Genomic DNA, 115,343 nt, shown 5'->3' with positions numbered 1-115,343 from the left:
GCCGACCGGAAGACCCTGCGCGGCGTCCTCGGTGCGCTGACCGGCACACTCGCCACCGTCACATCCGACGCCCCGCCGGACCCCCGGCTCCAGGGCGGTACCACGACCCGGCTCACCTCGCTGGTCGGCATCGGCCCCTCGCTCGCCGCCCGCCTCGGTCTTGGCGTCCCCGCTTCTCTCACCGAGTTGCCGTCCTTCCCCGGCGACCGCCTCGACCCGCGTCGCAGCGACGGCGATCTCCTGGTCCAGCTGTGCGCTGCCGACCGCTGGACCCTCACCGTCGTCGCCGAGCTCGTCGGCGCCGCCGCGCACGCGGCCGGTGCCGTACCGCGCTGGACCCAGTCCGGCTTCATGCCCCACACGGCTCCGGGCACCACCCCCCGAAACCTGTTCGGTTCCAGGGACGGCACCGCCAACCCGGATCGGACGGCGGCCGAGCAGTGGGTCTGGAATCCCTCCGGAGCCCACCGGAACGGCACCGTGCTCGTCTACCGCAGGATTCACATGGACGTCGCCGGCTTCGCGACCCTTCCCGAGGCGCACCGCGACCGGGCGATAGGCCGCCGCGCACGTGACGGCGCCCCGCTCAGCGGCACCGCCGAGCACGACGAGCCGGACATCTACGCCAAGAACCCGGACGGTTCCTACGTCATCCCCGCCACCGCCCACGTGCGTCTGGCCAGCCCACGCTTCGACCGCGGCGCCCGTATGCTCCGCCGGAGCTACAGCTACGACGACGGTCCCACCGACCGCGGCCTTCTCTTCTGCGCCTTCATGCGCGATCCGGCCCAGTTCACCCGTGTCCAGAACCGCCTGGCCGCCCGCGACGCGCTGAACCCCTTCCTCCAGCACCGGGCCTCGGCCGTGGCCTACGTCCTGCCCGGTGCCGCGAGCGCCGGAACCCTCGGCGAACAGCTCTGGACCTGAAGTCGGCGGCGCCACACCATGCCGCTTCGCGTAGTTGACGACACGTCGCCATTCCGCGACCTCGTCGTCATGTGGGCCGACGAAGCGAACACGCCTTTCGGCAACCGAGTGCTCAACCAGTTCCCGCGCCGTCGCCCGCCGGGTGCGGGCGACGGGACGCTCGCTGGAACCCCGCGTGCGGGGTTCCAGCGATACATGCCCGGTCGGTGTACTGAATCCGGTACCGGCTCGGCACGCCCTCTGCTCAGGTGCCTCGCGGACGTCGAGAATTCCGACCCCCGGCATACCGGGGGTCGGCCGTTCGGATTTCCGGCCGTTTCCGGCGCGGCCGCGGCCGCGTGGACAGGGCGGTAGGAAACGGGGTGGTCACCGGTCTGTGGTCGCGGCGGTATCTTGCAGCGGGTCCGGGCGGGGCGGGATGTCTTCCGAGCGGGATGAGTCGGGGTGCGCCAGCAAGCTGCGAGCGGCGGCCAGAGCGTTCGGCTCGTCGCGGGTACCGGTCAGGACGCAGAGGGTGTAGACGATGCCCTCGATCCCGGGGTTGATCGAGGATCCCGGGCAGGGTGCGTCGAGACTCTGGAGCCTGTCGTAGCGGTGGACCAGCTCACGCACGACTTTGGGGTCGGCTTTCAGTGCCATGGGCCCTCCTCGGGTCCGGTCGCGTCCGGGCGTCTCTCCGATGGTGCAGTGTCGGCCCGGACCTCGCCACCGTAGACGGACATCGCTCAGGGAAAGGCGGTGCGCCGACCGGGTGACCGGTTGCGCAATCGCGTGGTTGCCCCGGACTCCTGCTGCTCCGCGAAAGATGGAGGTGGGATTGCGTCGGGGTTTAGGAACATGCAGAGGGTGAACGTTCTTACCAGGGCACATGATTGCTAAATTTTGCCCGAGGCTGCTCTTGTTCGGTACATACCCTTCCTTTTCGTGCCCGTTTTCGCGATGTAAATTAAATTCCATGAGTGGAATTCTTTATTTTCTTCTCATTTCACTTCCGATCAGCCCCTTCCTTTCTCTCGTTTTCGCGAATATCTTTCCTTTCACAATTTCGTGCAGCAGCGGCGGAAATTCTCCTGCCCGCAGGCAATCCGTAGACCGGGGCGTTCTGAGCCACCCGTCTCATTGTTCGGGTTCACCGGGTGCACGAATTCGCGAAAGAGGTCGGAAGTGCTGGAACCCAGAGGAAAAACCTGGTCCCCCAGAGCGGTCGTGTTCGACTGCGACGGAACCCTGATGGACAGCGAGAAGCACTGGGTGGACGCCCGCAAGCAGGTCCTCAATGAATACGGAGTTGTCCCGGACAAGAAGTTCTGGGAACTGTCGCAGGGAATCCACTACACCGAATGCGGGAGGCTCATGGCGCAGGTGGCCGGGCGGAAAGAATTGGCGTCGCAGATGACGGATCAACTGCTGGGCGCGTTCCGGATGCTGGCTTCCGCCGAGCCGGTGACGTGCCTCGGCGCGTCGGCGGTGGTGGAGGCCGCGGCCGGAAAGCTGCCGCTCGCGGTGGCCAGCAACTGCCCCGGGGACGTGGTGGAGGCCTGCCTGAGTTCGGCGGGGCTCCTCGGCCACTTCCGCCACGTGGTGGTCCCCGTCGGCCGGATGCGGCCCAAGCCCCATCCCGACGTGTACACCCGCGCGGCGGACCTGCTGGGCGTGGAACCCGCCCAGTGCCTGGCCATCGAGGACTCGCTGTGCGGGATCCGGTCCGCGGTGCACGCGGGGATGCCTGTCATCGGTGTCGGCGCGGGTCCCTCCCCTGAGTGCGCCGCGCTCGCCGACGCCTGGGTCGAGTCCCTGGAGGACGAGGTCCTGGCCGCCTGGATCGCGAGCTGGGGAGACCCGGACCGGGCGCCCACGGGCTGAGGCACCCGTATTCCCGCACCCGGGGCACCGGAAGGCTCACCCCGGTGCGGGAGTTCGCGATCCCCCGAGGTCTTCGGCGCTGGTGACCCGGGCGGGGTCCGGCAGATCGGCGGCCGGGCCCGGTTCGTGGACACGCGCCAGCGCGATGAGGACGAGGGCGACCGCGACCGCGCCGGGATCGGGCTGCCCGGTGCCGTGGGCGCCGGTGTAACTGGCCCTGCCACGGCGGGCGGGAAGCGCCGCGCTGGCGAGGGCGCCGTCGACGGCGGCCCGCGCCGCACCGGTCACCGGCTGGTGGTGGCCGCCCGGTGACGCGGCCGTGAGGGATATCGCCGCGGGGGCGAGGGCGTCGAGCAGCGTGCGGTCACCGGGCACGGCGCCGCCAATGGCGCTGATGCGGGTGAGTGCCTGCTGGAGGGCGGCGGCGAGATGCGGGACGTCGGGCGGGGTGCGGTCGGCAACAGGCTCCAGAGCGGTGAACAGGAGGCCGAACAGAGGGCCGCTGGAGCCGCCGACACGGTCACGGAACGTTTCGGCGAGCGCGGCTGTGCCCGCGAGCCGGTTTTCGCGGGCACACTGCGCGGCAGCGGTGACGCCGCCGCAGAAGTTGTCGCCGAAATCGCCGTCCCCCGCCGCCTGGTCGAGGGTGGTGAGGTCTGCGTGCGCCGCCAGACATATCCGGTGCAGTTCCTCCAGGAAGGCGCCTCCGGCTCGGGGCCCGACAGCGGGCGAGGCATGGAGGGGAGCCCGGCCGAACCCCTCCGGGGGCTTGAGGAACACGCCGCCGGAGTTCGCCGGGCCGGGGAGGCGCAACGGTGTGTCCGCGGGTGCCGTCCACAGCTCCAGCCATCCCGGGGCCAGACGGGTGAGGGTGATGCTGAACCCCGCCATGTCCAGCGCGGTGGCGTAGACGCCCGTAGCCAGGGAGCGTACCGGTACCCCGCGTGCGGTCAGGTTCAGGTGGACCAGCGCGCTGACCGCCCTCAGTTCCAGCTCCCCCGTCCCTCCCAGCCCTGATATCACGGCGATGACCCCGTCCCCGGCCCGCGGGAGATCGGCCAGCAGCTCGTCGAGCATGCGGCCGACGGTGTCTTCGACCGGACGGGAGCCGGTGACGGTGCGGGCAGCCCGTTCGCCGTGGATCCCGACGCCGTAGTCCAGAGCGCCCGGCGGCAGAGGGAACGCGGGCACCCTGAGCGCCGGGGACGTGTGGGCGCGGGCGCAGACGGCGAGGCTCCGCGTGGCGGCCACCACCTGGGCACCCAGCCCGGCCAGATCCCCCAGGCCGGCGCCCCGGTCGGCCATCGCCCCCAGCATCTTCTCCACGACCAGCACGCCCCCCGTCCCGCGCCGCCCCGCCGCCGTGCACGCCGTGGCGAGATCGTCGTCGACCACTACCTCGTCCACCTCGATCCCGGTGGCCCGGACCCGCTCGGCCGCGAGAGCGAAGTTGATCCGGTCCCCGGTGTAGTTCTTCACGATCAGCAGAACACCGCCACGCGAGCCGAGCGCGGCGGCGGCCCGGGCTCCCGCTTCCACCTGGGCGCCTGTTGGAGACGTGAACACCGGGCCCGGCACCACGGCGTCCACGCCACCGCGCCCCAACAGTCCGCCGTCGAGCGGCTCGTGTCCGGCGCCGCCCCCGGCCACCAGCGCCACCCTCCGTCCCGGGGCGGGCCTGGTCGCCAGCATGTACAGCGGGTCCGGACACACCCCGATCCCCGGATGGGACAGCGCCAGCCCCTGGCATCCCATCAGGACCGCCTCGCGATCAGGAAGGAAGAAGCTCATCTGGACCTCCAGGGGCGAGCGCCTCACAGGAACGGTCCCCACGGGCCGCGCCCGGCACCCAGTACCGGGCCCGCAGAACCATCCGCCCAGGGGGACATCGCGCGGACCCCCATTGTCGCCTCCGGCAGGCCGGCCGCAACGCGAACGGGTCTCGCGGAAGAACCCCGCTCGCCACGCACCGTCCGTGTGACAGTCCGCGCGGACCCCAGGAGGAGCCGCTGGGGAGAGCCCTCGGCCGGTCCGCCGCGCCAGACCTCTCGACCTGCGCACCCGGGTGATTCAGCGCGTGCTGGGCCCCGACGCCCTCACCACCCTCACCCGCATCGAGAAGGAGCTGGGGAAGCAGCCTCGAATCGCAACCGCACCGGTCTGCGCGACGTGGACGACCACCAACATGCGCGCCCCTCGCCACCTCCCGCGTGCCGCCTTCGAAGAAGCGCCGCTCGCCGCTCGGCATCCGGCACATACGGTGAGTCGCAGCCGGCACGACCAGTGGCAGGCCAGGCGATGTCGGCCGCCTCGGCCAACTCGGCCGCCGGCCCGCTCCCACCGCCGCCTTCACCGCCACGTTCACCGAGGCCATGCCCGAACAGCCCGACCGGGCCACCGTGCCCGAATATCGCAACTCGGACAACCCGCTCCGCAGCCTCGACGAGGCGGGCACTAGGGCCCCCGCACCGCCTCCATAGTGGGCACACGCACCTCGGCGACCGGAACTATGGTGCCCCACCACATACGCCCCTGAACTGCCCGTTCCTACGGTGTGGCGACACGAAAACGTCCCCACCAACCGTCCGGAAATGGTGCCCCATGGCCGCCCCCGCAACCTCTCCCCCAACACCCGGCTCCCTCAAGCGAGTCGTCGCAGCCAGCCTCGTCGGCACCACCGTCGAGTGGTACGACTTCTTCCTGTACGGCTCGGCTGCCGCGCTGGTCTTCAACAAGCTGTTCTTCCCCGAATCCGACCCGCTCGTCGGCACCCTCCTCTCCTTCCTCACCTATGCCGTCGGCTTCGCCGCGCGGCCCGTCGGGGCCCTGGTGTTCGGGCACTACGGCGACCGCCTCGGGCGCAAGAAGCTGCTGGTGCTCAGTCTGCTGATGATGGGCGGGGCGACGTTCGCCATCGGGCTGCTGCCGACCCATGCCACTGTCGGATCGGCCGCCCCCGTACTGCTCACCGTCCTGCGGCTGGTGCAGGGATTCGCCCTCGGCGGTGAGTGGGGCGGGGCCGTGTTGCTGGTGTCCGAGCACGGGGATGCGAAGCGGCGCGGATTCTGGGCGTCGTGGCCGCAGACCGGGGCTCCGGCCGGGCAGTTGCTCGCCACCGGGGTGCTGTCCGCGCTCACCGCGCTGATGTCGGACTCCGCGTTCCTGGCCTGGGGGTGGCGCATCCCGTTCCTGCTCTCGGGTGTACTCGTGATTCTCGGCCTGTGGATTCGTCTCTCTGTCGATGAATCCCCCGTCTTCAAGGCCGCGTTGGCCCAAGCCGCTCAGCGCAAGGCGGAGTCCGCCGCGGCGGAGAAGATGCCGCTGATCGCCGTGTTGCGCCATCACTGGCGGGACGTACTGATCGCCATGGGTGCCCGGATGGCGGAGAACATCAGCTACTACGTCATCACCGCGTTCATCCTCGTGTACGCGACGACCGCCGTCGACCTCAGCAAACAGACGGCCCTCAACGCCGTACTCATCGCCTCCGCGGTGCACTTCGCCGTGATTCCGCTGTGGGGCGCCCTGTCGGACCGCATCGGGCGCAAGCCGGTCTATCTGGTCGGGGCGATCGGAGTCGGGCTGTGGATGTTCCCCTTCTTCGCCCTGATCGACACCCGGAGTTTCGGGAGTCTACTGCTCGCCGTCACCGTGGGGCTGATCTTCCACGGCGCCATGTACGCACCGCAGGCGGCGTTCTTCGCCGAGATGTTCGCGACCCGGATGCGGTACTCGGGTGCGTCGATCGGGGCCCAGTTCTCGTCGGTCGCCGCAGGGGCGCCGGCGCCGCTGATCGCCACCGCGCTGCTCGCCGACTTCGGCACTTCGACGCCGATCGCGCTGTACGTCATCGCCGCGGCACTGCTCACCGTGGTGGCGCTCCTCTGCGCGAAGGAGACCCGGCACCGGGACCTCGCCGACATCGACGCCGAAGCGGAGGAAGGGCGGGAGCCGGTCACCCGGGCGGAGCTGCCCGCCGACGCCCGTCCGGTCTGAGTCCTCGGGCGGCGGCGGACGGCCGGCTCAGGCGAGGGGAGTGGGCTGGAACCAGGTCGGTCCGTCGGTGAGGGCCTGCTTGATACGGAAGAGATTGAACTCGGCGAGCGGCGGGAGCGCGTCGACGTCGAACCAGCCCACCTCCAGCGACTCCTCGTCATTGACCCGTGCCTCGCCGCCCGTCGCCCGGCAGCGGAAGGTGATGTCGAGGAACTGGCACCGGTCACCGTTGCCGTACTGCACCGGCTTCAGCGCCTTGGTGAGCACCACCCGCTCGGCCACGCAGTGCACGGCCGTCTCCTCCAGCACCTCGCGTTCGGCCGTCTCCGCGGGCTCCTCCCCCGGCTCGCAGATACCGGCGATGAGCGCCCACTTGCCCGTATCGGCGCGCCGCCCCAGCAGCACTCTGCCGTCGTCGTCGAAGACCACCGCGCTGACCCCTGGCAGCAGGAGCAGCTGGTGGCCCGCGGTGGCGCGGATGTCACGGATGAAGTCGGGAGTAGCCATGCGGCGAGCCTAAAGGGTGTCCTGTACTCCTCGGTGGATCAGCTCCCGGCCCTACGCCTCGCCGCGTCGAACCTGCCGGGCGCGCACCGCGCGGACCGTCACCCAGCCGAGCCCGGCCACGGCGAGCAGCGCGATGACACCCTCCGGCAGCGGTCCCATCCGGGTCGCGGGCGTCAGTGAGGACCGCAGCGGCACCTCGTCGACGAGAGCGTCGGGCGTGAACATCTTGGTCTTCCGCACGATCGTGCCGTCCGGCCTGATCACCGCGCTGACCCCGCTGGTGACCGGTACGACGACGGAGCGCCCGTGCTCGACGGCCCGTACCTGGGACATCGCCAGCTGCTGGTAGGTCATCTCGCTGCGTCCGAAGGTCGCGTTGTTGCTCGGTACGGCGATCAGCTGCCCGCCGTGCTTCACGGTGTCGCGTACGGCGTCGTCGAACGCGGCCTCGTAACAGGTGACCAGGCCGACCTTGGTACCGGCCAGGTCGAAGACCCCGACCTTCTCGCCCGGCCCGAAGTCCCGGCGTACGCGGTCGACGTCCTTGCTGAAGATCCGGACGAAGGACCGCATCGGCATGTATTCGCCGAACGGCTGGATGTGCCGCTTGTCGTACGTGGCGACGGGGCCCTTGTCCGGGTCCCACTCGATGAGGGTGTTGCGGAGGTTGCCCGAGTCGGGCTCGACCACGGCGCCGACGACCGTGGGGACGCCGATCGCCTTCACGGCGTCATCGATCACGATGCGGGCGTCGGCGTTGCGGTACGGGTCGAGGTCGGAGGAGTTCTCCGGCCACAGCACGAAGTCGGGCTGCGGCACCTTGCCCGCCTTGACCTCCCGGGCCAGCTGTTCCGTGCGCTTGGCGTGGTTGTCCAGGACCGCGCGGCGCTGGGAGTTGAAGTCGAGGCCGAGGCGCGGCACGTTGCCCTGGATCGCGGCGACCGTCGCCGTCCCGTCCTCCGCGGAGTCGTCGACCAGCGGCAGAGCGGCGAATGCCGCCGCGACGGGAACCAGTACGGTCGCCGCCGCGGCGACGACCGCGGCACGCGGCACCCTGCCGGTGGTGCGGCGGGAACGGAACCGGCGCAGCGCCTCGAAGAGTCCGAAGCCGCACAGCACCACCGCGAAGGACAGCAGCGGCGTCCCGCCCAGCGCGGCGAGCGGCAGGAACACGCTGTCCGCCTGGCCGAAGGCGATCTTGCCCCAGGGGAAGCCGCCGAACGGCACTCGGGCCCGGACCGCTTCGTCCAGGGTCCAGACCGCGGCCGCCCAGACGGGCCAGTACGCGAGCCGGGACACCGCGGCGATCCCCACGCAGCCCACCGCGATGAACAGCGCTTCGGCGGCGGCGAGTGCCAGCCACGGCACCGGGCCGACCTCCTCGCCCGTCCAGTGCAGCAGCGGGAGCATGAAGCCGAGCCCGGCGAGGAGACCGAGGCCCAGGGCCGCGCGCAGCCTGCGGCCGTACAGGACCCAGCCGAGCAGCGCGAAACCGGGCAGAACCAGCCACCACAGCGGCCGGGGCGGGAAACTCGCGTAGAGCAGCACACCGGAGAGTGCGGCAGCGAACGGCCGGACGAGCCCCGGCGGCAGCCTGCGGCCGAGGGGCGTGGCGGCGGGCGAGGAGTCGTCGACGGTGGTCAAGGTGGCGCTCACCCGGCGGATTCTACGGTGGGCCGCTGTGCGCGTCCGACGCGGCCGGGGCCGAGCACCGCGGCACCGGTGGCCGGGGCGGGGCATCGGCACCGGTGGCCGGGGCGGGGCATCGGCACCGGTGGCCGAGCCGGTCAGGCTCCGGCGGCCGAGCCCGGGGCCGGAAGGTGCAGACGATCCCGGATGAACCGTACGGCCGCTTCCGCGTCGTCCACCGTGACGGTGAAGGTCCGGCCGTCGCCGAGTCTGAGCACCAGGCCCTCCCCCTTGCGCACCACCACGGCGGAGCCCTGCTCGGGGCGCCAGCGATAGCCCCAGCCGCCCCACTGTCGCGGATTGACCGTGGGCGCGAACTCCGCGCCGACCACATGGGTGAGCAGGATGCGGCGGCGCGGCAGACCCGCGTGGCCGCAGCGCACCTCCAGGGCGTCCCCGTCGACCTTGACGGCCACATGGACGAAGGCGAGCGTCCCGAACAGCATGAGCAGCCCGGCGGCCACGCAGCCGATCACGGACATCAGCAGCGGGACGATGCCGGAAGTCCACGCGGAGTCGACGGCGAGCTGGACGCCCAGCGCCATGCATCCCGCGCCCACGGCCGCGAGCAGCCACTGCACACGATTGGTCGCCCGGCCGGTCCACACCGTGGACGGCGCCTCTGTCGAGCCGTGCCTCGCACTGTCGGGGTGGTGCGTCATGCCAGCAGCGTACTCACGTTCCGCGTCGCCGGGAGGGGGCGAGCGGCGCCGTTCCCTCGGGTCCGGGCGGTCAGTGCGCGGGGCTGACCGCTTTCAGGAGCAGACCCTCCGCATAGGCCATTGCGGGTTCCGGCAGGGCCGCGGCCCTGCCGCTGAGGATGACGGCGAGCGTCCCGGCCGGTTCGGCCGACGGAGCCGGTACGACGCCGATCCGGCGCAGCGCCTGGGCGGCGACGGCACCCGCGGAACCGTGCAGGGCGAGCGGCGGGCGGCCGGGGCGCTGCACGGCGGCGCGGATGCGTTCGGCCACCAGCTCGTAGTGGGTACAGCCCAGGACGACGGCCCGCACGTCGGGCGGGGTGAGGGCGGCGGCAGCGGCTACGGCGCGGTCGATCGCGGCTTCGTCGGCGTTCTGCACGGCGTCGGCGAGGCCGGGGCACGGGACCTCGGTGACCTGCGCGGAGCCGGCGAACTCCTGGATCAGTGCGCGCTGGTACGGGCTGCCGGTGGTGGCCGGGGTGGCCCAGATGGCGACGGGCCCGCCGCCCGCGGCGGCGGGCTTGATGGCGGGGACGGTGCCGATGACCGGCAGCGTGGGTTCCAGCTCGGCGCGGAGTGTCGGCAGAGCGTGGACGGAGGCGGTGTTGCAGGCGACGATCAGCGCGTCCGGCCGGTGGGCGGCGGCGGCGCGGGCCACGGCCAGCGCGTGCGCCGTGATGTCCTGCGGCGTCCGGGGTCCCCAAGGCATGCCGTCGGGGTCGGAGGAGAGCACCAGGTCGACGTCGGGCCGCAGGCGGCGTACGGCGGCAGCCGTCGGGAGCAGGCCGATTCCGGAGTCCATAAGTGCGATCTTCACCCGGTCACCATAGTCGACAGCCCTTGCGCCCCGGCCGAAGTGGGGCAGACTTCGGCGGATGAGCGCCGTTGCCTGGATCGCCGTGGGTTCGCTGATCGCGTGGGTGTGGCTGCTGCTGGGGCAGGGGTTCTACTGGCGCACCGACCAGCGGCTGCCCCGCCACGCGGAGCCCCCGCGCTGGCCGTCGGTCACCGTCGTCGTGCCCGCGCGCGACGAGGCCGCGATGCTGCCGGTGAGTCTGCCCTCGCTGCTGGCCCAGGACTATCCCGGGGAGGCGGAGGTCATCCTCGTGGACGACTGCAGCCGGGACGGTACGGGGCAGGTGGCCAGGGATCTGTCGGTACGGCTCGGCGGGCTGCCGCTGACCGTGGTCTCGCCCGGGGAGCCGGAGCCGGGCTGGACGGGCAAGCTGTGGGCCGTACGGCACGGGATCGCGCTGGCCCGGCAGCGGAAGCCGGAGTTCCTGCTGCTCACGGATGCCGATATCGCGCATGAGCCGGACAGCCTGCGGGATCTGGTGGCCGCGGCCGGTACCGGGGGGCCGGACGCCTTCGACATGGTTTCCCAGATGGCGCGGCTGCGGGTGGCGAGTGGCTGGGAGCGGCTGGTGGTGCCCGCCTTCGTGTACTTCTTCGGGCAGCTCTACCCGTTCCGGCGGGTGAACAGGGCGGGGGCCCGTACGGCGGCCGCGGCGGGTGGCTGTGTGCTGCTGCGCACGGAGGCCGCCGAGCGGGCCCGGATCCCGGAGTCCATCCGGCAGGCGGTGATCGACGATGTGTCGCTGGCCCGTGCGGTGCAGCGCAGCGGCGGCCGGATCTGGCTGGGGCTCGCGGAGCGGGTCGACAGTGTGCGGCCGTATCCGCGGCTCGGGGACCTGTGGCAGATGGTCTCGCGCAGCGCGTACGCGCAGCTGCGGCACAGCCCGCTGCTGCTCGCCGGGACCGTTCCGGGGCTCGCGCTCGTCTATCTCGGTCCGCCCGTCACCCTGGTGGCCGGGCTGTTGACGGGTGATCCGGTGGCTGCCTGGGCGGGCGGGGCGGCGTGGGCGGTGATGACGGGGACGTATCTGCCGATGCTGACGTACTACCGGCAGTCGCTGTGGCTCGCGCCGTTGCTGCCGTTCACGGCGGTGCTGTATCTGCTGATGACGGTGGACTCGGCGGTGCAGCACTACCGGGGCCGGGGGGCGGCCTGGAAGGGGCGCACCTACTCCCGCCCCGAGGCCACCCCCGACCTGTGACCCGGCCACCGCGACCCCGCCCATGACCGAGCGGGTGCCTGCCGGAGGCCGAGGGGATGTCTTGTCGGAGGGCGGCCGACGCCCTGCGCGGGCCCACCGGCCTCCGTCTACTTGCGGCCCGGGGTCCAGTTCATTCCCCACCCGTACGCGGCGTCGATGGTGCGCTGCGGGCTCACTCCGCGCTCGGGTACGAGATAGCGGGCCTCGCGCTGCACCGTGAGGTCTCCGGCGTTGTTGCTGATCAGCGCGAGGGCGCAGACGGTCGAGGGCACCGTGCATTCGTCGAGGGAGAAGTCGATCGCCGCGCCGTTCTGCGGCTGAAGAGTGACGGTGGCATGGAGATCGGCGAAACTCCGGGCACCTTCATAGATGGTGACGAAGATCAGAACGCGGCGGATCCGGTCCTTGTGGTCGAGGTTGACGGTGAGGTTCTCACCGGTGGAGACGGCGCCGGTGCGGTCGTCCCCGTCCAGATGGATATAGGGCGGCTGCCGCAGAGAGCCGAAGGCGTTTCCGAGTGACTGGACAACTCCCTTGCTGCCATCGGTGAGTTCGTAGAGAGCGCAGAGATCGAGATCGAGGTCGGCGTGCATGGCGATGGCCCGGCCGAGTTTGGCGCCCCAGCCCTTGAACTGTTTGCGTACTTCCCAGTTGAGATTGACGCGAAGCTCTCCGGAGGTACCGCCCTGTTTGGCGAGCGAGACGGAAGGGGCTTCCTTCGTCAGCGTGACCTTGGCCAGCCTCACCGGCGCGGCGGCGGGCGGTGCGGGTGGGGCGGGTGTGATTGCCGGGGGCCGGACCGCGGGCGGGGACTGAGGCCGGTGCGCACTCTGCGGCTGCTGCGATCGTTGCGGCTGTAGCGTCGGCCGTGACGGCTGGGCCTGCTGGGCCTGCTGGGCCTGCTGCGGCTTCTGGGGTTCGTCGACCGAGATCCCGAAGTCCGTGGCGAGTCCCTCAAGTCCCGTGCCGTACCCCTGACCGACGGCACGGAACTTCCAGGCGCCCTGACGCAGGTACAGCTCCCCGAGAATGAAGGCGGTCTCGACCGTGGCGTCCGTGCTCTCGAAGCGGGCGATCTCCGCGCCGCTCGCCGTGTCCACGATCCGTACGTACAGACCGCTCACCCGCCCGAAACTGCCGCCGTCCGCCGAAGCCGCCACGATGACGCGGTCGATCGCGGGCTCGATCCGCGCGAAGTCGACCGCGAGGGTGTCGGTGACGCTGTCGCCGGTGGTGGCCTTACCCTCGTACCTGACGGCACCGGAGACGTGTGCGGGCTGGTTGTAAAAGACGAAGTCCGCGTCGCTGCGGACCTTTCCCGACACCAGAAGCAGGGCTGACGCATCGACATCCGGGGTCCCCGGAGAGGCCCGCCATCCCAATTCGACCCGCACAGCCTGAGCCGGCACCGGAACATTGCTTCCCTTTAGCATGGTCATGCTCGCTCCCATCGCGAGTCGGGCTGCCCGAAAAGCTTTTCCCGCCAACCTAATCCCCCGGCCGGCCGGGGCGCCCGCGGCCCTCACGGGGACCTGCTCGGCGATCTGCCGGTAACCCCCCGTGAACTCGCCCTTTACACGATCACTACGCCACTGGGCGCCCTTTTTTGCCAAGTTCGCTCGCATTGGGGATCGCGGTTCACTCACAACACGCAAAACAACCCTCTTATCGGGCTCCCCAACCAGCACATCGTGGGCTTAACTTAGGTGTCATGACCTCCCCCCGCTCCACCTACGGCGGCGGCTACTACGCCGCACCGTCGTTCCCCGACACTCCGATCTACGACTCCCTGGTCGCGGAGCGGGGCACCCCTCAGATCGCGCCGATCCGAGTGCCTGCCGCCTACGACACCGGCAACAGCTATCTGCCTGCCCTGCCGTCGGCGTTGCCGGCTCTTCCCGCGGCTCCTTCGCAGGCCAACGGGTCGTACGGCTACCAGCAGCCGATGGCGCCGCAGTATCAGCAGCAGGCCCCGGCGCAGCACGCGCCGATGCAGCCCGCCCAACTGCAGCACGCCCCGGCGCCGTACATCCCGCAGCAGCCGGCCCCGGCGCGCGGCTATCAGCAGCAGCCCCCGGCCCGGGGCTATCAGCCCCAGCCACAGCCGCCGCGGCCCGCACCCGGCACCGGGTACGAGTCGATGCGGCCGGCTTCGCCCAGGCCGGCCCCGGCACCGTCCCCCTACGAGGACCCGTACAACAACCGCCCGTACCAGGGCCGGGGGTACTGACAGAGGCGGACAGGCACCGCACGGCGGGCCCACGGCCACACGCGCGCGCGACGGCACCGTATGCCCGTTCCGGGCCGGTCACGCGCGTTCAGGGGTGGCTGGCAGGATGGACGGCATGGCTTCTCCCATGCTCCGGTCCATTCATGTGCATCCGGTCAAATCACTGGCCGCGTGTGCCCGCGAAGAGGTCGTCGTCGAGCCATGGGGACTCGACGGCGACCGGCGCTGGATGCTGATCGACCACACGGGCAGGGCCGTCACGCAACGTCAGCAGCCGCGCATGGGGCAGGTTTCCGCCGCGCTGACCGGGGACGGCGGGGTGACGTTGTCGGCGCCGGGGAGCGCGCCCATGACCGTGGAGGTACCCCCGCCCGGCCGCACTCTCACCGCCGAACTCCACGGGAGCAGGTTCGAGGTCGTGGAGGCCGCGGCCGCCGCGCACTCCTGGCTCGGTGATGTCCTCGATACGCCGGTCCGGCTCGTCCATCTCGACGCGCCGTCGCACCGCAGGCTCATCGACCCCGCCTACGCGCGCCCCGGCGAGACCGTCTCGCTCGCCGACGGGTATCCGCTGCTCCTCACCACCACCGCTTCGCTCGCCGCCCTCAACGCGCTGATCGCCTCGGGCGGCCATCCGGAGGAAGGCCCCCTGCCGATGAACCGGTTCCGGCCGAATGCGGTCATCGACGGCACCGGCCCCTGGGCGGAGGACGACTGGAAGCGGATCTCCATCGGCGAGGTCCCGTTCCGCGTGGTGAAGCCGTGCGGCCGCTGTGTCATCACCACCACCGACCAGCGCACCTCCGAACGCGGCAAGGAACCGTTGCGTACGCTCGCCCGTCATCGTCGGGTGGGGAAGGACCTTCTCTTCGGCCAGAATCTGATCCCCGACGGGACCGGAGTGATCCGGGTCGGGGATCCTGTCCGGATCCTCGACTGACGACAAGGAGTCCCGGCCGGGCCGGGAAGCGGGGAACTCGCCCGGACACAGCGGACGTTGGAGGGGCGAGGTCGCTCTCTCCTCGCTTCCCCGACAGGCGAACCCTGCCGTATCGGGATATCACGGATTCGGTGGGCCACGAATACGGAAGGGGGGCGCACGGTGATACGGGCGGTATCGGGAGTCTGGCGCTGGCGGCACAACCCCCTGCGCCGGTCCACCGATCGCAGCGAGGCCTGGCTGGCGTTGACCGCGCTGCTGCTGATCGCGCTGGCGGCGCCGGTGCTCGGCTGGATATGCGGTGCGCTCACCGACGACGCCCTCCAGGAGTCGGTGCGGGCCCAGCACGCGCACCGGCATCTCACGGCCGCGGTCGTCGTGCGCCGGGCCGCGGCGCCGCCGCGCTTCTCCGGGGACCAGGAAGGCTCTTCCGGACGGGCCACGCAGACCTCGGTGGTGGCCAAATGGCGAGCCCCCGACGGAAAACCCCGCAAGGGGACGGTGTCCACCACCTCCAAGGTCGGCGGCCCCGGCTCCCGGGTGCGGATCTGGACCGACGACTCGGGGCACCCGGCGCCGCGCCCCATGGACCCGCCCACGGCCCACACCCACGCGGTGCTGGCCGGAGTCGGCGTGTTCCTGCTCGCCACCGGGTTCGTCGAAGCGGGCAGGCGGCTGGTCCTCTGGCGCATGACCCAGCGGCGGTACGCACGGCTCGACCGGGCGTGGGCCAGCGCCGGACCGGACTGGGGCAGGACTGGGACGGGCACCTGACGGCCTCCCCCGCCCGCCGCCGGGGACGAAAAGGGGAGAGAGGGTGCACGGACAGTGATACGGCAAGGCCCGTCGGGCTGATCGACGGCCGACTCGTCAACTCCCGCCCTTCGCGCGCGCTACGGTGGACCGGCCGCCCGCCCCCTCGGCAGGCGGACCCGGAGCTGTCGTCGTCCCATGGCGGTGGCACCGGCACATCGCCCGCCGCACGCGGACGGACCCGGGGGATCGCACACAGCACGAGGTGGGGGCACAGCAGCGCCATGGCACAGGGCTCGGTCCAGGTGACGCACACCGGCACATCTCGATGGCGGCGCCGTACCGGCGAATACGCCTCCCTCTCCGCGGCTCTGGAAGCGGCGGCCGACGGCGACGTCCTCACCGTCGCGCCCGGGACCTACCGGGAGAATCTCGTCGTCCACCGCGCGGTCACGCTGCGCGGCCCCGAGGGCTCGGTCGGCTCCGTGCGGATCGCGCCGGTCGACGGCGTACCGCTGACCGTCCGGGCCTCAGCGATCGTTCAGGATCTGCATGTGGAGGGCCAGGACTCGACGGCCCCCGCTCTGCTCGTCGAGGACGGTGCGCCCGAGTTCACGGATCTGCGGATCGTGACCCGGTCGGCGGCCGGCATAGAGGTACGGGGCGCCGCCCGGCCCACGGTGCGGCGGTGCACCGTGGACAACCCGGCCGGTGTCGGCATAGCCGTACTGGACGGCGGTGGCGGGGTGTTCGAGGAGTGCGAGGTCATGTCCGCCGGTCAGTCCGGTGTCGCGGTGCGCGACGGCGGACATCCGCGCCTCGACCGGTGCCGGGTGCACCATGCGTCGGGCGCGGGTCTCAGCGTCACCGGAGAGGGCAGCGGCCTGGAGGCCATCGGCTGCGAGGTGTACGAGATCAAGGGCAGCGGGGTCCAGATCACCGCCCGCGCCTCCGCGCACCTCACCGACTGCACCGTGCACCGCACTTCCGCGGACGGGGTCACGCTCGACACCGACGCGGTACTGACACTCGCCGACTGCGACATCCATGACATCCCGGAGAACGCGGTGGATCTGCGGTCCCGTTCGGTGCTCACGCTGACCCGGTCCACGGTGCGCCGCTTCGGCCGCAACGGCCTCTCGGTCTGGGACCCGGGCACCCGGGTCGACGCCAACCAGTGCGAGATCCACGACAGCACCGGCGACTACCCGGCGGTCTGGGTGAGCGACGGGGCGACGGTGATACTCGACGCCTGCCGCGTCCATGACGTGCCCGACGCGATCTTTGTCCTGGACCGGGGTTCACGGGCCGATGTCGTGGACAGCGATCTCTCCCAGATCCGCAACACCGCGGTCTCGGTGAGCGACGGAGCCACCGCCCAGCTGGACGACTGCCGGATCCGGGAGGCGTCCACGGGTGCGTGGTTCCGCGACCACGGCAGCGGTGGCACGCTGAACAACTGCACCATCGACGCCGCCCAGACCGGAGTGATCGTCACCAAGGGCGCCGACCCGACCATCGAGCGCTGCACGGTCACCTCACCCGCCGAAGCGGGCTTCTACGTCTCCGCCGAGGGGCGCGGCACCTTCGACAGCTGCCGGGTCACGGGCAGCGACGGCTACGGCTTCCATGTGATGGACGGCTGCCGCACCACCCTCACCCGCTGCCGCACCGAACGGTGTGCCCGCGGAGGTTACGAGTTCGCGGAGGGCGGCGCCCCGCACCACGACGGGAACGGCACGGGCCCCGTGGTGGAGGACTGCACCAGCGACGAGAGCGGGCTGCGCGGGGCCGCCGCCGCCCCGGCCCCCGCGGTGCTGACGGCGACCCAGGCGACTCCCGGGCTGCTCGGCGCGATGCCGGGGCAGCGCGCGGCCGTGCGGAGCGCCCCGGTGACGGAGCCCGCGGCCGAGCCCGCCCGCGACCCGGGCTCGGTCCTCGGTGAGCTGGACGCGCTGGTGGGCCTGGACAGCGTCAAGCGCGAGGTACGGGCCCTCACCGACATGATCGAGGTCGGCAGGCGCCGCCAGGAGGCCGGGCTCAAGGCCGCCTCGGTGCGCCGCCATCTCGTCTTCACCGGCTCCCCCGGTACCGGCAAGACGACGGTGGCCCGGCTGTACGGGGAGATCCTGGCCTCCCTCGGGGTCCTGGAGCGCGGTCATCTCGTGGAGGTGTCCCGCGTCGATCTGGTCGGCGAGCACATCGGTTCGACCGCCATCCGGACCCAGGAGGCGTTCGACCGGGCGCGCGGCGGGGTGCTGTTCGTCGACGAGGCGTACGCGCTCTCGCCCGAGGACTCGGGCCGGGACTTCGGCCGGGAGGCCATCGACACGCTGGTGAAGCTGATGGAGGACCACCGCGACGCGGTCGTGGTGATCGTCGCCGGGTACACCCACGAGATGGAGCGGTTCCTCACCGTCAACCCCGGTGTGGCGTCCCGTTTCTCACGGACCATCACCTTCAACGACTACCTCCCCGAGGAGCTGCTGCGGATTGTCGGGCAGCAGGCCGAGGAGCACGAGTACAGCCTGGCGGACGGGACCGGGGAGGCGCTGCTCAAGTACTTCACGGCGCTTCCCAAGGGCCCCGCGTTCGGTAACGGCCGCACGGCCCGCCAGACCTTCGAGTCGATGGTGGAGAGGCATGCGGGCCGGGTCGCCCAGCTCGCCGAGACGAGTACGGACGATTTGACCCTGCTCTATCCGGAGGACCTCCCGGAGCTTGTCTGAGTCTCCCCGCCCGTCTGCCGCGGCAGGAGCGGCCCGAGCTGTTCGAGCAGCGCGGCCCGCTCCTGGGCGAAGACCGGGTCGGCCTGGTAGTCGGAATGCCCCAGGATCGGTTCGGGCAGGGGCAGTTCGGGGGTACGCCCGTAGGCCAGCGGGTCCTTCAGGGGTCCTCGGTCGACCTCGACGCCATGGCCCTCGGCGATGCGGACGGGGCCACCGATCGGATCGGTGAGGCGCCACAGATTGCGCCAGCAGTGCACGGAGCGGTGCAGCCCGCGCAGGGGTCCGGGACCGAAGTAGGCCGGGAACCACCGTCCGTACAGCCGTTCCAGCGGCGATCCGTAGGTGAGCAGGGCGACCCGGCGGCGGGTCTCGTCGGGCAGTTGCCAGACCGCGGACGCGGCGAGGACGCTGCCCTGGGAGTGGCCCGAGATGACGAGCCGGCCCTGAGGGTTCCCGCCGGTCCAGGCGGTCATCCGGGAGGCCAGGTCGGGGACGGCGCGTTCGGCGTAGCAGGGCGGCGCGAAGGGGTGGGCGGCGCGCGGCCAGAAGGTTCCCACGTCCCAGAGGATGCCGATGGTGCGGCGGGCGGAGGCGTCGCGGTAGGCGCGGCGACCGCAGGCGACGAACAGGATGAAGCCGAAGCCGACCAGCCAGGAGCCGGTCGACTGGGCGGTCTCCGCGAGCGATTCGATGGCGGGAGGGGCACCGTCCGCCGCCAGCCCCGGTACCTGTCCGCTCGCCCAGGCCCCGGCGACCGCTCCGGCTCCGAGCAGCAGGGTGGCGCCGGAGACCAGGCCGACGATCCAGGGTGCGGAATCGGTGAGCGCGGCCGCGGCCCGGGTGCGTGCGATCCGCCGGGTCCGTCCGGGCTCGGGCCGCTCGACGCCGTACTCCCGCTCGATGGCGCCGCCCATGCGGCGGGCGTTGCGCGCGGTGCGGACGACCAGGGCGATCACCGGAACGAGCAGGAGCAGCAGGAGGATCGGGATGATGGACGCCTGCCAGCTGAGCAGTACGGGCGGGCCTTCGATGGCGGCGCCGAGGCCCATGCCGGGCGTGCCGGGTCCGTCGAGCCAGTCGGCCACACGCTGGGCGACCCCGCCGGTCATGACGCCCCCGAGCGCGCAGGCGAGCATCGCGACGGCGGGCCCGCCCAGGCCGTACATGATGGTGCGGGGTTCGGGCGTGCGGCGGTACAGGCTCCGGGCCACGACGGCGAGGGCGACGACGAGCGCGCCCTGGCCGAGAGTGAGTGCGCGGAAGGCGACCTCACCGGGCAGCGAACCCGAGGACCCCCAGTCGGGGCGCGACCAGGCCGCGTATCCGGCGGCGAGGACGAGCAGGGCGAGCGCGGTGCCGGGCAGGAATGTGATGAGGGCGCTGTCGAGCCGTTTGTCCAGGCGCCGTTCGCTGCGGCCTCGGCTGCACACCACCCAGACGGCCACCAGGGCGCACAGTCCCAGAGCCGTCCCGAGCAGCCCGCCGAGGGTGTTCGGTACGGGGCTGTCGGCGGCCCGGTCGTGACGGGCGGCGGCCACGGTGAGACAGGCGGCGACGGTGAGGAATCCGGCCGCGGTGTGGGCGGCGCGGAGCCGGGCGACGAGCCTGCGGCCGTACCAGAAGCCGGCCCGGCCGAGTGCGGGGCGGACGGGGTCGGTCGCGGCGTGCGCCCGCGCGTTCGGCGTCTCCTCCTCCGGCTCGGCCCCGTCCAGGGGGCGCTGCGATTCGTACGCGCTCCAGGTGCGGTTGGAGAGGTACCACAGCAGTCCCACCAGTGCGGTGGGCACGAGCGCGGCGACCGCGAGGCGGCGTCCCGGCTGGGACCACCAGCCGCCCTGCTCCGACGACAGGAAGCCCAGCCAGGACCGCCGGTTCGAGCAGTCGGGTACGCCCGCGCACTGCCAGGCCACCAGGTCCAGGGCCACCTCGCAGGCCGCGGCGGTCAGCAGCACGGTGAGGCTGAGTGCGACGAGGCGCACCAGCACTCCGTACAGCCGGACGGCACGGGTGCGGCCGGAGGCGGTGGGCCGCATCCAGTGGGCGAGGTTGACCACCATGAACGGGAGCAGCAGCAGCCACAGGGCGCGGGAGCCGTTGCCGGAGGTGAGGTTGGACCAGCAGTACGCCTCCGCGACGGGTTCCTTCCCGTACCGCTCCGGGTGGTGTTCGCCGTCGATGTCCTCGGGGCGCCGGTAGACGGCCGCCGTCGCGTCACCGGTGACCCGGACCGTACGGGGATCGCCGAGCATCTCCTGGGGTGTGGTGCCGCCGACGCCGTGGACGAGCAGTTCCAGCGCTGCCCCGGAGCTCTGCGGGGCCTGGATGGCAGGGGGCAATGGGGTGACTCGCTCTCTGGGGCGCTCGGCCTCACGGCCGACGGGGGAAAACGGAGGACGACGGAGGACGAGGAGGGGGAGAGGCGGGGGGAAGCGGGGGGAGGGGAGGCGGAGGAAGAGGAGGGGAAGCGCGGAGGAGTTGGGGCGCCGCGCGGGACCACCGGCCGACGCGCGGTCACCAGAATCCCGGACCCGGGACGGGTGCGGCAGAGCTCTCACGGAATCTCCCCAGTGACGCGTCCGACATTCCTGCGTGGCAGGATGAGTACGTTCTGCGGGCCGCTGCGGGACCGTACGGCCAGAGGGAAGGACCGGGACCCGGCGTTGAGCGAGAATCAGAATCTGCTCGCGGAGCAGCGGCGTGCCCTGATCCTCGACGAGGTGCGCAGGCGCGGCGGTGTCCGGGTCAATGAGCTGACCCGGAAGCTGAACGTCTCCGACATGACCATCCGCCGGGATCTGGACGCGCTGGCCCGTCAGGGCGTCATCGAGAAGGTGCACGGCGGGGCGGTGCCGGTGGTCGAGGCGAGCACGCACGAGCCCGGGTTCGAGGCGAAGTCGACGCTGGAGCTGCGCGCCAAGGAGGACATCGCGCGGGCGGCCGCGGAGATGGCGGTTCCGGGCAGCGCGATCGCCCTGTCCGGTGGGACCACCACGTACGCACTGGCCCAGCATCTGGTGGACGTACCGGACCTGACCGTGGTGACCAACTCGGTGCGGGTGGCCGATGTGTTCCACGGGGCGCGGCATCCGGCCGCCGGTGGCGCGGCGCGGCCCGGTGCGGCAACGGTGGTGCTGACCGGTGGGGTACGGACCCCGTCGGATTCCCTGGTCGGTCCGGTCGCCGACCGGGCCATCGCCTCGCTCCACTTCGATGTGCTGTTCCTCGGTGTGCACGGGATCTCGGTCGAGGCCGGTCTGTCGACCCCGAATCTCGCGGAGGCGGAGACGAACCGGCGTTTCGTGCGGGCGGCGCGGCGGGTCGTGGTGGTGGCCGATCACACCAAGTGGGGCACGGTCGGCCTGAGTTCCTTCGCGACGCTGGACGAGGTGGCCGCGTTCGTCACGGACTCGGGCCTGTCGGCCGGGGCTCGCGAGGAGATCGAGGAGCATCTGCCGGGTCTCGTGGTGGCGGGCGAATCCCCCGCCGAGGCAGCCCCGGAGCGCTGATCCGCGGCGGCGGCGCCCGGTTCCGCCGATGGGTGGCAGTCCGGCCGGTGGCAGTCGGTGAGTGGCAGTCCGGCGGGTGGCAGTCCGGCGGCCGGGGCCGTTCCCGGAGGTTCCGCCCAGCTCGCCGTACGCCCCGGACGTTCGGACCGACCGGCACAAGGAGGCGGTCGGTCTTAGGATCACGGTGTGGCCGTCTTCCGGATCGAGCGCTTCACTCCCCTTCCCGCCGCCGAGTCCTGGCGCCGGGTGACCGACTGGGAGCGGCACGCCGCGCATGTCCCGCTCACCTCGGTCACTGTCCCGACCGGCTCTCCGTCCCGGATCGGCACCGTGTTCGTGGCCCGGACGGGTGTGGGTCCGCTGGCCTTCGACGATCCGATGGAAGTGGTGCGGTGGACTCCGCCGGCCGCCGGGCGTGCCGGGGCCTGCCGGCTGGAGAAGCGCGGGTCCGTGGTGCTGGGCCGGGCGTCGATCGATGTCCTGCCGACCAATTCCGGGTCCCATGTGGTGTGGGTGGAGGAGTTGCGCGTCCGGCTGCTGCCCGCCTGGGGTGATCCGTTGCTCGCCTCGTGCGGTCGGCGGATGTTCGGCGGGGTTCTGGACGCCCTGCTCGACGGGCCGGTGCGTCGGGCCACCGAGGGAACCGGGGCTACCGGCAGGTCCTGAAAGGCTGCTGACGGTTTCGGGAAGATCGACAACGACCGGGCGCACGATTCGGTGCGGGTGATGTGACCGTCACACGATTGACTCGTTTGACGGTATGACGTTCTCCCCACGTGGCCCCGGAAGGCACCGAACTCATGCCGATCCATCAACCGCAGCAGCGGCCCGACACCAAGAGCGGACGCCCCGGCGTCCAGCAGGCCGAGGCCGCGCTCATGGAGCACTACCCGCGCCTCGTCCGGCTCGCCTATCTCGTGCTGCCGCCCTCGCTCGGCCGGCACCGCAGGGTCCTCGCCGCCCACGGGGCGGTGCAACGGTCCCTGCCCGCACGGCGGGGTGCCGCACCCGAGCGGGTCCTGGTACCGGCCCAGACGCGAGCCCCCGCGTCCGGCGAGGGGCCGGTCGGGCCGCAGGGGGCCGCGTACACCTGGATGCGGCTACGGGTGCTCCGTGCCGCGCTGGCGTACGAGCGCCGGCCCCGCTGGTGGCCCGGACGCCTTCCCGCACCGGCCGCCCTGCGCCCCACCGTGCCGTCGGTACGGGGGCTGCGGCTCTTTCCCCGGGCGGGTGGCGTCGACGAACTCGCGCTGGACCGGGCCCTGTCCACGGTGTCGGGAGGGGTACGGGCCGCCTTCGCACTGCAGTTGCTGGAAGGGCTGCCGGAGCCCGAGGTCCGCGCGGTGCTCATCGAGGCCGGGTGGAGCCACGCCGCCGACGCGGTGCGGGCGGCCGGGCGGCTGGGCCGGCCCGACCGTTCGGCGGCCGAGGCGCTGTTGCGATCCGGTGAGTTCGATCCGTGCACGGTGCAGACCCGGCCCAGCGATCTGCTGCGGCGCAGGCACCGGACGCGCGCCGCGGCGGCCGTCGCGGCCCTGTGCGTGGTGGCGGGCACGCTGGCCGTGGTGGCCGAGGAGAGTTCCGACGGCGCGACGGAAGGGATCTCCCGGCGGGCGTCGCCGGTCGCCGCGCTCGATCCGGCGGGGCTGCTGCGCGCGGCGCCGACGGAGTGGGCGGACACCTCGCGGGTGGACTTCACCGCCTGGCCCGCCCGCGGCGACCGGCGCGGCGACCGTGCCCTGCTCGGCCGGGCCCTGCGGGCCTGGGGACAGCCCTCGCGTGCCGTGCGGGTTTCACGCGCCCCGGGCGCGGCCGACGCGCCCCCCGCCCAGCCACCCAGACTGCTGTACGCGGGCGACGTGGACGGGGCGGCCGTGGTCCTGCTCCACGACGGCGGCGTACGAGTGGTGCGCTATGCCGAACCGCTGTCCGGATCCGGCGCCCCGGCGCTGGACTTCGCGCGGGCCGACGACGCGGATGTGACGACGGGGGCGGCCGTGGTCGTCAGCCGGACGGGAGACCGGGCAAGGTTCCTGCTCGCCCCGTGGGTCTCGGAGACCACGACCCGGGATCTGCTCACACCGGACACCCCGGCCCGCCCCCTGGACGTGAGTACGGACGGTGTCACCGCTCCGGTGCCCCGTCCCGCACCCGGCGGTGACTGCGGTTCCTGGCCGGTCATGCAACTGCGGTCCTCGGAAAGCATCGTGGAGAACCATGCCTTCCTCCTGACCGACCTGGGTGATCTCACCCCGGTCCATCTCACGTACACGCCGAAGCCCGGCCGGGGTGCGCCGCCGCGTCAGCCGCGCGAGGCGACGGGTGGCGAGGCGTTGCTCGGCTGGGCACGCACCGCGTGTTCGCTGCGCTCCCTGCGGGGCACCGGCGTGCGCGCCGTGAACAACTGGGAGTTCGCCGAGCAGAGGCTTCCCGAGGGCGGCGCCCCGGTGGACTGGGTGTGCACACGGGCCGACACCTGGCAGGGGCCGGGCCGGATCCTGGTGCAGTTGCTCCAGCCGTCCGCCTCCCCCACGGCCCCGGCCGCGGTGGTGGCCGATCGGAGCGACACGGCGCTGTGCAGCCGGTTCGGGCAGCACATTCTGGCGAGCGCCCGCTGGAAGGCGCCGTCCGGCCGCTGGTACGTCCTGGCCGCGGGCAGCCGGGCGGTGAACCGCATCGAGGCCGCGGGGGCCGTGCGCGGCAGCGTGCCCGGCACGACGCTCGCGTTGCGGGCACCGCGGGACGCCGTGGTCGATCTGACGGCCCGGCTGCGGGAGGGCGGAACGATGCCGGCGGTGCGCTGAGGCCGGGCGCGGGTGCGGGGCGTGGGTCGGTGCGGGACGGGGGGCCGGTTACGGTCGGCACGGACGGGGGGCGGGCTGATCAGCGCATTTGGTACAGACATCTGACGTCGCGGCCGCTATCGTGTGCGCGGCTCTCCGTCGCCTATCGCCCGGGAGGTGCGTTCCATGGCACGCCGACTCCGTACCGTGGGCCTGGACTTCACCGAGTCCGCGCCGCTGTGCCTGGTCTTCGCCGCCGAGGTGGCCGCGCCTCCCGACGCCGTGTACCGGGCGCTCGCCGAGGATGTCGTGTCCTGGCCGTACTGGTTCACCGCGGTGACCAGGGCCACGCCCACCGATGCGGGGGCGGGCCGGGAGGTCCGGCTCAGGGGCGGCACGGTGTTCCGCGAGACGATCGTCGCCGCGGAACCGGACGTGCGGTACGCCTACCGGGTCGATGAGTCGAACGCACCTGGTCTGCGGGCCCTGTTGGAGGAGTGGCGGCTCACCCCGTCCGCGACCGGGACGCATGTGCAGTGGACGTTCGCCGCCGACGGGACCGCCCCTTTCCGGTTCGCCCTGGGGCTGGGGCGGGCGGGGGTGGGGCGCTCGTTCCGCGACGCCGTGCGCCGGCTCGGCGACCGGCTCGCGGCGGCGGCTGCCTGAGTGGCGCGCTTCCGTGCGCCGCGCGACCGCCCGGCGCGCGGGGTCCAGGCGGGCTGGGTTCGGCACACGGGTCCGGTCATTCGGGCCACTTGCCCGTGCTGAGGAAGCGGTCGACGGTCTCGGTGTACGGGGCGATGTCGAGGCCCTGCTCGCTCAGCCAGCTGTCGGAGTAGTACTTGTCGAGGTAGCGGTCTCCCGGGTCGCAGATCAGGGTGACGATGCTGCCGGTCCGGCCCTGTTCCACCATCTCGGCGACCAGCTTGAACGCGCTCCACAGACCGGTGCCGGTCGAGCCGCCCGCCTTCTTGCCGATGGCGCGTTCCAGGGCGCGCACCGCGGCGACGCTGGCCGCGTCGGGCACCTTCATCATCCGGTCGATGGCGCCCGGCACGAAACTCGGCTCCATCCGGGGCCTGCCGATGCCTTCGATGCGGGAACCGCAGTCGCTGGTGGCCAGCGGGTTGTGCTGGGTCCAGCCGTCGAAGAAACAGGAGTTCTCCGGGTCGGGCACGCAGATCCGGGTGTCGTGCTGCATGTAGCGGACGTACCGGGCAATGGTCGCCGAGGTGCCGCCGGTCCCGGCGGTGGCGACGATCCAGGCGGGTTCCGGGTACCGCTCCAGTCGCAGTTGCTGGTAGATCGACTCCGCGATGTTGTTGTTGCCGCGCCAGTCGGTCGCCCGCTCCGCGTAGGTGAACTGGTCCATGTAGTGGCCGCCGGTCTCGGCGGCCAGGGCCGCGGACTCCTCGTAGATCTTCCGGGAGTCGTCGACGAAGTGGCACTGCCCGCCGTGGAATTCGATCAGCCGGCACTTCTCCGGGCTGGTGGTACGCGGCATCACCGCGATGAACGGCACGCCGATCAGCTTCGCGAAGTACGCCTCCGAGACGGCCGTCGAGCCGCTGGACGCCTCGATGACCGGCTTGCCCCGGCGGATCCAGCCATTGCAGAGCCCGTAGAGGAACAGCGATCGGGCCAAGCGGTGTTTGAGGCTGCCGGTGGGGTGCGTCGACTCGTCCTTGAGGTAGAGGTCGATGCCCCACTGCTCGGGCAGGGGGAAGCGCAGCAGATGGGTGTCGGCCGAGCGATTGGCGTCGGCCTGGACCTTGCGTACGGCTTCCTTGAGCCAGGCCCGGTACTCCGGGTCGCTGCGGTCGATGTCCACGGTCGCCGTGGCCCCACCGCCCCGTCCGTGCCCACTGGTGTCCATCAGCGCGTTTCCTCCTCGTGTCACCGATACTCCCGTCCACCCACGATATTCCCCCCACCTGCGCAAACATTGACTTTGATATGCCATAGCACTGCCTTGGTGCGGATCGGCGGCACTGCCTCGGCGCGGCCCCGCCCGGCGCGCACTCGCACCCCTGCTGCGGTGTGGACGCGTGTGACGGCTGTGGCGTGCGGCGCCGGGGGGCGCGCGTCCGGTGACGGATGACACCTGGTGAACTCGGCCCGACCAGGGCAGACTGCCCAAGCAGGAGTCGGTACGAAGGGGGGCGAAGCCGCGATGACGGACGCCGAGTTCAGTGCGTCAGGGGTCAGGATCGAGCGATGGGCCAGGTCGCTGACCAAGGCGGGGCAGGTGGTCGTCAAGGACGGGCGGGTTGCCCTCCTGACGAGTTACGGGCGAGAGATCGACAGCGCCCCGGTGGGGGCGGTGAGCGCGGGCAAACGCTGGTTCGCGACCGCCGATTCGGCGACCGCGCGGGTCAACGGCGTGCGGTACCGGCTGACGATGGGGCAGCGCAGCCGCAGACGGGACGGTGCGGCTCCGGTGCACCGTTTCCTGGAGGTGCTGCACAACGCGGGCGGCCGACGGGGCTGACGACCGGACGGGGCGGACGGCCCGGGAGAGGCGGCGGTGCGGACGGCCCCGCGAGGGCTGTCCGGCGGCCGGGCGGAGTGGCCGGGCGGGCACCGCGAGTTGCGGAGCCGTAACCACTGGTCCACGCTGGACATACGTCACTGATGGTGCACCGGCGGTAACACTGCGATCCAGTCCGCCGGGCAGCAGCGATCAGGACGGACCGAGTAATAAGCAGACCAGAAACAGCAGCCAGCCATCTGCTGGATCCGTTCCTTCGTCTTCTTCCGGACCTATTTCGGGGAGTCGCAGCCGTGATCAGCGAGCCAAGCAGGCACTGCACGGTGGAGCTCCAGGCCCTGCCGTCGCGGATCGGTCAGGTCCGCAGAATCATTTCGGCGCAACTGCGCTACTGGCATCTCGATCCTCTGATCGACCAGGCAGCGCTGGGCGTCACCGAACTGCTGACCAATGTCCACCGGCATGCCCAGCCGGACAAGTCATGCACCGTCGAGATCGAGCTGCTGCTCGACCGGCTGACGGTCTCCGTCCACGACCACGACCCACGGCTGCCGACCGTGAACGAGGCGGATTCCTTCGCCACCTCGGGCCGGGGGCTCGCCCTGATCGCCGCGGTCAGCGAGAGCTGGGGCGTGCGGCCGAGCGGCCTGTCCGGCAAGGCGGTCTGGTTCACCCTTCCGGCGCCCTGCGACACCAGCACCCTGCCACCGCTCCCGGTGTACGGGTCGATGACCGACGGGCCGTTCGGTGCCGTGCGCACCGACCCCGTGGAGGCAGCCGCGAACCCCGCCCGGTCGGCCGTCGTCGGCTGACCGGGCGGGGCGGGCGCGCGTCCCGGGGGTGGTGACCACTGCCGGGCGGGAAGTCGACGCGCACTCCGTCCTGGGCCCTGACCTCGGTATCGCCGCCGCCCTGGACCTTCACGGTGTCGACGACCCGGGCGACGGCGATACCGAGGGGCGGACGGCGGTCGTCATGCCGCACGCCCCTCGGAGCCGGGGCCGAACTGCTCGTCCAGGACGGAGAGCCGGCGCCAGTACTCGTCCTCGTCGATCTCTCCGGCGGCGAACCGGCGGCCGAGCAGAGCGATCGGCGAGGGCTCACCGGGAGCGCCGTGCGGGGTCCGGGCGCCGGCGCCGCCCTGCCAGGGACCGCGTCGGGAGCGCCACACGGTGCGTCGCAGCAGGGTGACGACGCCGACGACGACGGCCGCCCAGATGATCGGAAAGAGGAGGATCCAGGGCCCGGGTCCGCCGTTGTACGCCAAGGTGTTCATCTCGGTCAGCTCCCTCGGTTCAGGGGTGGTGTCGCGTTCTCCTGTCGCCTACGAGCCTGTCCCCGGCAGGGGGTCCGGGGCGTCGTACGGCCAGCGGCAGTGCGCGTACCCCCGCGGGAGCAGACGGCGGCATCGCGGCTGCTCCCGGCCGTGGCCACCCGCCCGCCGTCCACCCGCCGCATTCTGTACCTACTGGTATGTACAGTGGCGCCATGAGCACTCCGGAGCGTCTGATCGAAGCCACCCGGGCACTCCTGTGGGAGCGCGGCTATGTGGGCACCAGCCCCAAGGCCATCCAGCAGCAGGCCGGCGCGGGCCAGGGCAGCATGTACCACCACTTCACCGGCAAGCCCGATCTGGCGCTCGCCGCCATCCTGCGCACGGCCGAGGAGATGCGCGGGACGGCGGGGCGGCTGCTGGACGGCCCCGGTTCCGCGCGGGAGCGGATCTCCGCGTATCTGCTGCGGGAGCGCGATGTGCTGCGCGGCTGCCCGGTGGGGCGCCTGACAATGGATCCGGAAGTCGTCGCGAACGACGAGCTGCGCGCGCCGGTCGACGACGCCATCGGCTGGCTGCGCGGACGGCTCGCCGAGCTGGTCCAGGAGGGCCTGGACAAGGGCGAGTTCGCTCCCGGCCTCGTTCCCGGACAGGTCGCGGCGACCATCGTCGCGACCGTGCAGGGCGGCTATGTACTGGCCCGCGCCTCGGGCTCGACCGCCGCCTTCGACACGGCCGTCGAGGGTCTCCTCGCCCTGTTGACGGCCCACGCCCCCGACACTCCGACGGACTGATCCCCCACCTCCGCATCCGTCCACCCATCCACGCCCGGCGGCGAGGCCCGAGGAGTGCGCCATGCACGTCATGCGGTACGAGATCACGTTGCCCGCCGATTGGGAGCTGGTCCATTTCACGCTCCGGGAGCGGGCAGGCCCCAAAGCGGTCGGCGACCACGACGACGTGCTGCACCTGTCGGCGCCGGAGCCCGAGCGACCGGGCCGCGGGAGGTAGTGATGACAGAGCCTATGCCGACAGAGGCAGTGGTCGCGGAGGCAGCGGTGACAGAGGCAGCGGTGGTGGTGGTCCGTACCGTCCTGGGTGACATTCCCGCCGGGGAGCTGGGGGTCTGCGACGCCCATGACCATCTCTTCCTGCGCAGCCCGCTCCTGGCGGGGCAGGAGCTGGACGACGCGGGCCGGGCGGGCGAGCGGCTGCGCGCCTTCCGCGGGCTCGGCGGGCGTTCGGTGGTGCAGTGGACGCCGTACGGGATGGGCAGGCGGGCGGCGGACCTCGCGGCGCTGTCCCGTTCGACGGGCGCGCACGTGGTCGCGGCGACCGGCCTGCATCAAGCGGCGCACTACGGCGAGGAGTTGGTCGGCCGCATCGGCCCCCGGCTCACCGATCTCTTTGTCGCCGAGCTGACCGGGGGCATCGGGACGACCGGGGTGCGCGCCGGGCTGATCAAGGTGGCGGGTGCGTTCCACGGGGTCGACGCCCACGCGCGGCGCACGATGACCGCGGCGGCGGAGGCGCATCACCGTACCGGTGCGCCGATCGCCGTCCACCTGGAACTGGGCACCGGTGCGCTCGACGTGCTGGAGCTGCTGTGCGGGGAGTCGGGGGTCGATCCGCGTCGGGTGATCCTCGGCCACCTCGGCCGCTCCCCGGACGGAGTCGTGCAGCGCGAGGCCGCGGCGGCGGGGGCGTTCCTGGCGTTCGACGGTCCCTCGCGGGCGAACCATGCGACGGACTGGCGGCTGCCGGATCAGCTCGCGGCGCTCGCGGACGCGGGTTTCGGCGGACAGTTGCTGCTCGGCGGCGACACGACGGTACCCGAGACACCGGGCATGCCGCATCTGCTGCGCCGGGTGCGGCCCCGGCTCGAACAGACCCTGGGCAAGGAGCTGTTGGACGCGGCGCTGATCGGCAACCCGGCGCGAGCCTTCGCCTTCGCACCGGTACGCGGCGGCTGAGCGCGCGGCGACGTCGATGCGACCGCGAAGTCGATGCGACCGGTCGCACGGTGGCCCACCCCGGTGCACGACCTCCGAGCCCCGCGCTCCGGCGCGAGATCCGATCCCCACACTCCGGCTCAACAGCCGATCCCTCGCACGCCGGAGCGCCCTGGGCCCCGCGCCCGGACCGCCGGGCCCCCCGCGCGTGCCCGGACCGCCGGACGCCCCCTTCAGGAGAGGGCGCTCAGCGGGTCGTCGAGCACCGGCTGCCACGCCAGTTCGGCGGCGCCCACCAGGCTGTTGTGGGCGAGGGTGCAGGGCAGGATCGGCACGCTGCCGCTGCGCCCCCACAGGCTGCGGTCGGCGACGACCGCCCGCAGCCGCTCCGGGTCGGCTTCGAGGAGGTCGCGGTGCAGCCCGCCGAGGATGATGCGGTCCGGGTTGAGGATGTTGACCAGAGCGGCCAGACCGAGCCCGAGCCGGTCGATCAGCTCCTCGGCGGCGTTCCGTACGGCGGCGTCCTCGTACTCCGTACGCAGCAGATCACCGGCCTGCTTGAGCAGGGACTCCTCCGGCCCCGGCGCCCGGCGGGCGGCGGTGAGGAAGGCCAGCGGATCCGTTTCGACGTCGAGGCAGCCGCGCCCGCCGCAGTGGCAGGGGCGCCCCTCGGGGTTCACCGTGAGTTGTCCCACTTCCAGCGCGAGCCCCGAACTCCCGGTATGCAGGCGGCCGTCGATCACCAGGGCCCCGCCGACGCCGCGGTGGCCGGTGGCGACACAGAGCAGATGCCGGGCGCCGCGTCCCGCGCCGTGGCGGTGTTCGGCGAGCGCGGTGAGGTTGACGTCGTTGGCGGTGAACGCGGGTGCGGTGATGCCTGCCTCGCGTACGCAGGCGGCGAAGATCTCGCGGACCGGGGCGCCCGCCGGCCAGGCGATGTGGAGCGGGTTGAGTGCCGTGCCCTCGGGCTCGGCCACGGCGGACGGTACGGCGAGTCCGGCGCCGACACAGCGCAGCCCGCTCTCGCGCAGCAGCCGGGCACCCTCGGCGACGACCTCGCCGAGTACCTGGGCGGGGTCGGCCATCACGGTGACACAGCCCGGCGCGGTGGCGACGATCCGGCCGCCGAGGCCGACGAGCGCGGCGCGGAAGCCATCGGCGTGCACCTGAGCCGCGAGGGCGACCGGTCCGTTCTCGCGGACGGCCAGCCGGTGCGAGGGGCGGCCTTGCGAGCCCGCCGCCGAACCGGGGCTGGAGTCGACCCGGATGAGCCCGAGCGCCTCCAGCTCCGCGGCGACCGCACCGGCGGTGGCCCGGGTGACACCGAGCTCGGAGGTGAGTACGGCGCGGGTGGGCGCGCGTCCGGTGTGGACCAGTTCCAGGGCGGGGCCGAGCGCGCTGCGGCCCCTCTCCAACTTCGTCCGGGTGGTGGTCACCTTGCCGTTCATGGGGGCGAGTCTCCCATGATCCGGCGGTGCTGCCGACGCTTCGGGGCCGTGCGCCACCCGCTCCCGTGCCGTGCGCCGCCACGCCGTCGGCCACCTCGGGCAACCGCCTTGCGCCCTTCGTCCGCGCGCCCCTATGCTGAGTTTGTGCCGCAACTAAACAAACTGCGGACGGCCCTACCGGGGGGACTTGGCGGAGACACCGCCCCACCCTCGTCGGCCCGCCTCCGTACCGCGCTGACCGTGTTCTTCGCCCTCGATGGCTTCCTCTTCGCCGGCTGGGTGGTCCGTATCCCGGCCATCAAGCAGCAGACCGGTGCCACCGCCTCCACCCTGGGACTCGCCCTGCTGGGCGTCTCGGCGGGTGCGGTGATCACCATGATGCTCACCGGCCGGCTCTGCCGCCGCTACGGCAGTCATGCCGTCACCGTGGTCTGCGGAGTCCTCCTCTCACTGAGCATCGCGCTTCCCGCACAGACCCATTCGGCGACCTCGCTCGGCTTGGTCCTGCTGGTCTTCGGCGCCGCCTACGGCGGCATGAACGTGGCGATGAACAGCGCCGCGGTCGATCTGGTCGCCGCGCTGCGACGACCGGTGATGCCGAGCTTCCACGCCGCGTTCAGCCTCGGCGGAATGATCGGCGCCGGGCTCGGCGGGCTGGTCGCGGGCGGGCTCTCCCCCGCCACACACCTCTTCATCCTCACCGGAGTCGGGCTGATCGCCACCGCCGCCCTGGGGCCGACACTGCTGCGCCACCCCTCGCAGTCCGCGGCGCCCGCCGCGTCGCGCACCCCGTCGGCCCCGAAGCGGCGGCTGGACGGACGGGCCCGCCGGGTAGTCCTGCTCTTCGGGGTGATCGCGCTGTGCACCGCGTACGGCGAGGGGGCACTCGCCGACTGGGGCGCCCTGCACCTCGAACAGGATCTCGACGCCCACCCCGGCCTGGCCGCCGCCGGATACTCCCTGTTCGCCCTCACCATGACCATCGGCAGGCTCACCGGCACCACCCTGCTCGAACGGTTCGGCCAGACCCGGACGCTCGTCCTGGGAGGCGCGACGGCCGCGGCCGGAATGCTGCTCGGCGCGCTCGCGCCGACCCTCTGGCTCGCCCTCGTCGGCTTCGCCGTCACGGGCCTGGGGCTCGCCAACATCTTCCCCGTCGCGGTGAGCCGGGCCGGGGAGCTGGCAGGACCGAGCGGGGTCGCCGCCGCCTCGACGCTCGGCTACGGCGGAATGCTGCTGGGCCCGCCCGCGATCGGCTTCCTGGCCGACTGGTTCTCCCTGCCGGTCGCCCTGACGACAGTGGCCCTGCTGGCCACGGGAGCCGCCGTACTGGGGTACGCCGCGCGCAACGCCACGCACACGTGAGCGTACGCACACATGAGCGATTGAGTAGCCGTACTCAGGCGGTCCCGGCTCTCCCGGCGCACGCTGGAAGCCTCAACCACTCGATCGGGAGCCAGCCATGAAGAACCAGGTCATCAACCACCCGCACCTGCGCGCACTGGTGCGTCTGACCTTCGGCAACGCCGCCTCGCTGTGCTATCTCGGCCTCGTGCTCGCGGCGACGGTCTTCGTCACCGTGGACACCCTGTTCGTCACCCACGAAGACGCCTCGTTCTCCGGGGTCTGGCTGTTCCTGCTGGCCGCGCCCACCGTTTTCGTCTTCTTCGTCGGGAGTTCCCTGGCGGGTGCGGACGCGGGCGGGCCGACCTGGTTCCTCTGCCTCGCCCTCGTGGTGTCGGTCCTGGTGCAGTCGCTGGCGCTCGGATGGTTCGCCCGTCTGGTGCGCCGGGGCGGCCGGGCCGGGTCCGCGCACCCGCAGAGCGCCTGAGCCTCCTGCCACAATCGGCGCCATGGAGATCGCGGATTACCTCAAGTCTCTTTCCGTGGAAGGCCGTCTGCTCGCGGCGGAGGCCGAGCGGGCCGGTCCGGGCTCCTCCGTCCCGACCTGCCCCGGCTGGCAGATGCGCCATCTCCTGCGGCACACCGGCATGGTGCACCGCTGGGCGGCGGCGTTCGTGACCGAGGGACACACGGCGTACCACCCGGACGGCGGTGAACCGGATCTCGACGGGGGCGCGCTGCTCGACTGGTTCCGCGCGGGCCACCATCATCTGGTCGAAGCCCTCGCGGCCGCCCCCGCCGATCTCGACTGCTGGACCTTCATGCCCGCGCCCTCGCCCCTGGCCTTCTGGGCGCGGCGGCAACTGCACGAGACCGCGGTGCACCGCGCGGATGCCGAGTCGGCGCTCGGCGGGGCGCTCACGCGCGTGGGTACGGAGCATGCGCTGGACGGCATCGACGAGCTGCTGACCGGGTTCCACGCCCGTCCCAGGAGCCGGGTGCGCACCGACGTGCCACGCACCCTCCGTGTGCGGGCCCTGGGCGCGGACGCGGACGTCGACGGAAGCACGGGCAGAGGCGCCGGCGGAGGCATCGGCGCGGGCCTCGACAGTGGCGCCGACGCGGTGTGGACCGTTCGCCTGTCGGCCGAGCCGCCGAAAGCGATCCGCGAACAGGTTCTCCACGATGTGCCGCCTGCCGAATGCGAGTTGAGCGGGACGGCCGAGGGTATCTATCTGACCCTCTGGAACCGGCTGCCGCTCTCGGCCGTCACGCTGACCGGCGACCGTACGGTGGCGCGGCTGTGGACGGACAACTCGGCGGTCACCTGGAACTGACGTCGTACCGCGTTCCCTGAAAAGCGCGGCGCACCACCGGTGGGGCTCCCTTGCCGCCACCGAACGCCCCTGTGAGAATCCGGGCATGGGGCGACGCACACAGGCGGACCGGGACGCGATCACCGTCGAGATCGGCTACGCGCTGGTGAGCGGGGCCGTGGTGGCGGCGGTCGCCTTCGCGGGGATCTACGCGCCCGCCCTGCTCTTCGATCTCACGCACAACGGCGAACGCCTCCTCCTCGGCTTCGGTGCCGGAGCCGCCACTCTCGCCTTCCTCGCCCGGATCGTCCATGTGCTGTGGCGCTTCCCCCGTGTCGCCGAGGGCCGGCGCATTCCGGCCGATCAGCCCAGCCAGCCGGGCCGTACGAGCCCCGACTCATAGGCCAGCACGACCAGTTGGGCCCGGTCGCGGGCACCCAGCTTGACCATGGCGCGGCTCACATGGGTCTTGGCGGTCAGCGGGCTGACCACCAGCCTGCGGGCGATCTCCTCGTTCGACAGCCCCATGCCGACCAGCGCCATCACCTCCCGCTCCCGGTCGGTGAGCCGGCCGAGAGCGATCGAGGCCGTGGGCTCCTTGGACCTGGCGGCGAACTCCGCGATCAGCCGACGGGTCACTCCGGGCGAGAGCAACGCGTCCCCGTTGACCACCGCCCTTACCGCGCGCAGCAGTTCCTCAGGTTCGGTGTCCTTGACGAGGAAGCCGGAAGCCCCGGACCGGATCGCCTCGAAGACGTACTCGTCGAGTTCGAAGGTGGTGAGCACGACCACCTTCACCTCGTTCAGCTCGGGGTCGTCGGTGATCCGCCGGGTCGCGGCCAGGCCGTCCAGACGCGGCATCCGGATGTCCATCAGCACGGTGTCGGGGCGCAGCTCGCGCACCAGCCGCACGGCCTCCTCGCCGTCCGCCGCCTCTCCGGACACCTCGATGTCCGGCTGGGCGTCCAGCAGCGCCCGGAAGCCGGCCCGGACCAGTAGCTGGTCATCGGCGAGCAGTACGCGGATCACGGTGTCTCCTCCGGCTGAGCTGCTGGGTCCTCGGGCCGGGCCGCCGGGTCCCTCGGGGCGGCGGGCAGCGGGAGTTCCGCCCGCACCCGGAAGCCGCCGCCGGTCCTGGGGCCCGCCTCGATCGTGCCACCGAGCGCCGCCGCCCGCTCCCGCATTCCGACGAGCCCGTTGCCGCTGCCGCCCGCGTCGTCGCCGGTCGCTGGGCCTTCGTCGTCGATACGGAGCCGGATGCGCCCGGCGCCGTAACCGATCCGGACCAGGGCGGTACGGGAGCCCGAGTGCCGCACGACGTTGGTCAGGGCCTCCTGCACGATCCGGAAGGCGGCCAGATCGGTGCCGGGCGGGACGGCCCTCCCCGCGCCCTCGGTCTCGACGGTGACGGTCAGCCCGGCGCCCGCCGCCTGGTCGACGAGTTCGGGCAGCCGGTCGAGACCGGGGGCCGGGGCGCGAGGGGCGTCACCCGGCGTACGGAGGTTGGCGAGGACCTGCCGCACCTCGCCGAGCGCCTCCTTGCTGGCTCCCTTGATGGTGATGAGGGCCGTGCGGGCCTGCTCGGGATCGGAGTCGAGCAGGGCGAGCCCGACCCCGGCCTGGACGTTGATGACGGAGATGCTGTGGGCTAGGACGTCATGCAGTTCGCGGGCCATCCGCAGCCGCTCCTCATCCGCCCTCCGCTGCTCGGCGGCCACCCGTTCCGCCCTGGCCGCCGCCCATTGTTCGCGGCGTACCCGCAGCAGCTCGGCGGCGGCGACGATGGCCACCACCCATGCGGTGATGAACGCCTCCTGCCCCCAGGGCGCGGCACCGTCCCCGGCGGGCGGCAGCCACCGGTAGAGCCAGTGGCCCACCAGCACATGCCCGGCCCACAGCCCGCCGAGCGACCACCAGGCGGCCTTGCGGTGCCCGGACACGATGGCGCTGAAGCACCCCACGGCGACGGCGACGAAGACCGGGCCGTACGGGTAGCCCGCGGCGAGATAGAGGAGTGCGGCGGCGGAGGCCGTGGACACCGCCACCACGGGATGCCGGTGGCGTACCAGCAGCACCGCGACCGCGACGAACAGCAGCAGCCGCGCGAGGACGTCCACCGGCTGCCTGTCCTGGCCGTGCGCCGCGAAGCCCGTGCCGACCATGACGAACACCAGCAGCGCGACGGTCGAGGGCCACGGCAGCCGGGCGGCGGACCGTGCCCGCAGACCGGACAGCCAGTGCGGTGGTTCCCCGCGCCCCCAGGGGCCGCGGGGGCCGCAGGGCGGACCACCACGCGTGTGTGATCGCTGCTGCTCTTCCATGGCGGCAACGCTAGACGGACCAGCGCCGCGCGGGCGTCAGCCGGGCGTGGTGATCACACGTACTCCCCGGGGAGTACGTCGTGGGGGCGGCGGATGGTGTCGCGGCGGGCGGTGGCGGGGTGGGCGATGCCCGGGGTTCCGGCCGGACGGCTTCCGGCCGGGCTCGCTCTCCGGCTCCCCCCTCAGGTGCCCTACCGGGTTCCGGCCCGGCTTCCGGCCCGGCTTCCGGCCCGGCTTCCGGCCCGGCTTCCGGTCAGACCCACCGAGCGGGCGAGTTCACCGACCGCGTGCCGGAAGAACTCGTCCCGCGCCTCGACGACACGGTTGAACTGACCGAAGAGTTCGAACGAGATCAGGCCGAAGAGCTGCGCCCAGGCCGCGACGAGCGCGGCCACGACCGCGGGCGGGAGATCGGCGGCGAGGTCGGCCGCCATCCGCTCCGCCTCGGGGCGGAGTTCGCCGCCGAGGGGCGGCACAGCCAGGCCGTCGGCGCGGTACGCCTCGCGGAGAAGACCGATGAACACGAGCCCGACCCGGGAGGCGGGGCCGACCGTGTCCCGCGGAGCGATGTAGCCCGGGACGGGCGAGCCGTAGATCAGTGCGTACTCATGGGGGTGGGCCAGGGCCCAGTCGCGTACGGCGCAGGCGACCTCGGTCCAGTGCGCGAGGTACGGGCCGGCCGGTGCGGCGGCGGCGCGGCGCACGGCACCACCGGTACCGGGAGTGGTACCTGCGGCGCGGGCGGACTCCGCCGCCTCGCCGACCGCGTCGTAAGCGTCGACGATAAGAGCTGTGAGGAGGTCGTCGCGGCTGGGGAAGTAGCGGTAGAGCGCGGAGGAGACCATGCCCAGTTCGCGGGCGACGGCGCGCAGGGAGAGCTTGGCGGCGCCCTCGGCCGCGAGCTGCTTCCGGGCCTCGTCCTTGATGGCGGCGGTCACTTCGATACGGGCGCGTTCTCTGGCCCCTCGGATGGTGCTCATGGCCTCAGTCTGCCACGGCGACGGATCACCGACCACTAACGAGAGCAGTGCTCTTGCTTTTGAGCACCGAACGCGTGCACACTGATCTCAAGCGAGAGCACTGCTCTCCCAAACGGTGGGAGTCACCATGTCGCAGCCGTACTACCTTCAGGGCAGCGCGTTCACCATCCGGTTGAACAGCGCGATCGGCTGGCTCGCCCGGCACGGAGTGAGTTTTCTCGGCTCGGCCGAGATGTCGGTGCGCGGGCGCAAGAGCGGGCAGATGCAGCGCATCCCCGTGAACCCGCACACCTACGAGGGCACGCGGTACCTGGTATCGGCCCGCGGCCACTCCCAGTGGGTGCGCAACATGCGCGTCGCGGGCGGCGGTGAGCTGCGGGTCGGCCGGAAGGTCCGCACGTTCACGGCCGTGGAGATCGCGGACGACGAGCAGAAGACGCGCGTCCTCCGCACCTACCTGGAGCGCTGGGGCTGGGAGGTCAACAGCTACTTCAAGGGCATCACGGCGAAGTCCACGGACGCCGAACTCCTCGCCGCGTGCTCGGACCACCCGGTCTTCCGGATCACGGTCGAGGAGTGACCACCCGTACGGTCTCCCGGGCCGATGTGCCCACCCAGGAGACCGCGATCCGGCGGAACGGCGGAACCGCACAGAAGCGCGGGACCGCACGGGACCACGCAGAAGCACGCAGTGCCGCGGAACGGTCCTAGCGGTCTATCGCGCTCAGCGCCCGCTGCGCCAGCGGGTGTGTACGGACGAGCTCGGCCAGCGACGTGGTCCCGCGGGTGATCCCGGCGAACGCCTTCCAGGCCGGGCGGAAACTGGTCAGCACCGCGTGCAGCAGCCCCGGGCGGCGCTCGAACAGCTTGAGCATGCGCCGCCCGACGCCCATCTCCACACCCAGTCCGGCCTTGATGGCGAACGCGTAGTTGAGGGCCTGCCTGCGGGCGTCCACCGCGTCGTGCGACTCGGCGATCCGGACCGCCCACTCACCGGCGAGACGCCCCGACCGCAGCGCGAACGAAATGCCCTCCCGCGTCCACGGCTCCAGCAGCCCCGCCGCGTCGCCGCACACCACGACCCGGCCGCGCGACAACGGTGAATCATCGCTGCGGCAGCGGGTCAGATGACCGGAGGAGACCGCGGGCTCGAACCCGGCAAGGCCGAGCCGGGCGATGAAGTCCTCCAGATACCGCTTGGTGCCCGCGCCGTCGCCACGCGCCGAGATCACCCCGACGGTCAGGGTGTCTCCCTTGGGGAACACCCAGCCGTAACTCCCGGGCATCGGGCCCCAGTCGATGAGCACCCGCCCCGCCCAGTCCTCCGCCACCGTCGCCGGTACGGGGATCTCGGCCTCCAGGCCCAGGTCCACCTGGTCGAGCTTCACCCCGACGTGAGCGCCTATCCGGCCCGCGCTGCCGTCGGCGCCGACGACCGCGCGGGCGAGTACCGTCTCGCCCCCGGACAGCACCACGGCGACAGTGCGCCGGTCGGGCACGGCGGGGCCGTGCTGCTCCACCCGCACCACCGCGACTCCGGTGCGCAGTTCGGCGCCGGCCTTCTGCGCCTCCTCCACCAGACCCGAGTCGAACTCGGCGCGGTTGATGAGCCCGAAGAGCATCCGCTTGGACCGACGCGTGCGCGACAGCTTCCCGTTGAGCGAGAAGGTCACCGCGTGGATGCGGTCCTTGAAGGGCAGTTCGAAGCCCGGGGGCAGCGAATCACGGGAGAACCCGATGATGCCGCCGCCGCACGTCTTGTAGCGGGGCAGTTCCGCTTTCTCCAGCAGCAACACCCGCCGGCCCGCCACGGCTGCCGCGTACGCCGCCGATGCTCCGGCCGGACCGGCGCCGACCACGACGACGTCCCAAACGGACGACTCTTCCGACTCACGTCCGGCGTCTGCGTTCTCGCTGCTCACGATGTGCTTCTGCTCCCGATCCAACCAGTGGCCCCAAGCTGCTCACGGCATCCTACGGCGCGATTCGGCCAAGCCCCTCTGTGGGAGGATCGGCCATGATTTCGTCGTACAAACAACGCCGGACAAAAGGCGTCGCCCACGGCCGCGTACACAACGCGCCGTACACATAACGTCGCACCCACGAGGAGCGTGCCCATGACCGCCCGTCCGATTTCCGAGACCGTTGCCTCGCTGATGCCGCGCGCCAAGACGGAGCTGGCCGAGCTGGTGGCCTTCCGGTCGGTGGCGGACCCCGCCCAGTTCCCGAAGAACGAGTGCGAGGCGGCGGCCGGATGGGTCGCCGACGCGCTGCGCGCCGAGGACTTCCAGGACGTGGCCCTGCTCGACACTCCCGACGGCACCCAGTCCGTCTACGGTTTCCTGCCCGGCCCGGCCGGTGCGCCGACCGTGCTGCTCTACGCGCACTACGACGTGCAGCCCCCGCTGGACGAGGCCGCCTGGCTCTCCCCGCCGTTCGAACTGACGGAGCGCGACGGCCGCTGGTTCGGCCGGGGCGCGGCCGACTGCAAGGGCGGGTTCATCATGCATCTGCTCGCACTGCGCGCGCTGAAGGCGAACGGCGGGGTCCCGGTCTCCGTGAAGGTGATCGCCGAGGGCTCGGAGGAGCAGGGCACCGGCGGTCTGGAGCGGTACGCGGAGGCGCACCCCGAGCTGCTGGCCGCCGACACGATCGTCATCGGCGACACCGGTAACTTCCGGGTCGGGCTGCCGACCGTCACCGCGACCCTGCGCGGGATGACGATGCTGCGGGTGAAGCTCGACACGCTCGAAGGGAACCTGCACTCGGGGCAGTTCGGCGGTGCGGCCCCGGACGCGCTGGCCGCGATGATCCAGCTGCTGGCCTCACTGCGCGCCGAGGACGGCACGACGACGGTCGACGGTCTCACCGCGGACGCGGAGTGGGACGGTCTGCAGTACCCGGAGGCGGAGTTCCGCAAGGACGCGAAGGTCCTGGACGGGGTGGAGCTGATCGGCGCCGGGACGGTCGCCGACCGGATCTGGGCGCGTCCCGCCGTCACCGTCATCGGTATCGACTGCCCGCCGGTGGTCGGTGCGACGCCGTCCCTGCAGGCGAGCGCGCGGGCCCAGGTCAGCCTGCGGGTGCCGCCGGGCCAGGACGCCGTCAAGGCGACCGAGCTGCTGACCGCCCACCTGGAGTCGCACGCCCCGTGGGGGGCACGGGTGACGGTGGAACAGGTGGGCCAGGGCCAGCCGTTCCGTGCCGACATCACGAGCCCCGCGTACACGTCGATGGCGGACGCGATGCGGGTCGCGTACCCGGGCGAGGAGATGCAGTCCTCCGGCATGGGCGGCTCGATCCCCCTGTGCAACACGCTCTCGGTCCTGTATCCGGAGGCGGAGATCCTGCTGATCGGTCTGAGTGAGCCCGAGGCCCAGATCCACGCGGTGAACGAGAGCGTGTCCCCGGAGGAGCTGGAACGGCTCTCGGTGGCCGAGGCGCTGTTCCTGCGGAACTACGCGGAGTCCAAGAAGGGTTAGCCCGCCGCGTCGGATCGCGCCCGATCCGACGGTGGGGCTCTCGGCGTCGGCCCCGGCCCCGCCTCGTCGCCCGGTGATCCGGGCGGGGGCGGGGGCGGCGCGGGCCGGGGCGGGGGCGGGCCGGGAGGCCGAAGAAGACCAAAACCACGGCGCGTGCCCACTCCCGTCCGCCGTCCCGCCCCGCTTCCTACTCCGCCACGCGCGGATCCTGGCCCCGGTCCGTCACCCCACCGGCACCCCGGCCTCCAGATTGAGCACGGTCGACCGTTCGCGCGCCCGCAGTGCCCAGCGCAGCCGCTCGTAGCGGGTGGGCGGCAGCATCGCCGCCGCCTCCGCCTCGGTGACGAACCGCCAGCCGCGCAGCTCCGAGCCGGGCAGCAGCAGGTGCGCGGCGTCCTCGCTGCGCAGCAGCCCGCCGTCGAAGAGGAAGCGCAGCCCGCCGTAGCCGGGCGGCTTCGGCGACTCCCAGTCGACCACCAGGAGTTTCGGCACCCGGTCGAGCCGGAGCCCTATCTCCTCGGCGACCTCACGCATCCCGGCCCGCGCCGGAGCCTCCCCCGCCTCCACCACTCCGCCGGGGAACTCCCAGCCCGGCTTGTACGTGGGGTCGACGAGCAGGACGCGGTCCCGTTCGTCGAAGAGCAGGACCCCGGAGGCGACCGTCTCCGCGGTCGGTTCGGGGGTCTGGACTATCTCGCACGCCTCGGCCTGCCCATTGCGCACCGCCTCGGCGATCCGCTGTGCCGTCTCGTGCGGAGTGAGTGCGCTGGTGTCGATGGTGTGGGCGTCCGCCGTGATCCAGTCCAGGGCCGCCAGATAGGGGTCGATGTGCTCGTACGCCCACCGTCGGATCCGCTCGCTGTGTTCGGGGTCGGCAGGGAATTCCGTCCGCCCCGCGATCCGGCTACGCAGGATCGTTTCCTCAGGTGAGAGCAGTACATGGCGCACGGGAATGCGCCGGGAAGCGAGCCCGCCGAAGATCTCGTCGCGGTATTCCTGGCGCAGGAGCGTCATCGGTACGACGAGCACTCCGGGCACCTCGGCGAGCAGCGCGGCCGCCGTGTCCACCACCAGTCGCCGCCAGATCGGCAGGTCCTGGAAGTCGGTCACCTCGGCGAGCTTCTTCTGCGGCAGCAGGCCGCGCAGCCCGCCGCCGGTCAGCTCGGGGTCGTACAGCGTGCTGTTCGGGATCAGATCGATCAGTTCGCACGCGGCGCTTGTCTTGCCCGCACTGAACGCACCGTTCACCCAGACGATCACGGTTCCCCCTCTTCCGTAGCCCCCTGTGGCTTGCCCGCAACACCCTGCCGCGGAAACCCCGATGGGGCGATGCTGTTGCCGGGAAGTGGCGGCCGGGTGCCCGTCGGCGGGCATCCCACTGTACGAGGCCCGGCGTGCCGGAGGCCGTAACGGCGGGCGGCCGGGCGTCGTTGGAGCCAGCACGCCACGGGGCGCCACGGGGCGGCAGGTCGACGACAGGGGGTGCGCAGTGCGCCGGACGGTGCTCGAACGGTTTCCCGCCGGAGGGCCGCGCGGGAGTTGGCCCGCGGAGGAGTTCGCGGCCGAGAGGCGCGGCGAGGGGGTGGCCGCGGAGGTCGTGATGGATCTGGACCAGGACGCGTTCCTGGTGGTGGTGCCGCAGCAGTCGGCGGACCGGGGGCGTTGAGGCTGTGGCTCTGGCCCTTGAGGGAGTGACCGGGGTCGTTGAGAGTGCGGACCGGGGCCGTTGAGGCTGTGGGCCAGCCTCCGTCGACGCGGTCCGTCCAGGGGGTGTCCGGCCTGACGATCCGGGCACCCCCTGGAAGTCAGAGGGCCTGTGGCCGGCGCACGGCCGTCGCGGCGGCGGCCGCCGCTCCCACCAGCCCCGCGTCGGTGCCCATCACGGCCGGCGCCACCGTGAGGCGGCGTACGAACGAGAGCGTGGCGTAGTCGCGCAGGGACCGGCGCAGCGGCGCGAAGAGCACCTCGCCCGCACCGGCCACTCCCCCGCCGACCACGGCGATGTCGATCTCGACGAGCGTGGCGGTCGCGGCGATTCCGGCGGCCAGCGCCTGGGCGGCACGCTCGTACGAGGCGACGGCGACCGGGTCCCCGGCGCGCGCGGCGGCGGCCACGGCGGCGGCTGTGGCATCACCGTCCGGTCCGGGCAGCCAACCGCCCTCAAGGGCCCGGCGGGCGATGTTCGGCCCACTGGCGATGCGCTCGACGCACCCGCGTGAGCCGCACGGGCACGGGTCGCCGTCCAGGTCCACACAGAGGTGGCCGATGTGTCCGGCGTTGCCCGTGGGACCGGGGTGCAGCGTGCCGCCGAGGACCAGGCCACCGCCGACGCCCGTCGAGACGACGAGGCAGAGCGCGTTGTCGTAACCGCGGGCCGCACCGAGCCAGTGCTCGGCCGCCGTCATCGCCACACCGTCGCCGACCAGCGCGACGGGCAGCCCGCCGGTCGCCTTGCGCACTCGCTCCACCAGCGGAAAGTCGCGCCAGGCCGGGACGTTGACCGGGCTCACCGTACCGGCCGAGGCATCCACGGGGCCCGCGCTGCCGATGCCTACGGAGGCCGCCCCGCCCCACAGCGGTGACTCCATCAGCTCGTTCAGTACGTCGCCGACGGCCTCCATGACCGTCTCGGCGTCCCGCAGAGCGGGCGTCGGCCGCTGCGCCCGTACGAGAAGGGTTCCCCCGCCGTCCACCAACGCACCGGCGATCTTGGTGCCTCCGATGTCGAGCGCGGCGACGAGGTCGGTATGCATCGGTGTGGGCTCTCCGGGTGAGTGAGGGGGCGGGACCTGCGAGTTCAGTCGATGGTCTGCACAGTCTCTATTCTTCTGACAACGTTGTCCAGGGCCTATGCTCGACGCCACAGCCTTCCAGCGCCTTCCCCGGACCGTTCGCGGGACCCGCCGGAGCCTCTCACACCCGACGTACCGACGACAGGACAGCGCACCGTGGCCGAGACCATCCGTCATTCCGAGACCCGCTACGGCAACCGGCCGACCATGAAGGACGTGGCGGCCCGCGCCGGAGTGGGCCTCAAGACGGTCTCGCGGGTGGTGAACAGCGAACCGGGTGTCACCCCCGACACCGAACGCCGCGTGCAGGAGGCGATCGACGCCCTGGGCTTCCGCCGCAACGACAGCGCGCGCGTCCTGCGCAAGGGCCGCACCGCCTCCATCGGCCTGGTCCTGGAAGACCTCGCCGACCCGTTCTACGGCCCGCTGAGCCGCGCCGTGGAGGAGGTCGCCCGTGCCCACGGCGCGCTCCTGATCAACGGTTCGAGCGCCGAGGACCCCGAGCGCGAACAGGAACTCGTCCTCGCGCTGTGCGCCCGTCGCGTGGACGGTCTGATCGTGATCCCCGCGGGCGACGACCACCGCTATCTGGAGCCGGAGATCAAGGCGGGCATCGCCACGGTCTTCGTGGACCGCCCGCCGGGCCGGATCGACGCCGACATGGTCCTCTCGGACAGCTTCGGCGGCACCCGCGAAGGCGTCGCCCACCTGATCGCGCACGGCCACCGCAGGATCGGCTTCATCGGTGACCAGCCCCGCATTCACACCGCGACCGAGCGACTGCGCGGCTATCACACGGCGATGACGGACGCGGGCATCGAGGTCCAGGACGCCTGGGTCTCGCTCGGCTCCACCGACCCCGACCGGGTCCGGGCCGCCGCCGAGTCGATGCTTCGTGGCCCGGAGCCGGTGACCGCCCTGTTCGCGGGCAACAACCGGGTGACGGTGACCGTCGTTCGCGTCCTGGCGGACCGGGAACGCCCCGTGGCCCTGGTCGGTTTCGACGACATCGAGCTGGCCGATCTGCTCGGCATCACCGTCATCTCCCAGGACCCGGCGGCGGTCGGCCGCACCGCCGCCGAGCACCTGTTCCGCCGCCTGGACGGCGTCGACCACGCCCCGGCCCGGGTGGAACTCCCGACCACGCTCATCGCGCGCGGGTCGGGTGAACGCCCGCCCGCCTGATGCCGTCCGACGCCATGCGGGCGGCCCGTCGCCCGTACGTACGTCGGCGCCGCACCGGCACGGCCGTGGGAGCGGCCGCGCCGGGGACCCCGCGCTACGGGGCGGTGACCGTCAGCCCGCCGCGGCGCGGTGAGGCGAACGCGTCGAGGTCCGCGCGGGTGAGCCCGGTGAGACGGGCGACCTCGGCGGTGTCCAGAGCACCGCAGTCGATGCCGCGCAGCAGATAGCCGCTGAGGGCCTTGGCGGTGGCCGGTTCGTCCATGACGTCGCCGCCCGCCTTGGCGACGTACGCCGCGAGCCGGCCCGCCGCCTGCTCCAGACCCTCGCGGTAGAAGGTGTAGACGGCCGCGTACCGGGTGGGCAGGTGGCCCGGGTGCATGTCCCAGCCCTGGTAGTAGGCGCGGGCCAGGGCTCGGCGGGTGAGTCCGTAGTGAAGCCGCCACGCCTCGTGGACCTGGGAGGTGGGCCCGACGGGCAGGACGTTGGTGGAACCGTCGCAGACGCGTACGCCGGTGCCTGCCGCGGCGACCTGCATGACGGCCTTGGCGTGGTCGGCGGCCGGGTGGTCACTGGCCTGGTACGCGGGGCTGACACCGACGCAGGCGCTGTAGTCGAAGGTGCCGTAGTGCAGACCGGTCGCCCGCCCCCGGGCGGCGTCGATCATGCGGGCCACGGCGGCGGTGCCGTCCGCGGCGAGGATCGACTGGCTGGTCTCGATCTGGATCTCGAAGCCGATCCGCCCGGCGTCGAGCCCATGGGCCTTCTCGAACGCTTCGAGCAGCTGGACGAACGCGGTGACCTGCTCGGGGTACGTCACCTTGGGCAAAGTCAGCACGAGCCCGTCGGGCAGCCCGCCGGCCCGCATCAGGCCGGTGAGGAACACATCCGTGGTGCGGATTCCGCGGTCGCGTACGGCGGCCTCCATGCACTTCATCCGGATACCCATGTACGGGGCCGAGGTGCCGTCCCCGTACGCCTGGGAGACGAGCCGGGCGGCGCGGGCCGCCGCCTCGTCCTCCTCGGCGCCGGAGCGCGGGCCGTAGCCGTCCTCGAAGTCGATGCGCAGGTCCTCGACGGGCTCGCGCTCCAGCTTGGCGCGTACGCGGTCGTGGACGGGCCCGGCCAGTTCCTCGGGGATGCCGAGGGCCGCGGCGAAGGAGGCGGCGTCGGGGGCGTGCGCGTCGAGGGCCTCCAGCGCCTGGTCGCCCCAGGAGCGGATGGTGTCGGCGGCGAACACGTCGCCGGGTACGTAGACGGTGTGCACGGGCTGGCGGGTGCCGGGGTCTCCCGGATAGCGGCGGGCGAGTTCGGCGTCCACTGCCGTGAGGGAGGCGCTGATGTGCTCGCTGACCGTGCCGGCGAGGCTCGTTGCCACCTTCTCCTGCTGACCCATTCCCGCACCCTCCACGCTCTCGCTTTTTCCGCTTCCCGGAATCAACAATCCGTATAGTGAAGTTATAAGGCCGTCGTACCTGCGTCAATGGTGTCCGGTAATGGCCTGGGGCCGCGCGGTGGGTTTCACCGTGCGGCCCCGGGGGGTGCTGCGCTTGCGCTGTGCTGTGTGCTGCGTGTGCTGCGTGTGGTGCGCGCCTGCGTGGTGCGCGCTGCGTGTGTTGTGGTGTGCGCTGTGTGTGGGGGTCAGCCCTTGCGGGTGTTGATTTCTTCGGTGAGCTGGGGGATCACGTCGAAGAGGTCGCCGACGACGCCGTAGTCGACGAGGTCGAAGATCGGGGCCTCGGCGTCCTTGTTGATCGCGACGATCGTCTTGGACGTCTGCATCCCGGCCCGGTGCTGGATCGCGCCGGAGATCCCGGACGCGATGTACAGCTGCGGGGACACCGACTTGCCGGTCTGCCCGACCTGGCTGGAGTGCGGGTACCACCCGGCATCGACCGCGGCACGCGAGGCACCCACCGCCGCACCCAGGGAGTCCGCGAGCGCCTCGATCAGCGGGAAGTTCTCCGCACCGTTGACCCCGCGCCCGCCCGACACCACGATCGCGGCCTCGGTCAGTTCCGGACGGCCCGTCGACTCACGCGGCGTACGCGACACGACCCGCGCCGCGTTCTCCGTACCCGAGAAATCCACGTGCAGGTCCTCCAGGGCACCCGCGGCCTCCGCCGGCTCCACCGGCGCCGAGTTCGGCTTCACCGTGATCACCGCAACACCCCGCACCACCCGCGACCGGGTCGTGAACGACGCCGCGAACGCGGACTGCGTCGCGACGGGACCCGACTCACCCGCCTCCACATCCACCGCGTCCGTGATGATCCCCGAACCCGTCCGCACCGCCAGACGCGCCGCGATCTCCTTCGTCTCCGCCGACGACGGCAGCAGCACCGCGACCGGCGACACCGCGTCGAACGCCGCCCGCAGCGCATCGACCTTCGGCACCACCAGATACTCCGCGAACTCCGGCCCCTCCACGGCCAGCACCCGCACCGCACCATGCCCGGCCAGCACACCGGCCGTCTCCCGCGCACCGGCGCCCACCGCGACAGCCACCGGATCACCCAGACGCCGCGCCAGCGTCAGCAGCTCCAGCGTGGGCTTGCGGACAGCACCGTCCACATGATCGACATAGACAAGAACTTCAGCCATGGGACTTCAATCTCCTGCGAAACGAAACGGAAAAGGGGGAACGACAACGAACCGAACCGAACAGCGGACCCGGACGCGGGCCTCAGATGAACTTCTGGCCCGCGAGGAACTCGGCCAGCCGCCTGCCGCCCTCGCCCTCGTCCTTCACGACCGTGCCCGCCGTACGCGCCGGACGACCGGCCACCGCGTCCACCACCGTCCACGCACCCGCCAGACCGACCTCACCCGCACCGATCCCCAGATCATCCAGATCCAGCGACTCGACCGGCTTCTTCTTCGCCGCCATGATCCCCTTGAACGACGGATACCGCGCCTCGCCCGACTGGTCCGTCACCGACACCACCGCCGGCAACGACGCCTCCAGCACCTCACTGGCCGTATCACCGTCCCGCCGCCCCGTCACCACACCACCGGCCACCGACACCTCCGACAGCAACGACACCTGAGCCACCCCCAGCCGCTCCGCGAGCAACGCCGGCAGCACACCCATCGTGCCGTCCGTCGACGCCATCCCACAGATCACCAGATCGAACCCACGGTCCCCGACCGCCTTCGCCAGCACCAGCGACGTCCCCATCGCATCCGAACCGTGCAGACCGTCGTCCTCCACATGAACAGCCCGGTCCGCACCCATCGACAACGCCTTGCGCAACGCGTCCTTCGCATCCTCGGGACCCACCGTCAGCACGGTCACCTCCGCCCCGTCCACCCCGTCCGCGATCCGCAACGCCTGCTCGACCGCATACTCGTCCAGCTCCGACAACAGACCATCGACATCCTCACGGTCCACCGTCAGGTCATCGGCGAAACGCCGGTCACCGGTCGCGTCGGGCACATACTTCACACAGACAACGATCCTCAAGCTCACGCCGGCTCTCCTACTGCATCGTCATTTCCGGGCTGCCTTGTTGCACGCAGCATAGGCGCCTTATGGGGCGGTTTCCGGTCGGAGCGACCGACGCTCCGACCGGAACATTACTGGCCAGTACACCCAGGGGTTCACCCACGAGCAAGCGCTTTGCACTGTGACCTTGCCAACGTGGTGGGCCCGTGCGCCGCCTGGCTCCCTCAGTCTCGCAGAGCCGTAAATCGTCCCTGGTGGTAGACCAGCGGACGGCCGCCTCCGGCCGGGTCGCCGACCACGGCCTCGGCGATGACGATGCGGTGGTCCCCGGCCGGAACGCGGTCCACCACACGGCAGACCAGCCAGGCCGACACCCCGTCCAGAAGCGGTACACCCTCGGGTCCCCTGCGCCAGTTCGTCGACGGGCCGAACCGGTCGGCCCCACTGCGCGCGAACCTGGTGGCCAGCTCCTCCTGGTGCTCACCGAGTATGTGGACACCGATGTGCTCGGCGTCGGCGATCACCGGCCAGCTGGAGGAGGAGGTGCCCACGCCGAACGAGATGAGTGGAGGCTGCGCGGCGACGGAGTTGAGCGAGGTGGCGGTGAAGCCGACCGGACCGTCACCGGCCGCGGTGATCACCGCGACGCCTGCGGCGTGCTGCCTGAAGACGGAGCGGAGGAGGTCCGGCGAAGCCGTCCGGGCGGTGGCGAGATCGGGTGTAGCCGTCATGGAGGTGTCCTTCTGCGGGAGTGGCGTACGTGACCGTGGTTGCTCAGGCACCCGGACAGCGCGCACTCGCGTTGCGTGCGAGGTCCACATGGACCCGCCCGTAGAGAAGGAGTTCTGGCGGCATAGCGTCAGACTGACGATGCGGGTGGCTGAGGTCAAGGGTGTTCCGCAATGTGGGAGATGCCTCACGGTCCGTCATGTGCCCTCCCCACGCAAGAATGGCCCCATCCCCATATCGCCCCGTCACATGGCCCGTCCCAGTGCCGCCACCACGTCGACGGTGCGCGGCTGCCCCGTGGCCCGGCGGACGACTTCTCCGTGCGCGTCGAGCACCAGGACGGTCGGCGTACTGCTGATGCCCAACTGCCTCACGAGGGTGAGATGCGCCTCTGCGTCGATCTCGATGTGGGCGACCCCCTCGACCATCCCGGCCACTTCCGCGAGCGTGCGGCGGGTGGCCCGGCAGGGCTGGCAGAAGGCGCTGGAGAACTGGACGAGAGTGGCCCGATCCCCCAGTTCCGCGCCGAGTTGGGACGCGTCCAGCCTGTCACCGCGTGCCTGCACGTCCATTCCCGGCCTCCTGTCAGAGCTCTACGCAAAGACTCAGCACCGGCCGGCGGCAGGACATTCCCGCCCTTCTCACGTGACGAGAATCTCGCGCCCCGCACCCGCCGGGACTGGCCACCGCGTCGCGCATGGGGCACCATCGCCACAATGCCGAAAACCTACGGCTGCGTAACTTCCGCCGGGAGAACCCTCCTCAGGCGCTGAAGAAGGGTCTTCTCCAGATGGCAGAACTCGTCTATCGACCGGTCATCGGCGCCGCTCGCACTCTGTTCAAGGCGCTGGACCTGAAGATCGACACTCAGGGTTCGGAGCACATCCCGAAGACCGGCGGTGCGGTACTGGTCAGCAACCACATCAGCTATCTGGACTTCATCTTCACCGGTCTCGGCGCCCTGCCGCAGAAGCGGCTCGTCCGGTTCATGGCGAAGGAATCGGTCTTCCGGCACCGGATCTCCGGTCCGCTGATGCGCGGGATGAAGCACATCCCGGTCGACCGGAACCAGGGTGAGGACGCGTACGCGCACGCGCTCGAATCGCTGCGGTCCGGTGAGATCGTCGGGGTGTTCCCCGAGGCGACCATCTCGCAGTCGTTCACGCTCAAGAGCTTCAAGTCGGGCGCCGCACGGCTGGCCCAGGAGGCCGGTGTACCGCTGATCCCGATGGCCCTGTGGGGTACGCAGCGGATCTGGACCAAGGGACGGCCGCGCAATTTCGGGCGCAGCCACATCCCGGTCACCATCCGGGTCGGGGAGCCCATGGAGGCACCCGCCGACCAGTACGCCGGTGCGATCACCCGGCGGCTGCGCGAGCGGGTTCAGGAGCTCCTCGAAGCGGCGCAGCGGGCCTATCCGGTGCGCCCGAAGGACGCGAGCGACACCTGGTGGGTACCCGCCCATCTCGGCGGTACGGCTCCGACTCCCGCCGAGGTGCGCGAGCTCGGCTGACCCGGCCCGGCTCCGCCCCCGCGGGGGCGGAAACGTCACTCCGGTGCGTGGACGGTGATCCGCGCACCGGGGCTCAGCCTGTCCAGTGACTCGGCGAGTTCGGCGCCTGCGGCTTCGAGCTCGCCGGTCGTCATGGGGGCGAGGCTCTCCAGCAGGAAGACGGCGTTCACGGACTCCTCGGTGAGCCGGGTCCGCACACACTGGCGCCAGTTCCAGCGGCGGCAGGTGACGCCCTCGTCGTCACACCAGACCACTTCGCCCGGCTCGGGGTGTTCCACGCTCTCCTCGCCGCCCGCGACGGTGGGGAACGGTTCCTGGCCGGTGGAGCGGATGAGACGCATGGGGCCCTTGATGTGGTCGCTGTCCTCCCCGCCGACCGGGATCAGATGGGCGACGCTGATCGCGTTGTAGAGGTCGACCAGCAGGTTGATGCGCGGCAGCCCGGCGTCGGTGAGTGCGCGCCTGGCGAGCGCCTCGGCCGAGTTGCGGGTACGGGAGGGCTTGGCGCCGAACGCCGTGTAGGTCTCGCGCCAGGCGGCGATCCGCGGGTCCTCGTGCGGGGCGCGGCCACCGAGCCGCTGGACGAGCCTTCGGGTGGCCTGGTCCAGCAGGGCCGAACTCTCCTCGGTACTGGGGCCGTTGACCAGTCCGTCGGCTTCGACGGCGAGATGCGTGAAGCTCGGAGCCAGGGTGCGTACCTCGCCGGAAACTGTGAACGTCGGAGTCATCGTCTGCCTTGCCTCGGTGCGGGTCGGAGCCGGTGGGGAGGGTCCGCCACGGTCCGTGCGGTCCCGGGCGCCCTGGAGCGCACGGAGCACCACCACCGGTGGTGCAGCATAGACTACCGGATAGTCCACTTCACTGAACTCCGCGCGGCGGCACCCAGGCCAGCCGCTCCCCTCCGGCGAGAACTGCGCGTCGACGCCCGGGAGCACACCGAAGCGACCGACCGGAGATCAATTGATTTCCGGTCGGCCGCATATCCATACGAATTCTGGTGTGCGAGACGTGCGGGGCGCTACTTCGCCATCTCTTCCTTGAGCGCTTGCAGGAACGCGTCGACATCGTCCTCGGTGGTGTCGAAGGCGCACATCCAGCGGACGTCTCCGGCGGCCTCGTCCCAGAAGTAGAACCGGAAGCGCTTCTGCAGCCGCACGCCGACGTCGTGCGGCAGCCGCGCGAAGACGGCGTTGGCCTGGACGGGATACAGGATCTCCACCCCGCCGACCGCCCTGACCCCGTCGGCGAGCCGCTGGGCCATGGCGTTGGCATGGCGGGCGTTGCGCAGCCACAGGTCACGCGCGAGCAGTGCCTCCAGCTGGACGGAGACGAAGCGCATCTTGGAGGCGAGCTGCATCGACAGCTTGCGCAGATGCTTCATCGCGCGGACCGAGTCGGGATTGAGCACGATGACGGCCTCGCCGAACAGAGCACCGTTCTTCGTGCCGCCGAAGGACAGCACATCGACGCCGACGGTGTTGGTGAACGTGCGCATCGGTACGTCCAGCGACGCGGCGGCGTTGGCTATCCGGGCGCCGTCGAGGTGCACCTTCATGCCGCGCTCATGGGCGTGGTCGCAGATCGCGCGGATCTCGTCCGGCGTGTAGACCGTGCCCAGCTCGGTGTTCTGGGCGATCGAGACGACCTGCGGCATCGCCCGGTGCTCGTCGTCCCAGCCGTACGCCTGCCGGTCGATGAGCTCGGGTGTCAGCTTGCCGTCCGGGGCCGGCACGGTGAGCAGCTTCAGGCCACCCATGCGCTCCGGGGCGCCGCCCTCGTCCACGTTGATGTGCGCGGACTCGGCGCAGATCACGGCGCCCCAGCGGTCGGTCAGCGCCTGGAGGGCGACGACGTTGGCTCCGGTGCCGTTGAAGACCGGGAAGGCTTCGGCGGTGGCCCCGAAGTGGCTGTGTATGACCCGCTGGAGATGCCCGGTGTAGTCGTCCTCCCCGTAGGCGACCTGGTGGCCGCCATTGGCGAGGGCGAGGGCTGCCAAGACCTCCGGGTGCGCGCCCGCGTAGTTGTCGCTGGCGAAGCCGCGCACCCGCGGGTCGTGGTGACGCCGCGCGTCGGTCTTTACGGTTGCGGGGTCAGCCACAGGCGCTTTCCGTTCACTTCTGCGGCGGGCTTGTCCCAGACGCCGGCGATGGCCTCGGCCAGCTCCTTGACGTCGGTGTAGCCCGCGAACTTCGCATTCGGGCGCTCGGCGCGCATCGCGTCGTGCACCAGTGCCTTGATGACCAGGATCGCAGCCGCGGTCTGCGGCCCGTCGTCGCCCCCCGCCCTGCGGAAGGCGTCGCCCAGCGCGAGCGTCCATGCCTCGGCCGCCGCCTTGGCCGACGCGTAGGCGGCGTTGCCCGCGGTGGGCTTGCTCGCCCCCGCCGCGCTGATCAGCACGTAGCGGCCCCGGTCGCTGCGCTGCAGTCCTTCCTGGAAGGCGAGCGAGGTGGACTGGACCGTGCGGATCAGGAGCTTTTCCAGCACGTCCCAGTCGGCCAGGTCGGTCTCGCCGAAGGACGCGCTGCCGCGCCAGCCGCCGACGAGGTGGACCAGGCCGTCGATCCGGCCGAATTCCTTCTCCGTCCTGGCCGCCCAGTCCCGGGCCGCGGCGAGGTCGAGCAGATCCACGGTGTCGCCGGTGACGGTCGCGCCTCCGTGGGCGTACCTCGCCGCGTCGACCGCCTCGGCGAGCCGCTCGGGGTGGGCGTCGGACGCGACGACGGTCGCGCCCGCCTCGGCGAGCCGCAGCAGCGTCGCCCGGCCCGCGGGTCCCGCCGCTCCGGCCACCGCGACCACCGCGCCTTCGAGCGCACCGCTCCCGTTGGCCCTACCGGTTCCGTTCATGGCCACCGCCTCCTCGGCACGAGCGCTCACGCGGCTGCCCGCTCGGCATTCGTCGCGGTGATCCCCTTGGTGGAGGCGATCACGTTCTTCAGTTTCTTGGACAGTGCCTCATAGAACATGCTCAGGGGAAACTCGTCCGGAAGCACGTCGTCGACGAGCTTGCGCGGCGGCTGAGTGAGGTCCAGGGCGTCCGGACCCTTGGCCCAGCGGGAGCCGGGGTGCGGGGCGAGATAGGTCGCGACCAGGTCGTACGCGGCGAACCAGTGGACCAGCTTGGGGCGGTCGATGCCGTCGCGGTAGAGCTTCTCGATCTCGGCGCAGAGCTGGTTGGTGACCTGCGGGGCACGCTCCCAGTCGATCTTCAGGGTGTTGTCGGTCCAGCGGACGACGTCGTGCTTGTGCAGGTAGGCGAAGAGGAGCTGGCCGCCGAGGCCGTCGTAGTTGCGGACGCGCTCGCCGGTGACGGGGAACCGGAACATTCGGTCGAACAGCACGGCGTACTGCACGTCCCGCCCCTGGCCGAAGCCGTCGGCCTCCAGCTTCACGGCCTCCTTGAAGGCGGTGAGATCGCAGCGCAGCTCCTCCAGGCCGTACATCCAGAACGGCTGTCGCTGCTTGATCATGAAGGGGTCGAACGGCAGGTCCCCATGGCTGTGGGTGCGGTCGTGGACCATGTCCCAGAGAACGAACGCCTGCTCGCAGCGTCGCTGGTCCCCGACCATCGCGCGGATGTCCTCGGGCAGCTCCACGCCGAGAAGTTCGACGGACGCCTCGGTGACCCGGCGGAAGCGGGCGGCCTCACGGTCGCAGAAGATGCCGCCCCAGCTGAAGCGCTCGGGGGCCTCGCGCACGGCGATGGTCTCCGGGAAGAGCACCGCGGAATTGGTGTCGTAGCCGGCGGTGAAGTCCTCGAAGGTGATGCCGCAGAAGAGCGGGTTGTCGTAGCGGGTGGCTTCGAGGTCGGCCAGCCACTCGGGCCAGACCATCCGCAGCACGACCGCTTCGAGGTTGCGGTCCGGGTTGCCGTTCTGCGTGTACATCGCGAAGACGACCAGGTGCTGGAGGCCGTCGACGCGGTCCTTGGCGGGCTGGAAGGCGAGCAGGGAGTCCAGGAAGTCCGGCACCCGGAAGCCGTCCGCGGCCCAGCGGCGCAGATCCGAAACGAGGGCGCGGTGATACGCGGCGTCGTGCGGGAGCAGCGGGGCGAGCTCCTCGACCGCGGCGGTCACCCGGCCGACGGCCGCGGCGGCCGTCGCCCGCGCCGGAGCGTCCTCGGCCTCGAAGTCGATGGAGCCGTCCTTGGACTGCCAGGGCCTGATCTCCTCCACGGCATCCTTGAGCACGGGCCAGGCCGGGTGCTCGACCACCCGCTGGGCAGCAGTTATCGCACCGTCGGCGGCGTCGTGCACAAGAATTTCCGTCATCACACTTCCTCCACGGGAGAACCTCGCGTTAAGCAACCGTATCCGTGTGCGGTTCCTCCGGACAAGTGGGTCTCAGAAAAATATCCTGCCGACCCCCCATGGTCACCGTCATTTTTCCTGCCGTGCACCGCCATGACGACCAGTTCCCCCCGCCTGTGCGGGACAGGTTGTACCCGCCCCGCAGGGCGGAAGACAGTCGGCTCCGGGGCCATTACTCTCCGCAGTGCCGTAATGCCGTACCGCCCCGCGGGCAGGAAGCAGTCCAGGGGGCAGCCGACGACGGAAGCGAGATTGCCTTGACTTTTCTCACCATCGGCCACCGCGGGGTCATGGGGGTCGAACCGGAGAACACCCTGCGGTCCTTCGTCCGCGCGGAACGGGCCGGGATGGACGCCATCGAGCTGGATCTCCATCTGAGCAAGGACGGCGCGCTCGCCGTGATGCACGACGCCGACGTGGCCCGCACCACCGACGGCAGCGGGCTGATCGCCGAGAAGACGCTGGCAGAGCTGCGCGAGCTGGACGCCGGACGGGGCGAGCGGGTGCCCGTCTTCGAGGAGGTTCTCGACGCCGTGGGCTCACCGGTCCAGGCGGAGATCAAGGATGTCGCGGCGGCGCGCGCGCTGGCCGAGGTGATGCTGCGGCGCGATCTCGCCGGCCGGGTCGAGGTGTCCTCGTTCCACGACGAGGCCGTCGCCGAGATCGCGCAACTGGTACCGGGGGTACGGACGGTACTCATCGCCAGCCGTTGGGGCGGCGACGTGGTGGAGCGGGCGAAGGCGGTGGGCGCGGCGACACTCGCGCTGAACATCCGCCGTCTCACGCTGGAGGTCGTCGAGCGGGCGCACGGCGAGGGTGTGAAGGTGATCGGCTGGGTGGTGAACACCCAGGACCATCTGCGGCTGGTGCGCGCGCTGGGCCTGGACGGCGCGACGACCGACTTCCCGGAGATCCGCCGCGCGGGCCGGTTCACCGCCTGAGCCTCCACCGGGGCCGCCCCGGCCCGTGACCCGTACTCCGCAGGTCCTTGGCCAGGAGCGCGGGTCTACGGGGCTGCGGCCGGGCGGCCGGGCTGGCTGGCTGGCTAAAGGTCCTTCACCAGCAGTTCGAAGGCCAGATCCGCGCGCTGCGGGACGCCGAAGCGCTCGTCGCCGTACGGGAACGGGGTGAGCTTTCCGGTACGGCGGTAGCCGCGGCGCTCGTACCAGGCGATCAGTTCCTCACGCACGGATATCACCGTCATGTGCATCTCGGTCACGCCCCAGTCCTCCCGGACCGTGCGCTCCGCCTCGGCGATGATCGCCTTGCCGAGACCCGCGCCCTGCAGTCCGGGCCGGACGGCGAACATCCCGAAGTACGCGGCCTCGCCCCGGTGTTCGAGCTGGCAGCACGCGATGAGCGCGCCGTCCCGCTCGACCACGAGCAAGCGGCCGGAGGGTGCGGTGACGACCGCGCGCACCCCGTCCTCGTCGGTCCGCTGCCCCTGGAGGATGTCCGCCTCGGTGGTCCAGCCGGTCCGGCTGGAGTCGCCGCGATAGGCGGACTCGATCAGGGTCACGAGGGCCGGGACATCGTCCTCGGTCGCGTCGCGGAAGGTGAGCCGGTGCGAGTCGCGGGCCGGGGCGGTGTCCATGGTGGAGCTCTCCGTTTCTCTGCTTCTCTGCGTTCTCTGCTTCCGATAGTTCAGCACGAGACTAACCCGGCAGGAACCGCCCCCCACAGGCTCCGGCGCACTCCCCTCGCACTTCAATGCGCCGGGTTGGACCGGTGCGGTCGGGGCATCGATCAGTCGACGCGACACCGGTGCCGCAGGTCCTGAGCGGCCTGCTCCAGGGGGAGGTGCGCTGTGCACGGACCGGCCCTGTCCGGCTGGCTGTTGATGGTGCTGTGCGGCGTGACGGGCGCGTATTGCCTGCTGCGCACGCGCGAGGGGACCGCGCAGGAGCGCAGAACCGCGTGGGCGGAGGCGTTGATGGGCTTCGGTATGGCCGCGATGGCCGTCCCGGCCGCCCTGCTCACACCCCCGAGGTGGGCCTGGGGGGTGTACGCGGTGCTGTTCGGCGGTGCGGCTCTGCGGGCCCTGTGGTTCGCCCGGGTCAGCGCGCACCATCGGCATCACCTGGTCGGTTCGCTGGCGATGGTCTACATGGCCGTGATGATGGCCCCGGGCATCGCGGGGGGCGGCGGTCACGGCGGACACGCGGGGCACGGGGCCGCCGGCTCGCCCGGCGTCGCGCCGGAGGCCGGGGGGATACCGCTGCTGACGGGGGCCCTGCTCGTGTATTACGCGTTCTACGTGCTGCGGTCCGCCGGGCGGCTGATACCCGTGGCCGTTCCCGCGGGAACGGCCGTACCGGGCGCGTCGGGCGGTAGGGGCGCGACGGTAGGTTCGGCGGGTTCGGGCGGCGGCTGGGCGGGCCTGCCCGATCTGACGTCGGCCTGCCGGCTGACGATGGGGATGGCGATGTTCGCGATGCTGCTCACTCTGTGAGACAGGACACGCTTCAAACGGTGTCCTACGTCACTTGCCGGTCGCAGCCATACCCGTGGGTGCCGCGCCCCTCATAGGCTGACGCCCATGTTGGTCTCCCTCGTGCTGCTGTCGCTCGGCGCGCTGACCGCCCTGGTGACCCCGCGACTCATGGCGCGGGCCCAGTGGGCGGAGCGCGAGCCCGTGGTCGCACTCTGGGTGTGGCAGTGCGTCGTGTCGGGGGTGCTGCTCTCCTTCGGCCTGTCGATGACGTTCAGTGCCGCCGCCGCCTGGCAGGCGGTCCGCGGCCATGTCTTCGCCCCCGCGCCGCACGCGGTCGTGGAGGCGTACGCGCTGGCGGCGTACGGGCCGTGGTCGGCCGTCATCGCGGTGCTGCTGGCCCTCGGGGGCGTGTGGACCGCGGCCATGCTGTTCCGGGAGATCCACCGCGCGCAGCGACGTCGCAGGCAGCGGCGCGCCGAACTGCTGGTCCGCTCCCCCTTGATGCCCGGCGAGGAACCCGGCAGCGGGCGTCTCGTGGTGCTGGAGGGCGAACGTCCCGATGCCTGGTGGCTTCCCGGCGCCGCTCCCCAACTGGTCATCACCACCGCCGCGCTGGGCCGCCTGAAGGGCCGTCAGCTCGATGCGGTACTGGCCCATGAGCAGGGCCACGCCCAGGCGCGGCACGACTGGCTGCTGAACTGCTCCTCCGCGCTGGCGACCGGTTTTCCGCAGATCCCGGTCTTCGCCGCGTTCCGGGACGAGATGCACCGACTGGTCGAGCTGGCCGCCGACGATGTGGCCTCGCGGCGCTTCGGGCGTCTGACGATCGCACTCGCCCTGGTCGAACTCAACGAGGACCGCGGGGTGTTCGGCCCGTGCCCGACACCGCACGCGCAACTGCCGCTGCGGGTGAACCGGTTGCTGGCCCCGGTGGAGCGGCTCACCGCGGGCCGTCGGCTGCGGCTCACCGCCGCCGCCGCGCTGGTGCCGGTGGTACCGCTGCTGGTCGCCTTCGTTCCGGGACTCAGCGCCCTGGGATAGCCGGTGGGCCCGGTCATCCGCGAGGATCACCCCATGCACACCCCGCTCTCGTACCGTCCCGAACGTTCCCCCGCCACCGCGACCGCCCTCCGGACGGGCGTCGTCAGCGCGTCCCTCTCCGCAGTGCTGCTGATTCTCGTCGCCGTGCGCTGGTCCCCTCTGATGTCGCTGGACCGTACGGTCGCCGAGGCCCTGCACCGGCGGGCGGTGACCGAGCCGGGGCTGGTCCACGCCAACCGGGTACTGACGGACTGGGTGTGGGATCCATGGACGATGCGCGCGCTCGTCGCGGTCGTCGTGATCGCCCTGTGGTGGCGTGGGTTCCGGCCGCTCGCGGGATGGGTGGCGGCGACGAGCCTCTTCTCCACCCTCGTACAACAGGGTCTGAAGAGCGCCATGGGCCGGGAGCGCCCGGAGTGGCCCGACCCGGTGGACTCTGCCAACTACGCGGCGTTTCCGTCCGGTCACGTCATGACCGCCGTGGTGAGCTGCGGGCTGTTCCTGTGGTTGCTGCGTCTGTTCGGAGCGGGTCCGCGACTGTGGCGGGGCGCGTGTGTCGTGGCGGGCGTCTCAGTGGCCGGAGTCGGATTCACCCGGATCTATCTGGGCGTGCACTGGCTGACCGATGTGCTGGGCGGCGTACTGCTGGGCGTGACGGCGGTGGCGTTCTCGGTCGTCGGATACGCGGCGTGGGCGGCTCGGCGGACGTCGGGAGCGGTCGGCCTGCCCCGTAGCGGCTGAGCGCCGGGGCCGGGCTGTGCGAACACGCCGGGTGGCCGGTCTCACACCCCGTGGTGACACGGCAGCCGGAGTGTGAGGGATGTCCCTGCCACGCAATGGGTCGGATTGTCGGACCGGGGCCGTAGCCTTATCCGTATGTCCCCCATTCCGTCCTCGTCCCGTTCCGTGCGTTCGATGCGCCCCGTGCGTTCCGCAGCCGTGGTCAATGAAAAGATCCGCGACCTGTGGCAGCGCTCCGGCGGGCTTCTGTCGCCGGATGGCGAGGCGGAGTACCAGCGGTTGCTGGTGGAGTGGGCGGCGGCGACGGGCGGAAGCGCCCGGGACGCCGCCTGACGGAGCACGGGGGCGGCGTCACAGGCTCCGGGGCCCGGTGCGAGGTTGGTGGTCATGACTGATCAGCCCCCTGTCGCCGTTACCGCCGTGGCGGGCCGGGATCTGTCCTCCACGGACGGCCTGACCGAGCTGCTGACCGCCTACCACCTGTTCACGGAGGCCGAGAAGGGCCTCGCCGTGGGCGGCGCGGACGGGCTGCCCGACCGCTACCGGTCCGAGATCCTCTCACCGCGGAGCGCGTTCGCCGACGACACCGTGGTGGTCGCCCGGGACGGGCGTGCCGCCGTGGGCTGCGTGGTGGTGACCGCGCCCGTGGAGGGCGTCGCGGAGATCAAACGGCTCTGGGTGGATCCCTCGGTACGCGGGCGGGGCGTCGCGTCCGCCCTCGTCGAGGCGGCATTGGCGCACGCGGCGGAGTCCGGTGCGCTCAGGGTGCGGCTCTCGGTGTGGAGCTGGCGCAGCGGAGCCATCGCACTGTACGCGCGGGCCGGCTTCGGCGTGGTCGAGTCCTGGGACGCCCGGGACGGGCTCGTGTGCATGGAGCACGCCTGATTCCGGCGATCCCCCGCGTCGCCGGATCCAGGCGCGCACCCGCGGCCGGGTCCCGGAGGACAGGGCCTTGGGCCACGGCGACGACCGAAGAAACGGAAGCCGTCGACGCAGGACTACAGCATCACCCCGCGCGGCTCATCGGTCAATGAATTATGGCTGCGTAGCGTCGCCGGGTGTGGTCCGCCGGCCGTGAACCGCCCGGCGGACCACACTCTCGTCCCACTGCTTTCCGGATGCCTGGGAGCGGAGCGGTCAGCGGTCGAAGTAGTCCGGCTGCGTCTGCACGTTGAGCTCCTTCAGCCGTACCCTCTTCGCCGGGTCGGTACGCCGGTCATCGAGCTTCAGCACGTCGAAGCCCTTGGCGATGTCGTTGGAGTAGATGTAGCCGTTGTAGTAGTACGCCGACCAGGAGCCTGCCGTGGTGACGCCGTCGAGCGTGACGGGACCCCGCTCGAAGAAGGCGATCTCCTTGGGCTTCGAGGAGTTGGTGAAGTCCCATACGGAGATGCCGCCCTGGTACCACGCCTGGACCATCAGGTCGCGGCCCTTCACCGGGATGATCGAGCCGTTGTGGGCGACACAGACCTCGACGTCGGCCTGGTGGCGGTCGATCTTGAAGTAGCTGCGGAAGACCAGCTTGCGGTGGTCGCCACGTCCCACGATGTCGTAGATGCCGTCGGCGCCCCGGTTCGGGCCGATCTCCTCGTTGCAGGTCGCCGCGCCGCCGCCGCCGAGCTCGTCGGTGAAGACGACCTTGTCGGCATCCTGGTTGAACGTGGCGGAGTGCCAGAAGGCGAAGTTCACGTTGTCCTGGACCCGGTCGATGATCTTCGGGTTCTCCGGGTCCTTGATGGAGAACAGCAGGCCGTCACCCATGCAGGCACCGGCGGCCAGGTCCTTCGACGGCAGCACGGTGATGTCGTGGCAGCCCGTCGTCTTGGAGACGCCCGGGTTGTCGGGGGCACCCGGGTTCCCGCCGTCCGGGAAGAGGACCGGGAAGTTCACGATCGCGGCCTTCTCGGGCGCGTTGCGCGGCACCTTGATGACGGAGATCCCGTCGTGCGGCGGCTGGCAGTCGGGGAAGGCCGCGCTCGGGGCGTAGGAGGAGACGTACACGTAGACGTTCCTGCGCTCGGGCACCAGCGTGTGGGTGTGCGAGCCGCAGGCGGTCTCGACGGCGGCGACGTACTTCGGGTTGCGCTTGTCGCTGATGTCGAAGACCTTCATGCCCTCCCAGGAGGACTTCTCCGTGGCGGGCTGGGTGGTGCTGGCGCAGGAGTTGTCGCTGCGCGAGGAGTCGGTGGACAGGAACAGCAGGTTCCCGGAGACCGAGATGTCGTTCTGCGAGCCGGGGCAGAGGACCTGCGCGACCGTCCTCGGCTTCTTCGGGTTGCTGACGTCGAAGACGCGGAAGCCGTCGTAGTTGCCGGCGAAGGCGTACTTGCCCTGGAAGGCCAGATCCGTGTTGGTGCCCCGGAGGGCATCCTTCGGGATGTTGGTGAGGTGCTCGATGTTGTCGCTGTGGACGATCTCGTCCACGCCGGGTATCTCACCGCTCTTGATGGCTGCCGCGGCTTCGGCCTCCTGGCTCGCGGAGATGCCGCCGCGCTTGGCCGGGGCGTCACCCGGGTCGGGTGTCGCGGCCGCGGTGGTGGCCGTCAGCAGAGTGGCGAAGAGCCCGGCCGCGGCTGCTGCCACGCCCAGACGTCTGCGCCGCACGCGGGTGTTGGGCAACGAGGTCACTGCGTCCTCCCTTGTATCCGTTCGTAGTTGAACGGCTTACGGACTCCGGCAGTATCGTCCCTTTCATGTACACACCAATAGATGGCAACAGAGACGTAATAAAAGATTTTGATCATCGCCGTAAGGAAGCGTGCTAGGACGGTCCGCAACAAACCTTTTATGGCACAGGAGGTCGCCGTGTCGATCCGCCGTCAGTCCACGCGCGTGCGCGCAACCGTCCTCGCGGCAGCGGCCGTTGCCCTGGCCCTGACTCTGGGAGCCTGTGACTCGGCCGGGGGTGACGGAAGCCCGAAGGCCGGGTCGGACACGGGCCCGGCGGTCGTGGCACCCGGAAGACCGGGAGAGCCGGCCCGGACTCTCTCCGCCGAGGAAGCGGTGCGGGAGGCCGGTCAGGACACCGCGAACTCCGCCGACTTCCGCTACGCGCAGATGATGATCCAGCATCACGGTCAGGCCCTCGTCATGACCGAACTCGTCCCGGACCGCGCTTCCTCAGCGTCTGTCAAACGGCTCGCGGAACGCATCTCCGCAGGCCAGAAGCCGGAGATCGGCACGATGGAAGGATGGCTGAAAAACAACGGCGCGGACAAGCGCAAGGAGACGCACGACCACTCCACGATGCCCGGCATGGCGACCGAGGCACAGCTGAAGCAGTTGCGCGCCGCGCGGGGCAAGGCGTTCGACACCCTGTTCCTGAAGCTGATGATCACCCACCATCAGGGGGCGATCACGATGGCCACCGAGGCGCTCTCGGAGGGGAACAACGTGCTGGTCGAGGAGATGGCGGGCGATGTCGTCGCGCAGCAGACGGTGGAGATCGACCGGATGCGCAAGCTGATGGCCTGACGGCCCGCGCCTCTCCCCCGTTCCGCCGTGCGGTGCGATGCTGGAGGGATCCTTCGGGAAGAGGTGCGCCGTGCTCCGTGTCGCCGTGGTCGGATCGGGCCCCAGCGGGGTCTACACCGCCCAGTCCCTGTTGCAGCAGTCGCTGGTGCCCGATGTGCGGGTCCACGTACTGGACCGGCTGCCCACTCCGTACGGCCTGGTGCGCTACGGGGTGGCCCCCGACCACGAAAAGATCAAGTCGCTTCAGAACAGTCTGCGGGCCGTCCTGGAGGACGAGCGGATCACCTTTGTCGGCAATGTCGAGGTGGGCGGCGCCGAGGGGCTTTCACCCGCACGGCTCAAGGAGCTCTATCACGCGGTCGTCTACTGCGTCGGCGCGGCGACCGACCGCCCGCTCGGCGTGCCGGGCGAGGACCTGCCGGGCAGCTTCTCCGCCACGGAGTTCGTCTCCTGGTACAGCGCGCACCCGGACACGGCCACCGACGGATTCGCGCTGCACGCCCGCTCGGCGGTGGTGATCGGGGTCGGCAACGTGGCGGTGGACGTGGCCCGGATCCTGGCGCGCGACGCGGACGAGCTGCGTGCCACCGATGTTCCCCGGGCCGCGCTCCACGCGCTCTCCGGGAGCCGGGTGCGCGACGTGCACATCGTGGGCAGGCGTGGCCCCTCCCAGGCCAGATTCACCACGAAGGAGCTGCGGGAGCTGGGCGCCCTGCCGCGGGCGCACCTGGTCGTCGACCCTGCGGAGCTCGCCCTCGACGCGGCGTACGCGGCCCCTGCCGGCGGACCCGGCACGCCGCTGCCGGCGGTGGTACGGCGCAATCTGGAGGTGCTGCGCGGATGGGCGGCGGGCCCGCCGCCCACCGCCGCGAACCGGGAGCGCCGGATCCGTCTGCGGTTCTTCCTGCGCCCGGTCGAGCTGCTGGAGCGGGGCGGCCGGGTCGCCGGAGTGCGGTTCGCCCGCACGGCGCCGGACAGCTCCGGGGACGTACGGGACACCGGTTCGTACGAGGACATCGAGGCCCAGCTCGTGCTGCGGGCGGTCGGCTACCGGGGGATGCCGCTGCCCGGCCTGCCGTTCGACACCGCCCGCGGCACCGTTCCGCACCTGGCGGGGCGGGTGCTGCGGGGCGGGGTGCCCTCGCCCGGTGAGTATGTGGCGGGATGGATCAAGCGCGGGCCGACCGGGGTGATCGGTTCGAACCGTTCGTGCGCCAAGGAGACCGTCGCCTCGCTGATCGAGGACGCTCCGCTGCTGGCGCGACGGCCGGTGGCGGCCGATCCGCTGTCGGCGCTGTGGGAGTCGGGACTGCGACCGGTGGAATGGGACGGCTGGCTGTCGATCGAGCGCGCGGAGGCCGCACTGGGGCGGTCGCTGGGGCGTGGCCCGGTGAAGATCCCGGACTGGGCGGGGCTGCTCGACGCGGCACGGGGCGACGGCCGCTGAGTGACGGCCGGGGGCGGTCGGCTGTTGGCCCGGGGCGGTGGGCCGGGGGCGGCGGGTCGGGGGGTCAGTGGACCGCGTCAGCCTTCCAGGAGGCGTTGTGCCGGTCCGTCCTGGCCCAGGCGTTGCGCCTGTCGGTCCGCCGCCTGGAGAACGCTGTCGAGCAGGCCGGGGAAGAGCGCGTCCAGATCGTCCTGCCGCAGGCCGCTCACCTTGGCGGTACCCCGGTAGATCTGGTGGATGACCCCGCTCTCGCGCAGCACCCGGAAGTGGTGCGTGGAGGTGGATTTGGACACCGGAAGGTCGAACCGCGAACAGGCCAGTTCCTCGGCCGCACCCGACAACTGGCGGACGATGCGCAGCCGCATCGGATCGGCCAACGCGTGGAGGACGCCCTCGATCCGGATCTCCTCGCGCGCGGGATGGGCCAACGTGCGGGCCCCCGCCACGACGGCCGGGACTGCGATGGTGGCGCTTGCGGGGGTCACGGTGGCTCCACTTCGTCCTGAGGACTCCATTGTACGAGAGCCGTCGTAATTCCGGCCCGGGGCGTCGGCCGGGGTTTCCGGCCGGCTCATTCCCGGGTCGCCACCACCAGTCGGCCGCGCGGGCTCCCGTCGTCCCGCAGCCCCAGTTCCGTCAGTGGCAGGAGCCGCACGGTGAACCCGGTGCGGGTCAGGTCGGCCAGGACGTCGGGGACCCGGAAGGTGCGGTAGTACATGATGAATCGCGGGTGCCACAGCGCGTTGCGCACCCGCATCGCCGCGTCGAATCCCAGCAGTGTCCAGTAGGTCCGGGAGCCCACGGCGGGCGGGGCGCCCAGCGGGAAGACGAACCGGCCGCCCGGTCGCAGCGCCCCGTGCACCTGGGCGAAGAGACCGGGGCGCTCCTTCGGCAGGAAGTGGCCGAACGCGCCGAGGCTCAGCGCCAGATCGAAGGATGCCGTGAACGGCAGCGCCCGCGCGTCGGCCCGCACCCAGTCCACCGCCGGTCCCCCGGTACGCTCCGGCAGCGAGGTCCGGCCCTCGGCGAGCATGCCCGCGCTGAAGTCGACGCCGGTGACCCGCTCCCGGCACAGCCCGCGCAGCACCCCCACGCCCGCGCCGGTGCCGCAGCAGACGTCGAGCCCGGTGTCGAACGGCCCCAACGGCCGAAGGGCGCCGGTGACGGCGTCGAGCACGCGGTCGGGCGTGCGGTAGGGCGTGTGGTCGAACTTCGGGGCGAGCAGGTCGTATCCACGCTCGGTGGAGGAGAGCGCCTGGACGGCCAGCTCGCGGAGGGTGGGGCCCTTTTGTGTGAACATTGCCGGTCAGCGTACCGACCGGGGGCCCCCGTCCGGGCTCATCGACCGGTAACGTCCACGAAGACCGGGTTCGTGTAGAACCAGGTGTCCAGCCACGGATTGCCCTGCCCCGGCTCGTGTGGGAGCGGGCCGTGCGGGTCGACGGACCTGCCGAGCGGTCCGGTCCCGTGGCGCTTGCCGTCGCTGCCGCGCAGCCGCAGGTAGAAGGACTCGTCCGCGCGTCCGACGGGGATGCGCAGCGTGTACGTACCCCGGCGTCCGGAGACGTCCGTGGTGTGCGCGACGCGGGTGTCCGGTGCCCGCCACTCGTCGCGGTCCGCGGCCGGACCGTGGACGGCGCCGCGGATGACGTCGACGTGGGCCAGCTTCGGGAGCAGGCCGTGCGGGTTGCGGCGGGAGGCCGTGGTCACGGTGACGTCCAGGGTCAGTTTCTCGCCGCGCCGGGCGCGCAGCCTGCCGCCGAGGGTGACGCCGCGGCCGCGTTCGCCGCGCAGCCGGACGTCGACGGCGTCCAGGAGGTGGCCGTGGTCGACCCAGACGCGGCCCGCCCGCAGCCCCGCCATCACGTCGCGGTAGCCGTAGCGGGTGACGCCCACATGCGTACGGCTGAACTGGCCGGGCCAGAAGTCGCCGCCCGGCTGCGGCTCGGTGGTGTTGTACGGGTCGGGGAGGTGGCCGGTGTTGTCGAACGTCGCGCCGGGCGGCCAGGCGCCGTTGACCCAGGTGTCCTGGGCGACGCGGTGGACGTCGGAGTTGGACGTGATCGTGAAGAGCTTGCCCTCGGCGAGCATCGCGTCCCAGAGTCCGCCCACGGTGGCCGTCGCCCAGTCGAAGCCGCCGTGGGTGACGTACGCCTCGCGCGGGTAGCCCGGCCAGGAGTCGGCGGACGGCTGATTGCTGTACTCCCCGCGAACGTTGGTCGGCGGGTGCCAGCCGGGAATCGCTCCGGCCTGCGCGCCGGGCGCGCCTTCCATCCCGATCATGATGCCGGGCGCCGCGTCGCGCCAGCCGCGCAGCTCGTGCGGAGAGTCGATGCCGAGCCGCATGGGGTGGTTGGCGAGGACGAGTACGTCGTCGACGTATCCGGTGCGGCGCTGTTCGGCGAGCCACTTGAGGGCCTTGACCGCGTGCGCCTCGTTGCGGGGCGTGTCGGGGTGGTCGGGGGCTCCGGCGGTGTAGCCGAGCAGCTTCCCGTCGTACGCCGACTCGAAACGGGTGAGCAGGTCGACCTCGTGCCGTCCGGGCGGGGAGAAGACGGTGCAGTGTTCGGCGCCGGGGATGTACCACTCCAGGCCCTGGAAGATCAGCATGCGCTTGTTCTGCGCGCGGGCCTTCAGGATTTCGCGGTGCTCCTGGTGCGCGCCGAACTCGGCGTGGCCGATGTTGCTGTGTTCGGTGAAGACCATCCAGTCCAGGCCGAACTTCCGTCCGGCGGTGGCCAGCTGGGAGAAGGTGTACTTGGCGTCGTGGCTGTAGACGGAGTGGTTGTGGTGGTCACCGACGAGGTAGGCGAGCTCGGGGTCGCTGCCGCCGTGGCCGTGGCCGCCGCCGTGGCCATGACCGTTCCCGTGCCCGCCGCCCCGGCCGAGCGCCTGCGCGGGCGAGGCCAGCGACGCGGCGGCGAACGCGGCGCCGAAGAGACCCGCGCGGCGCATCACCCCGCGGCGGCTGAGCCCCTGGGCGTCGAGCGATGCTGCGGGGACCTGCGGGTCGGCCCATTCGGGCAGGGGCTGGCGCATGGCGGCGTGTTCTCCTCTGTACGGAAGGGAACCGACACGGCAGGATCGTCGCATCCGTTTGCGTACGCATCCATGACGGGCCGCCTCGGAAGGCGACCGTCGGCCCTTCACCGCAGAGTGACCTGACACGGAAAACCGCAGGTGAACCAGGCTCAAAGGCACGGCGATGCTCATATGACCGACCGGAGGCCGCCATGACTTCCGGCTCGGAACCCTTCGGTTCTTCGCCTTCGGAGATGACGTCGGTGCGGGCCGCCCGCAGGACCCGGGCGGCCCTCACAGCCGGACAGGCAGGCGTCGTCGCGTCAGGCCGCGCGGTCGTACTGCTGCGGTACGGACACCTCGCCGCCGAGTTCGCGTGCGGCGCTGCGGGCGAAGTAGGGGTTACGGAGCAGCTCCCGACCGAGCAGTACGGCGTCCGCGCGGTCCTCGGAGAGGATCTTCTCGGCCTGGGCCGGTTCGGTGATCAGCCCGACCGCCGCGACGGGCAGCCCCGCCTCGGTGCGGACCCGCTCGGCGAACGGAACCTGGAAGCCGGGGGCGGCGGGGATCTTCGCCCTGGGGGCGAGCCCGCCGGTCGAGACGTCCAGCAGGTCGACGCCGTGCGCCCGCAGTTCCCGCGCGAAGCGGACGGTGTCGTCGGCGGTCCAGCCGTCGCGCTCGTCCGCCTCGTTCTCGGTCAGCCAGTCGGTGGCGGAGATCCGGAAGAACAGCGGAAGGTCCTCGGGCCACACCGCACGGACCGCGTCCACGACCTCCAGGGCGAAACGCGTGCGGTTCTCGAAGGAGCCGCCATAGGCGTCGGTGCGGTGATTGCTGTGCGGGGAGAGGAACTCGCCGATCAGATAGCCGTGCGCACCGTGGATCTCCCCGACCTTGAAGCCCGCGGCCAGGGCCCGGCGGGCGGCGTCGGCGAACTGGGCGACGACGGCCTGTATCTGGTCGGTGGTCAGCTCGGCCGGGACCGGGTGGCCCTCGTCGTACGCGAGCGCGCTCGGGCCCAGCGGCTGCCAGCCATCGGCGCCCGGGGCGTCCGCCTCGATCGGGCCGCCACCGAGCCAGGGGCGGTCGGTCGATGCCTTGCGCCCGGCGTGGGCGAGCTGGATGCCCGCGACGGTCCCCTGCCCGGCGAGGAAGTCGGTGATGCGGCGCAGGGCGGTCACCTGCCGGTCGTTCCAGATGCCGAGGTCCGCAGGGCTGATCCGGCCTTCGGGGCTGACCGCGGTGGCCTCCACCAGGATCAGGCCGGTGCCGCCCGCCGCACGGGCGGCGTAGTGCGCGAAGTGCCAGTCGTGCGCGACGCCCACGTCGGGTCCGGACACTTCCGCGCTGTACTGGCACATGGGAGCCATCCAGATGCGGTTGGGGATGGTCAGCGACCGCAGGACGTAGGGCTCGAAAAGGGCGCTCACGCCGGACTCCGTTTCAGCAGGTGCGACTGGACTGACGGCACGGCGGAACGACCGGGCCTAGTACGAGATCGATCGTACTACGACACCCGTCGAATTACGATAACCCTCGTACTTCACCGGGTCTCCGGCCGCAGCCGACGCCTCAGCGCGATCTCGGTGTCCGGCGCGTAGCCCTGGGTCCAGCTGCGTCCGGCGCCCGACGTCCAGGTGACCTGGACGGTGCTCCCGACCGCCTTGACGCTCACTACGGTCATGGCCCGGTCGGTGTCCCGCACATCGCCGCGGAGCAGTTCGTGCGCCTTGACGGTGACGGGCCGCGCCGACTGCGCGTCCTCCGTCTCCTCGGCCGCCCGGACGAGTGCGGCCGCCAGCGCCCTGGCGGTCGCCGGGGTGCAGGACCAGTCGGCGCCCCCCGCCGGGGACGCGATCCGGATGCCGACCCGGGCCGGGCCACCGGCCACACCCCGCGTCAGCTCCACGAGCGCGGCCCGCCCACCCGTGTCCGTGATCTCGATACTCATCGCCGCACTCCCCTCGCCACCGCACCACAGACCGGGCCGGGCCGGACCGGACCGCCCTACCGTCCAGCACCGCCCCGGAACAGCCTCTTCCCCGGAATTTGAGCACATGCCCGAGGGCGGCGTCGCCCGCTCGTCAGCCCCGATAGACGTCCAGGCGGCCGCACATACCGAACTTGCCGCGCGCGGAGGGCTGTTCGGCGTACACACAGGCGTCGGCAAGATGAGTGGCATCGCCCCGGGCCAACGCGTCGAGCTGCTCACCCGTCGCCTCGGACGCGGCGGCGGCCCCCCTCTCCCACCGCTTGCGCCAGTCCTCGGTCCGGGGCCGTACGAGCACGGCGGCGGCACGGTGGAATGCGGCCAGCGGCTCGGGGTCGCCCGCCTCGGCGGCACGGCGCAGGGCGAGAAAGCCCTCGACTGCGAGGTCGCGACGGGTGCGGGCCGCCCGCTCCTGCTCCGCTTCGGTGCCGTCGGCGGGGATCGCGACGGCCGCGCGATAGGTGTCCGGGTCACCGAGGAAGCGGGGCGGCAGGGTGAGGACGGCGTCGCCCGCTTCGGGCAGCCCGCTGTTCTGCATCAGGACGACGATGCGCAGGCCGTCCTCGTTGACGAGCCGGTGGACGGTGCCGGGCGTGAACCGGACGAGGGCTCCGGGGGCCAGCGGCGTCCGCCGGAACCCGGACCCGGTGAGGGTCTGCACGGAGCCGCTGCCTCCGACGACCACGTACCCCTCGGAGCAGGTCAGATGAATGTGCGGGGTCCCGCCCCGCAACCCGTCCTCGGCGGGCCAGTCGTAGACGCTCAGGTGCGAGACGGCGACGGCGCCGGGCAGTCCTTCGAAGATCACCACGGGTACTCCTGGGATTCGGACGCTCGGGCCCGCCACGACTGCGCGCGCAAGCGCTTTCTACGGGCGGTTGCACGCTAGGTCGGCCGCCGGAGACCGGTCAAGGGCGCACGCCCGGTTCCGTACCGGGATTCGGCACCCGGGCGGCGTCATGTCCGTGTCCGGACCACGCGTCCCGTCCGCGTCCCGTCCGCGCGCCCGGTTCCGGCCGACTGCCGCCTCCGCCGGGGTTGCGCCTTTTGCGCCACCGCCGCTCCGACCTGCGCGCACACGTTCCGCACGAGCCGGTGTCAGTGGCCGGGTGCAGACTGTCCCGTATCCGGCACAACGGCGTTTCGGGAGGTCTCGGTCATGACCGAAGTACTGCTGGCGGTAGGCACCCGAAAGGGACTTTTCCTCGGCCGCAGGCGCGGCGGAGCCTGGGAGTTCGAGGAGCCCGATTTCCGTGCCCAGGCGATCTACTCGGTCGCCCTCGACACCCGTGGGCCGACCCCCCGGATCCTGGTCGGCGGCGACAGCGCGCACTGGGGCCCTTCCGTGTTCCACTCCGACGATCTGGGCGCGACGTGGACCGAGCCGAAACAGCCCGCGGTGAAGTTCCCCAAGTTCACCGGGGCGTCGCTGGAGCGGGTCTGGCAGCTGCAGCCCGCCGGTCCCGAGGCGCCCGACGTGGTCTACGCGGGGACCGAGCCCGCCGCCCTGTTCCGGTCCGAGGACCGCGGTGAGAGCTTCGAGCTGATCCGTCCGCTGTGGGAGCACCCGACCCGCTCGAAATGGGTGCCCGGCGGTGGCGGCGAGGGCCTGCACACCATCCTGACCGACCCGAGGGACGCGCGGGCGGTGACCGTCGCGGTCTCCACGGCCGGGGTGTTCCGGACCAAGGACGCAGGCGAGAGCTGGGCTCCGTCGAACAAGGGGGTGTCGGCGGTCTTCCTGCCCGATCCGGACCCGGAGTTCGGCCAGTGCGTCCACAAGGTCACACGGGACGCGGCCGATCCCGACCGGCTCTACCTCCAGAACCACTGGGGCGTGTTCCGCAGCGACGACTCCGGGGACCACTGGACCGACATCGGTGAGGGACTGCCGTCCGACTTCGGGTTCGCCGCCGCCGCGCACCCGCACCGCGGTGGGACGGCCTACATCTTCCCGATCAACGCCGACGCCGACCGCGTCCCCGCCGAGCACCGCTGCCGCGTGTTCCGTACGAGCGACGCGGGGCGGACCTGGGAGCCGCTGTCGGCGGGTCTGCCCGAAGGAGCGCACTACGGCACGGTGCTGCGCGACGCGCTCTGCACGGACGACGCGGACCCCGCCGGAGTCTACTTCGGCAATCGCAACGGCGAGTTGTACGCCAGCGCGGACGACGGGGACAGCTGGCGGCAGCTCGCCTCGCATCTGCCGGATGTGCTGTGCGTACGTGCGGTGGCGCTCGGCTGACCGGCAGTTGATCGGAGTGGTCGTATCACCAGTAGAGTGCGGCCCGTGGCAGCAAGACCTTTGAAAGAAATCGTTGAGCCCGGGTGGGCGCAGGCCCTTGAACCCGTGGCCGAACGCGTCGCCGAGATGGGCGACTTCCTCCGCACCGAAATCGCCGCGGGGCGCACTTACCTACCCTCGGGTCCGAATGTGCTCCGGGCGTTCCAGCAACCCTTCGACGAGGTGCGGGTCCTCGTCGTCGGTCAGGATCCCTACCCCACCCCGGGTCATGCGATCGGGTTGAGTTTCGCCGTGGCTCCCGAGGTCCGGCCACTGCCGGGCAGCCTGGAGAACATCTTCCGGGAACTGCACGCGGATCTGGGCCTTCCGCGGCCGTCCAACGGTGATCTCACGCCGTGGACCCAGCAGGGGGTGCTGTTGCTCAACAGGGCGTTGACGACCGCACCGCGACGGCCCGCGGCCCATCGCGGCAAGGGCTGGGAGGAGGTAACCGAACAGGCCATCCGGGCCCTGGTGGCGCGCGGCACACCGCTGGTGTCGGTCCTGTGGGGGCGTGACGCCCGCAACCTGCTGCCCCAGCTGGGCAACTTCCCGGCCATCGAGTCCTCGCACCCCTCCCCGATGTCGGCGGACCGCGGGTTCTTCGGCTCACGGCCGTTCAGCCGGGTCAACGAACTACTGGAGCGCCAGGGGGCGCAGCCGGTCGACTGGCGGTTGCCGTGACGGATGCGCCGCCCCCCGGACCCGCGTCCGGAACGGCATCAGCGACCGTTTCCGGGACCGCTTCCCCGACCGCTTCCGAAGTGGCGGCCGGAACTGCTTCCGGGGTTTTCGGTGCTCCCTCCGAACCGGCCGCGGGCCCCTACGTCCTCGGTGTGGATTCGGGCGGATCCGGTCTGCGCGTAGCGCTCGGGACGACGGCCGGGACGCGGGAGCCGCTGTCCACCGTCGTCTGTGCCGAACCCGTGCGGACGGGGTCGGCGGGGATCGACGCGGCCCATCTGCTGGAACAGCTGCTGCCCGCCGCGCGGACGCTGCTGGACCGGGCCGAGGCCGGACGGGGGGCGGCAGGAGGCCCGGAGGGCGCCTGCGGGCCGATCGCCGCCGTAGCCGTGGGGGCTGCCGGGATGGCGACGCTCGGCGGGCAGCTGCGGGCGGAGCTGCCCGCAGCGCTCACGGCCGCGTTGGGGGTACGCCGGCTCGCCCTGGCCGCCGACGCGGTGACCGCGTACGCGGGCGCGGTGGGCCAGCGGCCGGGTGCGGTCGTCGCGGGCGGCACGGGCCTGATCGCGCTCGGCACCGACCTGACGTCGTGGCGCAGGGCGGATGGCTGGGGACATCTTCTGGGTGACATCGGCGGCGGTGCCTGGATCGGCCGTGCCGGCCTCGACGCGGCGATGCGTGCCCACGACGGACGACGCGGCGGATCCGCGGCGCTGCTGTCCCGGCTGCGCGCCGTGTTCGGTCCGGCGCCCGACCTGCCCGGCCTGCTCTATCCGCGCGCCGACCGCCCCGCGCTGCTCGCGTCTTTCGCCCCCGAGGTGGCGGCGTGCGCCGGTGACGACACGGTCGCCGCGGACATTCTGCGCCGGGCCGCCGCCCATATCGCCGAGGCGGCCGCCGCCGTGTGTCCCGAGGCCGCGAGCGATGGCGGTCCGGGATGCGAAGTTGCCCTGACCGGTGGCCTGTTCAGGATGGGCGACCCCTTGCTCGTACCGCTGCGCGAGGAGCTGGCCCACCAGGTGCCGCAGGCACTCGTGGTGCCCGCTTCGGGGGATCCGCTGGCCGGTGCGCTGCGGATCGCGCGGGCCCTGGCGACAGCGGATCTGAGACTGCCGCTCCACCCGACGCTGCTGTTCGTCCCGGGGTCCGCGCAGGGGGTCGTACCGGAGTGCGCGTCGGAGGCGGGGCAGCCCTGACGACGCCCGCGCGCTGCTGCCCCGCAGTAGTCCCCCGACCCTGAACCGGGCCGACAGAGCGGGGCAGTTGCCCGGTATGCCACGCATCAGACATAAGCGGACAGATGACGCCTGACTGGGCCCTCCCCGAACAGAGGAGCATGCAAAACCAGTAGCATGCGGCGCCATGAGCACCCCCACTGGGCCCGCTTCCGGCCTGCCTGTACGAATGCCGCGACCTCGCCAGTCCGGACGGCACCGCCGCCCGGAGCCCGTGGTCGCACCCGAGGGCGCTGCCGCCCTCGTTCTCGCCGTTCCCGGTACCCCCTCCTCGGCCACGCGCAGCCTGGCCGAAGAGGTGATCAGCATCGCCCGTTCCGAGCTGCCCGGCCTCAACGCGCGGATCGGCTATCTCGACGGTGACGACGCCGAGTACCCCACGCTGACCAGCGTTCTCGCACACTCCGCCGCCGAGCGCGTCGCGCGCTACGAGCAGGCCAGGGCCGTGGGCCGCGAAGTCGCCGAACCCGTCGGCCCGCCCGCCGTCGTGGTGCCGCTGCTCGCGGGGCCGGACAGCGCCCTGATCCGGCGGATACGGCAGGCCGTGATGGACAGCGGTACCCAGGTCGAGCTGACCGATGTGCTCGGCCCGCACCCACTGCTCGCCGAGGCGCTGCACGTGCGGCTGTCGGAGGCCGGGCTGGCGCGCGCCGACCGCGCGAGGCTGTTCACCGTGGCGACCGCCGCGGACGGCATCGTGCTGGCCACGGTGGGCGGCGACGAGGCCGTGCGGGCGGCCGGGATCACCGGCATGCTGCTCGCCGCCCGCCTCGCGGTGCCGGTGATGGCCGCCGCACTCGACGTGGAGGGTTCGGTCGCGGCGGTCGCGGAGCAGCTGCTGAGCTCCGGTTCCACGCAGCTCGCGCTGGCGCCGTACCTGGTGGGCCCCGAGATCGACCCGGGTCTGCTGGACGCCGCGGCGAAGGAGGCCGGCTGCGCGACGGCCGAGCCGCTGGGCGCGTACCCGGCGATCGGCAAGCTGGTGCTGTCGATGTACGCCACGGCGCTGGGCATCACTCCGGCAACGCCGCAGGGCGCGCAGGCGCACTGATCCGCGCCCGCGCACACCGGCGTAACGGCGTAACGAGCAGTGGGGCGCGGACCGGGTGGACCCGGTCCGCGCCCCACTGTCGTACCTCGACGCCGAGCCGCGCCCCACTGCCGTACCGCGCCGCCCGGACACCCGGACGCACCCGAGCGCCCTGTGCCGGCCCCAGGACGGCCCGGGGCGGCTTGTCGGTCGGTTCCCTGCGGGCCGAACCGCCCGGCGGGGGCCGCGGGCCGCCTCAGGCGAAGACGACGCAGGAGGCCGCAGGGGCCTCGACGGAGCCCGCGTACTGCGGGACTCCGGTCTCCGCCTCCACGGCGAACCAGCTCACGTTCCCGGAGTGCTCATTGGCCGCGTACAGCCACCGGCCCGTGGGGTCGAGGGTGAGGTCGCGCGGCCAGCGGCCCCCGCAGCCCACGGTCGCGACGAGGACCGGCTTCTCGCCGGTCTCGTCGAGGGTCAGCACCGAGATGCTGTCGTGCCCGCGGTTGGCGGTCCACAGGAACCGTCCGTCGTGCGAGACGACCACCTCGGAGGGGTACGTACGCACCGTGCCGTCCGAGGACGGGTGCTCGGGCAGCACAGGGGTCTCGCCGACCGGTTCGAGCCGTCCGGCGGCCGCGTCCCAGCGGCACACCGTGACGGTCGGCTCCAGTTCGTTGAGGACGTAGGCGAGCGCACCCGAGGGGTGGAAGGCCAGATGACGTGGTCCCGCACCCGGCGGCAGCGCCGTCTCGCCGTGCAGCCGCAGTACTCCCGTGTCGGGATCCAGGGCGCAGACGCGTACGGAGTCGGTGCCGAGGTCCACACTCAGCACCCAGGCGCCCGAGGGGTCGCCCAGCACCTGGTGGGCGTGCGGGCCCTCCTGACGGCCGGTGTCCGGGCCGCTGCCCTCGTGCTGGAGCACGGAGACCGCCGCGCCGAGCGAACCGTCGGCCAGCACCGGCAGCGCGGTGACACTGCCCGAGCCGTAGTTGGCGGTGACCAGGTGGCCCGCCGCGAGCGCGAGATGGGTGGGCGAGCCGCCGTCCACGGCCTGGATCCCACCGATGAGCCGGGGTACGTCGCCGCTGATGTCGAGGGCGGCGGCCGCGCCGCTGGGGGTCTCACCGACGGCGTACAGGGCCGTTCCGCCCGGCCCCGGACCGAGACCGACGGCGAGGAACGAGGGATCGGCCAGGACGTCCGTGGATCCGAGCACGGTCAGGGCACCGGTGTCCCGGTCCACGGCGGCGGCGGTGATGCCCGGACCGCCCGACGAGGTGAACGATCCTATGAATGCCCGCCCGGCGCTGTTGCCGCCCATCGCGCTACCCCTCTTCACTGTCCGCCGCGATCTTCACGGCCGACGGTAGCAGGCAGCCCCTTTCGCGGTCTGGACCAATCCGCTCCGGGTCATGCGGCGGCGGTGCCCGTTCCGGCCGCGCGCCCCGTCCACGTACGCGCCGCACAGCGGTCCGAGCCCCGTGCGGGCTGCGGCCGGTGACCCGCCGAGCCCCGTCGTGCCGCGCTCAGGCGGGGATGAGCGGCGCCCGCGTGGAGCTGCGCAAGGGCGCGGCGAGGTCCACCAGCGCTCCCTCCAGCGCGTGCAGATGCGCGAGTGCGGCCTCGGCCCCCGGGTGGTGGTGCGGGGCCTGAACAGGGACGGCCGACCGGTCCGTACGGATCTGCCCCGGAGGCGCCAGGGCCAGCACGGCGGCCTCCACGCGATGGCAGGCGGCGGTGAGGCGCGCGTCGTGGGAGGCGTCCGGGTCGGCGGCCACGGTGGCGAGGCCGCGCACCTCGCGGGCGCAGGCGTCGAGCAGATCCAGTACCTGACGGGCGCGGGCCTTGCGGGCGCGCAGCGGGCTGATGGGGTGGACGAGCGGGGCGAGCGACAGCCTGGCCCGGCCCAGCAGCAGTTCCAGCTCGGCGGCGAGCGGTGCCGGGTCGGCGTGCTGGTCACCGGCCAGCCGCAGCGCCGCGGCGCCGGTGCAGCGGTGCACGCAGTGCAGGGCCCGCTGGATCCACGCCTCGGTGGTGGCGTGCGTGGTGACGGGCAGGATCAGGGCGACCCCGAGGACCGCGCCGAGCGCCCCGGCCGCGGTCTCCTCGAAGCGGAGCCACAGCAGCCCGGGGTGCAGGACGCCGAGGAGCCCGTAGAGCAGTCCGGCCATGACGGTGACGAAGAAGGTCATCCAGCTGTACGAGGGCGCTGCCGTGTAGAAGATCCCGAAGACGCAGACGGCGACGAGAGCGGCGGTGGGTGCGGGTGCCCCGTGGAGCGGTACCGCGACGAGCAGCCCGACGCCGATCCCGGCGACGGTCCCGACGACGCGGCGGAAGCCGCGGACGAGCGTCTCCCCGCGCGAGGCCGTGTTGACGAAGATCCACCAGGCGGTGCCGACCGCCCAGTACCAGCGGTCCGGGGACAGCAGCAGCCCCACCGCGAGCGCGATCCCGCAGGCCGCGGTGGCCTGGAGCGCCTGCCGGGTGGTGGGCCTGTCGAACCCGCGTCCGGTGAGGGGCGCGGGCTGGGCCGACAACGGGGTGCGGCGCTCGATGCACCAGGCACCGAAGCGGACCGCGCAGGACGCCGCGACTGCCAGCGCCACCGCGCCGTACAGCTCCGGCAGCTGGCCCGGAACGGCGTGCAGGAACTGGGTGCTGAAGAACATCATGAAGCCGAAGATCCCCAGCGCGTGGCCGCGCGGCCCCCAGCGCCGCGCGTACACCCCGGCGAAGACGACGGCCAGCCAGCAGACGGCCCGCAGCAGGGGCAGTCCGTGCAGGGTGCTCGCCAGGGCGAGCACCGGGAAGCCGACTGCGGGCAGCAGCAGGGTGGTGACCGCCTGCCTGCGGACGGTCGGGTCGCCGACCGTGAACAGCGCGAGGAGGGCGGCGAGTCCTCCGGTGATGGAGGCGGTCAGGGAAAGGCCGGCCAGTTCGGCCGCGGCCACGGCCAGGCCGATACCGAGCACGGCGCGCAGGGAGACCCGCAGTCGCACAAGCCCCGGATCCGGGGCCACGAACATCCTCTTCACGACGGTCGGACCGCCCCCTTCGGCTGGAGAACACCCTCTTCTGCATGGCAAAGGCGCCGCGGATCCGGATGCGGCTTCGTCGCCGTCCGGCGCTGCGCGGCGCCATCGATGACCAAAGCAAAGCATCCTGGGGGACAGTGGCTCAAATCGATGAGCGAGTACTGTGCCATTGGTACAGTCAAACTCGGCATCGGCATGCCAGAAGGAGACCAACGGACCATGGCGGTGGACGCTCTCGACACCCGCATCCTGCGACTGCTCATCGAGCAGCCGCGTACCAGCGTGCGTGAGTACGCGCGTGTACTCGGGGTGGCCCGGGGCACGCTGCAGGCCCGGCTCGACCGGCTGGAGCGGGACGGTGTGATCACCGGGACCGGGCCGGCGCTCTCCCCGGCGGCGCTCGGCCACCCGGTCCTCGCCTTCGTCCACCTGGAGGTCACCCAGGGGCATCTGGACGAGGTGGGTGACGCGCTCGCCGCCGTCCCCGAGATCATCGAAGCGTTCTCCACGACGGGGGGCGGGGATCTGCTGACCCGGGTCGTGGCCCGGGACAACGGGCATCTGGAGGATGTGATCCAGCAGCTGATCCAGCTCCCCGGGGTGGTCAGGACACGCACCGAGGTGGCGCTGCGCGAGCGGGTGGCGCACCGCACGCTGCCGCTGGTGGAAGCCGTGGGGCGGGCCGCGGGGACCCCCGACTGACGCGAACCGCTCGCGGGAGCGGCGCCGGTCTCCACCGCCCTGGGCGGCGGGCCGCATCTCTCGGCGGAGCAGGCCGAGTTCATGGCGCGGGCCGAGACCGAGCGCCTGGTGGACCGGTCCGCACCCGGTCGGCCGGGCCCGTATCCGCCGGTCCGTCAGCTTCCCGCATCATTTCCATGGCGGCCGGGGTGGCCAACGGGGCATTCGCGGTCCTACAGACCGATATCCTGACCGGGTCGCGCGCCCCGCCCCGTCCCGCTCCGGAAGAGCCCGACGGGGGCAGGTGCCACGGCAGTCGGAGCGGGCCCACAATTCGAGATTGGTGCACAGGTGCTGGTAGCTGGTCGGTACCGGTTGGTATCCCCCATCGGTCGTGGCGGCATGGGCGAGGTGTGGCGTGCCACGGACGAGGTGCTGGGCCGGGCCGTGGCCGTGAAGCTGCTGCTGGGAGACCATGCCGACGCCTCGTCGACCGCCCGGTTCCGCATGGAGGCGCAGACCGCCGCCCGGCTGAGCCACCCTCATCTGGTGGCCGTGTTCGACTTCGGGGCGTGGGAGGACCGCTTCTATCTGGTGATGGAACTGGTCGAGGGCCAGAGCCTGAGCGATGTGCTGGCCACTCAGGAGACCGTGCACCCCGAGCAGGTGGCGCTGATCGCGGGCCAGGCGGCCGCCGGTCTGGCCGCCGCGCACCGCCAGGGCATCGTCCACCGGGACATCAAGCCCGGCAACCTGATGCTGGACGCCGAAGGGTCGGTGAAGATCGGCGACTTCGGGATAGCCCAGTTCGTCGACGACCCCTCGACGGCGTTGACGACGGCCGGTCACATCGTGGGCACCAGCCTCTACTTGGCCCCGGAACGCGCACTCGGCCGCACGGCCGACTCCGCGTCCGACATGTACTCCCTCGGCTGCGTCATCTACCAACTCCTGCTCGGGCAGCCGCCGTTCCGCTCCGACACGGCGACCGCGACGCTCTACCAGCACGTCGACACGGCACCGGTACCGCTCAGACAGCGGGGCGTGGACATCTCCGCCGCGTTCGACTCGTACCTGCTGGGGCTGCTCGCGAAGCAGCCCGAGGACCGGCCGAGTGCCCAGCAGGTCTCCGACTGGTTCCGCACCGATGCCTGGCGCGGCCGTCCGGAGCCCCTGCCGATGCCGACGCCCGCCGCCGCACGCGCCCCCCGGCCCGCGCCGGTCGCCACGCCGCCGCCGGCCGCCCCGGCCGCGCCCGTCGGCCCCCCGACGTACAGGCTCCCGCAGCCCACCGGCCGGCGGCGGAACACCTCGGGCAGCAGGGCCGCTCCCGCCCGTCGGCGCGGCGCACGCGAGGCGATCAGGCGGCGCCCGCGGGTGGCGAGCGCGATCGCGGGGACGGCGACGTTCCTGGCGGCGGTGTATCTGGGGATGATCCTGTTCTCGCCGGACTCCAGTTCGGCCGGGACGCCGGACTCCGGCCCTTCCGGCCCCACCCCGGCGGCCGGGACCGACGCACCCGCGCAAGGCGGTCCGGCGGACAGCGGTTCCACAGGAGACGCACCGGCACCGAACGAACCGTCACAGAACCAGGCCCCGCAGGACACCTCGGCCGGGAACGCCGGACAACAGCAGAGCTCCGGTCAGCAGAACTCGGGGCAGGAGCAGGGCACCGGGCAGGAGCAGGGCACCGGGCAGGAGCAGGGCTCCGGGCAGCAGGACCAGGACCGTGGTCAGCAGCAGGGCGAGCGGGGCAAGAAGCATGACGGGGACGAGGAGGACGGGGAGGACTAGCGGCTCCGTTCCGCGTCACCCGGGATGTTGAGCCGCCTTCTGTCGGGCTCTCGGATTCCGCGCCACAGTTGTCATCGGCCGACTCGTTCAACGGGGGCGCCGGACCCTCGGGGGATGACATGGGTTCAGAAGCACGCTCGTCCGGTGACAGCCTGGTACGCGATGTGGTGCACGAGGTGGTCACCGAGCTCGCTCCGGATGAACTGCCCCTGCTGGAGGGTCTGTTCACTCTCGACGACACCGCGGCCATCCGGCGTCTCTCCGGTCGGGGGCAGCGGCGCCTACTTCCGGGTCCCCGACCCCGAGGCCCAGTCGGCCCGGCAGGCACTCGGCACGCAGTCACTGAAGGGCAGCCAGGACTGCGAACGCGCCCTGAAACAGCAGGACGGCGTTCTCTTCGTCACCGCGATGCGTGAACTGACCGCCGCGGGAAACAGCGCCGCGACGCCCACGAGGAGAATCACCACCGTGCCGCACGAGGCGGGTTACGCCGGCTACTGACCCCGGTACTCAGCTCCGCGACGACTGTCCACGGTCCGGCCCGCGGCATCGGCACCGACGGCAGCCGGCACGGCGGAGGGATCAGGGGCAGCGGCCCTGTGCGGCCCGGCCGTTCGTCACCAGCGGTCGTGGATCTCGGCGCGGATCCGCCGGTCGTACAGCTCCCGCACGGCGTCCAGCGTGCTCTGCGGGAGCGGCGGCAGCGCTGCGGCCGACGCGTTGGCACGGGCCTGTTCCACCGAGCGTGCTCCGGGGATCACGCTGGTGACACCGGGTTGCTGGATGATCCAGCGCAGCGCGGTCTGCGCGGGGGTGGCACCCTCGGGAGCCAGCTCGGCGAATTCGGCGGCCGCGGCGACCCCGGTGGCGAAGTCGATGCCGGAGAACGTCTCGCCCTGGTCGAACGCCTCGCCGTGGCGGTTGTAGGTGCGGTGGTCGCCGGGGGCGAAGACCGTGTCCTTGGTGTACTTCCCCGAGAGAAGTCCGGAGGCGAGCGGGACACGGGCGACGATGCCGACTCCGGCGGCCACGGCGGCCGGAAGGACCTCGTCCAGTGGCTTCCGGCGGAACGGGTTCAGGATGATCTGGACGCTCGCCACCCCCGGGCGGGCGAGGGCGGTGAGCGCCTCGGCACAGGTCTCGACGCTCACCGCGTAGGCGGCGATCCGCTGCTCGGCGACCAGGGCGTCAAGGGCGTCGTAGACCGCGTCCGAGGAGTAGACGCTGCTCGGCGGACAGTGCAGCTGGACGAGGTCGAGCGTGTCGACGCCCAGGTTGGCGCGGGAGCGGTCGTTCCAGGTGCGGAAGTTGTCGAGGACGTAGTTCTCCGGCACCTGGTCGGCGCGGCGGCCCATCTTGGTGGCGACGAGGATGCCCGCGTCGGGGCGGTCCTTGAGGTACCGGCCGATGAGCTGTTCGCTGCGGCCGTCCCCGTACACGTCCGCGGTGTCGAAGAAGGTGACGCCCGACTCGACGGCCGCGTCCAGCACGCCGAAGGCGTCGGGCTCCGCCACCTCCCCCCAGTCGCCGCCGAGCTGCCAGGTGCCCTGTCCGACGACCGATACGTCACGGCCGGTCCGGCCGAGTGTGCGCTGTTCCATGGGGCTCATGCTAAGCGGGTGGGCAGGGTGGGCGGCTCCGGCCGGATGCCCGGCCGGAGGTACGTCAGCCGGTGGTGACGCGCACGTAGTCGACGACGAGCTGCTGCGGGAACGTGGTGTTCCCGTCGGGGTCGCCGGGCCAGTAGCCGCCGACCGCGAGGTTGAGGATGAGGAAGAACGGCTTGTTGAACACCCACTGCTTCCCGGCGAGGTCGGCCGGGGTGCGCCGCTGGTACACGGTGCCGTCGACGGACCAGGTGATGGAGCCGGGGGCCCAGTCGACGGCGAAGGTGTGGAAGGCGTCGGCGAAGGCGGCCCCGCCCGGGAGGGTGTAGCCGGCGCCGATGCCGCCCGAGCCGGAGTAGCCGGGGCCGTGCAGAGTTCCGTGGACCGTGCCGGGTTCGAAGCCGACGTTCTCCATGACGTCGATCTCACCGCTGTTGGGCCAGCCGACGCTGCCGATGTCGTCGCCGAGCATCCAGAACGCGGGCCACATGCCCTGTCCGCGCGGCACCTTCATCCGGGCCTCGACGTGACCGTACGCCGTGGTGAACTTGCCGGAGGTGTTGAGCCGGGCCGAGGTGTACTGGCAGGAGCCGTACCAGCACTGGTAGTTGGCGGGGTTCTCCTTGCGGGCGGTGACGACGAGGTTGCCCTGGCCGTCGAGTGCCGCGTTCTTGTTGCCCGCGGTGTAGAACTGCCGCTCGTGGTTGTTGACGTTGTCGCCGGTCTCGATCTGCCACTTGCCGCCGTTCACGGCGGACCCGGCCGGGCCGTCGAATTCGTCGGAGAAGACGACCGCCGAAGGAGCCGCGGCCGAGTGGGGGGCGGCCGAGGCTCCCGCGGGCAGCGCGGTCACGACCGCGGAGCAGCAGAGCAGGGAGAGCGCGAGCAGGGTGGCGCGGCGGCGCCTGGAGACGTGCCGCACAGCGTGTCGCGAGAGGTGCACAGTCATCACATCACTTCGCGTGGGGGGCATGCGCATGACATATTCACACCGAGAGGTGAACGATCAGCGTGATCACCTCGGGTGAACTTTTCACTACTTGTTCTAAGGGAGCGCTCGAAGCGGCGTCAATGGCCTGGTCCAGACCGGAGAGGGAACGGACCGTGCCTCCGGCATGTGCGGATGAACTCGGAGCACCGCACGACACCCGGGCGCACGGTCCGTTCCCCCGCCCGTCGTGCGGTCCACGGCCGACGGCGTCACAGTGGAAGTAACGGGGCGGGCGGAGGGAGCGCGGGCGTGGACGCTGACGACACACTTCGGCCCCGCTTCGTGGTGCAGATCCACGACGCACGGCGCATGCACTTCGACTTCCGGCTGGAGGTCGACGGCGTACTGAAGTCATGGGCGGTGCCCCGAGGGCCTTCCGAGAACCCGAGCGACCGGCGGCTGGCCGTTCCGACCGAGGACCACCCGCTGGAGTACCGGGAGTTCGAGGGGGTCATTCCACACGGCGAGTACGGCAGCGGCACCGTCATCGTCTGGGACCAGGGCACCTATCGGCCGCTCAGCCACGACCGGCAGGGCGTCGCCGTGCCCTTCGACGAGTCCTTGGCCCTCGGTCACGCCACTTTTTGGCTGCACGGGGCCAAACTGCACGGCGAGTTCGCCCTCACCCGGTTCCGGGTGGGCGACGAGGAGAACGGCGTCGGCCAGGAGGCGTGGCTGCTGATCAAGGCCAACGACCGGCTGGCCGTACGCGACAGACCCGGCTCGCCCGACCCGTACCACGCCCGGTCGGCGCGCACCGGGCGCACGCTGCACCAGGTCACGGCCGCGGCGCGGGGAGTCGACGGCTGACGGCGAGATGCCGGTGGACGTACGAGGTACGACGAACGACGTACGTGTCGCTCCGCGACGGATGCGGCGTCTACCTGTCGTCGGCGCCCGTGAGCCGGTCGAGGACGTCCGTGTACCGGGACCGTTTGTCGGGGCGGGCACGGGCGGCGGCGTGCCGGAGTGCCGGGACCGCGGCAGCCCCGAAGCGGCCGATGGCCTCGCGGGCCGCGCTGCGGACAGCGGGCTGTGCGTGGCCGAGGAGACCGACCAGAGCGGGGACCGCCGGTTCCCAGGACGCGTGGGCGAGCGTCCGGATCGCCATGCGCACCACATCCGGCTGCGGGTCGGCCAGCAGGATCATCGTCTGCCGCGCATACGTCGAGCGGTCCAGCAACGCGCGCGAGGTCCGATGAGCATGCAGGCGTACGCCGGTCTTAGGGTGGCGCAGCAACGCGTCGATCACTCCGCGCAGCACCTGGTTCCCGTTGTCGCGCAGGCTCGGGTGCCCGCCGCCCAGCGATCCCGGCCCCGGCTTCCGATCGGCCCGCGGCGGTGGGTTCCGGTCGCTCCCCGCCGCCCGGTCGCCGTGCCGCTCGGCGAGGAGCGCGAGGGCTCGCCGTATCTCCTCGGGAGTGCCGGTACGGGCGAGGGTCAGCAGTTCCGGCAGTGCGGGGCGGGGCCCGGCCCCTGGCGTCACTGCCGCGACCGGGGCCGGGGCCGGGCTGCGCAGGGCTTCGAGGGCGGCGGCGTCCGCCCGTGCGGCGCCGGGTCCGCGCAGAGGCCCCTCGACCAGGAGGACCGCGTCGGCCAGGGCGTCGCGTCCTTCGGTACGCAGCCGTCGCCGGGCCCGGGTCAGGGCGGGAGTACGCAGCAGTGGCCGCCCCGACAGCAATTCCAGGAGCCCCGTGGCGCCCGCGTCGATGCGCTCGCCGAGCAGCGTCGCCAGTACGTCGGCGGGGACCCCGCGCAGTACGCGCAGGGCTTCCGGGCGGAGATCGGGCGGCCCGCTCTCCCACCACCCCAGGAGCAGCGGGACGAGCGGCGGCAGGTCCCAGGGGTCCAGCCGGGCGGCCAGGCGGAGCACGCGTTCCGGCCGGACCGCGTCGCCGCGCAGCTCCGCCCCGTCGACGGCGACGAGTGCGCGGGCAAGGTCGATCCGGGTGCCGAGATCGTTGGCGGTGCCGTTCGCAATGCCGGTGCCAGCGCCAAAGCCGGTACCGGTGCCGTTCGCAATCCCGGTGCCGGTGACAAAGCCGTTCCCGGTGGCCGGGTCGTCCACCCGGCCGCGCAGGTAGGCGCGGAGCACGGCCAGGGAGATGTCGGGTTCGGGCCACGCCCGCAGGGCCTGCGCGGCAGCGTTGCGCCGGTCCGCGTCGGGGGCGTCAAGCAGGGTCAGCAACCGGGTGCGCAGGGCCGTGGAGCGCGGCTGATCGAGATCGTCGAGGTGTACGGACCTGACGGCCGACGCCGACGTACCCGTCCGTGGTTCCGCCGCTTCCCGCGTCGGCACGGCCGTCTCGGTGATCGTCCAGGCCGGTGCGTCGAGTGGCTGGAGCCGCGTCATCCAGTCGACCAGCCGCTCGCGCACGCCGGGATCGGCACCCGGGTAGGCATCGATCAGTGCGTCGAGGCGGTCCCGGGACCCCGGAGCCAGGGAGTGATCGCGGCGGCGGAACTCCTCCAGGGCACGGGGCGTGCGTACGGCGGCGTCCAGCGCGGCCCGCCACGCCGTCGACCCGGTGGAGGGGGACGTCCGCACCGGCACGCCGAAGGTCTCGCGCAGCAGCGCGGGACCGGACAGCCAGGGGTCGGCTCCGAGGCGCGCGGCGGCGAGAGCCCGGTCCAGATCGGGGCGGACCAGCACCGCACCGCACCTGCGCAGCAGGGTCAGCGTGGACGTGCTGCCTGACGGTCCGGCCGGTGACGCGCGTACCGCCTCGGCGACCGTGAACCGCTCGGCGGCGGACAGCCGGGGCGCCACGGCGTCCAGTACGGCCATGAGTTCCGACGCGCACTCCCCCGTCACCGCCGCATCCCGCTGTCCGCGCGCGACCTCGTCGTACGCATCGGTCACGATCCCGCCGAACCGGGCGAACGCCGCCACCTCACCGGACGTCCACGGGGCCGGGCACAGCCGGAGCGTGCACCGCAGGACCCGGCGCCGCGCATCGGCCGACCGGACGCTCTCCGCCAGCCCGAGCCAGTCCTCCAGCATGGGCCGCAGCCTCCGCAGCTCCCGCAGCCGGTCCGCGTCCGGTGGTGCGGGGTGCGCGGCGATGCGCAGGGCGACCGAGGTGTTCCACCCCCCGGTCAGCAGGGACTCGATCGCGAGGGCCGCCGCGTCACGCGGCTGGGGAGCGCGCGCGAGGCGGGTCGTGATGCCGTGCCTGGACAGGGGCTCCGCCAGTTCCGCGACCGACCCCGAGGCGAGACGGACGCCGCCCGACGACAGCAGGCCGAGCAACGCCGGAACGACCGGCGACGCCTGGGCATCCAGGGCGAGAACCGCACGCGGGGTCAGTACGTTGTCGAGACCCGCCAGCAGCAGTTCCCGGGCGCGCCCGTCCTCGCTCTGTTCGGCGGCGGCGAGAACGGTCGCCGTGCAGGCGTCGCCGAGGATCGCGCGCAACGCCTCGACGAGCGCGGTACGCAGCCCCGGGTTGTCGTGCCGGCCCAGCCAGTGGAGCAGTCGCGGCACCGCCGCCGGTGCGCCCGCGCGGACCAGGACCGACGCGGCGGTCTTCTTGATGTTCATGTTCGGGTGGTCGAGGCAGGCGGCGATCGACGCGGACGCCCAGCGGGCACGCGCGTGCCCGAGTGCCAGCAGCGCCTGCCGTACGGTCCGGATGTCCCGGGCCCGGGTCAGCACGGTCAAGGTCGCCGACAGGGCCTGTGCGTCGTCCCCCTCGGCATCCCGCGCCAGCAGGGCGATCACGTGCTTGCGCACCTGCGGGTCTCGGCCGCGCAGCAAGGAGTGCACACGCGGCCGGAGGGGCACCGCGCCCGGCACCTGGAGCAGCAGCTTCAGCAGCACCGCCTGCTCACCGCCGGACAGCGCGGGGCGGTCCAGCAGGTCCAGTGCCGTCGTGGCGACGAGGGCGTGGCCCGCCTCCTGCGCGTCCGCCGCGTCGAGCAGGCAGACCGGCCGGATCCGCTGCCGCCGGTGGAGTCGGCACCCCAGAGCGTGCACGGCGTCCACGACCTCCTTCGGTACCTCGGGTTCGCCGGTGGGTCCGGCCGTGTCCGGGCGGCGTTCGTCCGTGGGCCGGGCCGCGCGGGGGCGGACCGCGGCGGGGTCCGCGTCCCGGGGCAGGGCGAGGTCGCGCACGATGCGCAGAAGCAGGTCGGCGATGACGGGCAGCGTTCCGGCGCCCCCGTGATCCGCGAGCCGGCACAGCGCCGCCACGGGTTCGTCGGGGTCCGGGCGCGCACTCAGGAGGGCCAGTTCGGCCTCGTCGGGGCCCCCGAGGTCGGCGGCTATCCGGGCGGGCAGGTCCGTGGGGTCGAGACGTACGAGAATGCGCCGCCGTGATTCCGGATCGTGGCTCAGATGCCACAGGAGCTCCAGGGCCCGGCCCCGGACGCCACGGAACGCCGGCGCGATCGTGCCCGTGGCCGCGCGGGTGTCCGCGCCCGCCCCTGCGTCTTCGCCCGCGCCCAGGCCCTCGCCCACGGTGAGGCCCAGCCCTTCGGCGAGCACCTCGGCCGTCCGGCGGCCTCCGATGGCCTCCAGGGCGGTGAGGGCTGGCGCCGGGGCGCGGGGAAGGAGGGCGATCACCGCTTCCTCGGCGTCCGCGTGACGCAACGTACGAATGGCGTCGAGGAACGGCCCCGGCGTGGGAGCGGCCCGAAGCAGACCGGTGACGGCCGCGCCGATCGGCAGGTCCCCCGTGCCCTGACCGGCCAGAGCGACGAGCAGGTCGAGCCGGCGCGGCCAGCTCGGGTCATCGGCCGGAGCGTCGATCAGGGCATCGAGCATCGCCCGGCGGCAGGTGTAGAGCACGGTGGCGACGTCGCGCGACGGGACCGAATGGTCGGCCAGCGCCAGCCCGACGACGGTCCGTACGTCCGGGGGCGTCGGGAAGTGCCCGCGCCGGTGCAGTCCGCGCAGACAGGTCAGCACCGGCCCGCCGAGCAGCAACGGATCGCGCGTGGCAACGGCCAGGAGCCCACTGATGTCGTCGCGTTCCGCGAGATCACCGAGGAGTTCCAGCGCGTTACGGCGAAGTGCGGGCGGAAGGTCCTGGTCCTCGGCCGTCTGCCGAAGGAGCCTGCCGTGCCCGTGGCGGGCCGCGGTGATGAGCGCGGCTGCCGCGACCTCGGGCCTCCCGGTCGCGGACTCCGCGGTGAGGCCGGGGGCCAGGAGCGCCGGGTCCAGCGGCCTCATCACGGCCCACGGTGCGGCGAGTTCGCCCAGTGCGCCCGCCGCGACATCGGCGTCGGCCGCGCCGAGCAGGGGGATCAGCCGGGCACGCGCCGTCGCCGGGGAGAGCAGTCCGGCGTGCAGACCCTGCCGGGCCAGCCGCAGGGCCTCCGCCTGGAGTACCGGGTTCCGGGTGTCCACGAGTTCGGCCACGAGGTGCGCGGGCCGGTGCGCGTTCATGATGTCGCTGCCGCGCACGGCCTGGTACAGGAGTTCCCCGGGCGTCTCGTCGCGGATGGCGGCGGGATCGGTGAGGACCTCGGCGCGCAGCCAGGCGACCCGTACCCGTACCGGCAACCGGGCGGCCCGCCAGTCCGGCCTGCTCCCGTACGGCAGCCGCGGCCCGAAGTGTTCGTGGAGTCCGGCGAGGACGAGCGATTCCTCCGGCGAACCCGCCGGAAGACCGGACAACAGCGCTGCCAGCTCCCCAAGTTCGGCCGAGTCGCCGCGTTGGGCCGGCTCGCCGCGTTCGGCCGGCTCGGCGGGTTCGGCCAACTGGGCGGGTTCGGCCGCGTCTCCCGTACCGCACGGCGATCCGACCCGCTCGGCGAGGAGGGTGAGTCCCAGATACCGCACCCGTGAATCCTCGTGCCGGACGAGGCGTCCGAGGACGGCCGGCGGACAGACCCGCGCGTCGAGGTGCCGGGCCAGCCATCCGGCGTCGGCCCGGCCGAGGGCGTCCAGGATCTGTTCGTCCGGAGGTGTCGTCACGACCGGATACCAGGCAGCGCCTGCACGGCTCCACCAGCGGAATTCGCCCGGTCCGGGATCGTCTCCGGGACGACTCTGGCCGCCAGCCGCTCACGCAGCAGAGTGAGCCGGGCGATCTCCGCGTCCAGGGCGGCGAGCCGCCGTGCCGCCACTCCCTCGCCGCCTCTGCCCCCGTCCGCGTCCGCGAAGCCGCGGCACTGCTGTGGCGGGGCTTCCAACAGCACGTCGAGACGGTCGGCGCAACGGTGTACGTCCCCGACGGTGAGTCCGACCGCCAGCAGTTCGCGGATGACTCCGACCCGGGCGATGTCGCGCGTACCGTAGTCGCGCTGGCCCGTCGCCGTGCGCGGCGGAGGGGGCAGCAGACCTCGCTCCTCGTAGAACCGAAGCGCCCTCGGCGTGGTCCCCGCCGCTGCCGCCGCGTCACCGATCCGCATCCGCCACCCCCGACAACCTCAACAGCAACAGCGCCTACGGCCGCACGCACGAGCACGTGCGCCTTCAGCTATACCTATACCTCGACGATCACCGAGCCAAGGTGCTGACCGCCGATCAACTCGTACAACGCGCGGGCCGCGTTGTCCATGCCCGAGATACGCACATGGGGAAAGGTGATCTCCCCGGAGCGCAGCCACTCGCCGAACTTCCGGTTCCACTCCTCGTTGGCTTCGGGGTGGTCGAGTCCGCTGATGCCATGCATCGTGATCCGCTTGACGATGAGCTGGAACGAGTCGATCTCGACCGGGGCGGAAGCTCCGTTCCCCCGCTCCGCCAACTGCCCCGACAGGGCACCGATCAGGACGAACCGCGCACCGGGCCGGGCCACCGCGATGGCGGCCCGGAGCTGTTCGCCCCCGACCATGTCGACGAAGACGTCGATGCCGTCGGGCGCGGCCTCGGCCAGCCGGGCGGCGAGCGAGGTGCCGGGTTCCCGCAGGATGGCCGCGTCGTAGCCGAGGTCGGCCGTCATACGCTCCGCCTTCGCCGCCGAGCCGGTGGTTCCGATCACCCGGCCCGCGCCCAGGAGCCGGGCGGTCTGCCCCACCATCGAGCCCACCGCACCGGCCCCGCCCGACACGAACACGGTTTCGCCGGAGCGGAGTCCGGCGACCCGGCCGAGTGCCGCGTACCCCAGCGACCCCTGGGAGAGATGGGCCGCCGGGTCGGGCAGTACGTCACCGAGCGGGGTGTATCCGCCCGCCGGAATCACCGCGTACTCCCGCCAGCCCAGCCAGTGCGACACCCACTCACCGGCCCGCGGCCCCTCCGCGCCACCGCTCTGTCCCTCGGCCACGGCGTCCCCCTTGGCCACGATCTGGCCGACAGCGGCTCCGAACAGCGGTTCACCGGGGCGTACGCCGGAGAAGGGGGCGCCTTCCACACTTCCCGCGATGACCGTGCGAAGGGCGGGGAACACCTGGAAGTACCGGTTCCGCACCAGCACCTCGCCCTCAGCCAACGGCGGGATCTCCGTGTCCACGACCTCGAAATGTTCCGGGCGCGGGAGACCGTCGGGGAAGGCGGCGAGCCGCACTTCTCTCGACGTGCGAGGGGTGGGCAGCGCACGGGACAGGGCAGACTCGGCGACGGACATGACGAACTCCTCGGAGGTGTGGTCCTCTTCGGCCTGACGGCCGGAAGGCACGCAGACGCTAAACCCTCACCCGCGCGTCAAGGGCAAGCCCGCAGCGGGCCGATCGAGGCTCGCCGCCTGTCCGGGTGCGGGAGTTCTCCTCGGAGAACCGGCCGGTCCGGCACTCGCCAGTATGGAATCGGCCCAGCAGTTGCATCACGGTTGAGCCGGTCCGCACCTCATGTGGCCAGTGGCATCCCTCTGGTTGACACCCGCCTCACCCGTCCCGGCCGGATCGCGTCCTACCGGAGCCGACGCTCGGTCCGGACCCTGAAAACCATGGGGTACACCGAGAACGCCGCGCCCGCCCCGTACCACCCCGACGACGCTCCGCAGGCCGCTCGCGAAGGAGCCACCGCTTCCCCGCCGCCGACGCCACCCGTCTGCCCGTGCTGCGCACTCCCGCAGGACCGCTACCCCACCCTCTACCCGCAGACCTGGGTGCTGCTGGAACCCGGCATCACGGTCGCATCCCACATGGTGCCGCCCCGCCGCCGGTGGCTCATCACCCCGGGCGGCATCGCCTGGAACACCTGGGACGCGGAGCCGATCCCGGGATCCCGCTGCCGGATCGCCCATCGCTCCGTCTGCCCCTGGTCCGAAGCTGACGACCTCTGGCCGTGGGGTACCGCCCTGCGCCGGGAGAACGGGCGCACGGCACAGCGGCTCTTCAACCTGCCGGACACGGGCTGAAGCGAGCCTGCCGCCGGACCGGCCCACCACCGCAGTGTGCCGATTAGCCTGATATCGTAAAAAATGCCGTATACAGCCTGCGACACTCAACCGTGCCGCCCGCGCGACGGGAGCAGGAATGACCGGTGGACCCGAACCCATCAGCTCTGCCGCCCGCGAGGCGCTCGATCGAGAGCTCGCCGATCTGCGGGCCGAGCGCGCGACAGTCGCCGCCACCTTGGGCGGCGGCGAGCAGGTGGGCGACATGGCCGATTCGGCCGATGAGTTGCAACGCGCCACGGAACTCGACCGCCTGGACACCCGTATCGCCGAGATCGGTACGCGGCGTCGCGAGGCGGGCGTCGCGGGGGCCGCCCCGACCGAAGCCATCGGCGTGGGCAGCACCGTGACGGTGCGGTTCGCGGACTCCACGGAGATGACCCTCCAGATCGGCGAGGTCGCCGCGGTGCTGGACCGGACGTTGATCACCGCCGACAGCCCCCTCGGTCGCGCGCTGCTCGGACATCGCGCCGGTGACTCCCTCACCTATGACGCTCCCGAGGGACGGACGACCGTGCTCGTGCTGTCACTCGGCGGCCACAGCGGCAGTCACAGCGGGTCGTAGCGCAACGGTTTCGCCGTACGGACCCGCGCATCCGACCCGCGCCCGTCAGCCCGTCAGCCCGTGACGATTCCGGCGACGAGGTTGATGGTGGTGGCCAGGATGCTGGCGCCGAACACGTAGGACAGCAGGCAGTGCCGCAGGGCAACCGCGCGGATCGTGGAACTGGAGACGCCGGTGTCGGAGACCTGATAGGTCATCCCGAGGTTGTAACTGAAATAGAGGAAGTCGACATACTTCGGCCGGTCGGAAGAGTTGAAGTCGATCCCGCCTTCGGCCGGCAGGTAATAGAGGTACGCGTAGCGGGTGGCGTACATCAGGTGGAGTGACGCCCACGCCAGGAACACGCCGCAGAGTGCCAGCGCCGCCGCGGCCCGACTCAGGCCCGTCTGGCCGACCAGGAGCAGCACCACGATGCCGACCAGCCCGCACAGGGCGGCCGCGACGACGACGAGCTCTTCGAGGACGGGCCGGAACTCCTGGCGTCGGACATTGCTGTGGGTGGTGGCCGCGTCCATGGGCCACAGTACGACCCACCCCGTCACGACGAAGATCAGCTGCGCCCCGGCGATACCGGCGAGAATTCCCAGTGGCACGTTGGCCAGCATGCCCGCGGCCACACCGATCAGTGCCCCGACGACCGTCGCGCCGGCGAGTCGAGGAACGGCGGAGAGCGCCTGCCGGCGGTTCATCGATCTCAAGAGCGACCGCCTTCGACGGCTCGGTGACGGGCCTCGGGCTTCCGCTTCGGCCGAGTGGCGACGCCCCGGCGCGGAATGCCGCCCATGAGACAGGTGGGGGACCGAACGGGGACACCAGACTATCCGTGCGCCTGTCACGGTGCAGCCCGGCGGCTCGACCCACGCCCCCGGAGGCACGCGCCGGGGCCCAGGCGTTCGAGCCGCGCTCCGCGTACCGCGCCCGAAGTCGAGTGGCGTGGGTCGATCCGCCTGCATAGCCTGCCCAAAAGTGTCGATTTATCGCCCCATGCCCGAATGGTGGAAGGGTTGAGTGCCTTGAGTACCGACCGTGACGAGCAGGAACCTCCGGAGCCCGCGGCCGGTCCCGCTCCCCAGGGCGATCCGCGGTTCCAGCCCTACCACCACCCCGCCGCCGGCTGGGGCGCGGCCAAGAGTGTGAGCCGCTTGCTGGTGAGCGAGGGCGCGCCGGTGGACGGACCGCGGGCCATCCTGCGGATGAACCATGAGAACGCCGGGTTCGACTGCCCCGGATGCGCGTGGCCGGACGACACCAAGGGCCTGCACCTGGACATCTGCGAGAACGGGATCAAGCACGTCACCTGGGAGATGACCCGCAAGCGGGTGGGCCGCGAGTTCTTCGCCGCCCACTCGGTGACCGAGCTGTCCGGGTGGAGCGACTACGACCTGGAGAACCAGGGCCGGCTGACCGAACCGATGGTCTACGACCCCGGGTCGGACCACTACGTCCCGATCGACTGGAAGGACGCGTTCGAGGTGGTCGGCCGCGCTCTGCGGGAGCTGGACCATCCGCATCAGGCAGCGTTCTACACCTCCGGCCGGCTCGGCAACGAGGCTTCGTTCCTCTACCAGTTGATGGCTCGTGAACTGGGCACGAACAACCTGCCGGACTGCTCCAACATGTGTCACGAGGCCAGTGGTCGCGCTCTCAAGGCGTCCCTGGGCACCGGCAAGGGCACCGTCGATCTCAAGGACTGGGAGGCCGCCGACGCACTGTTCATCCTCGGGGTCAACGCCGCCTCCAACGCACCCCGGATGCTCACCGCCCTCGCCGAGGCGTATCGCCGTGGCGCCCGGATCGTGCACATCAATCCGCTCGTCGAGGCAGCGGCCACACGCACCATCGTCCCCCACGACTTCCTGGACATGGCCCTCGGCAGGACGACGCGGACCAGCACCCTGAACCTTCAGCCCCGGATCGGCGGTGACATGGCGCTGCTGCGCGGCATGGCCAAGGCGATCCTGGAGCAGTCCGAGACCGACCCCAGGGCTCTGGACCGGGAGTTCATCGACCGCCACACCTCCGGCTTCGAGGAGTACCGCGCGCTGTGCGAGGCCACGCCCTGGGAGGAGATCGAGAACCAGTCCGGGCTGAGCCGCGCCGACATCCTCAAGGCGGCGCGCGTGTACGGGGAGGCCGACCGCAGCATCGTCAGCTGGTGTCTGGGCCTCACCCAGCACGAGCACGGCGTCGACACCGTCCGGGAGATCGTCAACCTGCTTCTGCTCCGCGGCAATCTGGGACGCGAAGGGGCGGGCCCCTCCCCCGTACGGGGGCACAGCAACGTCCAGGGCAACCGCACCTGCGGCATCGATCACCGCCCCACCGACGCGTTCCTGGAACGTCTCGCCGCGGCCTGCGGGATCGAGCCGCCCCGTGAGCACGGCCTGGACACGGTCGGCACGATCGAGGCGATGGGGCGCGGTGAGGTGAAGGTGTTCGTCGGCATGGGCGGCAACTTCGCCCGCGCCGCACCCGACACCCCGGTCACCTGCGCGGCGCTGCGCACCTGCGACCTCACCGTCCAGGTGAGCACCAAGCTGAACCGCAGCCATCTCGTCCACGGCCGCCGGGCGCTCATCCTGCCGTGCCTCGGCCGTACCGAGAAGGACCATCAGCGCGAGGGCGTCCAGAGCACGTCCGTCGAGGACTCGATGAGCATGGTCCACCTGTCGATCGGCATGAAACGGCCCGCCTCGTCGCATCTGCTGTCCGAGCCGGCCATCGTCGCGGGCATGGCCGGCGCCGCCCTGCCCGACAGCGCCACGCCCTGGCAGTGGTACATCGAGGACTACGACCGTATCCGCGACACCATGGCCCAGGCCCTCGACGGCTTCGAGGACTTCAACCGCCGCGTGCGCCTGCCCCTCGGCTTCCGCATCAAGCAGCCCGCCCGTGAACTGGTCTTCCTGACCCCGTCCGCACGCGCCGAGTTCTCCAGCGCCGTCCTGCCCGACATCGTCCCCGCCGCGGGGACCCTGGCACTGGGCACCATGCGGTCCCACGACCAGTGGAACACCACCATCTACTCCGACAACGACCGCTACCGCGGCATCAAGAACCTGCGCACGCTCGTCTTCATGAACCGGGCCGACATGCGCGAACGCGGTATCGCCGACCTCGGCCCCGTGGACATCACGAGCACCGCGAAGGACGGCAGCCGGCGGTCCCTCAACGGCTACCTCGCCATCCCCTACGACATCCCCCGCGGCTGCGCGGCCGGCTACATGCCCGAGATGAACGTGCTGTGCGCGCTCAGCGACTACAGCACCCAGAGCGACCAGCCGATCATGAAGCACGTCAAGGTCACCATCGACCCCGCCGCCTGAGCGGGAGCGCGTACGGGCGGAGACCCGCACCGCCCCCTCCGCGCTCGCAGCCGACCTCGCCACGGACTTCGCAGCCGGCCTTGCCGGCGACGTCGTCGCGGACCTCGCCATGGACCTCGTCGCGGGGCCGTTCCGGCCGATCGGGTGACGTGCGGGCGCGGTCGAACGCCTGTCGCGCCGGGCCTGGCTAGCGTGGGCGAGCGCCTTCCCTTCACGTCCCCGAGCCCCCGCGGAGCAGGTCCATGACCACCACCCCCCTCGCCTCACTGTCAGGGAACTACACCCTCGACCCGGCCCACACCCAGATCGGGTTCGTGGCCAGGCACGCCATGGTCACCAAAGTCCGAGGCGCGTTCAACGAGTTCGAGGGCAGCGGCCACTTCGACGGAGCGGACCCCGCCAAATCCTCCGTGTCCGTCACCATCAAGACCGCGAGCATCGACACCCGCAACGAGCAGCGCGACGGCCACCTGCGCACCAACGACTTCCTGGACGCGCCGAACTTCCCGGACATCACCTTCGCGTCCACGGGTGTCGAGCAGCTCGACGACAGCCACTACCGGCTGACCGGGGACCTCACCATCAAGGACGTCACCCGGCCGATCGGCATCGACTTCGAATACCAGGGCAGTGCCACGGACCCGTTCGGCAATCTGCGGGTCGGATTCGAAGGCTCGGTTCCGATCAGCCGCAAGGACTACGGCATCACCTGGAATGCCCCGCTGGAGGGCGGTGGCGTCCTGGTCGGCGACAAGGTCGTGCTGGAGTTCGAGGTGTCCGCGATCCGGCAGCCCTGACCGAAGCGGCCCGTCCTGCGGCTCATGGCAGAAGACCTCGGGACCCGGCAGGAGATCCTGCCGGGGTCCGGGGCCCGGCCTCGCCCGGTCTGGGCCTCCGCCGCTCAGGCACGTGAGTCCCGGAGGCCCTTGGGCACCAGCAGGCGCTGGACCAGACCGATCAGGCCGTCGGCCAGGAGGGCCAGCGCCGCGACCCAGAGTGCGGCGGCGATCACGCCCTCCAGCCCGTAGTTGGCCTGCCCGAGGACGATGTCGCCGAGTCCGCCGCCACCGGCCACGGTGGCCAGCGTCGCGGCGGAGATGACGTACACCACCGCGATGCGGATGCCCGCGAAGAGCAGCGGAAGCGCGAGCGGCAGCTCCACCTTGATGAGCACCTGTACCGGGGTGAGGCCCATCCCGCGCGCCGCACGGACCGTGTCCGGGTCGACCTGGTCCACGGCCAGGTACGCCTGGCTGAGGATCGGTGGGACGGCCGTGATCAGGAGCGCCACGGCGATGTTCGTGAAGTTGAGGCCGAAGATGCCCAGCCCGATCGCGATGACGGCGAGGTTGGGCAGGGCGCGCCCGATGTTGGAGATGCTGGTGGTGAGGAATTCACCGCGGTGCAGGTGCCCGAGCCATAGTCCGGCCGGGACGGCGACGACGAGCGAGACGGCGATGACCACCGCGCACATCCACACGTGCTGACCGGTCTTCTCCAGCATCAGCGGCAGCCGCTCGTGCATGAAGGTGAACGATCCGATGAAGGTGTCCATGTGGCTATGCCCTCCTGCTTCGGGCCCAGGGGGTGAGCAGCCGTCCGGCGAGTACCAGCAGGCCGTCGACGGTCAGCGCCAGGACGACGGCGAGCGCGCCCGCGCCGACGAACTGGGTGTTGAAGGGCGACTGCAGCGCCTTGAGGATCAGCGAGCCGAGACCGGCGTCGATGACGTACGCGGCGATGGCGACGGTACCGACGGTCATCACCGTGGTCACGCGCAGCCCGGAGACGAGCGCCGGGAGGGACAGGGGCAGTTCGACCTTGAAGAGGATCTGCCGCCTGGTCAGCCCCATGCCGCGAGCCGCCCGCACGGCGTCCTCCGGCACCTCGCGCAGCCCGGTGAGGAGCGTGGTGAAGAGCAGGTAGAGGCTGTACGCGATGAGCGCGATCTCGACCGTGAGCACGGAGAATCCGCTGACCGGTACGAGGAGTTGGAAGAGCGCCAGCGGCGGCACCGTGTAGAGGAAGGACGAGACCGCCGAGGCCGGTGCCGCGAACCAGCCCTGGAAGTGGGCGAGTACGGCCATCAGGAAGGAGATGACGAAGCCGATGGCCACGGCGATCAGGGTGAGCTCGATGTGCTGGACGAGCGCGGGCCAGAAGAGACTGGACCAGTGGTCGGCGAACCAGTCCGCGCAGAACGTGGCGTCGTTGGCCACGCACGAGCTGGGGTCCCCGTAGTCGGGGATGACGGGGCCGCCCATCATGCCGCGCCCGCCTTCCGTATCGCGTCCAGCGAGGCGGTGCCGAGGACCGTTCCGTCGTCACCGGTGACCCGGACGGCGTCGGTGCCCTCGGCCACCATGAGGGAGAGCGCGGACCGGAGCGTGGCGCCGACGGCGAGGCCGGGCAGCTCGGTTCCGGCCGCGGGCGTGGTGGTCGTGGGGGTCAGTTCCAGGTCCCCGAGGCGGATCAGGGAGAGGCGCCGCAGGCCCCGGTCGGCGCCGACGAAGCGGGCGACGAAGTCGTCGCACGGCTCCTTCAGCAGCATCTGCGGGGTGTCGTACTGGGCGAGCTTGCCGCCCTCGCGGAAGATCGCGACGCGGTCGCCCATCTTCACTGCCTCGTCGATGTCGTGGCTCACGAAGATCACGGTCTTGCGGATGCGTTCGTGCAGGGCCAGGAACTCGTCCTGCACATGCTCACGCGTGATGGGGTCGAGCGCGCCGAACGGCTCGTCCATCAGCATCACCGGTGGGTCCGCCGCCAGCGCTCGGGCGATGCCGACGCGCTGCCGCTGGCCGCCGGAGAGCTGGGCGGGATAGCGCGATCCGTACTCCGCGACCGGCAGCCCGACGAGGTCGAGCAGTTCGGCCACCCGCTCCTTCACCCGCTTCCGGTCCCAGCCGAGGACCTTCGGGACGGTGGCGATGTTGGCCGCGATCGTCAGGTGGGGGAAGAGCCCGCTCTGCTGGATGACGTAGCCGATGGAGCGGCGCAGCTGGATCGGGTCGAGGTCACGGATGGACCGGTCGCCGATGCGGATGTCGCCGCCGGTCGGCTCGGCCAGCCGGTTCACCATCATCAGTGCGGTGGTCTTGCCGCTGCCGGACGGACCGAGCAGCACACAGATCTCACCCGCGGGGACGGTCAGCGACAGGTCGTCGACGGCGGGCGAGGTGCTGCCGGGGTAGGTCTTGACCACATGGTCGAAGACGATCTCCTGCGCGCCGGCGGGAATTCTCTGGTTTTCCTGGCTCATGGGGCCTTCTCCTGGAGGGCGACGGGTGCGGACGGTCGCAGACACGAGGGGTGCGGGCGGGACATTCGGTCCCCCGCCGGTCAGATGAGGTCGTTGACCCGCAGGAACTCCGCCGCGACCTCGGACGGAGCGAGCCGTACGGTGTCGACGCCCCGGTTCATCTCGCGTACCGCTTCGTCGGTGAGCAGCGCGTCCACCTTGTTGAGCGTCTCGGCGAACCCCGGGCCCTGTTCCTCCTGTACGCCCTGGCGGATGACGGGGGCCACGTTCTGGTAGCCGTAGTAGCCCTTCACGTCCTCCAGAATCGTGTAGTCGCCACGGGCGAGCTGCGGATCCGTGGTGAAGACGTCGGCGGCATCGACCTGACCGTTGTCCAGCGCGGGGTACTGGAGGCCGATGTTCAGGGACTTCACCTCGGTGTTGGTGAGTCCGTGCGCCTTCACCATGTCGTGGTAGCCGAGTGCGCCTTCCATGTTGTCCGGGTACTCGGCGAAGACGACATGGCCCGCCTTGGCCAGGTCACTGATGGTCTTCAGCCCGTGCTTCTTCGCGAACGCGGGCTTGACCGCGACCGCGTTGCGGTTCTGGAACGGGGTCGGGTCGAGCATCGTCAGCCCGCGCGTCTCCTGATACGCCTTCGCCTCGCGGAAGGTCGCCGCGGCGGTGGGGGGCATCGCATCGCTCTTGGCCAGCACCTGGAGGATCACCCCGGTGTACTCGGGGTAGACGTCTATCCGGCCGGAGGTGAGCGCGCCGTCGATGATCGTGGTGCTGCCGATGTTCGACTTCAGCTCGACGTTGTAGCCGGCCTCGGACAGCGCCTGTTTGTACAGCTCGCCGATGATCCACTGCTCGGTGAACTGTTTGGCCCCGATGACCACGGTGGGCTTGCCGACCGTGGCGACGGCGCTGCCGCAGCCCGAGAGCGCGACAAGAGTGGCGAGAGCCAGCAGTCCGGCCGCCGTCCCCCTCACCGGACGGCGGAGCCGGGAGCGCCGGGCCGGGGCGGAATCCGTTCCGCGTACTCCGCCGACCAGGGTGGACAGGACCGCCGACGCGCGGCGGATGCCTTTCACACCTGGTCCCGGGGGACGGTGAAGGACCAGGTCCGGGCGAAGATCTCGCGCTCCGCCGCCCCGGTGCCCTCGAACGCGGACAGCTGATTGACCACACAGAAGTCGTTGGCGTCCGCGGTCATCCGGGACCGGGTGCGCACGCGCGTCGCCCAGTCGCCCCGGCTGATGAACTCCTCGCGCTCGCTCTCCACCGTCGCGGACAGCGGATCGCCCTCGACCAGCCGGAAGCGGTTGAGGTCCTTGCCGAAACGGGTGAGACCGTCGGCGTGGTCCGTCATGGTGCCGTCCGCCGGGGTGGTCACGATGACCTGTTCCCCGGTCTCGGCGTCGTGACTGACCTTCCGGTCGCCGGGGATGGGCGCCGTCTCGATGCTGTGCGGGGGAACCGCCCGCGGCGGACCGTACGGGCGCAGCGCCGCTTCCTCGGCGGGGCGGGGCGCGCGTACGGGCAGCGTCAGGGCGCCGTGGGCGGTGTCGAGTTCCAGCGCCACCACCTCGGGCGAGGGCCAGAGCCAGGGCCACAGCGAGGCGGACACGGAGACCCGGACGCGGTTTCCGGCGGCGAAGGCGTGCCCGATGGCGAACAGGGGCACCGACACCTCGTAGGCGCGGCCCGGCTCCAGGGGCTTCGGGTCGGTGTGTCCGTCGCGGTGGGTGAGGTTGAGGAATCCCGCGGTGACCAGCTTCGAGCTGCCGTCCGGGGCGACCTCGCACAGCCGCACCGCGAGCTGTGCCTGCGGCCGGTCGCTGGTGACCCGGAGGGTGACCTCGGGGGTGCCGAGGATCTCCAGCCGCTCGGTCAGGGCGGGTCCGGTGAAGGTGTGCGACCGGCCGTCGTCGGCGGCCTGGTCCGCGTACTGGCCGGGCACATCACCGAACTTGAGGAAGTCGCCGCCACTGGCGCCGATGGTCAGCGGCGAGCGGAGCACCGCGGTGCCCGCGGCTGCGCCGAGCGTGCTCAGCGGCAGCTCGCGCGCCTCGACGCCGGGTGTGGGCCAGGAGGGCTCGCCGACCCAGCGGCCGGGACGCCCGGTGAGGTCGGAGCCGACCGGGGCGGGGTCGGGGATCCAGGCGCGCAGCGCCGGCTCCTCCATGATGCCGTCGTCGACACCGCCCATCCAGCGGTCGAACCAGCGCACGCACTCGCCCTGGAAGTCCATCGCCGGGCCGGGTTCGGCCTGGTGGGGGTAGGTGTGCGCCCAGGGCCCGAGCATGGCCTTGGCAGGCACCCCCAGGTTCTCCATGAGCCGCAGGACGGCGCCCCGGTAGGGGTCGAGCCAGCCGCCGACCGCGTAGACGGGCACCTTGATCGCGGAGTAGTCCTCGCAGACCGACCCGTGCTGCCAGTAGGCGTCCCGGCGCTGGTGGCTCAGCCACTCCTCGGCGTACGGGACCGTGTGGTCCAGCCGGTCCAGCCATTCCTGACGCCAGGAGTCGCCGAGCACGGCGGGGTCCGAGGGGCGGGCGTTGTACGCGAGCATGGTCGCGGCCCAGGGCAGCATCTCGGAGGCGAGCAGGGAACCGCCCGCGTAGTGCACGTCGTCGGCGTACCGGTCGTCCGTGGAGCAGACGGTGACGACGCAGCGCAGCTGCGGCGGCTGGAGGGCCGCGATCTGGAGGCCGTTGAACCCGCCCCAGGACTTGCCGATGATGGCCACCTGGCCGTCGGACCAGTCCTGGGCCTCGATCCAGTCGAGGACTTCGAGGGCGTCGGCGAGTTCGGTGGCGTGGTACTCGTCGAGCATGATGCCGCTGGAGTCGCCACTGCCCCGGCAGTCGACGCGCACGGCCGCGTATCCGGCGGCGGCGAACTGGGCGTGCAGTGTCACATCACGGGGAGCGGTGCCGTCGTTCTTGCGGTACGGGATGTACTCCAGAACGGCTGGAACCGGCCCCTCGGCGTCGGCGGGCAGCCACACCCGGGCGGCGAGCCTGTTGCCGTCCTTGAGAGGAATCCATACGTGGCGCAGGACGCGTACGGGGTGCCGTGCGGTGGTTTGCGAGGTACTGGTGGTGCTCATGATCCCGGACGATAGACGAGCAGCTGGGACGAACTGGACGTATATCCCGGGATATTCCGGAATTGTTTAACGGTGAACAAGAGCACAGGAATGCGAGGGGACATCGGGGGTAGGCGGAAGGTACTCCTCTGCCGAGAGGACGCCCGAAGACCGGCTCCCATCTACGTTTTTCGGCCACCCTCTCGGGCCTCCCGCAGGTGGGGGTGATCGGCCGGTGGCGGCAAGTGGGCGCATCACGGCTTCCCGGCCCGGGTCCGGGGCAGCCTCGTGGCTCCGGCGGCGGCGATCAGGCAGAAGCCGAGCACCCACCAGAAAGTGTCACCGAACGCCGCGGCGACGTCCGGGCCGCGGGCCGACAGCCGGTTCTGCAGGACCACGGCGAGGGCGGCGGTGCCGACCGAACCGCCCACGGTGTTGAGCAGGTTGAGCGCTCCGGCCGCGCGCGGGAGATGCTCCGGCTCGATGCGGCTGTAGACGATGTTCATCACGGGCGCGCCGACCATGGCCATCCCGACGCCGCGGACCGCGAGCGCCGAGACGATCACGGCGTTCGGGAGTTCGTGGCCGAGCTGCGTGAACGGAACCGTACCCGCGAGGATCAGCACGATGCCGGTGACCACCAGGGTCCGCGGCGCGACCCTGTTGATGGTGCGGTTGACCAGCACGGACCCGGCCGCCGCGCCCAGCCCCTGGGGGGCGAGCAGCAGCCCGGCCTCCCACGCCGACAAGCCACGGCCGGTCTGGAAGTACAGCGGCAGCAGGAACATCGTGCCGAACACCGACGCGCCCAGGACCAGCAGCGCGACGGCGGCGGCGCCGAAGGGCGGCCGGGCGAACAGCCGGGGGTCGACCAGCGGTGTGCGGCGGGTCCGCAGCCCGTGCACGGTGAAGCCGGTCAGCATCGTCAGCCCCGCCACCACGCCGACCGCGGCCGGGAGGGTGCGGCCGTGGGCGACCTCGGTCAGCCCGAACACCAGCACGGCCAGGCCGGGCGAGAGCAGCAGCGCCCCCCGCCGATCGAAGGCCGTACGCCGCGTCGACGGCGGCACCACGGGCACGTGGCGGCGGGCGAGCAGTGCCGCGACCACCCCGATCGGCAGGTTGACCAGGAACAGCCACGGCCACGGCGCCACTTGGAGGATGGACCCGCCGACCAGCGGGCCGAACACCGGTGACAGCAGCGGGACGACGGCGACGACGCTGATCACCCGCCCGGTGCGGCCGGGGCCCGCGACACGGGCCAGCAGCGCCTGCCCCGTCGCGGGCAGCAGCCCGCCGCCGAGGCCCTGGATCACCCGGAACACGATCAGGCTGGTCACCGACCAGGCCGACGCGCACAGAATCGAGCCGAGCAGGAACACGCCCACGGCGACGAGCCACGTGCGTCGGCCGCCGAACCGGCCGGCCAGCCAGCCGGACGCGGGCACGGCGGCGACAACGGCCAGCAGGTAGGCGGTGGTGACCCATTGGATCTCGGCGACGGAGGCGCCGAACTCCTCGGTCAGGCTGTCGATGCCGACGCTGACGATCGTGGCGTCCAGCGTGGCCATGAAGGTACCGAGCACCAGGATGAACGCGACCCGCAGCAACTGCCTGTCCATGCGGTCGTCCGCCGGCGCGACGTTCCCGTCCGGCGGCGCGGTCCTCCCGCTCATCGGCCCTCCAGGAGATCGAGCACGTCGTTGTCGAGGTGCTTGTCCAGGCTGCGCAGCAGGTCGAGCAGGTCCCCGGCGAGCCCGTCGACGTCCGTTCCGGCCCGGTGGGCGAGCACGCCGGTCCAGCCGTCGCCGTCCGGCATGACGGTCAGGGTCACCGGGTGGTGCGTGGCCTCCCGGAAGCGGGTTCCGACGACCGTGAGCCCGGGGGCGGGTTCCCGGAGGCGGTCCGGGTCGACCGGGTAGTTCTCGAACACCACCAGGCTGTCGAACAGCCTGCGCCGCCCGGTCAGCCGTTCCAGGTCGGTGAGGGCGACGTGGTGGTGCTCGACCAGTGCCCGCTGCCGGGCCTGCAGGTCGGTGAGCGTGTCGGCGAGCGTGCCGCCGAGCCGGGCCCGTACAGGCACGGTGTTGGCCAGCAGCCCGATGATCTCCTCGACACCCTCCAGCTCCGGGGGACGGCAGGAGACCATGGCGCCGAAGCAGACGTCCGTGTGCCCGGACCGCCGCGCGAGCAGCACCGCCCACGCGCCCTGGACCAGCGTGTTCAGGGTCAGACCGCGCCGGGCGGCAAGGTGGGTGAGGGCGGCCACCAGTGCCGCGTCGAACGCGATGACCTCGGGTTCCCGCCAGGCGGGACCGGGTTCGCCGCCACCCAGACAGTCGCCCTCGGGCAGACCCTCCAACTCGGCTGCCCAGGAGCTGAGGTCGGGCTCGTGGTCGGCGCACCAGGCCAGGTAGTCGCCGAACGGTACGGGGTCGGGCAGACCGGAAGCCTCGCCGCGGACCCTCGCCGTGTAGAGCGCGAACAGCTCGGTGAGGATGCGCGGGGCCGACCAGCCGTCGGAGAGCACGTGATGACTGGTCAGGACCAGGTCGGCGCGCTCGGAGCCACGCCGGATCACGGTCAGGCGGAAGAGCGGGCCCCGGGCGAGGTCGAACGGCTCGGCCAGATCCGCCGCCAGCACCTCCTCGGCGGGCCCGTCGGTCACGCGGAAGTCCGGCCGGGGCGATGTGGGGATCACCGCCAGGGAGGCGGGGAACACAGCACCCAGGTTCGGGTGACGGGCCAGCAGGTCGACGCCCGCGTCGCGCAGGGCGTCGGTGTCGAGCGGGCCGGCGAGGGTGAACGCCGACTGCACGGTGTACGGATCGGGGCGCTCGGTGCGCGAGTGCCGCAGCATCACCTCCTGCAACGGGGTCAGCGGCTGCATGTCGGCGACCGGGCGGTCCTGGTCGAGTGCCCTGATCTCCGGGGCGGCGGCGACGTGCAGGAGCGCGGTCCGCAGACTCTCGGCCAGTTCCTCGGCCTCGGCGGCGGTGAACAGGGCGGACGGCCAGGTGATCCGGACCCCGAGCGCGTCGTCGCGTACCAGGGCGTTGATCATCAGGCTGTACGGCAGGGGCATCGCGTCGGAGCCGTTCGAACCGAGCGGGTCGGCGTCCGGGGGTGCCTGCCACGGCGTCTCCCTCGCCGGGGCGCCGGGGTACCGGCCGAGATAGTTCCAGGCGATCTCCGGTGCCACGGGGTCCAGCAGACCCGCCGCGGTGAGGATGCCGTAACCGAGGCCGTCGCCCTGCGCGCGCAGCCGTTCCCTGACCGCCTTCACATCGTCGCCCGCGTCGAGTCGCACGGGGTGGACGGCGGTGAACCAGCCGACGGTCTGGGACAGGTCGACCTGTCGGGGACGGCCGTGGCTCTCCAGCGCGACCAGCACCTGCGATGTCCCGCGCCAGGCCCGCACCGCCTGGGCGAGCGCCGTCAGCAGCACGGCGTCCGGCGTGGTGCGGTAGGCGGCCGGCAGGGTCGTGATCAGGGCGCGGGTCGAGTCGGCGTCGAGCCGGATCTCGTGGTGTGCCGCGGTCGCCACGGTGTCCCGGGCGGGGTCGAGCGGGCGGGTGAGCGCCGGCGTGGCGTTCATCCGCCGCCAGTGCGGCAGTTCGGCCCGCCGGTCGGCGTCGCGCAGCGACCGCGCCCAGCCGAGGAACGACTGACCGTGCCGGGCCAGTGATCCGCCGGAGTGGGCGTGTTCCAGGTCGTCCAGCAGGATGCGCCAGGACACGCCGTCGACGACCAGGTGGTGGGCGATCAGGACGAGCCGGCCCGGCCGGTCCGGTCCGGCGTCCACCCACACCGCGCGCAGCAGGGGGCCGGTGCGCGGGTCCATGGACCCCCGGGCGGCAGCGATCGCGGCGTCGGCCGGGCCCCGCAGGTCTTCTGCCGCCGGTACGCGGGTCAGCACGTCGGCGCCGGTCACCGCGCCGACCGGCGGGATGCGCAGCGTGTCGTCGGCCAGGTGGGCCCGCAGCACGTCGTGACGGGCCAGGAGCGCGTCGAGGACGGCCCGCCAGGCCGTCTCGTCGCCGCCCGGCGGGACACAGATCTCCACCCACTGGCAGAATCCGTCCGCGGCGGAGCCCGCGCGGCGCAGCAGGTCCCGCATGACCGGGGTCAGCGGTGCGTCCCCGTCCGCGGGTCCCGCACCGCCGTCGAGGGCGCGCGCCCTCGACGCGATCCCGGCGACCGTCTCTCCCTCGAACACGTCCCGCGCACTCAGGCCGAGGCCCTTGCGCCGGGCCCGCGAGACCACTTGCAGCGACACGATGCTGTCCCCGCCGATGGCGAAGAAGCTGTCGTCGGGGCCGATGTCATCGGTGCCCAGGACGTCCTGGAACACGCCGAGCAGCACCGCTTCCGCCCCGGTGGCGGGTTCGCGCCGCGGGGCCTCCACGGTCTCGGGAGCGGGCAGCGCGGCGGTGTCGAGCTTGCCGCTGGGGCTCAGCGGCAGCCGGTCGATCGGTACGAGCGCCGTCGGCACCATGTGGTCGGGCAGTTCCTCGGCCAGGTACGCGCGCAGCCGCGCGGTGTCGAGGTCGGCGTCGTCGGTCGGGATGACGTAGCCGACGAGCCTGCCCTCCCGCATGATCACGGCGCCGGCGCGCACATCGGGGTGGCTGGTCAGAGTGGACTCGATCTCGCCCAGCTCGACCCGGAAGCCGCGGACCTTGACCTGGTGGTCGGCGCGGCCGAGGAACACCAGCTGTCCGTCCGGCCGCCACCGCACCAGGTCGCCCGTGCGGTACATCCGCGTCCCCGGCGGGCCGAACGGGTCGGCCACGAACGTCGCGGCGGTCAGGCCGGGGCGGCCGAGGTATCCGCGAGCCAGGCTCGGCCCGCCGAGGTACAGCTCGCCCGTGACACCGACGCCGGCCGGCTGGAGTCCGCCGTCGAGGACATAGGCGCGGACGTTGGGGTCGGGGCGGCCGATCGGCAGCGGCCCGGCGTCGTCCGGGTCGTAGTGCCAGGTCGTGGAGTTGATGGTGACCTCGGTCGGACCGTAGGCGTTGAACAGCGCCCTGCGGCCCCGGCCCCAGCGTCGTGCCAGCCCGGGGTCGAGGCGCTCGGCGCCGACGACGAAGAACACGTCGGGGTCGACGGTGCGGTCGTCGGGCATCGCGGCCAGGAACGACGGAAGCAGGTTCACTCCGGTCACCCGGTGCTCGACGATGTAGTCGAGCAGTTCGTCGCCGGGGACTCGTACCTCCTCGGGCGCGATCACCGACGTACCGCCGGAGAGCAGGGGCACCATGGTCTGCCAGAACGCGACGTCGAAGCCGGTCGACGCGAAGTGCAGGTACCGGTCGTTCTCGGTGACGCCGACGACCTCCTCCTGGAGCGCGATCAGGTCGGGCACGCCCCGATGGGTCACGCCGACGCCCTTGGGCCGCCCGGTGGTTCCGGAGGTGTAGATGACGTAGGCGAGCGCGTCCTCGGTGAGCCGGGCGCGTGCCCCGGCCGGGTCGGTGTCCGCCGCGGACGCGAGTGTGGCCGGGTCGTCCAGCCGCAGTACCGGGATCCCGCGGTCGACGGGCAGTTCGGCGCCGGTCGTCACGGCGGCTGACGGGGCGATGTCGTCGAACATGTACGCCAGCCGCTCCCGCGGGTAGCTCGCGTCCATCGGCACGTACACCGCGCCCGCCTTGGCCACGCCGAACAGGGCCACGGTCATCTCGATGTCGCGTCCGAGCAGGACCGCGACCGGGTCCTGGGGCCGTACGCCGCGCCCGATCAGCGCGTGGGCGAGCCGGTTGGCCCGCCGGTCCAGCTCGGCATAGCTGAGGCTGCGGTCCCGGCAGACCAGGGCCTCGGCGTCGGGCCTGCGGCGCACCTGGGCGGCGAACTCCTCCAGCCAGTGGCCGCGCGCCTTGACGGGGACGGCCCCGGCGCCGGTACGCAGCATCCGCGCCCGCTCGTCGGGGTCGAGCGCGGGCAGCCGGATCGCGGGCCGTGCCGGGTCGTCGACGATCTCCCGCAGGAGGTTGTGCAGCCAGCGGCCGTAGTCGCGCACGGTCTCCGCGGCGAAGGCGCGCGGCTGGTAGCCGAGGCCGATCGTGATCTCCTCGTCCGGAATCACGATGACGGTCAGGGCGTAGTGCGTGGCGTCGGTGATGTCCACGCCGGCCAGGTCGAGGCCGGGGGCGAGCGGAGTGCGCTTCCGGCTGGACAGCGGGAAGTTCTCCATGACCAGCATCGTGTCGAAGAGTTCACCGATGCCCACCGCCCGCTGGATCTCGGGCAGGCCGATGTGGTGGTGCTCGCCCAGGGCGACGCTGTCGGCGTGCACGTGTGCCATGAGGTCCCGCGCGCTCTGGTCCTGGGTGTGCCGCACCCGCACCGGGATGGTGGTGCCGAGCTGGCCGATCATCGACTCCACGCCGTCGACCTCGGCGGGCCGCCCGGACACCGGGCAGCCGAACACGACGTCGCGGCGCCCGGTGAGCCTGCCCAGCAGCAGGCCCCACGCCGTCTGGAGCACCGTCGTCAGGGTGACGCCCTGCTCACGGGCGAACGCCCGCAGCCGGTCGCTGAACTCGCTTCCCAGCCCGACGATTTCGCGGCCGGGCCGCTCGACACCGGTCCCGGTGCTCGCGGGTGCCAGCCGTGTCGCGTCGTCGACTCCGGCCAGCGCGTCCCACCACGCGGCGAGCGACGCCTCGCGGTCCCGGCCCGCCAGCCACCGGAAGTACTCCGACAGCGGCGGGGAGGCGGGGGTGGCGGGGCCGCCGCTCAGCTCGGCGTAGATGGCGAGCAGGGTGCGGCCGACCAGCGGCATCGACCAGCCGTCGAGCAGGGCGTGGTGGTTCGTGATCACCAGCTTGTGCTCGGCGGGCCCGACGCGGGACAGCAGGAAGCGGATCAGCGGCGGCCTGGCCGGGTCGAACGGGCGCTCCAGATCGGCGCGGGCCGCTTCGGGGTACCGGTCGTCCTCCCGCCAGTCCAGGGCGACATCGGCGGGGATCACCTGCACCACGTCGTCCCCGGCCGTGCCCAGGTAGACACGCAGGGCGGGGTGGCGGCGCAGCAGTTCGCGTGCGGCCTCGGCCATCCGGTCCGGCTCCAGCTCACCTGCCAGGGTGGTCACGGCCTGGACGACATAGACGTCGGTGTCGGTGTCGTCGCGGACCAGGGTGTGGAAGGACAGCCCGACCTGGAGGGGTGTGGCGGGCAGTACGTCAGCGACGCGGCCGGTGCGTTCGAGGGCGTCGATGGCGGTCTGGTCGAGGTCGACCAGCGGCAGGTCGGACGGGGTGAGGCCGCCCGGGGTGTGGAGCGCGTGCTCGGCGAGTGCGTCCAGTGCGGCGGCCCATGCGCTCTGGAGGGCTGCGACGGCGTCGGTGCCGAGCACCCCGGTCGCGGCCGTCCACTCGACGGCGAGCCGTGGTGAACCCTCTTCATGGACGAAGCAGTTGAGGGCCAGCACCTGTTCCAGGGCCTTGGCGCCGGGCTCGTTCACCGAGAAGGCGTCGTGCTCGGGCAGGCGCCATCCGGTTCCGGACAACGGACCGAACCGGCCCAGGTAGTTGAGCAGCACGTCCGGCGGCGGGGTGGCCGCGAGTTCGGCATGGGTTTCGGGGTCGAGGTGGCGCAGGACGCCGTAGCCGACACCGCCGTCGGGGACGCCGCGCCTGGCCTCCTTGGCGGCGCGCAGCGCCTGCCCGATGTCGTCGGACGCGGGAACGCGCACCGGGTACTCGCTGGTGAACCAGCCGATGGTGCGGGACAGGTCGAGGTGTTCGCGGCCGTGGCCCTCCATGGACACGGTCACCGCGTCGCCCGGCAGGCCCCAGTTCCGCAGGGTGAGTACGAGGGCGGCCAGCAGCACCTCGTCGACACCGGCGCGGTACGCCGCGGGCAGGGTGGTCAGCAGCGCCTCGGTGGCTTCGGCCGAGGCCACGGTGACCGACCGGTGTGCGGTCGACACCGTGTCCCGCGCCTGGTCCAGCGGCCGGGCGCCCAGCCGGGCCGCGGAGCCGAGCGCGGTACGCCAGTGGTCGAGTTCGCCGCGGCGCGCGCCGGATTCCCCCTGATCGGCGAGGAGCGTGGCGTGCCGCCGCCATGACGTGCCGACCGGGTCGAGGGTGCCGCCCGCGCAGGCCGTGTACAGGTCGGGCAGCAGGATGCGCCAGGACACGCCGTCCATGGCGAGGTGGTGCACGACGACGACCAGCCGGTCCGACGTGTCGTCACCGGTGCGGAGCAGGGCGACCCGCAGCAGGTCGCCCGTCCCCGGGTCGAGTTCTCCCGCCAGCCGCCGGGCCAGGTCGCTCACGTCCTCGCCGCGGACCTCGCCGACGACGGCCCGCACGGCGCCGCGGGGCAGGATCTCCAGCCCCTCGCCCGCCCGCAGCCGCAGCGCGTCGTGGTGGTCGAGTACGGCCTGCACGCCGGTGACCAGGTCGTCGTGGGCGAGTTCGTCGACACGCAGGGCGGTCCACTGTGCGTATCCGGCGACGACGTCCACATCCGGATGCGGGTCGAGGAGGCCGCGCACGATCGGCGGCGCGGGCACGGACCCGACCGGGTCGTCCGCCGGCTCGGGAGCGTCCTCCAACAGCTCGGCGGAGGCGGCCAGCGCGGCGAAACTGCGGCGCGCCAGCAGGTCCCGCGGACGCAGCCCGAGCCCCACCGCCCGCAGTCTGCTGCTGACGGTGATCGCGGTGATGCTGTCCCCGCCGAGGGCGAAGAAGTCGTCGTCCACGCCGACCCGTTCGACGTCGAGCGCCTCGGCGAGGACCGCGCACAGCAGCCGCTCCCGCTCGGTGCCCGGCTCCCGGCCGCCGCCGGGCAGCGCGGGCGCGGGCAGGGCGGCCCGGTCGAGCTTGCCGTTGGGCGTCACCGGCAGCTCGGCCAGCACCACGACCGCCGCGGGCACCATGTGCTCGGGCAGCCGCTCGGCCAGACGGGTACGTACCTCGTCCCCGGTGACCGAGGTGGACACGACGTAACCGATCAGCCGGGACGACCGCACCCTGGCGGCCGACGCGCTGACTCCGGGCACCGCGGCGAGCGCTGCCTCGACCTCGCCGGTCTCCACCCGGTGGCCGCGGATCTTGACCTGTCCGTCGCCCCGGCCCCGGTACTCCAGGCCCCGGCCGGGCACCCATCGGGCCAGGTCGCCGGTGCGGTACATCCGCTCCCCCGGCGCGCCGAACGGGTCGGCGACAAAGCGCTCGGCGGTCGCTCCGGGCCTGCCGAGGTAGCCGCGGGCCAGGTGCGGTCCGGCCAGGTACAGCTCGCCCGCGGCGCCGTGCGGCACCGGCTGCAGCGCGCTGTCCAGCACGTAGATCCGGGTGCCCGCGAGCGGGTGGCCGATCGTGGGCTCGTCGCCGTCGATCAGTGCGGTGGTGCTGTCCACCGTCGCCTCGGTCGGCCCGTACATGTTGCGCGCGGTGATGCCCGACCCGGCGACCCGCCGCCACAGCGCGGGCGGGGTGGCTTCCCCGCCGAGGACCAGCAGCGTCGGCCGCCGGTCCAGCAGGCCGCCGTCGATCAGCGGCGTGGCCATCGACGGCGTGGTGTCCACGATGTCGATGCCGTCGCGGGCGTACGCGGCGAGGAGGGCGTCGGCGTCGCGGGCCGTCTCGGTGTCGTAGACGTGCAGTTCGTGCCCGCACAGCAGCCACACCAGGTGATCGAAGGCGGAGTCGAAGGCGAGCGAGTAGGTGTGAGCGGCGCGCAGCCGCCTGCCCGCGGCCCGTTCGGCCTCCGCGACGACCGTCGAGCGCTGGTGGTACAGCAGCGCGGCCAGACCGCCGGCCCGGCCGAGCACGCCCTTGGGGCGTCCCGTCGACCCGGAGGTGTGGATCACATAGGCGAGGTGCTCGGGGTGCCGGGGCCCGGCCAGTTCATCCGCCGTCAGGGGCGCGCCGGACAGTGCGGCGGCCTCGTCGAGCAGGGTGGTCCACGGCAGCCCGTCGACCGCACCGGTGGTGAGGACCAGCGCGGGCCGGGTGTCGTCGATCAGCTCGCGCAGCCGCTCGGGCGGGTACGCGGCGTCCAGGGGCAGGAACGCGGCGCCCGCGTCCAGCACCGCCAGCAGGGCGGCCACCGAGTCCGCCGAGCGCGGGAGCGCGAGCGCCACGACGTCGTCGGCCCCGATCCCGCGGGCCCGCAGCGCCCGGGCCAGCCGGTGCACCCGGCCCGCCAGGTCCGCCGCGGACAGCCGGTCCTCACCGCACACCAGTGCCGTACGCCCCGGACCGGCGGCGGCCATCGTGTCGAACGCGGTCGGCACGTCCACCGGCGTGCCGGGCAGCGCGGGCGGGCACCAGTCGGCCAGCAGCCGGTCCACGTCGTCGGTCAGGGCGATCCGCCCGACGGGCAGCCCGTCGGTCAGCCCGGACATCAGTGCCCGCAGTCCGGACAGCAGACTGTCGACCGCGGCCCGGTCGTTGGACCGGGCGTCGACCTCGAAGCCGAGCAGCAGCCCACCGTCACGGGTCGGCAGGACGCTCAGCCCCATGTCCTCGGGCGGACCGCCCGCGACGTTGCGCATCACACCGGCGGCCCCGGCGAAGTCGATCGCCAGGTCGAACGCCTTGAGGTTGATGCCGCGTCCGTGCAGCAGCGCGCCGGCGCCGGGCGCTCCGAGGTCCCTCGGCAGATCCTCGCCCCGGTAGCGCTGGTGGTCGCGCATCTCGCGCATGGCGGAGGCGACCCGTCGGCTCAGCTCCCCGAGCCCGTCCCCGCCGCGCACGGTCACCCGCAGCGGCAGCACATTGACCGCCATGGCGGGGGTACGCAGCTCGGTCGATCCCGCGCGGCACATCAGCGGCAGCGCGAACACCACGTCGGTGCGGCCCAGCATGCGGTGCAGGAAGGCGGCGTAGCAGGCGATCAGTGCCTCGCCCCAGGTGACGCCCTGCCCGTCGGCGAACGCGCGCAGCCGGGCGGTCTCCTCGGGCGTGACGACGGCGCGGGCGGTAAGGGTGCGGTCGGGCGGACCGGCGGCGGTGTCGGGATCACCGAGGTGGCCGAGGTCGGGCAGCGGGGTGAACCGCTCGACCCAGTACGCGCGGTCCTCGGCGAACCGGTCGCCGTCCCGGTAGGCCCGGTCGGCGGCGACGAGTCGGTCGAAGGCGCCGAAGGCCGACTTCGGCGGTTCGGTCCCGCGTACGAGGGCGGTGTAGCGGGCGGCGGTGCGGCGGGCGAGCATCGCGGCGGTGTAGCCGTCGAAGACCAGGTGGTGGCCGAGCTGGGTGTACCAGACCTCGCGGTCGGACAGCCTGATGACGGTACGTGCGTACAGCGCCCGGTCCACCATCCCCCGGCAGGCCTCGGCCGCCCGCCCCCGCTCGGCGTCGACGAGCGCGTGTGCGGCGGCCACGGGATCGGCCTCGCCGCTGACGTCGACCACCGAGGGCGGCTCGACCGGCTCCCGGCTCACCGCCTGGCGTGGCCCGTCCGGGGTGTCGTACACCCGCAGCCGCAGCGTGTCGGCCTCCTCGGTGGTCGCCCGGACCGCCTCCGCCAGCGCGGCCACGTCGACCGGATCGACGCCGGATATCTCCACCACGTCGCCGACCGTGTAGTACGGCGATTCGGGTTCGAGGCGCTGTGCGTTCCAAATGCCCAACTGGGCGCTGGTCAGGGCGAGGAGGCCGTCCGGGGACACGCTTGCGGTGCTCAACTTACTCTCCTGGAAGTGTGGGAACGATCATCGGTGTGCCGGTCACCGGGTCGGGGACGATGACGCTCGGCAGGTCGAACACGTCCTTGATCAGCGCGGCGTCCACGATGTCCCCGGGGTCGCCCTCGGCGAGCACCCGGCCGTCCTTCATGGCGATCAGGTGGTCGGCGAACCGGCACGCCTGGTTGATGTCGTGCAGGACCACGACCACCGTCCGGCCCTCGTCGCGCAGCCGGGCCAACAGGCCGAGCAGTTGGTACTGGTGGGTGATGTCCAGGAACGACGTCGGTTCGTCGAGCAGCAGGTAGGGCGTCTGCTGGGCGAGCACCATGGCCATCCACACCCGCTGCCGCTGTCCGCCGGACAGCTCCCGCACCGGCCGGTCGGTGAGGTCGCCGACACCGGCGGCGGCCATCGCCGCGGTGACGGCCTTCTCGTCGTCCGGCGACCACAGCGCCAGCATCGACTGGTGCGGGAATCGCCCGCGGCCCACCAGTTGCCGGACCTTGATGTCGTCGGGTGCCAGCGGATCCTGCGGCAGGAAGCCGAGCTGTTTGGCCAGCGCCTTGGTCGCGTAACCGCCGACCGCGCGGCCGTCGAGTTCCACCTGACCGGAGGCGGGGCGCAGCAGCCGGACCAGGGCACTCAACAGGGTTGACTTTCCGCAGGCGTTGGGGCCCACGATGGCGGTGAACGCGCCGTCGGGAATGTCGAGGCTCAGCCGTGTGGACACGACGCGGTCTCCGTAGCGCAGGGTGATCTCCCGCGCCGTCAGGCGTGCGGTCACGCGCGCCTCACCTCCTTGGTCAGCAGCCAGATCAAGTAGCAGCCGCCGATCGCGGTGCTCACCACGCCGACGGGCAGCGCGACGGGCGCCAGCAGCATCTGGGCGATCAGGTCGGCGCCCAGGAGCAGCACCGCCCCGGTGAGCGCGGCCGGGAGCAGCGGCACACCGGCCGCGCCCGCGAGCCTGCGGCCGATCTGCGGGGCGGCCAGGGCGATGAACGCGATCGGCCCGGCCACCGCGGTCACCGTGGCCGTGCAGCCGACGCCGACCAGCACCATCAGCAGTCGCAGCCGGTCGAGCCCGACCCCGGTGGTCACCGCGATCGCGTCGCCGAGCGATGCCTGGTGCATGGCGTGCGCCCGCGCGGTCATCAGGGTCAGCAGCACGGCGATCACCGTGAACGGAATCCTCAGGTCGGCCCAGCCCACGCCGTTGAGCGAGCCGGCGCTCCAGCCGACAGCGGCGATGGCCACCTCCAGCTCGGCGCGCAGCACGATCCACGAGTTGATCGCCGTCACCATCGCGTTGAACGCGATGCCGATGACCACCAACCGCATCCCGGAGAAGCCCCGTTCGAGCGACAGCAGATAGATCGCGGCCGCGACGACCAGCCCACCGAGCACCGAGCCGACGGCCAGTTGCGCTGACGTGCCCGACAGCACGGTGAGGGCGACCAGGGCGCCGGTGTAGGCGCCCGCGTCGAGACCGATGACGTCCGGGCTGCCCATCGGGTTGCGGGTGAGGTTCTGGAAGATCGCCCCCGCCACACCGAGCGCGGCGCCGAAGACCAGTCCGGCGAGCACCCGCGGCAGCCGCCAGTCCCGGATCACCACGGAGGGATCCGAGCCGCTCAGCGCGGCGAACACCTCGCCGGGGGTGGACCATGACGCCCCGTAGCAGAGCCCGAGCAGGCCCAGGCCCAGCATCAGGGTCACCAGCACGGCACAGAGCACCACCGTGCGCCGTTCGGCCCTCAGCGCGAGCACCTTCACAGCGACCCCGCCCCGTAACGGCGAACGGCCCAGATGAGCATGGGGCCGCCGAGGAAAGCGGTCACGACGGCCACCGGAACCTCCCCGGTGGGCAGCAGTACCCGCGACCCGATGTCGGCGATCAGCAGCAGGATCGGACCCAGCACCATCGTGTAGAGGATCAGCCACGGCACGGAGCCCGCCGCCGGTCTGCGGACCAGGTGCGGCACGATCAGCCCGACGAACAGGATCGGCCCGGCCACCGCCGTGGCCGCCCCGCTGAGCACGGTGATCAGCACCAGGGCGAGGGCCCGTACCCGGCCCACGCCCGCCCCCAGGGTGTGCGCCACGCTCTCGCCCAGCGTCAGTGCGTTGAGCGCGCGGCTCAGCATCAGGGAGCCGAGCAGGGACACTGCGATCGCGGCCAACGGCAGGGCCAGCGGCGCCTGTTCGCGGGCCGCCAGCGACCCGACCGACCAGAACCGGTAGGTGTCGAAGACGTCCGGGAGCATCAGCCGCATGCCCAGCGAGACGCCGCTGAGCACCGCGGTCAGCGCCACGCCGGTGAGCACCAGGCGCAGTGGCGAGCGCCGCCCGACCGCGGCGACCAGCAGCGCGGCGAGCACGGAACCGGCGATCGCGAAGCCCAGTTCGCCCGCCTGTCCGG

At 72.0% G+C, this 115,343-nt stretch carries 98 protein-coding genes and 1 pseudogene (2 of these 99 cut by a window edge); 46 read left to right on the top strand and 53 right to left on the bottom strand.

From position 1 onward, the window contains the following. A protein-coding gene (locus tag OG413_RS27190) for a Dyp-type peroxidase (protein ID WP_266809619.1) crosses the window boundary here: on the top strand, positions 1–927 show its 3' portion. Its footprint begins 279 nt before the window's first position; only the last 927 of its 1,206 coding nucleotides appear in the window; the start codon falls outside the window, past its left edge; it ends in the stop codon at positions 925–927. Between the two features lie 366 nt (positions 928–1,293). On the opposite strand, the gene OG413_RS27185 is transcribed toward OG413_RS27190, so the two are convergent. Beyond that, positions 1,294–1,566: a DUF5133 domain-containing protein gene (locus OG413_RS27185; protein ID WP_266809617.1), complete on the bottom strand. Its 273-nt coding sequence runs from the start codon at positions 1,564–1,566 to the stop codon at positions 1,294–1,296. A 525-nt stretch (positions 1,567–2,091) separates the two neighbouring features. Here OG413_RS27185 and OG413_RS27180 point away from each other — a divergent pair. Further along, positions 2,092–2,790, top strand: a complete 699-nt coding sequence (locus OG413_RS27180) for an HAD family phosphatase (RefSeq protein ID WP_266809615.1) — start codon at positions 2,092–2,094, stop codon at positions 2,788–2,790. A 36-nt stretch (positions 2,791–2,826) separates the two neighbouring features. On the opposite strand, the gene OG413_RS27175 is transcribed toward OG413_RS27180, so the two are convergent. Next, positions 2,827–4,581 carry a dihydroxyacetone kinase subunit DhaK gene (locus OG413_RS27175; RefSeq protein WP_266809613.1) on the bottom strand — a complete coding sequence of 585 codons (1,755 nt, stop codon included), beginning with the start codon at positions 4,579–4,581 and terminating at the stop codon, positions 2,827–2,829. An 810-nt stretch (positions 4,582–5,391) separates the two neighbouring features. On the opposite strand from OG413_RS27175, the gene OG413_RS27170 reads away from it, so the two are divergent. Next, the gene (locus tag OG413_RS27170; RefSeq protein WP_266809611.1) at positions 5,392–6,786 is read left to right on the top strand and encodes an MFS transporter; all 1,395 of its coding nucleotides are present in this window, start codon (positions 5,392–5,394) and stop codon (positions 6,784–6,786) included. Between the two features lie 27 nt (positions 6,787–6,813). Here the strand turns inward: OG413_RS27170 and OG413_RS27165 are convergent, their stop codons facing one another. From OG413_RS27165 to OG413_RS27150, 4 genes are all read right to left on the bottom strand, one after another. Further along, entirely contained in the window at positions 6,814–7,293 is a 480-nt protein-coding gene (locus tag OG413_RS27165; protein WP_266809609.1) for an NUDIX domain-containing protein, read from the bottom strand. 51 nt (positions 7,294–7,344) lie between these two features. Then, on the bottom strand, positions 7,345–8,949 hold the full coding sequence (lnt, locus tag OG413_RS27160; RefSeq protein WP_266809607.1) for an apolipoprotein N-acyltransferase: 1,605 nt from the start codon (positions 8,947–8,949) through the stop codon (positions 7,345–7,347). A 131-nt stretch (positions 8,950–9,080) separates the two neighbouring features. Next, complete coding sequence (locus tag OG413_RS27155) at positions 9,081–9,644, bottom strand: hypothetical protein (RefSeq protein ID WP_266809605.1); 564 nt, start codon at positions 9,642–9,644, stop codon at positions 9,081–9,083. A 70-nt stretch (positions 9,645–9,714) separates the two neighbouring features. Further along, positions 9,715–10,500, bottom strand: coding sequence for a glutamate racemase (locus OG413_RS27150; RefSeq protein ID WP_266809603.1), 786 nt, complete (start codon positions 10,498–10,500; stop codon positions 9,715–9,717). Positions 10,501–10,558: 58 nt separating this feature from the next. On the opposite strand from OG413_RS27150, the gene OG413_RS27145 reads away from it, so the two are divergent. Next, a complete protein-coding gene (locus tag OG413_RS27145; RefSeq protein WP_266809601.1) occupies positions 10,559–11,740 on the top strand; it encodes a glycosyltransferase in 1,182 nt (393 codons plus the stop codon). Positions 11,741–11,847: 107 nt separating this feature from the next. Here OG413_RS27145 and OG413_RS27140 read toward each other — a convergent pair whose 3' ends face one another. After that, positions 11,848–13,191: a TerD family protein gene (locus OG413_RS27140; protein WP_266809599.1), complete on the bottom strand. Its 1,344-nt coding sequence runs from the start codon at positions 13,189–13,191 to the stop codon at positions 11,848–11,850. Between the two features lie 260 nt (positions 13,192–13,451). Between OG413_RS27140 and OG413_RS27135 the strand changes: the two genes are divergently transcribed. The 4 genes from OG413_RS27135 to OG413_RS27120 all read left to right on the top strand — a co-directional run bounded on the left by OG413_RS27135 (position 13,452) and on the right by OG413_RS27120 (position 18,392). Further along, the gene (locus OG413_RS27135) at positions 13,452–13,970 is read left to right on the top strand and encodes a DUF6643 family protein (protein ID WP_266809597.1); all 519 of its coding nucleotides are present in this window, start codon (positions 13,452–13,454) and stop codon (positions 13,968–13,970) included. Between the two features lie 115 nt (positions 13,971–14,085). Then, the gene (locus tag OG413_RS27130; RefSeq protein WP_266809595.1) at positions 14,086–14,910 is read left to right on the top strand and encodes an MOSC domain-containing protein; all 825 of its coding nucleotides are present in this window, start codon (positions 14,086–14,088) and stop codon (positions 14,908–14,910) included. Positions 14,911–15,075: 165 nt separating this feature from the next. After that, positions 15,076–15,684, top strand: a complete 609-nt coding sequence (locus OG413_RS27125; protein ID WP_266810391.1) for a hypothetical protein — start codon at positions 15,076–15,078, stop codon at positions 15,682–15,684. A gap of 263 nt (positions 15,685–15,947) precedes the next feature. Next, the gene (locus OG413_RS27120) at positions 15,948–18,392 is read left to right on the top strand and encodes a right-handed parallel beta-helix repeat-containing protein (protein ID WP_266809593.1); all 2,445 of its coding nucleotides are present in this window, start codon (positions 15,948–15,950) and stop codon (positions 18,390–18,392) included. Here the strand turns inward: OG413_RS27120 and OG413_RS27115 are convergent. Beyond that, positions 18,362–20,728, bottom strand: a complete 2,367-nt coding sequence (locus OG413_RS27115) for a hypothetical protein (protein WP_266809591.1) — start codon at positions 20,726–20,728, stop codon at positions 18,362–18,364. The genes OG413_RS27120 and OG413_RS27115 overlap by 31 nt on opposite strands. A 324-nt stretch (positions 20,729–21,052) precedes the next feature. On the opposite strand from OG413_RS27115, the gene OG413_RS27110 reads away from it, so the two are divergent. From OG413_RS27110 to OG413_RS27095, 4 genes are all read left to right on the top strand, one after another. Then, entirely contained in the window at positions 21,053–21,898 is an 846-nt protein-coding gene (locus OG413_RS27110; RefSeq protein WP_266810390.1) for a DeoR/GlpR family DNA-binding transcription regulator, read from the top strand. 186 nt (positions 21,899–22,084) lie between these two features. Continuing rightward, positions 22,085–22,564, top strand: a complete 480-nt coding sequence (locus OG413_RS27105) for an SRPBCC family protein (RefSeq protein WP_266809589.1) — start codon at positions 22,085–22,087, stop codon at positions 22,562–22,564. Between the two features lie 134 nt (positions 22,565–22,698). Then, positions 22,699–24,702 carry a hypothetical protein gene (locus OG413_RS27100; protein WP_266809588.1) on the top strand — a complete coding sequence of 668 codons (2,004 nt, stop codon included), beginning with the start codon at positions 22,699–22,701 and terminating at the stop codon, positions 24,700–24,702. Positions 24,703–24,867: 165 nt separating this feature from the next. Continuing rightward, complete coding sequence (locus OG413_RS27095) at positions 24,868–25,347, top strand: SRPBCC family protein (RefSeq protein ID WP_266809586.1); 480 nt, start codon at positions 24,868–24,870, stop codon at positions 25,345–25,347. Positions 25,348–25,423: 76 nt separating this feature from the next. Here the strand turns inward: OG413_RS27095 and OG413_RS27090 are convergent, their stop codons facing one another. Next, positions 25,424–26,557, bottom strand: a complete 1,134-nt coding sequence (locus OG413_RS27090; RefSeq protein ID WP_266809584.1) for a PLP-dependent cysteine synthase family protein — start codon at positions 26,555–26,557, stop codon at positions 25,424–25,426. Positions 26,558–26,854: 297 nt separating this feature from the next. Between OG413_RS27090 and OG413_RS27085 the strand changes: the two genes are divergently transcribed. Next, positions 26,855–27,172, top strand: a complete 318-nt coding sequence (locus tag OG413_RS27085) for a hypothetical protein (RefSeq protein WP_266809582.1) — start codon at positions 26,855–26,857, stop codon at positions 27,170–27,172. Positions 27,173–27,465: 293 nt separating this feature from the next. After that, on the top strand, positions 27,466–27,984 hold the full coding sequence (locus OG413_RS27080; protein ID WP_266809580.1) for an ATP-binding protein: 519 nt from the start codon (positions 27,466–27,468) through the stop codon (positions 27,982–27,984). A 40-nt stretch (positions 27,985–28,024) separates the two neighbouring features. On the opposite strand, the pseudogene OG413_RS46945 reads toward OG413_RS27080, so the two are convergent. Both OG413_RS46945 and OG413_RS27075 read right to left on the bottom strand, forming a co-directional pair. Beyond that, positions 28,025–28,123 (bottom strand): annotated as a pseudogene (locus OG413_RS46945) (ABC transporter ATP-binding protein); the annotation flags it as partial. Positions 28,124–28,145: 22 nt separating this feature from the next. Then, complete coding sequence (locus OG413_RS27075) at positions 28,146–28,448, bottom strand: SHOCT domain-containing protein (RefSeq protein WP_266809579.1); 303 nt, start codon at positions 28,446–28,448, stop codon at positions 28,146–28,148. Between the two features lie 197 nt (positions 28,449–28,645). On the opposite strand from OG413_RS27075, the gene OG413_RS27070 reads away from it, so the two are divergent. From OG413_RS27070 to OG413_RS27060, 3 genes are all read left to right on the top strand, one after another. Then, positions 28,646–29,239, top strand: a complete 594-nt coding sequence (locus OG413_RS27070; protein WP_266809578.1) for a TetR/AcrR family transcriptional regulator — start codon at positions 28,646–28,648, stop codon at positions 29,237–29,239. 61 nt (positions 29,240–29,300) lie between these two features. Next, positions 29,301–29,456, top strand: a complete 156-nt coding sequence (locus OG413_RS27065) for a hypothetical protein (protein WP_266809577.1) — start codon at positions 29,301–29,303, stop codon at positions 29,454–29,456. Between the two features lie 62 nt (positions 29,457–29,518). After that, entirely contained in the window at positions 29,519–30,418 is a 900-nt protein-coding gene (locus tag OG413_RS27060; protein ID WP_266810389.1) for a phosphotriesterase, read from the top strand. 212 nt (positions 30,419–30,630) lie between these two features. Here the strand turns inward: OG413_RS27060 and OG413_RS27055 are convergent, their stop codons facing one another. Continuing rightward, positions 30,631–31,845, bottom strand: coding sequence for an ROK family protein (locus tag OG413_RS27055; RefSeq protein WP_266809575.1), 1,215 nt, complete (start codon positions 31,843–31,845; stop codon positions 30,631–30,633). Positions 31,846–31,989: 144 nt separating this feature from the next. On the opposite strand from OG413_RS27055, the gene OG413_RS27050 reads away from it, so the two are divergent. The 4 genes from OG413_RS27050 (at position 31,990) to OG413_RS27035 (ending at position 34,908) form a co-directional block, all read left to right on the top strand. Beyond that, on the top strand, positions 31,990–33,210 hold the full coding sequence (locus OG413_RS27050; protein WP_266809574.1) for an MFS transporter: 1,221 nt from the start codon (positions 31,990–31,992) through the stop codon (positions 33,208–33,210). Between the two features lie 97 nt (positions 33,211–33,307). Further along, positions 33,308–33,676: an SCO4225 family membrane protein gene (locus OG413_RS27045; protein ID WP_266809573.1), complete on the top strand. Its 369-nt coding sequence runs from the start codon at positions 33,308–33,310 to the stop codon at positions 33,674–33,676. Between the two features lie 22 nt (positions 33,677–33,698). Beyond that, positions 33,699–34,526, top strand: coding sequence for a maleylpyruvate isomerase family mycothiol-dependent enzyme (locus OG413_RS27040; RefSeq protein WP_266809571.1), 828 nt, complete (start codon positions 33,699–33,701; stop codon positions 34,524–34,526). A gap of 85 nt (positions 34,527–34,611) precedes the next feature. After that, complete coding sequence (locus tag OG413_RS27035) at positions 34,612–34,908, top strand: DUF6332 family protein (RefSeq protein WP_266809569.1); 297 nt, start codon at positions 34,612–34,614, stop codon at positions 34,906–34,908. On the opposite strand, the gene OG413_RS27030 is transcribed toward OG413_RS27035, so the two are convergent. The 3 genes from OG413_RS27030 to OG413_RS27020 all read right to left on the bottom strand — a co-directional run bounded on the left by OG413_RS27030 (position 34,869) and on the right by OG413_RS27020 (position 37,806). Continuing rightward, a complete protein-coding gene (locus OG413_RS27030; RefSeq protein ID WP_266809567.1) occupies positions 34,869–35,534 on the bottom strand; it encodes a response regulator transcription factor in 666 nt (221 codons plus the stop codon). The two genes, OG413_RS27035 and OG413_RS27030, sit on opposite strands and share 40 nt — an antisense overlap. Beyond that, positions 35,531–36,826, bottom strand: a complete 1,296-nt coding sequence (locus OG413_RS27025) for a sensor histidine kinase (protein ID WP_266809565.1) — start codon at positions 36,824–36,826, stop codon at positions 35,531–35,533. Before OG413_RS27025 ends, OG413_RS27030 begins: the two co-directional genes overlap by 4 nt. 191 nt (positions 36,827–37,017) lie before the next feature. After that, positions 37,018–37,806, bottom strand: coding sequence for a TetR/AcrR family transcriptional regulator (locus OG413_RS27020; protein WP_266809563.1), 789 nt, complete (start codon positions 37,804–37,806; stop codon positions 37,018–37,020). Positions 37,807–37,933: 127 nt separating this feature from the next. Between OG413_RS27020 and OG413_RS27015 the strand changes: the two genes are divergently transcribed. After that, entirely contained in the window at positions 37,934–38,386 is a 453-nt protein-coding gene (locus OG413_RS27015) for a nitroreductase/quinone reductase family protein (protein WP_266809561.1), read from the top strand. A 127-nt stretch (positions 38,387–38,513) separates the two neighbouring features. Here the strand turns inward: OG413_RS27015 and OG413_RS27010 are convergent, their stop codons facing one another. Next, a complete protein-coding gene (locus OG413_RS27010) occupies positions 38,514–39,728 on the bottom strand; it encodes a geranylgeranyl reductase family protein (protein WP_266809559.1) in 1,215 nt (404 codons plus the stop codon). A gap of 195 nt (positions 39,729–39,923) precedes the next feature. Here OG413_RS27010 and OG413_RS27005 point away from each other — a divergent pair, with 195 nt between their 5' ends. Continuing rightward, a complete protein-coding gene (locus tag OG413_RS27005; RefSeq protein WP_266809557.1) occupies positions 39,924–41,288 on the top strand; it encodes a dipeptidase in 1,365 nt (454 codons plus the stop codon). Between the two features lie 222 nt (positions 41,289–41,510). On the opposite strand, the gene OG413_RS27000 is transcribed toward OG413_RS27005, so the two are convergent. Continuing rightward, a complete protein-coding gene (locus tag OG413_RS27000) occupies positions 41,511–42,548 on the bottom strand; it encodes an NUDIX hydrolase (protein ID WP_266809555.1) in 1,038 nt (345 codons plus the stop codon). A 229-nt stretch (positions 42,549–42,777) separates the two neighbouring features. Here OG413_RS27000 and OG413_RS26995 point away from each other — a divergent pair, with 229 nt between their 5' ends. Then, positions 42,778–42,954, top strand: a complete 177-nt coding sequence (locus OG413_RS26995) for a hypothetical protein (RefSeq protein ID WP_266809553.1) — start codon at positions 42,778–42,780, stop codon at positions 42,952–42,954. A gap of 139 nt (positions 42,955–43,093) precedes the next feature. Here OG413_RS26995 and OG413_RS26990 read toward each other — a convergent pair whose 3' ends face one another. Beyond that, complete coding sequence (locus tag OG413_RS26990) at positions 43,094–44,041, bottom strand: ROK family protein (RefSeq protein WP_266809551.1); 948 nt, start codon at positions 44,039–44,041, stop codon at positions 43,094–43,096. Positions 44,042–44,236: 195 nt separating this feature from the next. Here OG413_RS26990 and OG413_RS26985 point away from each other — a divergent pair, with 195 nt between their 5' ends. Next, positions 44,237–45,265: a LacI family DNA-binding transcriptional regulator gene (locus tag OG413_RS26985; RefSeq protein ID WP_266809549.1), complete on the top strand. Its 1,029-nt coding sequence runs from the start codon at positions 44,237–44,239 to the stop codon at positions 45,263–45,265. A 94-nt stretch (positions 45,266–45,359) separates the two neighbouring features. Here the strand turns inward: OG413_RS26985 and OG413_RS26980 are convergent, their stop codons facing one another. The 5 genes from OG413_RS26980 to OG413_RS26960 form a co-directional block, all read right to left on the bottom strand. Further along, positions 45,360–46,658, bottom strand: a complete 1,299-nt coding sequence (locus OG413_RS26980) for an aldolase/citrate lyase family protein (RefSeq protein ID WP_266809547.1) — start codon at positions 46,656–46,658, stop codon at positions 45,360–45,362. 245 nt (positions 46,659–46,903) lie between these two features. Further along, a complete protein-coding gene (locus OG413_RS26975; RefSeq protein ID WP_266809545.1) occupies positions 46,904–47,866 on the bottom strand; it encodes an electron transfer flavoprotein subunit alpha/FixB family protein in 963 nt (320 codons plus the stop codon). A gap of 82 nt (positions 47,867–47,948) precedes the next feature. After that, positions 47,949–48,734 carry an electron transfer flavoprotein subunit beta/FixA family protein gene (locus OG413_RS26970; protein ID WP_266809543.1) on the bottom strand — a complete coding sequence of 262 codons (786 nt, stop codon included), beginning with the start codon at positions 48,732–48,734 and terminating at the stop codon, positions 47,949–47,951. 200 nt (positions 48,735–48,934) lie between these two features. After that, positions 48,935–49,441 carry a flavin reductase family protein gene (locus OG413_RS26965; protein WP_266809541.1) on the bottom strand — a complete coding sequence of 169 codons (507 nt, stop codon included), beginning with the start codon at positions 49,439–49,441 and terminating at the stop codon, positions 48,935–48,937. A gap of 243 nt (positions 49,442–49,684) precedes the next feature. Then, positions 49,685–50,011 (bottom strand): thioredoxin family protein, encoded by a 327-nt coding sequence (locus tag OG413_RS26960; protein ID WP_266809539.1) that lies wholly within the window; start codon positions 50,009–50,011, stop codon positions 49,685–49,687. Between the two features lie 218 nt (positions 50,012–50,229). Here OG413_RS26960 and OG413_RS26955 point away from each other — a divergent pair, with 218 nt between their 5' ends. Then, a complete protein-coding gene (locus OG413_RS26955; protein WP_266809537.1) occupies positions 50,230–50,952 on the top strand; it encodes a 1-acyl-sn-glycerol-3-phosphate acyltransferase in 723 nt (240 codons plus the stop codon). A gap of 35 nt (positions 50,953–50,987) precedes the next feature. On the opposite strand, the gene OG413_RS26950 is transcribed toward OG413_RS26955, so the two are convergent. The 4 genes from OG413_RS26950 to OG413_RS26935 form a co-directional block, all read right to left on the bottom strand. Continuing rightward, positions 50,988–51,680, bottom strand: coding sequence for a B3/4 domain-containing protein (locus tag OG413_RS26950; protein ID WP_266809535.1), 693 nt, complete (start codon positions 51,678–51,680; stop codon positions 50,988–50,990). 290 nt (positions 51,681–51,970) lie between these two features. Next, the gene (locus tag OG413_RS26945) at positions 51,971–53,050 is read right to left on the bottom strand and encodes a low specificity L-threonine aldolase (protein ID WP_266809533.1); all 1,080 of its coding nucleotides are present in this window, start codon (positions 53,048–53,050) and stop codon (positions 51,971–51,973) included. Beyond that, a complete protein-coding gene (locus OG413_RS26940; protein ID WP_266809531.1) occupies positions 53,029–53,796 on the bottom strand; it encodes an SDR family oxidoreductase in 768 nt (255 codons plus the stop codon). The genes OG413_RS26945 and OG413_RS26940 overlap by 22 nt, the downstream gene beginning before the upstream one ends. A gap of 26 nt (positions 53,797–53,822) precedes the next feature. Beyond that, positions 53,823–55,220: a DUF6421 family protein gene (locus tag OG413_RS26935; RefSeq protein WP_266809530.1), complete on the bottom strand. Its 1,398-nt coding sequence runs from the start codon at positions 55,218–55,220 to the stop codon at positions 53,823–53,825. 329 nt (positions 55,221–55,549) lie between these two features. On the opposite strand from OG413_RS26935, the gene OG413_RS26930 reads away from it, so the two are divergent. Continuing rightward, a complete protein-coding gene (locus OG413_RS26930) occupies positions 55,550–56,200 on the top strand; it encodes a glycerophosphodiester phosphodiesterase family protein (protein WP_266810387.1) in 651 nt (216 codons plus the stop codon). Between the two features lie 104 nt (positions 56,201–56,304). Here the strand turns inward: OG413_RS26930 and OG413_RS26925 are convergent, their stop codons facing one another. Beyond that, on the bottom strand, positions 56,305–56,853 hold the full coding sequence (locus OG413_RS26925; protein ID WP_266809528.1) for a GNAT family N-acetyltransferase: 549 nt from the start codon (positions 56,851–56,853) through the stop codon (positions 56,305–56,307). Between the two features lie 213 nt (positions 56,854–57,066). Between OG413_RS26925 and OG413_RS26920 the strand changes: the two genes are divergently transcribed. The 5 genes from OG413_RS26920 (at position 57,067) to OG413_RS26900 (ending at position 60,360) form a co-directional block, all read left to right on the top strand. Beyond that, complete coding sequence (locus OG413_RS26920; protein WP_266809526.1) at positions 57,067–57,711, top strand: DUF5134 domain-containing protein; 645 nt, start codon at positions 57,067–57,069, stop codon at positions 57,709–57,711. An 87-nt stretch (positions 57,712–57,798) separates the two neighbouring features. Beyond that, entirely contained in the window at positions 57,799–58,734 is a 936-nt protein-coding gene (locus tag OG413_RS26915; RefSeq protein WP_266809524.1) for a M56 family metallopeptidase, read from the top strand. Positions 58,735–58,767: 33 nt separating this feature from the next. Then, positions 58,768–59,475, top strand: coding sequence for a phosphatase PAP2 family protein (locus OG413_RS26910; RefSeq protein WP_266809522.1), 708 nt, complete (start codon positions 58,768–58,770; stop codon positions 59,473–59,475). 135 nt (positions 59,476–59,610) lie between these two features. After that, on the top strand, positions 59,611–59,808 hold the full coding sequence (locus OG413_RS26905) for a hypothetical protein (RefSeq protein WP_266809520.1): 198 nt from the start codon (positions 59,611–59,613) through the stop codon (positions 59,806–59,808). A 54-nt stretch (positions 59,809–59,862) separates the two neighbouring features. Continuing rightward, on the top strand, positions 59,863–60,360 hold the full coding sequence (locus OG413_RS26900) for a GNAT family N-acetyltransferase (protein WP_266809518.1): 498 nt from the start codon (positions 59,863–59,865) through the stop codon (positions 60,358–60,360). Between the two features lie 252 nt (positions 60,361–60,612). Here OG413_RS26900 and OG413_RS26895 read toward each other — a convergent pair whose 3' ends face one another. Then, positions 60,613–62,103 (bottom strand): LVIVD repeat-containing protein, encoded by a 1,491-nt coding sequence (locus OG413_RS26895; protein WP_266809516.1) that lies wholly within the window; start codon positions 62,101–62,103, stop codon positions 60,613–60,615. 159 nt (positions 62,104–62,262) lie between these two features. Here OG413_RS26895 and OG413_RS26890 point away from each other — a divergent pair, with 159 nt between their 5' ends. Both OG413_RS26890 and OG413_RS26885 read left to right on the top strand, forming a co-directional pair. Then, positions 62,263–62,949, top strand: a complete 687-nt coding sequence (locus OG413_RS26890; protein ID WP_266809514.1) for a DUF305 domain-containing protein — start codon at positions 62,263–62,265, stop codon at positions 62,947–62,949. A 70-nt stretch (positions 62,950–63,019) separates the two neighbouring features. Beyond that, complete coding sequence (locus OG413_RS26885) at positions 63,020–64,396, top strand: FAD-dependent oxidoreductase (protein WP_266809512.1); 1,377 nt, start codon at positions 63,020–63,022, stop codon at positions 64,394–64,396. A 77-nt stretch (positions 64,397–64,473) separates the two neighbouring features. Here OG413_RS26885 and OG413_RS26880 read toward each other — a convergent pair whose 3' ends face one another. The 6 genes from OG413_RS26880 to OG413_RS26855 form a co-directional block, all read right to left on the bottom strand. Then, on the bottom strand, positions 64,474–64,860 hold the full coding sequence (locus tag OG413_RS26880) for a helix-turn-helix transcriptional regulator (protein ID WP_266810385.1): 387 nt from the start codon (positions 64,858–64,860) through the stop codon (positions 64,474–64,476). 107 nt (positions 64,861–64,967) lie between these two features. Next, a complete protein-coding gene (locus OG413_RS26875; protein WP_266809510.1) occupies positions 64,968–65,696 on the bottom strand; it encodes a class I SAM-dependent methyltransferase in 729 nt (242 codons plus the stop codon). A 38-nt stretch (positions 65,697–65,734) separates the two neighbouring features. Then, positions 65,735–67,435: a PHP domain-containing protein gene (locus OG413_RS26870; RefSeq protein ID WP_266809508.1), complete on the bottom strand. Its 1,701-nt coding sequence runs from the start codon at positions 67,433–67,435 to the stop codon at positions 65,735–65,737. A gap of 305 nt (positions 67,436–67,740) precedes the next feature. Further along, entirely contained in the window at positions 67,741–68,847 is a 1,107-nt protein-coding gene (locus OG413_RS26865) for an NADH:flavin oxidoreductase/NADH oxidase (protein ID WP_266809506.1), read from the bottom strand. Positions 68,848–68,960: 113 nt separating this feature from the next. Further along, on the bottom strand, positions 68,961–69,368 hold the full coding sequence (locus OG413_RS26860) for a hypothetical protein (protein WP_266809504.1): 408 nt from the start codon (positions 69,366–69,368) through the stop codon (positions 68,961–68,963). Between the two features lie 133 nt (positions 69,369–69,501). Next, positions 69,502–70,218, bottom strand: a complete 717-nt coding sequence (locus OG413_RS26855; RefSeq protein WP_266809502.1) for a cupin domain-containing protein — start codon at positions 70,216–70,218, stop codon at positions 69,502–69,504. A gap of 348 nt (positions 70,219–70,566) precedes the next feature. Between OG413_RS26855 and OG413_RS26850 the strand changes: the two genes are divergently transcribed. The 4 genes from OG413_RS26850 to OG413_RS26835 all read left to right on the top strand — a co-directional run bounded on the left by OG413_RS26850 (position 70,567) and on the right by OG413_RS26835 (position 74,661). Next, a complete protein-coding gene (locus OG413_RS26850) occupies positions 70,567–71,652 on the top strand; it encodes an exo-alpha-sialidase (protein WP_266809501.1) in 1,086 nt (361 codons plus the stop codon). A 45-nt stretch (positions 71,653–71,697) separates the two neighbouring features. Beyond that, positions 71,698–72,375 carry a uracil-DNA glycosylase gene (locus tag OG413_RS26845; RefSeq protein ID WP_266809499.1) on the top strand — a complete coding sequence of 226 codons (678 nt, stop codon included), beginning with the start codon at positions 71,698–71,700 and terminating at the stop codon, positions 72,373–72,375. 80 nt (positions 72,376–72,455) lie between these two features. Further along, positions 72,456–73,571 carry an N-acetylglucosamine kinase gene (locus OG413_RS26840; protein ID WP_266809497.1) on the top strand — a complete coding sequence of 372 codons (1,116 nt, stop codon included), beginning with the start codon at positions 72,456–72,458 and terminating at the stop codon, positions 73,569–73,571. A 166-nt stretch (positions 73,572–73,737) separates the two neighbouring features. After that, on the top strand, positions 73,738–74,661 hold the full coding sequence (locus OG413_RS26835) for a sirohydrochlorin chelatase (RefSeq protein ID WP_266809495.1): 924 nt from the start codon (positions 73,738–73,740) through the stop codon (positions 74,659–74,661). 235 nt (positions 74,662–74,896) lie between these two features. On the opposite strand, the gene OG413_RS26830 is transcribed toward OG413_RS26835, so the two are convergent. Beyond that, the gene (locus OG413_RS26830) at positions 74,897–75,964 is read right to left on the bottom strand and encodes a lactonase family protein (RefSeq protein WP_266809493.1); all 1,068 of its coding nucleotides are present in this window, start codon (positions 75,962–75,964) and stop codon (positions 74,897–74,899) included. Between the two features lie 205 nt (positions 75,965–76,169). Continuing rightward, positions 76,170–77,672: an FUSC family protein gene (locus tag OG413_RS26825; protein ID WP_266810383.1), complete on the bottom strand. Its 1,503-nt coding sequence runs from the start codon at positions 77,670–77,672 to the stop codon at positions 76,170–76,172. 228 nt (positions 77,673–77,900) lie between these two features. Between OG413_RS26825 and OG413_RS26820 the strand changes: the two genes are divergently transcribed. From OG413_RS26820 to OG413_RS26810, 3 genes are all read left to right on the top strand, one after another. After that, positions 77,901–78,383, top strand: coding sequence for an Lrp/AsnC family transcriptional regulator (locus OG413_RS26820; protein ID WP_266809491.1), 483 nt, complete (start codon positions 77,901–77,903; stop codon positions 78,381–78,383). Between the two features lie 381 nt (positions 78,384–78,764). Next, a complete protein-coding gene (locus OG413_RS26815; protein WP_266809489.1) occupies positions 78,765–80,156 on the top strand; it encodes a serine/threonine-protein kinase in 1,392 nt (463 codons plus the stop codon). Positions 80,157–80,300: 144 nt separating this feature from the next. Continuing rightward, positions 80,301–80,657 (top strand): hypothetical protein, encoded by a 357-nt coding sequence (locus OG413_RS26810; RefSeq protein WP_266809488.1) that lies wholly within the window; start codon positions 80,301–80,303, stop codon positions 80,655–80,657. A 116-nt stretch (positions 80,658–80,773) separates the two neighbouring features. Here OG413_RS26810 and OG413_RS26805 read toward each other — a convergent pair whose 3' ends face one another. Together OG413_RS26805 and OG413_RS26800 are read right to left on the bottom strand one after the other, a co-directional pair. Then, on the bottom strand, positions 80,774–81,766 hold the full coding sequence (locus OG413_RS26805) for an aldo/keto reductase (RefSeq protein ID WP_266809486.1): 993 nt from the start codon (positions 81,764–81,766) through the stop codon (positions 80,774–80,776). A 55-nt stretch (positions 81,767–81,821) separates the two neighbouring features. Further along, positions 81,822–82,712: a glycoside hydrolase family 16 protein gene (locus OG413_RS26800; RefSeq protein ID WP_266809484.1), complete on the bottom strand. Its 891-nt coding sequence runs from the start codon at positions 82,710–82,712 to the stop codon at positions 81,822–81,824. 291 nt (positions 82,713–83,003) lie between these two features. Between OG413_RS26800 and OG413_RS26795 the strand changes: the two genes are divergently transcribed. Next, complete coding sequence (locus OG413_RS26795) at positions 83,004–83,564, top strand: DNA polymerase ligase N-terminal domain-containing protein (protein WP_266809482.1); 561 nt, start codon at positions 83,004–83,006, stop codon at positions 83,562–83,564. Between the two features lie 70 nt (positions 83,565–83,634). Here OG413_RS26795 and OG413_RS26790 read toward each other — a convergent pair whose 3' ends face one another. The 3 genes from OG413_RS26790 to OG413_RS26780 all read right to left on the bottom strand — a co-directional run bounded on the left by OG413_RS26790 (position 83,635) and on the right by OG413_RS26780 (position 90,322). After that, entirely contained in the window at positions 83,635–88,677 is a 5,043-nt protein-coding gene (locus tag OG413_RS26790) for a HEAT repeat domain-containing protein (protein WP_266809480.1), read from the bottom strand. Next, entirely contained in the window at positions 88,674–89,114 is a 441-nt protein-coding gene (locus tag OG413_RS26785) for a MerR family transcriptional regulator (RefSeq protein WP_266809478.1), read from the bottom strand. The genes OG413_RS26790 and OG413_RS26785 overlap by 4 nt, the downstream gene beginning before the upstream one ends. Positions 89,115–89,188: 74 nt before the next feature. Beyond that, on the bottom strand, positions 89,189–90,322 hold the full coding sequence (locus OG413_RS26780; RefSeq protein ID WP_323137904.1) for an NADP-dependent oxidoreductase: 1,134 nt from the start codon (positions 90,320–90,322) through the stop codon (positions 89,189–89,191). A gap of 267 nt (positions 90,323–90,589) precedes the next feature. On the opposite strand from OG413_RS26780, the gene OG413_RS26775 reads away from it, so the two are divergent. Both OG413_RS26775 and OG413_RS26770 read left to right on the top strand, forming a co-directional pair. Then, a complete protein-coding gene (locus OG413_RS26775; RefSeq protein ID WP_266809476.1) occupies positions 90,590–91,003 on the top strand; it encodes a DUF6083 domain-containing protein in 414 nt (137 codons plus the stop codon). Positions 91,004–91,121: 118 nt separating this feature from the next. Then, positions 91,122–91,607 carry a GreA/GreB family elongation factor gene (locus OG413_RS26770; protein WP_266809474.1) on the top strand — a complete coding sequence of 162 codons (486 nt, stop codon included), beginning with the start codon at positions 91,122–91,124 and terminating at the stop codon, positions 91,605–91,607. Between the two features lie 53 nt (positions 91,608–91,660). Here OG413_RS26770 and OG413_RS26765 read toward each other — a convergent pair whose 3' ends face one another. Further along, on the bottom strand, positions 91,661–92,296 hold the full coding sequence (locus OG413_RS26765) for a DUF1345 domain-containing protein (protein WP_266810379.1): 636 nt from the start codon (positions 92,294–92,296) through the stop codon (positions 91,661–91,663). Positions 92,297–92,599: 303 nt separating this feature from the next. On the opposite strand from OG413_RS26765, the gene OG413_RS26760 reads away from it, so the two are divergent. Both OG413_RS26760 and OG413_RS26755 read left to right on the top strand, forming a co-directional pair. Further along, a complete protein-coding gene (locus OG413_RS26760; protein ID WP_266809472.1) occupies positions 92,600–94,933 on the top strand; it encodes an FdhF/YdeP family oxidoreductase in 2,334 nt (777 codons plus the stop codon). Between the two features lie 242 nt (positions 94,934–95,175). Then, positions 95,176–95,730 carry a YceI family protein gene (locus OG413_RS26755; protein WP_266809470.1) on the top strand — a complete coding sequence of 185 codons (555 nt, stop codon included), beginning with the start codon at positions 95,176–95,178 and terminating at the stop codon, positions 95,728–95,730. 104 nt (positions 95,731–95,834) lie between these two features. Here the strand turns inward: OG413_RS26755 and OG413_RS26750 are convergent, their stop codons facing one another. The 10 genes from OG413_RS26750 to OG413_RS26705 all read right to left on the bottom strand — a co-directional run. Further along, complete coding sequence (locus OG413_RS26750; protein WP_073718867.1) at positions 95,835–96,488, bottom strand: ABC transporter permease; 654 nt, start codon at positions 96,486–96,488, stop codon at positions 95,835–95,837. 4 nt (positions 96,489–96,492) lie between these two features. Continuing rightward, positions 96,493–97,200 carry an ABC transporter permease gene (locus OG413_RS26745; RefSeq protein ID WP_266809467.1) on the bottom strand — a complete coding sequence of 236 codons (708 nt, stop codon included), beginning with the start codon at positions 97,198–97,200 and terminating at the stop codon, positions 96,493–96,495. Beyond that, positions 97,197–98,195, bottom strand: a complete 999-nt coding sequence (locus OG413_RS26740) for an ABC transporter ATP-binding protein (protein WP_266809465.1) — start codon at positions 98,193–98,195, stop codon at positions 97,197–97,199. The genes OG413_RS26745 and OG413_RS26740 overlap by 4 nt, the downstream gene beginning before the upstream one ends. Before the next feature lie 80 nt (positions 98,196–98,275). Further along, positions 98,276–99,271: a glycine betaine ABC transporter substrate-binding protein gene (locus OG413_RS26735; protein WP_266809463.1), complete on the bottom strand. Its 996-nt coding sequence runs from the start codon at positions 99,269–99,271 to the stop codon at positions 98,276–98,278. Further along, positions 99,268–101,292, bottom strand: a complete 2,025-nt coding sequence (locus OG413_RS26730) for a CocE/NonD family hydrolase (RefSeq protein WP_266809461.1) — start codon at positions 101,290–101,292, stop codon at positions 99,268–99,270. Before OG413_RS26730 ends, OG413_RS26735 begins: the two co-directional genes overlap by 4 nt. A 233-nt stretch (positions 101,293–101,525) precedes the next feature. Continuing rightward, entirely contained in the window at positions 101,526–102,947 is a 1,422-nt protein-coding gene (locus OG413_RS26725) for an MDR family MFS transporter (protein ID WP_266809459.1), read from the bottom strand. Beyond that, positions 102,944–112,918, bottom strand: a complete 9,975-nt coding sequence (locus OG413_RS26720) for a non-ribosomal peptide synthetase (protein WP_266809457.1) — start codon at positions 112,916–112,918, stop codon at positions 102,944–102,946. The genes OG413_RS26725 and OG413_RS26720 overlap by 4 nt, the downstream gene beginning before the upstream one ends. A gap of 1 nt (position 112,919) precedes the next feature. After that, the gene (locus OG413_RS26715; RefSeq protein WP_266809455.1) at positions 112,920–113,705 is read right to left on the bottom strand and encodes an ABC transporter ATP-binding protein; all 786 of its coding nucleotides are present in this window, start codon (positions 113,703–113,705) and stop codon (positions 112,920–112,922) included. Beyond that, positions 113,702–114,631: an iron chelate uptake ABC transporter family permease subunit gene (locus OG413_RS26710; protein ID WP_266810377.1), complete on the bottom strand. Its 930-nt coding sequence runs from the start codon at positions 114,629–114,631 to the stop codon at positions 113,702–113,704. The genes OG413_RS26715 and OG413_RS26710 overlap by 4 nt, the downstream gene beginning before the upstream one ends. 62 nt (positions 114,632–114,693) lie before the next feature. Beyond that, on the bottom strand, positions 114,694–115,343 hold the 3' portion of the coding sequence (locus OG413_RS26705; RefSeq protein ID WP_266809453.1) for an iron ABC transporter permease. Its footprint extends 373 nt past the window's final position; the window shows 650 of its 1,023 coding nt (coding positions 374–1,023); its start codon lies beyond the right edge, outside the window — the gene reads right to left on this strand; the stop codon is at positions 114,694–114,696.

This window comes from Streptomyces sp. NBC_01433, assembly GCF_026340105.1.
In the GTDB taxonomy this organism is placed as follows: Bacteria; Actinomycetota; Actinomycetes; order Streptomycetales; family Streptomycetaceae; genus Streptomyces.
Note: the sequence above shows the minus strand (reverse complement) of the source record. Positions and strands in the feature narration are given on the sequence as shown.

Coding starts and splice junctions, on each gene's coding strand:
- OG413_RS27185 (WP_266809617.1), bottom strand. CDS start 1,566: ATGGCACTGAAAGCCGACCCCAAAGTCGTGCGTGAGCTGGTCCACCGC.
- OG413_RS27175 (WP_266809613.1), bottom strand. CDS start 4,581: ATGAGCTTCTTCCTTCCTGATCGCGAGGCGGTCCTGATGGGATGCCAG.
- OG413_RS27170 (WP_266809611.1), top strand. CDS start 5,392: ATGGCCGCCCCCGCAACCTCTCCCCCAACACCCGGCTCCCTCAAGCGA.
- OG413_RS27165 (WP_266809609.1), bottom strand. CDS start 7,293: ATGGCTACTCCCGACTTCATCCGTGACATCCGCGCCACCGCGGGCCAC.
- OG413_RS27155 (WP_266809605.1), bottom strand. CDS start 9,644: ATGACGCACCACCCCGACAGTGCGAGGCACGGCTCGACAGAGGCGCCG.
- OG413_RS27145 (WP_266809601.1), top strand. CDS start 10,559: ATGAGCGCCGTTGCCTGGATCGCCGTGGGTTCGCTGATCGCGTGGGTG.
- OG413_RS27140 (WP_266809599.1), bottom strand. CDS start 13,191: ATGGGAGCGAGCATGACCATGCTAAAGGGAAGCAATGTTCCGGTGCCG.
- OG413_RS27135 (WP_266809597.1), top strand. CDS start 13,452: ATGACCTCCCCCCGCTCCACCTACGGCGGCGGCTACTACGCCGCACCG.
- OG413_RS27130 (WP_266809595.1), top strand. CDS start 14,086: ATGGCTTCTCCCATGCTCCGGTCCATTCATGTGCATCCGGTCAAATCA.
- OG413_RS27120 (WP_266809593.1), top strand. CDS start 15,948: ATGGCACAGGGCTCGGTCCAGGTGACGCACACCGGCACATCTCGATGG.
- OG413_RS27100 (WP_266809588.1), top strand. CDS start 22,699: ATGCCGATCCATCAACCGCAGCAGCGGCCCGACACCAAGAGCGGACGC.
- OG413_RS27095 (WP_266809586.1), top strand. CDS start 24,868: ATGGCACGCCGACTCCGTACCGTGGGCCTGGACTTCACCGAGTCCGCG.
- OG413_RS27090 (WP_266809584.1), bottom strand. CDS start 26,557: ATGGACACCAGTGGGCACGGACGGGGCGGTGGGGCCACGGCGACCGTG.
- OG413_RS27085 (WP_266809582.1), top strand. CDS start 26,855: ATGACGGACGCCGAGTTCAGTGCGTCAGGGGTCAGGATCGAGCGATGG.
- OG413_RS27075 (WP_266809579.1), bottom strand. CDS start 28,448: ATGAACACCTTGGCGTACAACGGCGGACCCGGGCCCTGGATCCTCCTC.
- OG413_RS27070 (WP_266809578.1), top strand. CDS start 28,646: ATGTACAGTGGCGCCATGAGCACTCCGGAGCGTCTGATCGAAGCCACC.
- OG413_RS27065 (WP_266809577.1), top strand. CDS start 29,301: ATGCACGTCATGCGGTACGAGATCACGTTGCCCGCCGATTGGGAGCTG.
- OG413_RS27055 (WP_266809575.1), bottom strand. CDS start 31,845: ATGAACGGCAAGGTGACCACCACCCGGACGAAGTTGGAGAGGGGCCGC.
- OG413_RS27045 (WP_266809573.1), top strand. CDS start 33,308: ATGAAGAACCAGGTCATCAACCACCCGCACCTGCGCGCACTGGTGCGT.
- OG413_RS27040 (WP_266809571.1), top strand. CDS start 33,699: ATGGAGATCGCGGATTACCTCAAGTCTCTTTCCGTGGAAGGCCGTCTG.
- OG413_RS27035 (WP_266809569.1), top strand. CDS start 34,612: ATGGGGCGACGCACACAGGCGGACCGGGACGCGATCACCGTCGAGATC.
- OG413_RS27025 (WP_266809565.1), bottom strand. CDS start 36,826: ATGGAAGAGCAGCAGCGATCACACACGCGTGGTGGTCCGCCCTGCGGC.
- OG413_RS27020 (WP_266809563.1), bottom strand. CDS start 37,806: ATGAGCACCATCCGAGGGGCCAGAGAACGCGCCCGTATCGAAGTGACC.
- OG413_RS27015 (WP_266809561.1), top strand. CDS start 37,934: ATGTCGCAGCCGTACTACCTTCAGGGCAGCGCGTTCACCATCCGGTTG.
- OG413_RS27005 (WP_266809557.1), top strand. CDS start 39,924: ATGACCGCCCGTCCGATTTCCGAGACCGTTGCCTCGCTGATGCCGCGC.
- OG413_RS26990 (WP_266809551.1), bottom strand. CDS start 44,041: ATGCATACCGACCTCGTCGCCGCGCTCGACATCGGAGGCACCAAGATC.
- OG413_RS26980 (WP_266809547.1), bottom strand. CDS start 46,658: ATGGGTCAGCAGGAGAAGGTGGCAACGAGCCTCGCCGGCACGGTCAGC.
- OG413_RS26975 (WP_266809545.1), bottom strand. CDS start 47,866: ATGGCTGAAGTTCTTGTCTATGTCGATCATGTGGACGGTGCTGTCCGC.
- OG413_RS26965 (WP_266809541.1), bottom strand. CDS start 49,441: ATGACGGCTACACCCGATCTCGCCACCGCCCGGACGGCTTCGCCGGAC.
- OG413_RS26960 (WP_266809539.1), bottom strand. CDS start 50,011: ATGGACGTGCAGGCACGCGGTGACAGGCTGGACGCGTCCCAACTCGGC.
- OG413_RS26955 (WP_266809537.1), top strand. CDS start 50,230: ATGGCAGAACTCGTCTATCGACCGGTCATCGGCGCCGCTCGCACTCTG.
- OG413_RS26950 (WP_266809535.1), bottom strand. CDS start 51,680: ATGACTCCGACGTTCACAGTTTCCGGCGAGGTACGCACCCTGGCTCCG.
- OG413_RS26940 (WP_266809531.1), bottom strand. CDS start 53,796: ATGAACGGAACCGGTAGGGCCAACGGGAGCGGTGCGCTCGAAGGCGCG.
- OG413_RS26935 (WP_266809530.1), bottom strand. CDS start 55,220: ATGACGGAAATTCTTGTGCACGACGCCGCCGACGGTGCGATAACTGCT.
- OG413_RS26930 (WP_266810387.1), top strand. CDS start 55,550: ATGGGGGTCGAACCGGAGAACACCCTGCGGTCCTTCGTCCGCGCGGAA.
- OG413_RS26925 (WP_266809528.1), bottom strand. CDS start 56,853: ATGGACACCGCCCCGGCCCGCGACTCGCACCGGCTCACCTTCCGCGAC.
- OG413_RS26915 (WP_266809524.1), top strand. CDS start 57,799: ATGTTGGTCTCCCTCGTGCTGCTGTCGCTCGGCGCGCTGACCGCCCTG.
- OG413_RS26910 (WP_266809522.1), top strand. CDS start 58,768: ATGCACACCCCGCTCTCGTACCGTCCCGAACGTTCCCCCGCCACCGCG.
- OG413_RS26905 (WP_266809520.1), top strand. CDS start 59,611: ATGTCCCCCATTCCGTCCTCGTCCCGTTCCGTGCGTTCGATGCGCCCC.
- OG413_RS26900 (WP_266809518.1), top strand. CDS start 59,863: ATGACTGATCAGCCCCCTGTCGCCGTTACCGCCGTGGCGGGCCGGGAT.
- OG413_RS26890 (WP_266809514.1), top strand. CDS start 62,263: ATGGCACAGGAGGTCGCCGTGTCGATCCGCCGTCAGTCCACGCGCGTG.
- OG413_RS26875 (WP_266809510.1), bottom strand. CDS start 65,696: ATGTTCACACAAAAGGGCCCCACCCTCCGCGAGCTGGCCGTCCAGGCG.
- OG413_RS26870 (WP_266809508.1), bottom strand. CDS start 67,435: ATGCGCCAGCCCCTGCCCGAATGGGCCGACCCGCAGGTCCCCGCAGCA.
- OG413_RS26860 (WP_266809504.1), bottom strand. CDS start 69,368: ATGAGTATCGAGATCACGGACACGGGTGGGCGGGCCGCGCTCGTGGAG.
- OG413_RS26850 (WP_266809501.1), top strand. CDS start 70,567: ATGACCGAAGTACTGCTGGCGGTAGGCACCCGAAAGGGACTTTTCCTC.
- OG413_RS26835 (WP_266809495.1), top strand. CDS start 73,738: ATGAGCACCCCCACTGGGCCCGCTTCCGGCCTGCCTGTACGAATGCCG.
- OG413_RS26830 (WP_266809493.1), bottom strand. CDS start 75,964: ATGGGCGGCAACAGCGCCGGGCGGGCATTCATAGGATCGTTCACCTCG.
- OG413_RS26825 (WP_266810383.1), bottom strand. CDS start 77,672: ATGTTCGTGGCCCCGGATCCGGGGCTTGTGCGACTGCGGGTCTCCCTG.
- OG413_RS26820 (WP_266809491.1), top strand. CDS start 77,901: ATGGCGGTGGACGCTCTCGACACCCGCATCCTGCGACTGCTCATCGAG.
- OG413_RS26815 (WP_266809489.1), top strand. CDS start 78,765: ATGGGCGAGGTGTGGCGTGCCACGGACGAGGTGCTGGGCCGGGCCGTG.
- OG413_RS26805 (WP_266809486.1), bottom strand. CDS start 81,766: ATGAGCCCCATGGAACAGCGCACACTCGGCCGGACCGGCCGTGACGTA.
- OG413_RS26800 (WP_266809484.1), bottom strand. CDS start 82,712: ATGACTGTGCACCTCTCGCGACACGCTGTGCGGCACGTCTCCAGGCGC.
- OG413_RS26785 (WP_266809478.1), bottom strand. CDS start 89,114: ATGCGGATCGGTGACGCGGCGGCAGCGGCGGGGACCACGCCGAGGGCG.
- OG413_RS26775 (WP_266809476.1), top strand. CDS start 90,590: ATGGGGTACACCGAGAACGCCGCGCCCGCCCCGTACCACCCCGACGAC.
- OG413_RS26770 (WP_266809474.1), top strand. CDS start 91,122: ATGACCGGTGGACCCGAACCCATCAGCTCTGCCGCCCGCGAGGCGCTC.
- OG413_RS26765 (WP_266810379.1), bottom strand. CDS start 92,296: ATGAACCGCCGGCAGGCGCTCTCCGCCGTTCCTCGACTCGCCGGCGCG.
- OG413_RS26760 (WP_266809472.1), top strand. CDS start 92,600: ATGGTGGAAGGGTTGAGTGCCTTGAGTACCGACCGTGACGAGCAGGAA.
- OG413_RS26755 (WP_266809470.1), top strand. CDS start 95,176: ATGACCACCACCCCCCTCGCCTCACTGTCAGGGAACTACACCCTCGAC.
- OG413_RS26750 (WP_073718867.1), bottom strand. CDS start 96,488: ATGGACACCTTCATCGGATCGTTCACCTTCATGCACGAGCGGCTGCCG.
- OG413_RS26745 (WP_266809467.1), bottom strand. CDS start 97,200: ATGATGGGCGGCCCCGTCATCCCCGACTACGGGGACCCCAGCTCGTGC.
- OG413_RS26740 (WP_266809465.1), bottom strand. CDS start 98,195: ATGAGCCAGGAAAACCAGAGAATTCCCGCCGGCGCGCAGGAGATCGTC.
- OG413_RS26730 (WP_266809461.1), bottom strand. CDS start 101,292: ATGAGCACCACCAGTACCTCGCAAACCACCGCACGGCACCCCGTACGC.
- OG413_RS26725 (WP_266809459.1), bottom strand. CDS start 102,947: ATGAGCGGGAGGACCGCGCCGCCGGACGGGAACGTCGCGCCGGCGGAC.
- OG413_RS26710 (WP_266810377.1), bottom strand. CDS start 114,631: ATGCTGGGCCTGGGCCTGCTCGGGCTCTGCTACGGGGCGTCATGGTCC.